The organism is Salmonella sp. A7, assembly GCF_020181675.1.
GTDB lineage: Bacteria > Pseudomonadota > Gammaproteobacteria > Enterobacterales > Enterobacteriaceae > Salmonella > Salmonella enterica.
The window spans coordinates 2633265-2748077 of the sequence record NZ_CP084001.1 but is presented as its reverse complement, the minus strand read 5'-3'; the positions used below and the strand labels follow the sequence as shown (position 1 = coordinate 2748077).

The 114813-nt window shown below is 51.0% G+C and carries 119 protein-coding genes, 2 tRNA genes and 2 pseudogenes (1 of these 123 cut by a window edge); 71 read left to right on the top strand and 52 right to left on the bottom strand.

Going from position 1 to position 114813, the window contains the following annotated elements:
* Window positions 1-108 precede the first annotated feature (108 nt).
* The gene (locus LCS67_RS13560; RefSeq protein WP_023213198.1) at window positions 109-1029 is read right to left on the bottom strand and encodes a Kdo(2)-lipid IV(A) acyltransferase; all 921 of its coding nucleotides are present in this window, start codon (window positions 1027-1029) and stop codon (window positions 109-111) included.
* 219 nt (window positions 1030-1248) lie between these two features.
* On the opposite strand from LCS67_RS13560, the gene LCS67_RS13555 reads away from it, so the two are divergent.
* Window positions 1249-2301 (top strand): rhodanese-related sulfurtransferase, encoded by a 1053-nt coding sequence (locus LCS67_RS13555; RefSeq protein ID WP_001144629.1) that lies wholly within the window; start codon window positions 1249-1251, stop codon window positions 2299-2301.
* A 51-nt stretch (window positions 2302-2352) separates the two neighbouring features.
* Here LCS67_RS13555 and LCS67_RS13550 read toward each other — a convergent pair whose 3' ends face one another.
* From LCS67_RS13550 to mdtH, 10 genes are all read right to left on the bottom strand, one after another.
* Window positions 2353-2928: a YceI family protein gene (locus LCS67_RS13550; RefSeq protein ID WP_000739886.1), complete on the bottom strand. Its 576-nt coding sequence runs from the start codon at window positions 2926-2928 to the stop codon at window positions 2353-2355.
* Entirely contained in the window at window positions 2925-3497 is a 573-nt protein-coding gene (locus tag LCS67_RS13545) for a cytochrome b (protein WP_001159782.1), read from the bottom strand. The genes LCS67_RS13550 and LCS67_RS13545 overlap by 4 nt, the downstream gene beginning before the upstream one ends.
* A gap of 261 nt (window positions 3498-3758) precedes the next feature.
* Entirely contained in the window at window positions 3759-3872 is a 114-nt protein-coding gene (locus LCS67_RS13540; RefSeq protein WP_001253282.1) for a YceO family protein, read from the bottom strand.
* A gap of 40 nt (window positions 3873-3912) precedes the next feature.
* Window positions 3913-5031 carry an N-methyl-L-tryptophan oxidase gene (gene solA / locus LCS67_RS13535; RefSeq protein WP_000872764.1) on the bottom strand — a complete coding sequence of 373 codons (1119 nt, stop codon included), beginning with the start codon at window positions 5029-5031 and terminating at the stop codon, window positions 3913-3915.
* 112 nt (window positions 5032-5143) lie between these two features.
* Window positions 5144-5398 (bottom strand): biofilm formation regulator BssS, encoded by a 255-nt coding sequence (bssS, locus tag LCS67_RS13530; protein ID WP_000414441.1) that lies wholly within the window; start codon window positions 5396-5398, stop codon window positions 5144-5146.
* Window positions 5399-5687: 289 nt separating this feature from the next.
* Window positions 5688-5933, bottom strand: coding sequence for a DNA damage-inducible protein I (dinI, locus tag LCS67_RS13525; protein ID WP_001217763.1), 246 nt, complete (start codon window positions 5931-5933; stop codon window positions 5688-5690).
* Window positions 5934-6006: 73 nt separating this feature from the next.
* Window positions 6007-7053 carry a dihydroorotase gene (gene pyrC / locus LCS67_RS13520; protein WP_000126609.1) on the bottom strand — a complete coding sequence of 349 codons (1047 nt, stop codon included), beginning with the start codon at window positions 7051-7053 and terminating at the stop codon, window positions 6007-6009.
* 103 nt (window positions 7054-7156) lie between these two features.
* Window positions 7157-7717: a lipoprotein gene (locus LCS67_RS13515; RefSeq protein ID WP_031565313.1), complete on the bottom strand. Its 561-nt coding sequence runs from the start codon at window positions 7715-7717 to the stop codon at window positions 7157-7159.
* A gap of 124 nt (window positions 7718-7841) precedes the next feature.
* The gene (gene grxB, locus LCS67_RS13510; RefSeq protein ID WP_000780893.1) at window positions 7842-8489 is read right to left on the bottom strand and encodes a glutaredoxin 2; all 648 of its coding nucleotides are present in this window, start codon (window positions 8487-8489) and stop codon (window positions 7842-7844) included.
* Window positions 8490-8552: 63 nt separating this feature from the next.
* Window positions 8553-9761: a multidrug efflux MFS transporter MdtH gene (gene mdtH, locus LCS67_RS13505; RefSeq protein ID WP_000092178.1), complete on the bottom strand. Its 1209-nt coding sequence runs from the start codon at window positions 9759-9761 to the stop codon at window positions 8553-8555.
* Window positions 9762-9997: 236 nt separating this feature from the next.
* Here mdtH and rimJ point away from each other — a divergent pair, with 236 nt between their 5' ends.
* The 4 genes from rimJ to murJ all read left to right on the top strand — a co-directional run bounded on the left by rimJ (window position 9998) and on the right by murJ (window position 14029).
* The gene (gene rimJ / locus LCS67_RS13500) at window positions 9998-10582 is read left to right on the top strand and encodes a ribosomal protein S5-alanine N-acetyltransferase (protein WP_000468204.1); all 585 of its coding nucleotides are present in this window, start codon (window positions 9998-10000) and stop codon (window positions 10580-10582) included.
* Between the two features lie 35 nt (window positions 10583-10617).
* Window positions 10618-11265: a YceH family protein gene (locus LCS67_RS13495; protein ID WP_000873047.1), complete on the top strand. Its 648-nt coding sequence runs from the start codon at window positions 10618-10620 to the stop codon at window positions 11263-11265.
* Between the two features lies 1 nt (window position 11266).
* On the top strand, window positions 11267-12190 hold the full coding sequence (locus LCS67_RS13490; RefSeq protein ID WP_031565332.1) for a Gfo/Idh/MocA family protein: 924 nt from the start codon (window positions 11267-11269) through the stop codon (window positions 12188-12190).
* A gap of 303 nt (window positions 12191-12493) precedes the next feature.
* Window positions 12494-14029, top strand: coding sequence for a murein biosynthesis integral membrane protein MurJ (gene murJ / locus LCS67_RS13485; protein ID WP_001537775.1), 1536 nt, complete (start codon window positions 12494-12496; stop codon window positions 14027-14029).
* An 81-nt stretch (window positions 14030-14110) separates the two neighbouring features.
* On the opposite strand, the gene flgN is transcribed toward murJ, so the two are convergent.
* The 3 genes from flgN to flgA form a co-directional block, all read right to left on the bottom strand.
* Entirely contained in the window at window positions 14111-14533 is a 423-nt protein-coding gene (gene flgN, locus LCS67_RS13480) for a flagella biosynthesis chaperone FlgN (protein ID WP_000197547.1), read from the bottom strand.
* Between the two features lie 4 nt (window positions 14534-14537).
* A complete protein-coding gene (gene flgM, locus LCS67_RS13475; RefSeq protein WP_000020893.1) occupies window positions 14538-14831 on the bottom strand; it encodes a flagellar biosynthesis anti-sigma factor FlgM in 294 nt (97 codons plus the stop codon).
* 91 nt (window positions 14832-14922) lie between these two features.
* Window positions 14923-15582: a flagellar basal body P-ring formation chaperone FlgA gene (gene flgA, locus LCS67_RS13470; RefSeq protein WP_001194091.1), complete on the bottom strand. Its 660-nt coding sequence runs from the start codon at window positions 15580-15582 to the stop codon at window positions 14923-14925.
* A 156-nt stretch (window positions 15583-15738) separates the two neighbouring features.
* On the opposite strand from flgA, the gene flgB reads away from it, so the two are divergent.
* The 11 genes from flgB (at window position 15739) to flgL (ending at window position 25588) form a co-directional block, all read left to right on the top strand.
* The gene (gene flgB, locus LCS67_RS13465; RefSeq protein WP_000887043.1) at window positions 15739-16155 is read left to right on the top strand and encodes a flagellar basal body rod protein FlgB; all 417 of its coding nucleotides are present in this window, start codon (window positions 15739-15741) and stop codon (window positions 16153-16155) included.
* Between the two features lie 3 nt (window positions 16156-16158).
* Window positions 16159-16563 (top strand): flagellar basal body rod protein FlgC, encoded by a 405-nt coding sequence (gene flgC / locus LCS67_RS13460; RefSeq protein ID WP_001196448.1) that lies wholly within the window; start codon window positions 16159-16161, stop codon window positions 16561-16563.
* A gap of 11 nt (window positions 16564-16574) precedes the next feature.
* The gene (flgD, locus tag LCS67_RS13455; RefSeq protein ID WP_000020450.1) at window positions 16575-17273 is read left to right on the top strand and encodes a flagellar hook assembly protein FlgD; all 699 of its coding nucleotides are present in this window, start codon (window positions 16575-16577) and stop codon (window positions 17271-17273) included.
* A 26-nt stretch (window positions 17274-17299) separates the two neighbouring features.
* Window positions 17300-18511 (top strand): flagellar hook protein FlgE, encoded by a 1212-nt coding sequence (gene flgE, locus LCS67_RS13450; RefSeq protein ID WP_000010562.1) that lies wholly within the window; start codon window positions 17300-17302, stop codon window positions 18509-18511.
* Window positions 18512-18531: 20 nt separating this feature from the next.
* Entirely contained in the window at window positions 18532-19287 is a 756-nt protein-coding gene (locus LCS67_RS13445; RefSeq protein WP_000349278.1) for a flagellar basal body rod protein FlgF, read from the top strand.
* 13 nt (window positions 19288-19300) lie between these two features.
* Window positions 19301-20083 carry a flagellar basal-body rod protein FlgG gene (gene flgG / locus LCS67_RS13440; RefSeq protein WP_000625851.1) on the top strand — a complete coding sequence of 261 codons (783 nt, stop codon included), beginning with the start codon at window positions 19301-19303 and terminating at the stop codon, window positions 20081-20083.
* Window positions 20084-20136: 53 nt separating this feature from the next.
* Window positions 20137-20835, top strand: a complete 699-nt coding sequence (gene flgH, locus LCS67_RS13435) for a flagellar basal body L-ring protein FlgH (RefSeq protein ID WP_001174897.1) — start codon at window positions 20137-20139, stop codon at window positions 20833-20835.
* Between the two features lie 11 nt (window positions 20836-20846).
* A complete protein-coding gene (locus LCS67_RS13430) occupies window positions 20847-21944 on the top strand; it encodes a flagellar basal body P-ring protein FlgI (RefSeq protein ID WP_001518955.1) in 1098 nt (365 codons plus the stop codon).
* The gene (gene flgJ, locus LCS67_RS13425) at window positions 21944-22894 is read left to right on the top strand and encodes a flagellar assembly peptidoglycan hydrolase FlgJ (RefSeq protein ID WP_000578693.1); all 951 of its coding nucleotides are present in this window, start codon (window positions 21944-21946) and stop codon (window positions 22892-22894) included. The genes LCS67_RS13430 and flgJ overlap by 1 nt, the downstream gene beginning before the upstream one ends.
* A 64-nt stretch (window positions 22895-22958) precedes the next feature.
* Entirely contained in the window at window positions 22959-24620 is a 1662-nt protein-coding gene (gene flgK, locus LCS67_RS13420; RefSeq protein ID WP_000096425.1) for a flagellar hook-associated protein FlgK, read from the top strand.
* A gap of 14 nt (window positions 24621-24634) precedes the next feature.
* Complete coding sequence (gene flgL / locus LCS67_RS13415; RefSeq protein ID WP_001223032.1) at window positions 24635-25588, top strand: flagellar hook-associated protein FlgL; 954 nt, start codon at window positions 24635-24637, stop codon at window positions 25586-25588.
* Window positions 25589-25844: 256 nt separating this feature from the next.
* Here the strand turns inward: flgL and rne are convergent, their stop codons facing one another.
* A complete protein-coding gene (gene rne / locus LCS67_RS13410; protein ID WP_031565377.1) occupies window positions 25845-29048 on the bottom strand; it encodes a ribonuclease E in 3204 nt (1067 codons plus the stop codon).
* A 573-nt stretch (window positions 29049-29621) separates the two neighbouring features.
* On the opposite strand from rne, the gene rluC reads away from it, so the two are divergent.
* Window positions 29622-30575: a 23S rRNA pseudouridine(955/2504/2580) synthase RluC gene (gene rluC, locus LCS67_RS13405; protein WP_000846310.1), complete on the top strand. Its 954-nt coding sequence runs from the start codon at window positions 29622-29624 to the stop codon at window positions 30573-30575.
* Between the two features lie 82 nt (window positions 30576-30657).
* Here the strand turns inward: rluC and LCS67_RS13400 are convergent, their stop codons facing one another.
* Entirely contained in the window at window positions 30658-31242 is a 585-nt protein-coding gene (locus LCS67_RS13400) for a Maf family protein (RefSeq protein WP_001137609.1), read from the bottom strand.
* Window positions 31243-31439: 197 nt separating this feature from the next.
* Here LCS67_RS13400 and yceD point away from each other — a divergent pair, with 197 nt between their 5' ends.
* The 8 genes from yceD to fabF all read left to right on the top strand — a co-directional run bounded on the left by yceD (window position 31440) and on the right by fabF (window position 37843).
* Window positions 31440-31961, top strand: a complete 522-nt coding sequence (gene yceD, locus LCS67_RS13395) for a 23S rRNA accumulation protein YceD (RefSeq protein ID WP_001174492.1) — start codon at window positions 31440-31442, stop codon at window positions 31959-31961.
* Between the two features lie 51 nt (window positions 31962-32012).
* On the top strand, window positions 32013-32186 hold the full coding sequence (gene rpmF / locus LCS67_RS13390) for a 50S ribosomal protein L32 (RefSeq protein WP_000290727.1): 174 nt from the start codon (window positions 32013-32015) through the stop codon (window positions 32184-32186).
* Between the two features lie 133 nt (window positions 32187-32319).
* Window positions 32320-33399, top strand: coding sequence for a phosphate acyltransferase PlsX (gene plsX, locus LCS67_RS13385; RefSeq protein WP_001518286.1), 1080 nt, complete (start codon window positions 32320-32322; stop codon window positions 33397-33399).
* 79 nt (window positions 33400-33478) lie between these two features.
* Window positions 33479-34432, top strand: coding sequence for a beta-ketoacyl-ACP synthase III (fabH, locus tag LCS67_RS13380; protein WP_000288148.1), 954 nt, complete (start codon window positions 33479-33481; stop codon window positions 34430-34432).
* Window positions 34433-34447: 15 nt separating this feature from the next.
* On the top strand, window positions 34448-35377 hold the full coding sequence (gene fabD / locus LCS67_RS13375) for an ACP S-malonyltransferase (RefSeq protein WP_000191343.1): 930 nt from the start codon (window positions 34448-34450) through the stop codon (window positions 35375-35377).
* A 12-nt stretch (window positions 35378-35389) separates the two neighbouring features.
* A complete protein-coding gene (fabG, locus tag LCS67_RS13370) occupies window positions 35390-36124 on the top strand; it encodes a 3-oxoacyl-ACP reductase FabG (protein WP_000007236.1) in 735 nt (244 codons plus the stop codon).
* Window positions 36125-36279: 155 nt separating this feature from the next.
* Window positions 36280-36516, top strand: coding sequence for an acyl carrier protein (gene acpP / locus LCS67_RS13365; RefSeq protein WP_000103754.1), 237 nt, complete (start codon window positions 36280-36282; stop codon window positions 36514-36516).
* Window positions 36517-36601: 85 nt separating this feature from the next.
* Window positions 36602-37843, top strand: a complete 1242-nt coding sequence (gene fabF, locus LCS67_RS13360) for a beta-ketoacyl-ACP synthase II (RefSeq protein WP_000044666.1) — start codon at window positions 36602-36604, stop codon at window positions 37841-37843.
* A 70-nt stretch (window positions 37844-37913) separates the two neighbouring features.
* On the opposite strand, the gene LCS67_RS13355 is transcribed toward fabF, so the two are convergent.
* The 6 genes from LCS67_RS13355 to LCS67_RS13330 all read right to left on the bottom strand — a co-directional run bounded on the left by LCS67_RS13355 (window position 37914) and on the right by LCS67_RS13330 (window position 43897).
* Window positions 37914-38438, bottom strand: coding sequence for a fimbrial protein (locus LCS67_RS13355; protein WP_000068580.1), 525 nt, complete (start codon window positions 38436-38438; stop codon window positions 37914-37916).
* Window positions 38439-38452: 14 nt separating this feature from the next.
* Complete coding sequence (locus LCS67_RS13350; protein WP_012513009.1) at window positions 38453-38974, bottom strand: fimbrial protein; 522 nt, start codon at window positions 38972-38974, stop codon at window positions 38453-38455.
* 12 nt (window positions 38975-38986) lie between these two features.
* Window positions 38987-39985, bottom strand: a complete 999-nt coding sequence (locus LCS67_RS13345; protein WP_000754357.1) for a fimbrial protein — start codon at window positions 39983-39985, stop codon at window positions 38987-38989.
* A 37-nt stretch (window positions 39986-40022) separates the two neighbouring features.
* The gene (locus LCS67_RS13340; protein WP_023220297.1) at window positions 40023-42578 is read right to left on the bottom strand and encodes a fimbria/pilus outer membrane usher protein; all 2556 of its coding nucleotides are present in this window, start codon (window positions 42576-42578) and stop codon (window positions 40023-40025) included.
* A gap of 23 nt (window positions 42579-42601) precedes the next feature.
* Window positions 42602-43279 (bottom strand): molecular chaperone, encoded by a 678-nt coding sequence (locus tag LCS67_RS13335; RefSeq protein WP_001046274.1) that lies wholly within the window; start codon window positions 43277-43279, stop codon window positions 42602-42604.
* A gap of 75 nt (window positions 43280-43354) precedes the next feature.
* On the bottom strand, window positions 43355-43897 hold the full coding sequence (locus tag LCS67_RS13330) for a fimbrial protein (protein ID WP_000676517.1): 543 nt from the start codon (window positions 43895-43897) through the stop codon (window positions 43355-43357).
* 414 nt (window positions 43898-44311) lie between these two features.
* Between LCS67_RS13330 and pabC the strand changes: the two genes are divergently transcribed.
* The 6 genes from pabC (at window position 44312) to ptsG (ending at window position 50314) form a co-directional block, all read left to right on the top strand.
* Window positions 44312-45121: an aminodeoxychorismate lyase gene (gene pabC / locus LCS67_RS13325; RefSeq protein WP_000280843.1), complete on the top strand. Its 810-nt coding sequence runs from the start codon at window positions 44312-44314 to the stop codon at window positions 45119-45121.
* A 2-nt stretch (window positions 45122-45123) separates the two neighbouring features.
* Complete coding sequence (yceG, locus tag LCS67_RS13320) at window positions 45124-46146, top strand: cell division protein YceG (protein ID WP_000736471.1); 1023 nt, start codon at window positions 45124-45126, stop codon at window positions 46144-46146.
* Window positions 46136-46777 carry a dTMP kinase gene (tmk, locus tag LCS67_RS13315; RefSeq protein ID WP_000535395.1) on the top strand — a complete coding sequence of 214 codons (642 nt, stop codon included), beginning with the start codon at window positions 46136-46138 and terminating at the stop codon, window positions 46775-46777. Before yceG ends, tmk begins: the two co-directional genes overlap by 11 nt.
* Window positions 46774-47778, top strand: a complete 1005-nt coding sequence (gene holB / locus LCS67_RS13310) for a DNA polymerase III subunit delta' (protein ID WP_000872450.1) — start codon at window positions 46774-46776, stop codon at window positions 47776-47778. Before tmk ends, holB begins: the two co-directional genes overlap by 4 nt.
* Window positions 47779-47788: 10 nt before the next feature.
* Complete coding sequence (locus LCS67_RS13305; RefSeq protein WP_000480268.1) at window positions 47789-48586, top strand: metal-dependent hydrolase; 798 nt, start codon at window positions 47789-47791, stop codon at window positions 48584-48586.
* Between the two features lie 294 nt (window positions 48587-48880).
* Window positions 48881-50314 carry a PTS glucose transporter subunit IIBC gene (ptsG, locus tag LCS67_RS13300; protein WP_000475705.1) on the top strand — a complete coding sequence of 478 codons (1434 nt, stop codon included), beginning with the start codon at window positions 48881-48883 and terminating at the stop codon, window positions 50312-50314.
* An 84-nt stretch (window positions 50315-50398) separates the two neighbouring features.
* Here ptsG and fhuE read toward each other — a convergent pair whose 3' ends face one another.
* Window positions 50399-52573 (bottom strand): ferric-rhodotorulic acid/ferric-coprogen receptor FhuE, encoded by a 2175-nt coding sequence (gene fhuE / locus LCS67_RS13295; RefSeq protein ID WP_023232973.1) that lies wholly within the window; start codon window positions 52571-52573, stop codon window positions 50399-50401.
* A gap of 341 nt (window positions 52574-52914) precedes the next feature.
* Between fhuE and hinT the strand changes: the two genes are divergently transcribed.
* From hinT to LCS67_RS13255, 8 genes are all read left to right on the top strand, one after another.
* Entirely contained in the window at window positions 52915-53274 is a 360-nt protein-coding gene (gene hinT, locus LCS67_RS13290) for a purine nucleoside phosphoramidase (protein WP_001532068.1), read from the top strand.
* Window positions 53275-53276: 2 nt separating this feature from the next.
* Window positions 53277-53651 (top strand): YcfL family protein, encoded by a 375-nt coding sequence (locus tag LCS67_RS13285; protein WP_000589563.1) that lies wholly within the window; start codon window positions 53277-53279, stop codon window positions 53649-53651.
* Between the two features lie 13 nt (window positions 53652-53664).
* Entirely contained in the window at window positions 53665-54303 is a 639-nt protein-coding gene (gene lpoB, locus LCS67_RS13280; protein ID WP_000164359.1) for a penicillin-binding protein activator LpoB, read from the top strand.
* Window positions 54284-55108 carry a thiamine kinase gene (thiK, locus tag LCS67_RS13275; protein ID WP_001257340.1) on the top strand — a complete coding sequence of 275 codons (825 nt, stop codon included), beginning with the start codon at window positions 54284-54286 and terminating at the stop codon, window positions 55106-55108. Before lpoB ends, thiK begins: the two co-directional genes overlap by 20 nt.
* A gap of 10 nt (window positions 55109-55118) precedes the next feature.
* Complete coding sequence (gene nagZ, locus LCS67_RS13270) at window positions 55119-56144, top strand: beta-N-acetylhexosaminidase (RefSeq protein ID WP_000529336.1); 1026 nt, start codon at window positions 55119-55121, stop codon at window positions 56142-56144.
* A gap of 24 nt (window positions 56145-56168) precedes the next feature.
* Window positions 56169-56711 carry an alpha/beta hydrolase YcfP gene (gene ycfP, locus LCS67_RS13265; protein WP_000587945.1) on the top strand — a complete coding sequence of 181 codons (543 nt, stop codon included), beginning with the start codon at window positions 56169-56171 and terminating at the stop codon, window positions 56709-56711.
* 253 nt (window positions 56712-56964) lie between these two features.
* The gene (gene ndh / locus LCS67_RS13260) at window positions 56965-58269 is read left to right on the top strand and encodes an NADH-quinone dehydrogenase (RefSeq protein WP_000211053.1); all 1305 of its coding nucleotides are present in this window, start codon (window positions 56965-56967) and stop codon (window positions 58267-58269) included.
* Window positions 58270-58447: 178 nt separating this feature from the next.
* The gene (locus LCS67_RS13255; RefSeq protein ID WP_001043449.1) at window positions 58448-58987 is read left to right on the top strand and encodes a glycine zipper 2TM domain-containing protein; all 540 of its coding nucleotides are present in this window, start codon (window positions 58448-58450) and stop codon (window positions 58985-58987) included.
* Between the two features lie 73 nt (window positions 58988-59060).
* Here LCS67_RS13255 and comR read toward each other — a convergent pair whose 3' ends face one another.
* Window positions 59061-59696 carry a TetR family copper-responsive transcriptional repressor ComR gene (gene comR, locus LCS67_RS13250; protein WP_000205986.1) on the bottom strand — a complete coding sequence of 212 codons (636 nt, stop codon included), beginning with the start codon at window positions 59694-59696 and terminating at the stop codon, window positions 59061-59063.
* Between the two features lie 241 nt (window positions 59697-59937).
* Between comR and bhsA the strand changes: the two genes are divergently transcribed.
* On the top strand, window positions 59938-60195 hold the full coding sequence (gene bhsA, locus LCS67_RS13245) for a multiple stress resistance protein BhsA (protein WP_000706734.1): 258 nt from the start codon (window positions 59938-59940) through the stop codon (window positions 60193-60195).
* A gap of 96 nt (window positions 60196-60291) precedes the next feature.
* Here the strand turns inward: bhsA and ldtC are convergent, their stop codons facing one another.
* Together ldtC and mfd are read right to left on the bottom strand one after the other, a co-directional pair.
* Window positions 60292-61257: a L,D-transpeptidase LdtC gene (gene ldtC, locus LCS67_RS13240; protein ID WP_000482962.1), complete on the bottom strand. Its 966-nt coding sequence runs from the start codon at window positions 61255-61257 to the stop codon at window positions 60292-60294.
* A gap of 147 nt (window positions 61258-61404) precedes the next feature.
* Window positions 61405-64851: a transcription-repair coupling factor gene (mfd, locus tag LCS67_RS13235; protein ID WP_001529152.1), complete on the bottom strand. Its 3447-nt coding sequence runs from the start codon at window positions 64849-64851 to the stop codon at window positions 61405-61407.
* Between the two features lie 337 nt (window positions 64852-65188).
* On the opposite strand from mfd, the gene lolC reads away from it, so the two are divergent.
* Genes lolC through cobB form a run of 5 tightly spaced genes read left to right on the top strand, consistent with a single transcriptional unit; the run spans window position 65189 to window position 70105 of the window.
* Window positions 65189-66388, top strand: coding sequence for a lipoprotein-releasing ABC transporter permease subunit LolC (gene lolC, locus LCS67_RS13230; protein ID WP_001518787.1), 1200 nt, complete (start codon window positions 65189-65191; stop codon window positions 66386-66388).
* Complete coding sequence (lolD, locus tag LCS67_RS13225) at window positions 66381-67082, top strand: lipoprotein-releasing ABC transporter ATP-binding protein LolD (RefSeq protein ID WP_001033714.1); 702 nt, start codon at window positions 66381-66383, stop codon at window positions 67080-67082. The genes lolC and lolD overlap by 8 nt, the downstream gene beginning before the upstream one ends.
* A complete protein-coding gene (lolE, locus tag LCS67_RS13220) occupies window positions 67082-68326 on the top strand; it encodes a lipoprotein-releasing ABC transporter permease subunit LolE (RefSeq protein ID WP_000168096.1) in 1245 nt (414 codons plus the stop codon). Before lolD ends, lolE begins: the two co-directional genes overlap by 1 nt.
* Before the next feature lie 28 nt (window positions 68327-68354).
* Entirely contained in the window at window positions 68355-69266 is a 912-nt protein-coding gene (nagK, locus tag LCS67_RS13215; RefSeq protein WP_000291325.1) for an N-acetylglucosamine kinase, read from the top strand.
* 17 nt (window positions 69267-69283) lie between these two features.
* On the top strand, window positions 69284-70105 hold the full coding sequence (gene cobB, locus LCS67_RS13210; RefSeq protein ID WP_001191856.1) for a Sir2 family NAD+-dependent deacetylase: 822 nt from the start codon (window positions 69284-69286) through the stop codon (window positions 70103-70105).
* Window positions 70106-70186: 81 nt separating this feature from the next.
* Here the strand turns inward: cobB and potD are convergent, their stop codons facing one another.
* From potD to potA, 5 genes are all read right to left on the bottom strand, one after another.
* Entirely contained in the window at window positions 70187-71233 is a 1047-nt protein-coding gene (gene potD / locus LCS67_RS13205; RefSeq protein ID WP_000759329.1) for a spermidine/putrescine ABC transporter substrate-binding protein PotD, read from the bottom strand.
* Between the two features lie 24 nt (window positions 71234-71257).
* Window positions 71258-72037: a spermidine/putrescine ABC transporter permease PotC gene (potC, locus tag LCS67_RS13200; RefSeq protein ID WP_000580299.1), complete on the bottom strand. Its 780-nt coding sequence runs from the start codon at window positions 72035-72037 to the stop codon at window positions 71258-71260.
* A gap of 315 nt (window positions 72038-72352) precedes the next feature.
* The gene (gene sifA, locus LCS67_RS13195; RefSeq protein WP_001611910.1) at window positions 72353-73363 is read right to left on the bottom strand and encodes an SPI-2 type III secretion system effector SifA; all 1011 of its coding nucleotides are present in this window, start codon (window positions 73361-73363) and stop codon (window positions 72353-72355) included.
* A gap of 328 nt (window positions 73364-73691) precedes the next feature.
* Window positions 73692-74555, bottom strand: a complete 864-nt coding sequence (gene potB / locus LCS67_RS13190; RefSeq protein ID WP_000799391.1) for a spermidine/putrescine ABC transporter permease PotB — start codon at window positions 74553-74555, stop codon at window positions 73692-73694.
* A complete protein-coding gene (gene potA / locus LCS67_RS13185; protein WP_000531582.1) occupies window positions 74539-75675 on the bottom strand; it encodes a spermidine/putrescine ABC transporter ATP-binding protein PotA in 1137 nt (378 codons plus the stop codon). Before potA ends, potB begins: the two co-directional genes overlap by 17 nt.
* Window positions 75676-75925: 250 nt before the next feature.
* Here potA and pepT point away from each other — a divergent pair, with 250 nt between their 5' ends.
* Together pepT and LCS67_RS13175 are read left to right on the top strand one after the other, a co-directional pair.
* Window positions 75926-77155, top strand: a complete 1230-nt coding sequence (gene pepT, locus LCS67_RS13180; RefSeq protein ID WP_000359410.1) for a peptidase T — start codon at window positions 75926-75928, stop codon at window positions 77153-77155.
* Window positions 77156-77158: 3 nt separating this feature from the next.
* Complete coding sequence (locus LCS67_RS13175) at window positions 77159-78493, top strand: hypothetical protein (RefSeq protein ID WP_023136608.1); 1335 nt, start codon at window positions 77159-77161, stop codon at window positions 78491-78493.
* Window positions 78494-78532: 39 nt separating this feature from the next.
* On the opposite strand, the gene roxA is transcribed toward LCS67_RS13175, so the two are convergent.
* From roxA to rluE, 9 genes are all read right to left on the bottom strand, one after another.
* On the bottom strand, window positions 78533-79654 hold the full coding sequence (roxA, locus tag LCS67_RS13170; RefSeq protein ID WP_000456514.1) for a [50S ribosomal protein L16]-arginine 3-hydroxylase: 1122 nt from the start codon (window positions 79652-79654) through the stop codon (window positions 78533-78535).
* Window positions 79655-79734: 80 nt separating this feature from the next.
* A complete protein-coding gene (phoQ, locus tag LCS67_RS13165; RefSeq protein WP_001031687.1) occupies window positions 79735-81198 on the bottom strand; it encodes a two-component system sensor histidine kinase PhoQ in 1464 nt (487 codons plus the stop codon).
* On the bottom strand, window positions 81198-81869 hold the full coding sequence (gene phoP, locus LCS67_RS13160; RefSeq protein WP_001537766.1) for a two-component system response regulator PhoP: 672 nt from the start codon (window positions 81867-81869) through the stop codon (window positions 81198-81200). The genes phoQ and phoP overlap by 1 nt, the downstream gene beginning before the upstream one ends.
* Window positions 81870-81995: 126 nt before the next feature.
* Window positions 81996-83366, bottom strand: a complete 1371-nt coding sequence (purB, locus tag LCS67_RS13155) for an adenylosuccinate lyase (protein ID WP_000423766.1) — start codon at window positions 83364-83366, stop codon at window positions 81996-81998.
* 3 nt (window positions 83367-83369) lie between these two features.
* Window positions 83370-84011, bottom strand: coding sequence for a high frequency lysogenization protein HflD (gene hflD, locus LCS67_RS13150; RefSeq protein WP_001519653.1), 642 nt, complete (start codon window positions 84009-84011; stop codon window positions 83370-83372).
* Window positions 84012-84097: 86 nt separating this feature from the next.
* On the bottom strand, window positions 84098-85204 hold the full coding sequence (gene mnmA / locus LCS67_RS13145) for a tRNA 2-thiouridine(34) synthase MnmA (RefSeq protein ID WP_001293799.1): 1107 nt from the start codon (window positions 85202-85204) through the stop codon (window positions 84098-84100).
* Between the two features lie 53 nt (window positions 85205-85257).
* On the bottom strand, window positions 85258-85719 hold the full coding sequence (locus LCS67_RS13140) for an NUDIX hydrolase (RefSeq protein ID WP_000476064.1): 462 nt from the start codon (window positions 85717-85719) through the stop codon (window positions 85258-85260).
* 11 nt (window positions 85720-85730) lie between these two features.
* Window positions 85731-86060 (bottom strand): lysozyme inhibitor LprI family protein, encoded by a 330-nt coding sequence (locus LCS67_RS13135; RefSeq protein ID WP_000825956.1) that lies wholly within the window; start codon window positions 86058-86060, stop codon window positions 85731-85733.
* Window positions 86057-86722 (bottom strand): 23S rRNA pseudouridine(2457) synthase RluE, encoded by a 666-nt coding sequence (gene rluE, locus LCS67_RS13130; RefSeq protein ID WP_001249415.1) that lies wholly within the window; start codon window positions 86720-86722, stop codon window positions 86057-86059. Before rluE ends, LCS67_RS13135 begins: the two co-directional genes overlap by 4 nt.
* A gap of 171 nt (window positions 86723-86893) precedes the next feature.
* Between rluE and icd the strand changes: the two genes are divergently transcribed.
* From icd to LCS67_RS13115, 3 genes and pseudogenes are all read left to right on the top strand, one after another.
* Window positions 86894-88144 (top strand): NADP-dependent isocitrate dehydrogenase, encoded by a 1251-nt coding sequence (gene icd, locus LCS67_RS13125; RefSeq protein WP_000444508.1) that lies wholly within the window; start codon window positions 86894-86896, stop codon window positions 88142-88144.
* 447 nt (window positions 88145-88591) lie between these two features.
* Window positions 88592-89716: a type III secretion system effector SopF gene (gene sopF / locus LCS67_RS13120; RefSeq protein WP_023136605.1), complete on the top strand. Its 1125-nt coding sequence runs from the start codon at window positions 88592-88594 to the stop codon at window positions 89714-89716.
* A 190-nt stretch (window positions 89717-89906) separates the two neighbouring features.
* Window positions 89907-89987: pseudogene (locus tag LCS67_RS13115) on the top strand (tail fiber assembly protein); the annotation flags it as partial.
* A 16-nt stretch (window positions 89988-90003) separates the two neighbouring features.
* Here the strand turns inward: LCS67_RS13115 and LCS67_RS13110 are convergent.
* A pseudogene (locus tag LCS67_RS13110) lies at window positions 90004-90149 on the bottom strand (hypothetical protein); the annotation flags it as partial.
* Window positions 90150-90760: 611 nt separating this feature from the next.
* On the opposite strand from LCS67_RS13110, the gene pltB reads away from it, so the two are divergent.
* From pltB to LCS67_RS13095, 3 genes are all read left to right on the top strand, one after another.
* Window positions 90761-91174, top strand: a complete 414-nt coding sequence (gene pltB, locus LCS67_RS13105) for a typhoid-like toxin S-CDT binding subunit PltB (RefSeq protein ID WP_000275697.1) — start codon at window positions 90761-90763, stop codon at window positions 91172-91174.
* Between the two features lie 16 nt (window positions 91175-91190).
* A complete protein-coding gene (gene pltA / locus LCS67_RS13100; RefSeq protein WP_000733630.1) occupies window positions 91191-91919 on the top strand; it encodes a typhoid-like toxin S-CDT ADP-ribosylating subunit PltA in 729 nt (242 codons plus the stop codon).
* Window positions 91920-92102: 183 nt separating this feature from the next.
* Window positions 92103-92645 carry a glycoside hydrolase family 108 protein gene (locus tag LCS67_RS13095; protein WP_000158845.1) on the top strand — a complete coding sequence of 181 codons (543 nt, stop codon included), beginning with the start codon at window positions 92103-92105 and terminating at the stop codon, window positions 92643-92645.
* 147 nt (window positions 92646-92792) lie between these two features.
* Here the strand turns inward: LCS67_RS13095 and LCS67_RS13090 are convergent, their stop codons facing one another.
* Both LCS67_RS13090 and cdtB read right to left on the bottom strand, forming a co-directional pair.
* Entirely contained in the window at window positions 92793-93170 is a 378-nt protein-coding gene (locus LCS67_RS13090) for a DUF1353 domain-containing protein (RefSeq protein ID WP_001277616.1), read from the bottom strand.
* A gap of 72 nt (window positions 93171-93242) precedes the next feature.
* Window positions 93243-94052, bottom strand: a complete 810-nt coding sequence (cdtB, locus tag LCS67_RS13085) for a cytolethal distending toxin S-CDT (RefSeq protein ID WP_001529135.1) — start codon at window positions 94050-94052, stop codon at window positions 93243-93245.
* A gap of 497 nt (window positions 94053-94549) precedes the next feature.
* On the opposite strand from cdtB, the gene LCS67_RS13080 reads away from it, so the two are divergent.
* On the top strand, window positions 94550-94714 hold the full coding sequence (locus LCS67_RS13080) for a hypothetical protein (protein ID WP_001036547.1): 165 nt from the start codon (window positions 94550-94552) through the stop codon (window positions 94712-94714).
* A gap of 210 nt (window positions 94715-94924) precedes the next feature.
* Here the strand turns inward: LCS67_RS13080 and msgA are convergent, their stop codons facing one another.
* The 4 genes from msgA to pagD form a co-directional block, all read right to left on the bottom strand.
* Window positions 94925-95164: a virulence protein MsgA gene (gene msgA / locus LCS67_RS13075; protein WP_000497451.1), complete on the bottom strand. Its 240-nt coding sequence runs from the start codon at window positions 95162-95164 to the stop codon at window positions 94925-94927.
* 190 nt (window positions 95165-95354) lie between these two features.
* Entirely contained in the window at window positions 95355-95876 is a 522-nt protein-coding gene (locus LCS67_RS13070) for an RICIN domain-containing protein (protein WP_001542631.1), read from the bottom strand.
* 416 nt (window positions 95877-96292) lie between these two features.
* Window positions 96293-96505 carry a cold shock-like protein CspF gene (cspF, locus tag LCS67_RS13065; RefSeq protein WP_001537306.1) on the bottom strand — a complete coding sequence of 71 codons (213 nt, stop codon included), beginning with the start codon at window positions 96503-96505 and terminating at the stop codon, window positions 96293-96295.
* A gap of 131 nt (window positions 96506-96636) precedes the next feature.
* Entirely contained in the window at window positions 96637-96900 is a 264-nt protein-coding gene (gene pagD, locus LCS67_RS13060) for a virulence protein PagD (protein ID WP_001605721.1), read from the bottom strand.
* Window positions 96901-97706: 806 nt separating this feature from the next.
* On the opposite strand from pagD, the gene pagC reads away from it, so the two are divergent.
* Window positions 97707-98264 (top strand): virulence membrane protein PagC, encoded by a 558-nt coding sequence (gene pagC / locus LCS67_RS13055; protein WP_000789469.1) that lies wholly within the window; start codon window positions 97707-97709, stop codon window positions 98262-98264.
* A gap of 405 nt (window positions 98265-98669) precedes the next feature.
* Window positions 98670-98746: transfer RNA gene (locus LCS67_RS13050), tRNA-Arg, on the top strand.
* Between the two features lie 754 nt (window positions 98747-99500).
* On the opposite strand, the gene LCS67_RS13045 is transcribed toward LCS67_RS13050, so the two are convergent.
* The gene (locus LCS67_RS13045) at window positions 99501-99845 is read right to left on the bottom strand and encodes a c-type lysozyme inhibitor (protein ID WP_000977725.1); all 345 of its coding nucleotides are present in this window, start codon (window positions 99843-99845) and stop codon (window positions 99501-99503) included.
* 377 nt (window positions 99846-100222) lie between these two features.
* Between LCS67_RS13045 and LCS67_RS22740 the strand changes: the two genes are divergently transcribed.
* The 4 genes from LCS67_RS22740 (at window position 100223) to LCS67_RS13030 (ending at window position 102834) form a co-directional block, all read left to right on the top strand.
* A complete protein-coding gene (locus LCS67_RS22740; protein ID WP_000758944.1) occupies window positions 100223-100348 on the top strand; it encodes a hypothetical protein in 126 nt (41 codons plus the stop codon).
* Between the two features lie 211 nt (window positions 100349-100559).
* A complete protein-coding gene (locus LCS67_RS13040; protein WP_077909914.1) occupies window positions 100560-100790 on the top strand; it encodes a hypothetical protein in 231 nt (76 codons plus the stop codon).
* A 194-nt stretch (window positions 100791-100984) separates the two neighbouring features.
* The gene (locus LCS67_RS13035; protein WP_001218118.1) at window positions 100985-101452 is read left to right on the top strand and encodes an Hsp20 family protein; all 468 of its coding nucleotides are present in this window, start codon (window positions 100985-100987) and stop codon (window positions 101450-101452) included.
* A gap of 338 nt (window positions 101453-101790) precedes the next feature.
* Window positions 101791-102834 (top strand): sialidase family protein, encoded by a 1044-nt coding sequence (locus tag LCS67_RS13030; RefSeq protein ID WP_023136874.1) that lies wholly within the window; start codon window positions 101791-101793, stop codon window positions 102832-102834.
* Between the two features lie 82 nt (window positions 102835-102916).
* Here LCS67_RS13030 and LCS67_RS13025 read toward each other — a convergent pair whose 3' ends face one another.
* Window positions 102917-103447 carry a cytochrome b gene (locus LCS67_RS13025; RefSeq protein ID WP_225090897.1) on the bottom strand — a complete coding sequence of 177 codons (531 nt, stop codon included), beginning with the start codon at window positions 103445-103447 and terminating at the stop codon, window positions 102917-102919.
* A 148-nt stretch (window positions 103448-103595) separates the two neighbouring features.
* On the bottom strand, window positions 103596-103910 hold the full coding sequence (locus LCS67_RS13020; protein WP_000182479.1) for a TRL-like family protein: 315 nt from the start codon (window positions 103908-103910) through the stop codon (window positions 103596-103598).
* A 681-nt stretch (window positions 103911-104591) separates the two neighbouring features.
* On the opposite strand from LCS67_RS13020, the gene LCS67_RS13015 reads away from it, so the two are divergent.
* Genes LCS67_RS13015 through LCS67_RS12995 form a run of 5 tightly spaced genes read left to right on the top strand, consistent with a single transcriptional unit; the run spans window position 104592 to window position 109377 of the window.
* Window positions 104592-106226 (top strand): ABC transporter substrate-binding protein, encoded by a 1635-nt coding sequence (locus LCS67_RS13015; RefSeq protein ID WP_000946070.1) that lies wholly within the window; start codon window positions 104592-104594, stop codon window positions 106224-106226.
* A complete protein-coding gene (locus LCS67_RS13010; protein WP_001611887.1) occupies window positions 106226-107200 on the top strand; it encodes an ABC transporter permease in 975 nt (324 codons plus the stop codon). The genes LCS67_RS13015 and LCS67_RS13010 overlap by 1 nt, the downstream gene beginning before the upstream one ends.
* A complete protein-coding gene (locus LCS67_RS13005) occupies window positions 107190-108002 on the top strand; it encodes an ABC transporter permease (RefSeq protein ID WP_000966647.1) in 813 nt (270 codons plus the stop codon). The genes LCS67_RS13010 and LCS67_RS13005 overlap by 11 nt, the downstream gene beginning before the upstream one ends.
* Window positions 107996-108793, top strand: coding sequence for an ATP-binding cassette domain-containing protein (locus LCS67_RS13000; protein WP_000950208.1), 798 nt, complete (start codon window positions 107996-107998; stop codon window positions 108791-108793). The genes LCS67_RS13005 and LCS67_RS13000 overlap by 7 nt, the downstream gene beginning before the upstream one ends.
* The gene (locus LCS67_RS12995; protein WP_000947448.1) at window positions 108787-109377 is read left to right on the top strand and encodes an ATP-binding cassette domain-containing protein; all 591 of its coding nucleotides are present in this window, start codon (window positions 108787-108789) and stop codon (window positions 109375-109377) included. The genes LCS67_RS13000 and LCS67_RS12995 overlap by 7 nt, the downstream gene beginning before the upstream one ends.
* Window positions 109378-109458: 81 nt before the next feature.
* Here the strand turns inward: LCS67_RS12995 and LCS67_RS12990 are convergent, their stop codons facing one another.
* Window positions 109459-110592: a mechanosensitive ion channel family protein gene (locus tag LCS67_RS12990; RefSeq protein ID WP_000456065.1), complete on the bottom strand. Its 1134-nt coding sequence runs from the start codon at window positions 110590-110592 to the stop codon at window positions 109459-109461.
* 193 nt (window positions 110593-110785) lie between these two features.
* Between LCS67_RS12990 and LCS67_RS12985 the strand changes: the two genes are divergently transcribed.
* From LCS67_RS12985 to LCS67_RS12960, 6 genes are all read left to right on the top strand, one after another.
* On the top strand, window positions 110786-111112 hold the full coding sequence (locus tag LCS67_RS12985) for a four-helix bundle copper-binding protein (RefSeq protein ID WP_001183699.1): 327 nt from the start codon (window positions 110786-110788) through the stop codon (window positions 111110-111112).
* An 8-nt stretch (window positions 111113-111120) separates the two neighbouring features.
* Window positions 111121-111197: transfer RNA gene (locus tag LCS67_RS12980), tRNA-Arg, on the top strand.
* 111 nt (window positions 111198-111308) lie between these two features.
* Window positions 111309-111956, top strand: coding sequence for a metal-binding protein ZinT (gene zinT, locus LCS67_RS12975; RefSeq protein WP_001537483.1), 648 nt, complete (start codon window positions 111309-111311; stop codon window positions 111954-111956).
* A 108-nt stretch (window positions 111957-112064) separates the two neighbouring features.
* A complete protein-coding gene (aadA, locus tag LCS67_RS12970) occupies window positions 112065-112853 on the top strand; it encodes a cryptic aminoglycoside nucleotidyltransferase ANT(3'')/ANT(9) (protein ID WP_023136870.1) in 789 nt (262 codons plus the stop codon).
* 144 nt (window positions 112854-112997) lie between these two features.
* Complete coding sequence (locus LCS67_RS12965; RefSeq protein WP_072275082.1) at window positions 112998-113591, top strand: helix-turn-helix domain-containing protein; 594 nt, start codon at window positions 112998-113000, stop codon at window positions 113589-113591.
* Between the two features lie 68 nt (window positions 113592-113659).
* A complete protein-coding gene (locus LCS67_RS12960) occupies window positions 113660-114508 on the top strand; it encodes a MerR family transcriptional regulator (RefSeq protein ID WP_000190269.1) in 849 nt (282 codons plus the stop codon).
* Window positions 114509-114762: 254 nt separating this feature from the next.
* Here LCS67_RS12960 and LCS67_RS12955 read toward each other — a convergent pair whose 3' ends face one another.
* A protein-coding gene (locus tag LCS67_RS12955; protein ID WP_000208086.1) for a biofilm/acid-resistance regulator YmgB/AriR crosses the window boundary here: on the bottom strand, window positions 114763-114813 show its 3' end. It continues 198 nt past the right edge of the window; the window shows 51 of its 249 coding nt (coding positions 199-249); its start codon lies beyond the right edge, outside the window — the gene reads right to left on this strand; it ends in the stop codon at window positions 114763-114765.

Genomic DNA, 114813 nt, shown 5'->3' with positions numbered 1-114813 from the left:
TATGAGCGTACTAATTATAATTATGCGCCGACCTTACCAGCCTCGCAATGTGGGGAGCTTTTAAAGCTAAAAGAGGGGAAAAATTGCAGCCTGACGGCTGCAATCCTGTCAATAGCGCGACGGTACGCCTTCAGGGCGAGTTTTAAAGCGGCGATGCAGCCACATATACTGCTCTGGCGCCATCATAATGCACTGCTCAACAATCTTATTCATCCATGCGGCAGTCGCTTCTGCGCTCTCCAGTGGAGGCGAATATTCCGCAGGAAGAATGATCAGTTCGTAGCCTTTCCCATCGGGTTTACGGCGAGGCACGAAGGGGATAATACAGGCTTTAGACATGCGCGCGAGCATCCAGGTACCGGAGGTCGTGGCAGCCTGGTCGATAGCGAATAATGGTACAAAAACGCTGGCGCGCGGGCCATAATCGTGATCCGGCGCATACCAGATCAATTCGCCGCTTTTCAATGCCTTAACCATGCCTTTCAGATCTTTGCGATCCAACATCGATTTATTGGAGCGTAAGCGTCCCCAGGTCTGTAACCAGTCGAGCAACGGATTATCATTCGGGCGATAAACTCCGATACCCGGGTTATGCATACCAAACATGCGGGCGCCAAACTCAAGGGTAAGAAAATGTATTCCTACCAGAATGAACCCCAGCCCCTGCGCCTTAACTTCACGGATATGCTCCAGACCGCTCGCTTCCATCCAGCGGTTCACTCGCCGATCGGGCCAGAACCAGGCCATGCCGGTTTCCATCACGCCCATACCGACGGATTCAAAGTTTTTGACCACCATGGTGTGGCGTTCCTGCGCGCTCATTTCCGGAAAGCATAATTCAAGGTTGCGATAGGCGATTTTCGCGCGGCGTTTCATTACGCGTCGCGCCAGGTGGCCCAATGCGCAACCCAATTTATAGATGACCGGGTAGGGGAGTTGCACGACCAACCAAAGCGCGCCTATACCCAACCAGGTTAACCAATAGCGCGGGTGCAGTAAGGCCACGGAGAACTTAGGCAACTTCGTCATTTCTATCCTGTCTTTCAACGAACAATTCCCCGTATTCTCGCATCTTTTTGCGTTGAGCAAAAATATGTAGCAGGAGAGTGGCGATTAAATCGACAATTGTTGTTAATTATTTAGTGTAAAGCAGGAAATGTAGCGCAAAATGTGTGGATGTAAATTGGCGAGACTTGCCTTATCATGCCTGCCCACTTTATTTTTTGCTGATTGCAGGATACGTACACCATGCCAGTGTTACACAACCGCATCTCTAATGACGAGCTGAAAGCCAAAATGCTGGCGGAAAGCGAGCCGCGTACGACAATTTCTTTTTATAAATATTTCACTATCGCCTCGCCGCAACAGACGCGGGACGCGTTGTATCAGGTGTTTACGGCGTTGGACGTTTTTGGTCGCGTTTACCTGGCGCATGAAGGCATCAATGCGCAAATCAGCGTGCCGCAAAGCAAGCTCGAGACGTTTCGTCAACAGCTTTATACGTTCGACCCCGCGCTGGACGGGCTGCGTTTAAATATCGCGCTGGAGGATGACGGAAAGTCATTTTGGGTGCTGCGTATGAAAGTTCGCGACCGTATCGTTGCTGACGGTATTGACGATCCGACTTTTGACGCCAGTAATGTCGGCGATTATCTGAAGGCGGCAGATGTGAATGCGATGCTGGACGATCCTGACGCGGTCTTTATTGATATGCGCAACCACTATGAGTATGAAGTCGGCCATTTCGAAAATGCTCTGGAAATCCCGGCGGATACGTTTCGTGAACAGTTGCCAAAAGCGGTTGAAATGCTGCGGGAACATGCAGATAAAAAGATAGTGATGTACTGTACCGGCGGTATTCGTTGTGAGAAAGCCAGCGCCTGGATGAAACACAACGGTTTCAATAAAGTCTGGCATATTGAGGGTGGCATCATTGAATACGCCCGTCGCGCGCGCGAGCAGGGGCTTCCCGTTCGCTTTATCGGCAAAAATTTTGTATTTGATGAGCGAATGGGCGAACGAATCTCGGATGAGGTTATCGCGCATTGCCATCAGTGCGGCGCGCCCTGCGATAGCCATACCAACTGCAAAAATGACGGTTGCCATCTGCTGTTTATCCAGTGTCCGCAGTGCGCCAGTAAATTTAACGGCTGCTGTAGTGAACAATGCTGTGAAGAGTTGGCCTTGCCGGAGGAAGAACAGCGCCGACGTCGTGCGGGTCGCGAGAACGGCAACAAAATTTTTAATAAATCGCGTGGTCGGCTTAATAGCAAACTGAGCATTCCCGATCCGGCTGAGTAATATTTTGCCGGATAGCCGCGTAAAGGCCGCTATCCGGCATTTCTCCAGGCGTTACTTCTGCTGAACGCCTTCTACTGAGATGATAAGCTCAACCTCTTGTGAGGCCGGGCCGAGATCGGTAGTTATATTGAAATCCTTCAGCTTAATTTTTCCTTCGGCCTCAAAGCCCGCGCGCTTACCGCCCCACGGATCGTCGCCCTGGCCCATCAGCTTCGCTTCCAGCGTCACCGGTTTAGTCACGCCATTGAGTGTCAGATTGCCGGTAATATCCAGTTCATCGCCCTCTTTTTTCACGCTGGTAGAGGTGAAGGTTGCCTGCGGGAATTTCGCAACATTAAGAAATTCCGCGCTACGCAGGTGTTTGTCACGTTCGGCATGGTTAGTGTCGACGCTATTGGTGTTAATGGTCACGTTCACTTTGTCTGCCGACGGATTTTTTTCGTCAAAAGTAAACGTGCCGTCGAAATCTTTAAAGGTGCCGTACAGCCAGCTGTAGCCCAGATGCTGGATGCGGAAATTGACGAACGCATGTTGGCCTTCTTTATCAATTTTATACTCCGCCGCCACGGCGGAACCGGTCGTGAATAACAAGGATGCGAGGGTGAATCCCAGCAGGTTTTTTTTCATTTTTGAGCTCCATAGTCAGATGACGACATTCCTGTCATACGTTTCAGTGTGTCGTCTTTATCGATGAAATGGTGTTTTAGCGCCATAACCCCATGCGAGAGCGAGATAATGACCAGCGACCAGGCAAACCACAGATGCAGCGTTCCGGCGATGTCAGCCTGCGCGCCCGCGTCCGTAAGCGTGGCCGGAATCTCAAACCAGCCAAAGACGCTAATCGGTTTACCGTCGGCGGTGGAAATCAGGTAGCCGCTAATGATTATCGCAAAGAGCAGGAGATACAGGAGGAGATGACCTGCGGCGGCGCCAGCGCGCGTTAAACGGGAATAGCTGGTCAACGCAATGGGCGGCGGAGAATAAAGCCGCCAGATAATACGCACGATCAGCGCCATCATCAGTAATATGCCAATACTTTTATGTATTTCCGGTGCCTGGTGATACCAGCCGTCGTAATAACTGAGCGTGACCATCCATAAACCCAACGCAAACATGCCATAGACCACCAGGGCGGTCAGCCAGTGGAGCGCGGCGGAAACCACGCCATAACGCTGTGGAGTATTTTTAAATTGCATAAACACACCAATCAATATTTCACGAGAGAATGAAAATGGCGTGGAAAAGCGCCGAATGCAACTTATAAATAAGAATTTGAATGATATTTATTTTTATTTCAATAATTTTGATGTTGTTTGCGGTTCAGCTTCAGAAGTTTCGAGATATTTCCCCCTGATAACCGCGCAACGGCAGGAACTGGCATTATTGCCGTGCTTAACGTTATGAAATAAAAAGCGAGGAACTTTCAGGAAGTGTCAGTTAACGTCAATGAAAAGCAATCAAAAGAAAAGGAGATAAACAATATCCATCACCGCCAGCAGCGACCAAAGAATAACGTAAAGCATGAAATGTTCGCGAATATTATTCATCAGAAAATGAAAGAGACGACGCATAGCTTACCTTAATAAACAGCCCCTTTACGGGGCCGACAAATTATTGGCTAAAACGGGAAAGCCGGAACGGCGTCAGATCAAAGGAGGGCGTTTTTCCCAACGCAAAATCCGTAGCGATTTCTCCTAACACCGGGGCGAATTTAAAACCATGTCCGCTGAGTCCAGTGATGACAAGCGTGTTCTCATGGCCAGGCAGCGTATCGATAATAAAATCCTCGTCCGGCGAATTATCATAGGTACATGCCGCCCCATGTAAACAACCGCCGATACCCGGCAGTACGTTACGCAGGAAAGGAAATGCTTCCGCGCCATCGCTGGCAACGGCGGCAAAGGGCTTGCGCTCTTCCGGAGCCTGTATTAGCTGTCCGCCATTGTGTTTGCCGATTTTTAACTCGTCGTTCTCCGCCGGGAAACCGTAATATTGATCGCCGTTGGGCATTTCGCCGGTAAAGGCCGGAAAGCGGTTTTTAGTGCTGTAACGTCCATCCGCCTTAAACCAGGCAAAAACTTTACGTACGGGCTGAACGGGCAGCTCCGGTACCAGCGCTTTGACCCAGGTGCCCGCGCTAATCAGCGCTTTGCTGGCGTGGTAGCAACCTTCACTCGTCTCTATCGTCACACCGTTATCATCATGGTGAATATGGCTTACCGGGCTGTTGAATAGCTGTGCGCAGCCTGCTTCTCGGGCCAGACGAAGCCATGTGGTAATGGCTAATTCGCTGCGCAGGAAACCGGAGTCAGCTTCAAACAGCCCGATATAATTATCGGGCACGCGAATTTCCGGCCAGCGCGTCATGAGGGCCGTCGCGTCCAGGCGCTCGACGTTTAATTGCCACTGTTGCGCGCTTCGTGCGACGTTGGCTAAGAAAGCGGAGTCGGCCGGGCCGAGGTTAACGACGCCGGAGCGGACAAAAATAGGCTCTTCATTGTGTGTGGAGAGTTCATCCCAAAGCGCCTGGGCGCGAAGCACCAGTGGGACATATTTTTCGCCTTCACCATAAGCGTGGCGGATAAGTCGGGTATCGCCGTGATGGCTGCCCTGTTGATGAGGCGGCATATGCGCATCGGTCATCAGGACCTTTAGCCCGGCGCGGGTGGCGTAATAACCAGCGGCGGCGCCAACCGAACCGCTGCCGATAATAATAAGGTCGTATTTCATCAGCTTCTCTCTGCTATCGCGATGATTTCAGGGTAAATAACTGCGCTGAGATATACAAGCCAGAAATAAGTGAGGCACCTTACGGTGCCTGAGAGAGGGGGAGCGCGTCACGCTAATGGCGACGATACTCGTTTTCCTGGTAATCACCTGATTCTATTTTGGCGATGCCGGCTTCTAATATTGAAATAAATTGCCTGGCTACATCTGTCGTTAACCAGAGCGTTTGACCAACTTCAGTCCCTTCCGGTTCCGGACGATTTGGGGTCTGGTAGTGTAAACGCAGCATCAGCGCGTCATAGCTATCGACGGTGCTGATGTCCCATCCTACAAGCGGATGGGTCTGAATGACTTCATTATTCTTTTCCATCATGCCCCCCTGGTACGTGTTATAAGACAACGGTTCTCGAGGTTCAATGCGTGTTTTTCTTCTGAAGCAACTTCAGTATACCAATTAATAAGGCTATTCACTGCGTTTTTAAAGAGACCGGAGGATAAATTTCTCTTTTTAAGAATTATATGAACAATAAAGCGGCAGTTCATTCATATTTTTTTAGGATGTTGTGCAATTATTTTGAGGGTCAGGCGAAATATTCATCAGTTGCGCAAATAAAAAAGCCGGGGCGACCCGGCAAACATACATCACTGCATATCATTTTTTATTCATTGATGAACCAGTCATCAGCGCTCTCCCAGGTCTCCTGGAGAATCTCGCTAATGCGTTCTTTGTCCTCTTTTGATGCGCCAATGACGGACAAGTTGTTGGCGGTAGCGTAACGCACGGTGACGTTACCCAAATTCTCCGGAAAATGATGGCTAATACGACGGGAGAGTTCGCCCGCCAGCGCATCAATCGCACCGGCAGGCAGAGGTGACGTTTTGGCTATAGTGACTTCAATACGCATAATGGCCCCCTGTTGAATATACTGGATATATATACAGTTAAATCCAATATATAGCAACAAGTAAGCGCATTTTTTATTTTTTTACTGACCAGCGTACTGTTTCACCCGCTAAAAAAGGCACCAGCGAATCATCAGCCAGCGCGATATTTCCCGGTATCTGTTGTTCATCGCGAACCAGTTCCACCCACCCCGCATTCACCGGCAGGCCATAGAATTGCGGGCCATTCAGTGAACAGAACGCTTCAAAGTGCGCCAGCGCGTTCATTTCCTCAAACACGGCGGCATAACTGCCAAGGGCGGAGGGGGCGTTGAAACAACCAGCGCAGCCGCAACTGGTCTCTTTACGATGACGTGAATGCGGCGCTGAATCCGTCCCCAGGAAGGCGCGCGTAAAACCACTGGCAACCAGTTCGCGTAACGCCTGCTGGTGAATATTGCGTTTCAGAATCGGCAGACAGTACAGGTGAGGACGAATGCCGCCAACCAGCATATCATTACGGTTAAACATTAAATGTTGAGGCGTAATGGTAGCCGCCAGGTAGTCGTTGCCGTCACGGACATACTGCGCGGCATCTTTGGTCGTGATGTGTTCAAAGACCACTTTAAGCGCGGTCAGACGCTGGCGTAGCGGTTCCATTACGGTGTCGATAAAACGCGCTTCGCGATCGAAGATATCAACATCCGCATGGGTCACCTCACCGTGGACCAGTAATGGCATTCCGAGTTTTTCCATCCGCTCCAGTACCGGCATGATAGCGTCGACTGACGTTACGCCATGACTGGAGTTAGTGGTGGCATTGGCCGGGTAAAGCTTAGCCGCAGTAAACACGCCTTCATGGAAACCACGCTCCAGTTCATCGGCATCGAGCGAATCCGTTAAATAGCAGGTCATTAACGGCGTGAAATCCTGCCCGGCGGGCACCGCATCGAGAATACGCTGACGGTAGGCGATCGCTGCATCAACGGTCGTGATGGGGGACGCCAGGTTCGGCATCACGATAGCGCGACCATAAATTTCGCTGGTATAGGGTACGACCGTTTTTAACATGTCGCCATCGCGAAGGTGAACGTGCCAGTCGTCCGGGCGGCGGATCTTTAAAACCTGGGATGGTGCAGTCATTAATAAGCTCCGGCTGAGGAATAGTCTTTTTGCCGGAAACAAAGGATAAGCGGAAACGTTTTCGTTTGCACGTAAAAAAAGGGCGCGAGCGCGCCCTCCGAAATCAATTGGTGAAAGGAATAACGATTTCACCAGGTTTAACTTCAATGCCTTTCGCGAGTTTCTTCGCTAACGCTTCGCCTTTACTGCTGTCCTCACGCAACACGTAAGCGGGCCGCTGGTTAAAGTAGCTACGTAAAGACTGATTTAAATAGGGCAGGAGCGTTTGTAGCACTGCTTGCATTTTTTCCGGCGTCACGGTGGCGTCTACTACTTCCATCTCCTGAAGATAGATGGCGCCTTTTTCTTTATCAAAGACTGGCAGGGCTTTTAGCTTGAGTTTCATCGTCGCTTTTTGACTGCCAAACAGGGAATTCATATCCAGCCTGGCATCGCCAGTAAGGGTGACTTTATTAGGCTCTTCCCGACCAATCTGGCTGACAAGGTTAGTCAATACGATATGCGCGTCGGCAATGCCGGGCAGACCAATATCTTTTGAGAAATTATTCCGTTTTTCAAGCGCTTGATTGATTTCTTGTTCGCTAATGGTGTATTGCGTAAGTTGATTACAGCCCACTAACAGGCCGCTAACTACCAGCGCAGCGGCAAAAAAAAACTTTTTCATGGCGTTCCTTAGCATGTTGCCTGTGCCCTAATCTTGACACAAAGCAGCATGTCGCGCCAGCGGACATGGCGCCACGAGAAAAAGCTGAAAAAGGCGGCAAGAAAGGGTTGCCGCCTGGCGGGCGTTAGATAGCCATTGAGGAGAGTAAATTAATTTGCGTCTGCTTTGCCATATTATCGCGATAGTCCGCGACTTTTGTCGGCCAGTGAATACCGGCGACCAGCGTCAGATTACGCAGAAGCGGAAACAGATGAATATCATCTTCCGATAATTCGCCGTTAACGGCGTTAGGCTGTACGATGAGTTTATCCAGCAAACGTAAATCATCGCCGATCTTTTTAATCAGTCCGGCAGAGTGCGCAAGATGGTTGTCAAAACTGCCAGATGAGGCTTCTTTTTTGCGGATAAAATACTGGCGCGCCGCAGGGGTAGAAAATTCATCGAAAGCGGATTTTGCAAATCGCGGCAGCAGTAGCTGATTAACGTAACCGTTAACTTTGCGCAACCACTCTTCAATGGCTGGATTGCGTTTCCCGGTTAACAGCGGTTTGCCGTCGAGGTTGTCGACATAATGTACAATATCCATACTTTCAGGAAGGTAGCGACTATCATCTTTTTGCAGGATGGGCACCATCTTTTGACCAATCATCCGGGTGGGCGTCGCCTCGTCGTCATTTTGTAACACGTTAAGTTCAACGGGGATGTTCTTCAGGCCGAAAATCATGCGGGCTTTAACGCAGAAAGGGCAATGATCGTAAATATAAAGCTTCACGTTTCTCCTCCATTTGACTGTCGGTATCTGACCAGTATGGAGGAGATAGCGACAGGTATCAAATCAGGCGCCGGGTTCCAGCATCCGGCGCGGCGTGCGTTTATGACTAAATTGCCAGCCTAAAGCCAAAAAGGTAATGAAGCCGATAATACCGAGCATCATCCACGGTAGTTCAGGCTGCGCAAGCGCTTTACCCATATCAAACAACCAGCCGCCGCCGATATAACCAATCGCGCCGCCAATGGCTAATCCCAGACGGCTAAAGCCCATATAGCTTCCCCGCGCCCTCGCGTCCGCGAGCGACGCGCTGAGCGTTTCGCGCGCCGGTTCGGCGATAACCGAGCCGATGTAGAAAGCGCAAATAAGCGTAAAAAGCTGCTGTAAATTGCCCACCATCCCGATGGGGAGCATGCTCAGCGACATGACGAGCAAACCGGCCATCAGCCGATGCTCCAGCCGAAAACGCTTTTCGCTCCAGCGGGCAATCGGGTAGAGCAACGTCAGCGAGAGACACGCCTCTATAGCGTACATCCATTTCACGGCAGCAGGCGAGCCGGCGATATCGTTTACCATAATCGGAAGCATTAACATGACCTGTACCGCCAGCATATAGTAGCCCGCCAGCGTCAGCACGTAGGTGACAAACCTTTTATCGCTCATGACGCGGCGCATTCCTTCACGCACCGGCGTTCTGACCGTTGATAGCTTCCAGGCCGGAAGCAGCCATGCGTTGAAAAGGGCGCATAATATGAACAAAATAGCGCCCGTCGCGCAGACCAGGCGAAAATCGTATTGTAGCAACCAGCTTCCCAGTAGCGCGCCAATCACCGCACCCGCGCTGTCCTGCATCATCAACAGAGAAAAGAAGCGGCCCCGTTGCTCCGGACGAATTAATTTGACCACCAGCGCTGAGCGCGGCGGGTCGAAAAGCGTACCGCCGAGACCGGAAAGAAAGCAGGAAAACCACAAGAGCCAGGGCTCATGCGCGATACCCATGGTGGCAAAGCCGGCGGCGCGCATCAGCATACCGGTGACAATCATCGGTTTCGCGCCAAAGCGATCGGCGATGGCGCCGCCAAAAATGCCCAGACCTTGTTGAATAAACTGGCGCAGGCCGAGTGCGATCCCTACCATTACGGCAGCCCACCCCATTTGATCGACAAAGCGAATAGAGATGAGCGGGAATACGACGAAAAAACCCAGCACCACCAACATGTTATCGATGAGAAGAAAATATTTACCCAGGTTCCTCGCCTGCGAGACGCGCGACATTTCCCCTCCCGGGAAATAATAGATGAGCGTCTTCTATTCTGCGGCGGCGTTTCGTTTTTTCCTACCGTTAGCGGGACAATATTTTTTTATCAAAAGTCCTTTTTAATCGAGAGTTTTCATCAAAATGTGGCAGCAATTCAAAAAATGACGATTTGCGCTTTTCACAGAGCCTGGTTGCGCAGGTATAGTAATGTTACTGGCGTGCTGAAGACGTTACAGGAAGGAGTAGGTATAGAATGTTTGGCTATCGTAGTAACGTGCCAAAAGTGCGCTTAACCACCGATCGTCTGGTGGTACGTTTAGTGCATGAGCGTGATGCCTGGCGTCTGGCCGATTATTACGCGGAAAATCGTCATTTTTTAAAACCCTGGGAACCGGTCCGTGATGAAAGTCATTGTTATCCTTCAGGATGGCAGGCGCGTCTGGGAATGATCGGTGAATTTCACAAACAGGGCTCCGCCTTCTATTTCGCGCTACTTGATCCGGAAGAAAAAGAAATTATCGGCGTGGCGAATTTTTCCAATGTGGTGCGCGGTTCTTTTCATGCCTGTTATCTGGGCTATTCCATTGCGCAAAAGTGGCAGGGGCAGGGGCTGATGTTTGAAGCCTTAACCGCTGCGATTCGCTATATGCAGCGCACTCAGCATATCCACCGTATCATGGCGAACTATATGCCGCACAACAAACGTAGCGGCGCGTTGCTGGCGCGGCTTGGCTTTGAAAAAGAAGGCTATGCGAAAGATTACCTGTTGATTGATGGACAATGGCGCGACCATGTCCTGACGGCGTTAACCACGCCGTTATGGACGCCGGGGCGTTGAGCGGCTTACGGAATGAGAGGCAAAGGGAGAAAACGATGAAATATGAATTAACCGCCACTGAAGCGCGAGTGATTGGCTGTCTGCTGGAAAAGCAGGTGACAACGCCGGAACAGTATCCGCTTTCCGTCAACGGGGTGGTGACAGCCTGTAATCAGAAAACCAACCGTGAACCGGTGATGAACCTGACGGAACAAGAGGTACAAGAACAACTCGATAACCTGGTGAAACGCCACTTTTTGCGTACGGTCAGTGGGTTTGGCAATCGCGTCACCAAATATGAACAGCGTTTCTGTAATTCCGAATTTGGCGATCTGAAACTTAGCGCGGCGGAAGTGGCGCTCGTCACTACGCTGCTGCTGCGCGGCGCGCAAACGCCCGGCGAGTTGCGTAGCCGGGCGTCGCGGATGCATGAATTCAGCGATATGGCGGAAGTTGAATCCACGCTGGAACGGCTTGCCAGTCGTGAGGACGGCCCGTATGTCGTCCGTCTGGCGCGTGAACCGGGTAAGCGCGAAAGCCGTTATATGCACCTTTTTTGCGGCGACGTCGATGAACTGTCTCTCCAGACGTCTGCGCCGGAAAGTGCGTCGGGCGATCTTCAGTCGCGCGTCGAAGCGCTGGAAAGCGAAGTGGCGGAGTTAAAGCAGCGGCTGGATTCTTTGTTAGCTCACCTGGGGGAGTAATGTGAGAACATTACGGATTGGCATTGTCGGATTAGGCGGTATTGCGCAGAAGGCCTGGCTGCCGGTATTAACCAACACCGCCGGATGGACATTACAGGGCGCCTGGTCTCCTTTGCGGGATAAAGCCTTACGTATCTGCGAAAGCTGGCGCATACCGTATGTGGATTCGCTGGCGAATTTAGCGTCCGGCTGCGATGCGGTCTTCGTCCACTCCAGTACCGCAAGCCATTATGCCGTGGTCAGCGAACTTCTCAATGCCGGCGTGCATGTTTGCGTGGATAAACCGCTGGCGGAAAATCTACGTGATGCCGAACGGCTGGTGGCGCTGGCGGCGCAAAAAAAATTGACGCTGATGGTTGGCTTTAATCGCCGTTTCGCGCCGCTGTACCGCGAACTGAAGACGCGCCTCGGCACTGCGGCATCACTGCGTATGGATAAACATCGTACCGATAGCATCGGGCCGCACGACTTACGTTTTACTTTGCTCGATGACTATCTGCATGTCGTGGATACCGCTCTGTGGCTGGCGGGCGGCGAGGCGCGCCTTGCCAGCGGCATGTTGCTCACCAGCGAGTCCGGCGAAATGTGCTATGCGGAACATCATTTTTCCGCCGACAAACTACAAATTACCACCAGTATGCACCGGCGCGCCGGAAGTCAGCGTGAATCGGTCCAGGCCGTCACCGACGGCGGGCTGTATGACGTGACGGATATGCGTGAATGGCGCGAAGAGCGCGGGCAGGGTATTCTCATCAAACCCATTCCGGGTTGGCAAACGACGCTTGAACAGCGTGGTTTTGTCGGATGCGCGCGGCATTTCATTGACTGCGTACAAAATCAGACGGTTCCGGAAACGGCGGGGGAGCAGGCGATTTTGGCCCAGCGCGTCGTGGAGGCGCTGTGGCGGGACGCCATCAGCGAATAACCCTCTGTAACATCTGGCGGTAGTAATTCATCGTAATCCAGGTACTATACCCTCAATAATTCGAGTTGCAGAAAAGCTAACGCACATGCAGCTCGAAGTATGGCGGGTATATATGCCCACTCTACATAATACCTCTTTTCACAGTGAATAATGGCAAACCGTGGGGAGTCTGTAAGGCCTGATAAGACGTTTTAACGTCGCCGTCAGGCGCGGTGATACAGCCGGATACGGCAGAAGTTGCGTTATCCGGTCGATGGATCAGCCATGCAGGAGTTTTACGCCAGGGTCTGGAATACAAAAGAAATGAATTTATTGAAATCGCTGGCTGCCGTCAGCTCGATGACTATGTTTTCACGCGTGTTGGGCTTTGCCCGTGATGCGATTGTCGCCAGAATTTTTGGCGCAGGGATGGCGACCGACGCCTTTTTTGTGGCGTTTAAACTCCCCAATCTACTACGCCGGATCTTTGCCGAAGGCGCTTTTTCTCAGGCCTTTGTGCCTATCCTGGCGGAATATAAGAGCAAGCAGGGTGAAGAAGCGACGCGGATCTTTGTCGCTTACGTTTCCGGCCTGTTGACGCTGGCATTGGCCGTCGTGACGGTAGCCGGTATGCTGGCCGCCCCGTGGGTGATTATGGTAACCGCGCCGGGTTTTGCCGATACTGCGGATAAATTCGCGCTGACGACGCAACTGCTGCGGATTACGTTTCCCTATATTCTGCTGATCTCGCTGGCTTCACTGGTTGGCGCCATTCTCAACACCTGGAATCGCTTCTCTATTCCCGCTTTTGCGCCGACATTTCTTAATATCAGCATGATCGGTTTTGCATTATTCGCCGCGCCATACTTTAATCCGCCGGTGCTGGCGTTAGCCTGGGCAGTCACCGTCGGCGGCGTGCTGCAACTGGTGTATCAACTTCCGTATTTGAAAAAGATCGGTATGTTGGTGCTGCCGCGCATTAACTTTCGCGACACCGGGGCGATGCGGGTAGTCAAACAGATGGGGCCGGCGATTTTGGGCGTATCCGTCAGTCAGATCTCCCTTATCATCAATACCATTTTTGCCTCGTTTCTGGCCTCCGGCTCGGTCTCATGGATGTACTATGCCGATCGGTTGATGGAGTTCCCGTCCGGCGTGCTGGGCGTGGCATTGGGGACCATCCTGTTGCCGTCATTGTCGAAAAGCTTTGCCAGCGGCAATCATGATGAGTACTGCCGCCTGATGGACTGGGGGCTGCGTTTGTGCTTTTTACTGGCGTTGCCGAGCGCGGTAGCGTTAGGCATTCTGGCGAAGCCGCTGACGGTCTCGCTGTTTCAGTACGGTAAATTCACCGCCTTTGATGCGGCAATGACGCAGCGGGCGTTAATCGCCTATTCGGTGGGGCTGATTGGCTTGATCGTCGTAAAAGTGCTGGCCCCGGGCTTCTATTCTCGCCAGGATATTAAAACGCCGGTGAAAATCGCCATCGTGACGTTAATCATGACTCAGTTAATGAACCTGGCGTTTATTGGACCGCTGAAACACGCCGGACTGTCGCTCTCTATTGGTCTGGCGGCATGTCTCAATGCGTCGCTGCTGTACTGGCAACTGCGCAAACAGAATATCTTTACGCCACAACCGGGTTGGATGTGGTTCCTGATGCGTCTGATCATTTCCGTACTGGTGATGGCCGCCGTATTGTTCGGCGTGTTGCATATTATGCCGGAGTGGTCGCAAGGGTCGATGTTATGGCGTTTGCTACGTTTGATGGCGGTAGTGATCGCGGGTATCGCGGCCTATTTCGCCGCGCTTGCCGTGCTGGGCTTTAAAGTGAAAGAGTTTGTTCGCCGGACGGCGTAAATTCAGTGCCTGATAGCGCTGTGCTATCAGGCCTACAAGGCATTCAGGCCGGAAAGGCGCAACGTCGCCATCCGGCACTGATTAGATAGAAATTTTTTTACCGCCGCGGTGAGAGACGGAAGTCTGACCGTCAGCCCCGTACAAGGTCGGCTCCTGGTGAGGTTTCAGCACCTCCAGCGCCTGTTGATTACGCTCAATTTGCCCTTCCAGCAGCCAGCCGTTGTGCTGGTTGAGGTCGCGAAGATGCTGCGTTTTTTCGGTAATCGCCTGCCAGCGCTCTGCAATGTCATCGTTTGCGCTACGCTGCGCGTTCTGCTCCAGACGGCGCTGTTGTTCCAGATAATCCAGCGTCGCCAGCAACGAGCTTTTTTCTTCTGTAATACGCTGTAGCTGGCTGCCGTTAATCTGGCCTACGGAAAGCTGTTGTTGCTCGGCGTCCATCACCGTCTTCAGGTCATTCAGGACGGTGGTCATCTGGTCAAGTATTTCTGACAAACGAGTCATACGCTTATTTACTCTGTAAGTAGCTCTGCGCCTCGCGAATGAGCGAGTCTGCTATTTTTCCCGTATCCATTTTTAACTCACCGTTACGGATAGCTGTTTTTAATGCTTCGACGCGTTCCATATTAATGTCGCTGACGCCTGGCTGCATGAGCTTCGCTTGCGCGTCGCTTAACGTTACGCTGGCGCTCGTCGCGGCGGACGTTTTTTCCTGACGCGTTTTTTGTACCGGCGTATCGCTGGTTTCGCGCGTCTGGACAGTGCTAACGGGTTTCAAAGGTGAGGTACGGTCAATGCTCATTTATTTATCCTCATCGAGGGTTACGTTGTAGCGGCCAGCTACCATCATGGTTGAATATCTCATCGGCAGCCGCGACAAAATCTTTACACAATTATAGGTTAATAAGAATATTCCCATCAGAATCGACGGTTCCACTCACGATTTGACCCGATGTCATGCGCACGCGCGCATTTTGCGCGACGGCGGCATTATTCATCGCCTGACCTTCCGCATTGACGCTAAACCCCTCGCCATTGGCGATGACCTGTACTCGTTGCCCCGCTTTGACGCGCCAGGCCTGACGTATCATCGTAAGCTGTACCGGCTGCCCAGGAGCGAGATCGCGCAAACTGACGGCATCCTGAATCTGACGGATATCCAGTACCGTCCGCGGCGGTAACTGATCCAGCCTGCCACGTTTTAGCGTGACGTTGGCCGGCGTCAATTTTCCGCCGCGCGCGACGGGCGCGGCAACGGCGACATAATTGCCGGTCGCTTGCACATTCACCTGCAAATAACGTTTTTCATTGGCGCAGCGCGCCACCACATTGACGTTGCCCCACAGCTTCGCGCTGCCCGTCATGCTGAAGGCTGGCTGCTCGCAGCTCGGTAGCAGATTGGGCGATGAACGGAGCGTGACAACCACCTCGTCGCTGAAGCCAGACAGACGCTGGGAAAACCACGTGGTCAGCTGGGCGTTGATGTCCTGCGCCATTGTCAGGGGGCTGAACAGCAAAGCCGCCACGGCGAATCCTCGTTTTAACGTTTGCATGGTACTTCCCCCTGGTTGATGTCATGACAGGATTCTACCCGTGTGAAGCAAGCATCAACGCAATAAATAGCGACGCATTTTGCGTTTATTCCGGCGATAACGCGCGCGTGAAGGCATTTAAGCTGTCGGCTGAATTTTGCCATTTGCGGAGGAGATATGCTCGACAGGCTCGATGCCGCCTTACGATTTCAGCAGGAAGCGCTAAATCTGCGCGCGCAACGTCAGGAAATATTAGCGGCGAATATCGCCAATGCCGATACGCCGGGGTATCAGGCGCGCGATATTGATTTTGCCAGTGAGTTAAAAAAGGTGATGGTGCGTGGACGGGAAGAAACCGGCGGCGTCGCGTTAACGTTGACTTCCTCTCACCATATTCCCGCCCAGGCGGTCTCTTCTCCCGCAGTGGATCTGCTTTACCGCGTACCCGATCAGCCTTCTTTGGATGGTAACACCGTAGATATGGACAGGGAACGTACGCAGTTTGCGGATAACAGTCTCAAATATCAGATGGGGCTTACCGTTCTGGGTAGCCAACTCAAAGGCATGATGAATGTGCTACAGGGAGGAAACTAATTCGTGGCGCTGTTAAACATTTTTGATATTGCCGGATCGGCGCTTGCCGCACAGTCCAAGCGGTTGAACGTTGCGGCCAGTAACCTGGCGAATGCGGATAGCGTCACCGGCCCGGACGGACAGCCTTATCGCGCCAAACAGGTGGTTTTTCAGGTGGACGCCGCGCCGGGTCAAGCCACTGGCGGGGTAAAGGTCGCCAGCGTGATTGAAAGTCAGGCACCGGAAAAGCTGGTTTATGAGCCAGGCAATCCGCTGGCGGACGCTAATGGTTACGTCAAAATGCCCAACGTCGATGTGGTCGGCGAAATGGTCAACACGATGTCAGCCTCGCGCAGCTATCAGGCAAATATCGAAGTCCTGAATACCGTAAAAAGCATGATGCTTAAAACGCTGACATTAGGCCAGTAAAGGAGGCGCGTATGTCTATTGCCGTAAATATGAATGACCCGACCAACACGGGCGTCAAAACGACGACCGGCAGCGGGTCGATGACCGGAAGCAACGCTGCCGATCTGCAAAGCAGTTTCCTGACCTTACTGGTCGCGCAATTGAAGAACCAGGACCCGACTAACCCATTACAAAATAATGAGTTAACGACACAGTTGGCGCAAATCAGTACCGTGAGCGGCATTGAAAAACTGAATACGACGCTGGGGGCTATTTCCGGGCAAATCGATAATAGTCAGTCCCTACAGGCGACCACGCTGATTGGGCATGGCGTTATGGTGCCTGGCACCACAATTCTGGCGGGTAAAGGCGCGGAAGAAGGGGCCGTGACGTCCACGACGCCGTTTGGCGTGGAATTGCAACAGCCTGCGGACAAAGTGACGGCAACCATTACCGATAAAGATGGCCGGGTGGTACGGACGCTGGAGATCGGTGAGTTGCGAGCCGGGGTACACACCTTTACCTGGGATGGTAAGCAAACGGACGGAACAACGGTACCGAATGGTTCTTACAACATTGCGATTACCGCCAGCAATGGCGGGACGCAACTGGTGGCGCAGCCGCTGCAATTCGCTCTGGTACAGGGCGTGACGAAGGGCAGTAACGGCAACCTGTTGGATCTGGGTACCTACGGCACCACCACACTCGACGAAGTTCGGCAAATAATCTAAGCCCTTACACTTATCAGGAGTCAGTCATGTCTTTTTCTCAAGCGGTTAGCGGCCTGAACGCTGCGGCCACCAACCTTGATGTTATCGGTAATAACATCGCCAACTCCGCCACCTATGGCTTTAAGTCCGGTACGGCATCATTTGCCGATATGTTTGCCGGTTCCAAAGTGGGGCTGGGCGTAAAAGTGGCGGGGATTACCCAGGATTTTACCGACGGTACGACAACGAACACCGGGCGCGGGCTGGATGTCGCGATTAGCCAGAACGGTTTTTTCCGCCTGGTAGACAGCAACGGTTCCGTGTTCTATAGCCGCAACGGCCAGTTCAAACTGGACGAGAACCGTAACCTGGTCAATATGCAGGGGATGCAGTTGACCGGCTATCCGGCCACCGGTACGCCGCCGACCATTCAGCAGGGGGCGAATCCTGCGCCGATCACCATTCCGAACACGCTGATGGCGGCGAAATCGACCACCACCGCGTCAATGCAGATCAACCTGAACTCAACGGACCCTGTACCGTCTAAAACGCCCTTTAGCGTGAGTGATGCGGATTCGTATAACAAAAAAGGCACCGTCACCGTTTATGACAGCCAGGGTAATGCCCATGACATGAACGTCTATTTTGTGAAAACCAAAGATAATGAATGGGCCGTGTACACCCATGACAGTAGCGATCCTGCAGCCACAGCGCCGGCGGCACCATCAACCACTCTGGTATTTAACGCAAACGGGACACTGCAATCCGGCGGTACGGTGAACATCACCACCGGTACGATTAATGGCGCGACAGCGGCCACCTTCTCCCTCAGCTTCCTTAACTCCATGCAGCAGAACACCGGGGCTAACAACATCGTCGCCACCAATCAGAACGGCTATAAGCCGGGCGACCTGGTGAGCTACCAGATTAACAACGACGGCACCGTAGTTGGCAACTATTCCAACGAGCAGGAGCAGGTGCTGGGGCAGATAGTGCTGGCTAACTTCGCCAACAACGAAGGTCTGGCATCCCAGGGCGATAACGTCTGGGCGGCGACGCAGGCCTCCGGGGTAGCGCTGCTGGGGACTGCCGGTTCCGGCAACTTCGGTAAGCTGACGAACGGCGCGCTGGAAGCCTCTAACGTGGATTTGAGTAAAGAGCTGGTGAATATGATCGTCGCGCAGCGTAACTACCAGTCGAATGCGCAGACCATCAAAACCCAGGACCAGATCCTCAATACGCTGGTTAACCTGCGCTAAGCGCCTGACGGGATAGCTTAATGGATCACGCAATTTATACCGCCATGGGGGCGGCCAGTCAGACGCTTAACCAGCAGGCGGTAACGGCCAGCAACCTGGCTAATGCCTCAACGCCGGGCTTTCGCGCGCAGCTTAACGCGCTACGCGCGGTGCCCGTTGATGGCCTCTCTTTAGCGACGCGCACGCTGGTTACGGCGTCGACGCCGGGGGCGGATATGACCCCGGGTCAGTTGGACTACACCTCCCGCCCACTGGATGTCGCGTTACAGCAGGACGGCTGGCTGGTGGTGCAAGCGGCGGATGGCGCTGAAGGATATACCCGTAACGGGAATATCCAGGTGGGGCCGACCGGGCAGTTAACCATTCAGGGACATCCGGTTATCGGCGAAGGCGGCCCGATCACCGTTCCTGAAGGGTCGGAAATCACCATCGCGGCAGACGGCACGATCTCCGCGCTCAATCCCGGCGACCCGCCAAACACGGTGGCGCCCGTTGGGCGACTGAAGCTGGTCAAAGCGGAAGGCAATGAGGTGCAGCGGAGCGATGACGGTTTATTCCGCCTTACCGCCGAGGCACAGGCTGAACGCGGGGCGGTACTGGCCGCCGACCCGTCAATTCGCATTATGTCGGGCGTGCTGGAGGGCAGTAACGTCAAGCCGGTTGAAGCCATGACCGACATGATCGCCAACGCACGTCGTTTTGAAATGCAGATGAAGGTTATCACCAGCGTAGATGAGAACGAAGGGCGAGCTAACCAACTGCTGTCGATGAGTTAATACAGGACATTTTATGATCAGTTCATTATGGATCGCCAAAACCGGTCTGGACGCGCAGCAAACCAATATGGATGTGATTGCCAATAACCTGGCAAACGTCAGCACCAATGGTTTTAAGCGTCAGCGCGCGGTATTTGAAGATCTGTTGTATCAGACCATCCGCCAGCCGGGCGCGCAGTCGTCCGAGCAGACGACGCTGCCTTCCGGGCTGCAAATCGGTACCGGCGTGCGTCCGGTCGCCACGGAGCGTCTGCACAGTCAGGGGAACCTGTCGCAGACCAACAACAGTAAAGATGTGGCGATTAAAGGGCAGGGCTTTTTCCAGGTCATGCTGCCGGATGGTACGTCTGCCTATACCCGCGACGGCTCTTTCCAGGTGGATCAGAATGGTCAACTGGTGACGGCGGGCGGTTTTCAGGTGCAGCCGGCAATCACCATTCCGGCCAACGCGTTAAGCATCACCATTGGCCGCGACGGCGTGGTCAGCGTGACCCAGCAGGGGCAGGCCGCGCCGGTTCAGGTCGGGCAGCTTAACCTGACCACCTTTATGAACGACACCGGGCTGGAAAGCATCGGCGAGAACCTCTATATCGAAACGCAATCGTCCGGCGCGCCGAACGAAAGCACGCCGGGGCTCAACGGCGCGGGGTTGTTGTATCAAGGGTATGTCGAAACGTCGAACGTTAACGTGGCGGAAGAGCTGGTGAACATGATTCAGGTTCAACGCGCCTATGAAATTAACAGTAAAGCAGTATCGACGACCGATCAGATGCTGCAGAAACTGACGCAACTCTAAGGGGCCGCCGGTGGGGATACGCCACCGGCTCCCTGATTTTGAAGATGAAGGTAATGCAAAAATACGCGCTTCACGCTTACCCAGTTATGGCCCTGATGGTCGCGACGCTGACAGGATGCGCCTGGATACCCGCTAAACCGCTCGTGCAGGGGGCGACCACGGCGCAGCCGATACCTGGCCCGGTACCGGTGGCGAATGGCTCCATATTTCAGTCTGCGCAGCCGATTAATTATGGCTATCAGCCGCTTTTTGAAGATCGTCGACCGCGTAATATCGGCGATACGCTCACGATTGTGTTACAGGAAAACGTCAGCGCCAGTAAAAGCTCGTCGGCAAATGCCAGTCGCGACGGCAAAACCAGTTTTGGTTTTGATACGGTACCGCGTTATCTGCAGGGATTATTCGGTAATTCCCGCGCGGATATGGAGGCCTCCGGCGGCAACTCTTTTAACGGCAAAGGCGGCGCGAATGCCAGCAATACCTTTAGCGGCACGCTGACCGTGACCGTCGATCAGGTTCTGGCCAATGGCAATTTACACGTCGTGGGGGAAAAACAGATCGCGATTAATCAGGGAACGGAATTCATCCGCTTCTCCGGCGTGGTAAATCCACGCACCATCAGCGGCAGCAACTCCGTTCCCTCGACACAAGTGGCGGATGCGCGGATTGAATATGTCGGGAACGGCTATATTAACGAAGCGCAAAATATGGGCTGGCTGCAACGTTTCTTCCTTAATTTGTCGCCGATGTAAGCGAGGTGTATGTGTTTAAAGCTCTTGCAGGAATCGTTCTGGCACTGGTTGCCACTCTGGCGCACGCCGAGCGTATCCGGGATCTGACCAGTGTCCAGGGGGTACGGGAAAACTCGCTGATCGGCTACGGGCTGGTGGTCGGGCTGGACGGTACGGGCGACCAGACGACCCAGACGCCATTTACCACCCAGACGCTGAATAACATGCTGTCACAACTGGGGATTACGGTCCCCACTGGCACCAACATGCAGTTGAAAAACGTGGCGGCGGTGATGGTGACGGCGTCGTATCCGCCTTTTGCGCGACAGGGACAAACGATCGATGTCGTCGTTTCCTCAATGGGGAACGCTAAAAGTCTGCGTGGCGGGACGTTATTAATGACGCCGTTAAAAGGGGTGGACAGCCAGGTGTATGCTCTGGCGCAGGGCAATATTCTGGTCGGCGGCGCGGGCGCTTCCGCAGGCGGCAGTAGCGTGCAGGTTAACCAGCTTAATGGCGGGCGCATCACTAATGGCGCGATTATCGAACGCGAGTTGCCGACTCAGTTCGGCGCTGGCAACACCATTAATCTGCAATTGAACGACGAAGATTTTACGATGGCGCAGCAAATTACCGATGCCATCAACCGCGCCCGCGGTTACGGCAGCGCCACTGCGCTTGATGCGCGAACGGTACAGGTACGTGTGCCCAGCGGCAACAGCTCGCAGGTGCGTTTTCTGGCGGACATTCAAAATATGGAAGTCAACGTGACGCCGCAGGATGCAAAAGTCGTGATCAACTCGCGTACCGGTTCGGTGGTCATGAATCGGGAAGTCACGCTGGATAGCTGCGCTGTGGCGCAGGGCAATTTGTCAGTGACAGTCAATCGCCAGCTCAACGTCAACCAGCCGAATACGCCATTTGGCGGCGGGCAGACCGTGGTGACGCCACAGACTCAGATAGATTTGCGTCAGAGCGGCGGATCGCTACAGAGCGTGCGTTCCAGCGCCAATCTGAACAGCGTAGTGCGCGCGCTGAATGCGCTTGGCGCGACGCCGATGGACCTGATGTCGATTTTGCAGTCCATGCAGAGCGCGGGCTGTCTACGCGCCAAACTGGAAATCATCTGATGATCGGAGACGGTAAATTGCTGGCCAGCGCGGCCTGGGATGCGCAATCTCTGAACGAACTGAAAGCGAAAGCGGGCCAGGACCCGGCGGCGAATATCCGTCCTGTGGCCCGTCAGGTGGAAGGGATGTTTGTGCAGATGATGCTGAAAAGTATGCGCGAGGCTTTACCCAAAGATGGTTTATTCAGCAGCGATCAGACGCGTCTGTATACCAGCATGTATGACCAGCAGATCGCCCAGCAGATGACCGCCGGCAAGGGACTGGGGCTGGCGGATATGATGGTTAAACAGATGACCAGCGGGCAGACGATGCCTGCGGATGACGCGCCGCAAGTACCGCTTAAATTCTCCCTGGAGACGGTAAACAGCTATCAAAATCAGGCGCTGACCCAACTGGTGCGCAAAGCCATCCCGAAAACGCCGGAGAGCAGCGATGCGCCGCTCTCCGGCGACAGTAAAGACTTTCTGGCCCAGCTTTCGCTCCCGGCGAGGCTGGCCAGCGAACAAAGCGGGGTGCCGCATCATCTGATTCTGGCGCAGGCGGCGCTGGAGTCGGGCTGGGGGCAACGGCAAATCCTGCGGGAGAATGGCGAACCCAGCTATAACGTATTTGGCGTGAAAGCGACCGCCAGTTGGAAAGGGCCGGTGACGGAAATCACCACCACTGAATACGAAAATGGCGAAGCGAAAAAAGTGAAAGCGAAATTCCGCGTCTATAGCTCGTATCTGGAGGCGTTATCGGATTATGTCGCGCTGTTAACGCGTAACCCACGCTACGCTGCCGTGACCACTGCCGCCACGGCAGAGCAGGGCGCAGTGGCCCTGCAAAACGCCGGATACGCCACTGACCCGAATTACGCGCGTAAATTGACCAGCATGATTCAGCAGTTGAAAGCGATGAGTGAAAAGGTCAGCAAAACCTACAGCGCGAATCTCGACAATCTCTTTTAAATTGCTCAAGTCCACGTAGTCGCTGCCGATAACAACGAGTATTGAAGGATTAAAAGGAACCATCATGTCCAGCTTGATTAATCACGCCATGAGCGGACTTAACGCCGCGCAGGCCGCGTTAAATACGGTCAGTAATAACATCAACAATTATAACGTTGCGGGTTATACCCGGCAGACAACTATTCTGGCGCAGGCAAACAGTACGTTAGGGGCTGGCGGCTGGATAGGTAATGGCGTTTACGTTTCAGGCGTACAGCGCGAATATGATGCGTTTATCACTAATCAGCTACGCGGCGCGCAAAACCAGAGCAGCGGCTTGACCACGCGCTATGAACAAATGTCGAAAATCGACAACCTGCTGGCCGATAAATCCAGCTCACTGTCTGGTTCGTTGCAGAGTTTTTTTACCAGCCTGCAAACGTTAGTCAGTAACGCGGAAGATCCTGCGGCGCGTCAGGCGCTGATTGGTAAAGCGGAAGGGCTGGTAAACCAGTTCAAAACCACCGATCAGTATCTGCGCGATCAGGATAAACAGGTCAATATCGCGATTGGCTCCAGCGTGGCGCAAATCAACAATTACGCGAAGCAGATAGCTAACCTGAACGATCAAATCTCCCGTATGACGGGCGTAGGCGCGGGCGCATCGCCGAACGACCTGCTCGATCAGCGTGATCAGTTGGTCAGCGAGCTTAACAAGATCGTTGGCGTCGAGGTGAGTGTACAGGACGGCGGCACCTATAACCTGACGATGGCCAATGGCTATACGCTGGTGCAGGGGTCGACGGCGCGTCAGTTGGCGGCGGTTCCCTCCAGCGCCGACCCGACGCGAACGACTGTCGCTTATGTCGATGAGGCCGCCGGTAACATCGAAATTCCGGAAAAGTTGCTGAACACCGGTTCGCTCGGCGGATTACTGACATTCCGTTCTCAGGATCTGGATCAGACTCGTAATACGCTGGGCCAGTTGGCGTTAGCGTTTGCCGATGCGTTTAACGCGCAGCATACCAAAGGTTATGACGCCGACGGCAATAAAGGGAAAGACTTCTTTAGCATTGGCTCGCCGGTGGTATATAGCAACAGTAATAATGCCGATAAAACGGTATCGCTAACCGCTAAGGTGGTCGACAGCACGAAGGTTCAGGCGACGGATTATAAGATTGTTTTTGACGGTACAGACTGGCAGGTTACTCGCACTGCGGATAACACTACCTTCACGGCGACAAAAGATGCTGACGGAAAACTGGAGATTGACGGTCTGAAAGTGACGGTAGGGACCGGCGCACAGAAAAACGACAGTTTTCTTCTCAAGCCGGTCAGCAATGCTATCGTCGACATGAACGTTAAAGTGACAAATGAAGCCGAGATTGCGATGGCGTCTGAGTCAAAACTCGATCCTGATGTGGATACCGGCGACAGCGATAACCGCAATGGTCAGGCATTGCTGGACTTACAAAACAGCAATGTAGTGGGTGGCAACAAAACCTTTAACGATGCTTACGCCACGTTGGTCAGCGATGTGGGTAACAAAACGTCAACGCTGAAAACCAGCAGCACCACGCAGGCGAATGTGGTTAAACAGCTTTATAAACAGCAACAGTCGGTTTCCGGCGTTAACCTCGACGAAGAGTACGGCAATTTGCAGCGTTATCAGCAGTATTATCTGGCGAATGCGCAAGTATTGCAGACCGCGAATGCGCTGTTTGATGCGTTACTGAATATTCGCTAAAGGAGAAGGATGACATGCGTATCAGTACCCAGATGATGTACGAACAAAATATGAGCGGCATCACTAATTCTCAGGCCGAATGGATGAAGCTGGGCGAGCAGATGTCTACCGGTAAGCGCGTTACCAACCCATCTGACGATCCGATCGCCGCGTCGCAGGCGGTAGTACTCTCTCAGGCGCAGGCGCAGAATAGCCAGTACGCCCTGGCGCGTACGTTTGCCACCCAAAAAGTGTCGCTGGAAGAAAGCGTACTCAGTCAGGTGACGACGGCGATTCAAACCGCGCAGGAAAAAATCGTCTATGCCGGAAACGGCACGTTAAGCGACGATGACCGCGCGTCGCTGGCGACGGATTTACAGGGGATCCGCGATCAGCTGATGAACCTGGCAAACAGCACTGACGGCAATGGTCGCTATATCTTTGCCGGGTATAAAACGGAAGCGGCGCCATTCGACCAGGCGACAGGTGGTTATCATGGCGGCGAGAAAAGTGTTACCCAGCAGGTGGATTCCGCACGCACGATGGTAATTGGTCATACGGGAGCGCAAATTTTTAATAGCATCACCAGCAATGCGGTGCCGGAACCGGATGGCTCGGACTCCGAAAAGAATCTGTTTGTCATGCTCGATACGGCAATTGCCGCACTCAAGACCCCGGTGGAAGGCAATGACGTGGAAAAAGAAAAGGCCGCTGCCGCCATTGATAAAACCAATCGCGGCTTAAAAAATTCGCTCAATAACGTCCTGACCGTTCGTGCGGAACTGGGAACGCAACTGAGCGAACTCAGTACGCTGGATTCACTGGGAAGCGACCGTGCGCTGGGACAGAAGCTGCAGATGAGCAACCTGGTAGATGTGGACTGGAACTCGGTCATTTCCTCCTACGTCATGCAACAGGCGGCATTACAGGCGTCCTATAAAACGTTTACCGACATGCAGGGAATGTCGCTTTTCCAGTTGAACCGGTAACGCCTCTTTTTGAAACATATCACGAAACTGGATATGTTTTGTCTGCCCGCGCCATCCACCCCGGCGCGGGCATTTTTTTAGTCGTCATTGAGTTAGTGGTCATATTGTCGCGCCCGTAGCGACGCCATCCGTACGTATTATCCCGCCCGATCTCATAAACGCCTGGAGTGACTAAAAGACGCCATGGGGTGAAGCATCGCCCTGTAAGGGGCATAAAAAAGCCGACCTGGCGGTCGGCTTTGTATCAGCATTTACATCATTCTACCGGCTGTGGGCGTGTCGCCGGGGCGCTGGCGACACGTGTGGCGCTGTGTCCGCCTGCTGCGCCTTTACCTTCAAAGTGGAAGGAAGGACGCTGCCAGTCGCTATGGTGCGGGGTTTCCGGCACATATTCCGGCGCTGGCGCACGCGTCATCGGCGCGCTGGCGTGGTTGTGATCGTCAACACAGACAACGTCCTGCGGCTTTTCCACCACCTGGGCCGGTGCGATAACGGTTTCTTCTGCCGTGTGCTCCACAACAGCCGCTTCCGCTTTTGTCTCTTCTTCTGGCTCGACAACGACAACATCAGCTACGTTTTCAGCCACCGTAATGGACGCGTCGGCGGTTTCTGCTACCGGTTCGGCGTCAGCAATAACCTCTTGCGCCACCGGCGTATCGCTTTCGGCAATCAGTTGCGGCTGTTCATCAACCGGCGCGGCAATCACTTCCGGATGCGTTGTCTCGACCTCGACGACTTCCGGCACCTGTGGTTCGGCGACAGTCTGCGGCTCAACGGCAACGTTTTCTACCGCCTGTACCGACGCTTGTGGTTCTAACGCTACGGTCGCAGCGATAACCTGCGGTTCAGCGACAACCGGTTGTGGCAGCGCCAGATCTGCTTCACGCTGCTCTTCAACAACCTGCGTTTCCTGAGGACGGACAATCGGGTAGCGGATCCAGACTTTACCGGACGCCATTTCCGGCGACGCGCAGGCGACGGTTAACGGCATCGGCGATTGTGTCGGGTAGCGCTCGTCACGATAGCGACGACGACGCTGACCGCTAACGCGCAGGTGGCGCGGAGAACGGCGGGAGCGACGCGGCATACCAGTATTATCGCGAGGTTCTACGCTATCATCCTGCTCCGGCGCGATATCGGCAACGACAGGTAAATCAACTTTCGCCAATTCGGTACGCGGCGCTGGAACGGGCTGTTCAACGTTTTCAACCGGGCGTGGTTCGTCGACGACGACTGGCGTATCAACCGTTTCAACCACTGCGCTGTTGGTAAAGCGGACTTTCTGATTAAGCTGACGCTGCTTGCGGCGCGGCTGAACCTGCTGAACGCGTTCTTCCTGCTCGGTCTCCTGGACAGGCTGTTCTTCGCGGTTAAGCGCTTTTACTTCCTGCTGCGCCTGGCGTTTGTCATCATTGCGACGGCGGCTGCGTTCGCGACGCGGCGTCTGTTGCTGCTCATCGCTGGTTTTCACTTTTTCCGCCGTTTCCTGCTGGCGGGTATCGCGCGTTTCCGCATTTTGCTGCTGCGCCTGGCGACGGTTACGACGATTATCGTCGCGGCTCTCGCCGCCGTCACGTCCGGCACGGTTATCACGGGTGTCGCGGCGTTCGTTACGATCGCGACGGTTGTTCTGCCGTGGCTTGCGACGATCCTGCTGACGCTCCGCTTTTTCTTCCGCTTTCGGCGCGGCTGTTTCGACGGTTTTCGTTTCTTCACCGCTGAACAGTTGTTTCAGCGCGTTAAGGAAGCGGCTAAACAGACCTGGCTGGGCAGGCTGCGCGGCGGCAACATTATCCTTTTTCGCCGTGGCGACGCTAACCGCCGGTTCGACAGGCGTCGGCGCCGGAGGCACATCTGGCATAGCGAATGTCGCCAGCGCAGGCTGTTCCGGGCGTTTACGCTCGGCGTACTCTTCTTCAGAAGGCAGCGCCATCGCTTCTTCGTGCAGCTTCGGCAGCATGTAGCTCAGGGTCGGCGTTTCTTCCCCTTTGCGTACGCGCAGCACGGAATAGTGCGGCGTTTCCATCTGATCGTTCGGGACGATGACACAGCGGACGCCATCCTGACGCGTCTCAATAGCGTTAACTGCCGTCCGTTTTTCGTTAAGCAGATAAGAGGCGATCGGCACCGGAACAATGGCATGGACTTCCTGCGTATTCTCTTTCAGCGCTTCTTCTTCAATCAGGCGCAGAATGGACAGCGACAGAGATTCGTTATCGCGCACGGTGCCGGTACCGCTACAGCGCGGACACACGTGATGACTGGATTCGCCCAGCGACGGGCTCAGGCGCTGACGCGACATTTCGAGCAGGCCGAAGCGGGAAATATGGCTAATCTGAATACGCGCCCGGTCCTGACGCACCGCTTCACGCAGGCGGTTTTCTACCGCGCGCTGGTGACGTACCGGCGTCATATCGATAAAGTCGATAACGATCAGGCCGCCCAGGTCGCGCAGACGCAGCTGGCGGGCAATCTCGTCGGCCGCTTCGAGATTAGTGTTGAACGCGGTTTCTTCGATATCGCCGCCGCGAGTCGCGCGGGCGGAGTTGATATCGATGGCGGTTAACGCTTCGGTACTGTCAATGACAATGGAGCCGCCGGAGGGCAGGCGCACTTCACGCTGGAACGCTGACTCGATCTGCGATTCGATCTGGTAATGGCTGAACAACGGGATTTCACCGGTGTACAGCTTAATTTTGCTGCTAAAATCCGGGCGGCCCAACGCGGCGATATGCTGACGCGCCATTTCCATCACTTTTGGATTGTCGATCAGGATTTCACCGATATCCTGACGCAGATAGTCGCGAAACGCGCGTACGATGACGTTGCTTTCCTGATGGATCAGGAACGGCGCGGGACGGCTTTCAGCGGCTTTCTGAATGGCTTCCCAGTGTTTCAGGCGGAAGCTTAAATCCCACTGCAACGCTTCGGCGGATTTACCCACGCCCGCGGTACGCACGATAAGCCCCATCCCTTCAGGAAGTTCCAGGCTGGCCAACGCTTCTTTTAACTCGGTACGATCGTCGCCTTCAATGCGACGGGAAATACCACCCGCGCGCGGGTTATTCGGCATCAGCACCAGGTAGCTGCCCGCCAGACTGATAAAGGTGGTTAACGCCGCGCCTTTGTTGCCGCGCTCTTCTTTATCGATTTGAACAATGACTTCCTGGCCTTCGCGTAACACGTCTTTAATGTTCGGGCGACCATGAGCGCTGTAGTTAGCGGGGAAATATTCGCGGGCAATTTCTTTTAACGGGAGGAAACCGTGGCGTTCTGCGCCGTAATCAACAAAAGCCGCTTCCAGGCTCGGTTCAATACGGGTAATTTTGCCTTTATAGATGTTCGCTTTTTTCTGCTCGTGTCCGGGGCTTTCTATATCCAGATCGTACAGACGCTGCCCATCTACAAGGGCGACGCGCAACTCTTCCTGCTGAGTCGCGTTGATTAACATTCTTTTCATCGTAACTTACTCATTATTCTTACGTTGACGACTAAGCTGCGGGCATGGTGACGCCTTACCGGGCATGAACCGATGGCCTCGTGACTATTTCGCGTCGCCAACCTCACGGTTATCGTCAGCTCAAAGAGGCGCAGAGTGTCGGTTGCCTGTATTTCATACGGAAACACAGCGCAATTATCAGGGAAGCAGCCTGGGCATTACTCTCCAGAGAAGATCCTATCTACCGGTAAGGACTGCAACCCGCAGCCCGCTAACTGTCTGAAAAATCAATACGTCTTACGCCATTGCTGCGTTGATGATCGGTCAGACAAAATGGGTTATTCCGCTAAACTTTTTGTTTTAACAAGTTTCGGTGCGGAAACCGCATCATTATTCCACTGCTAACCTTGTTATAGCAAGATGACTTTTACCATTTATCACCCGCTTACTCACAGTTTTTTCACCAACGTGAGCCAATTGCTTTAATAACCAGCAAAACCGCAGTGAAAAATGTTCATCCACTGGCGTAGGCGTCTCTATAAGCATAGAAAAATGTGTGGCGCGAATCTCACAGGCTATTTAGAATCGCCCCCCATGAAAACAGAAACGCCATCCGTAAAAATTGTTGCCATCGCCGCTGACGAAGCGGGGCAACGCATTGATAACTTTTTGCGCACCCAACTGAAAGGGGTACCAAAAAGTATGATTTATCGCATCTTGCGTAAAGGCGAGGTGCGGGTGAACAAAAAACGCATTAAACCGGAATACAAACTGGAAGCGGGCGATGAAGTCCGCATTCCGCCGGTTCGCGTTGCTGAACGCGAAGAAGAGGCCGTGTCGCCGCATTTGCAAAAAGTGGCGGCCTTGGCGGACGTCATTTTGTATGAAGACGACCATATTCTGGTGCTGAATAAGCCTTCCGGCACCGCCGTACACGGCGGGAGCGGGTTAAGTTTTGGCGTCATCGAAGGGCTGCGGGCGTTGCGTCCGGAAGCGCGATTCCTGGAACTGGTGCATCGTCTTGACCGCGATACCTCCGGCGTGCTATTGGTGGCGAAAAAACGCTCCGCGCTGCGTTCGCTGCATGAGCAACTGCGCGAAAAGGGAATGCAGAAAGATTATCTGGCGCTGGTGCGCGGCCAGTGGCAATCGCACGTTAAAACCGTACAGGCGCCATTATTAAAGAACATTCTGCAAAGCGGCGAACGCATTGTTCGCGTGAGCCAGGAAGGCAAACCGTCAGAAACGCGCTTCAAGGTGGAAGAGCGCTATGCCTTCGCCACGCTGGTGCGCTGTAGCCCGGTCACGGGCCGTACGCATCAGATTCGCGTACATACCCAATATGCCGGTCACCCTATTGCGTTCGACGATCGCTACGGCGACCGTGAGTTTGATAAGCAACTGGCGGATACGGGGTTGAACCGACTTTTCCTGCACGCAGCAGCGTTGAAATTTACCCATCCGGGAACGGGTGAAGTGATGCGTATTGAAGCGCCGATGGATAAGCAATTGAAGCGCTGCCTTGAGGTATTACGTAGTAAAGCCTGATGCGCGTTGCTTATCAGGCCTACAATCGTGTGATGCACCGTAGGCCTGATAAGACGCATCGCGTCGCCATCAGGCAGATTAATCAGGCATTCAGCGGGTTCATCTCTTCCCGCCGCAGCATTTGACACAACGCGATCAGCGGCAAACCGATCAAGGTATTTGGGTCACGACCTTCCAGGCGTTCAAATAATGCAATGCCTAAACCTTCGCTTTTAAAACTTCCCGCGCAATGCAGCGGATGCTCTTTACGGACATAGTCGTCTATTTCCGCTTCGCTTAAATGGCGAAAATGAACGTCAAAAGGCTCCACTTCGGTTTGTAAGTGCCCGGAGGCGGAGTTATACAGCGCCAGTCCGGTATAAAACGTCACAATATTTCCGCTGGCTTTGGCTAATTGCTGACGCGCTTTTTCTTCCGTCAGCGGTTTGCCGGTGATTTCGCCGTCCAGAACACCAATTTGGTCGGAGCCAATAATCAAATGATTCGGGAAACGCGCGGCGAGCGATTGCGCCTTCGCCTGCGCCAGCCGCAACACCAATTGGCGCGGCGCTTCGCCCGGCATGGGGGTTTCATCAACATCCGGCGCGGCGCATTCGAAAGGAATCGTCAGCTTTTCCAGCAGCGCGCGACGCCAGGGAGAGGTAGACGCAAGGATGAGACGGGGCATATTTTTTCCCTCAGATATAGCGTAATGATGAGAGCCATCTTAAACTATGCTCTTCGGTCTTCAAGCCTGTCATACTGACTCGTCTTGAGCGAAAATAAGTCTGTAACCCGCAATGTGTGCGAATTATTGGCAAAAGGCAACCGCAGGCTGCCTTTTTCTTTGACTATATGACGTTACGAAGTTAATATGCGCGCCCTATGCAAAAGGTAAAATTACCCCTGACTCTTGATCCGGTTCGTACCGCTCAAAAACGCCTTGATTACCAGGGTATCTATACCCCCGATCAGGTTGAGCGCGTTGCCGAGTCTGTAGTCAGTGTGGACAGTGATGTGGAATGCTCCATGTCGTTCGCTATCGATAACCAGCGTCTCGCCGTTTTAACCGGCGATGCGGTCGTTACGGTGTCGCTCGAATGCCAGCGTTGCGGGAAACCGTTTACCCATCAGGTTCACACAACGTATTGTTTTAGCCCTGTCCGTTCCGACGAGCAGGCTGAAGCACTGCCGGAAGCGTATGAGCCGATTGAGGTAAACGAATTCGGCGAAATCGATCTGCTGGCGACGGTTGAAGATGAAATCATCCTCGCCTTGCCGGTAGTTCCGGTGCATGATTCTGAACACTGTGAAGTGTCCGAGGCGGACATGGTCTTTGGCGAACTGCCTGATGAAGCGCAAAAGCCAAACCCATTTGCCGTATTAGCCAGCTTAAAGCGTAAGTAATAGGTCTTCCCCGCGGACGCAGGGATAAACCGTAATTGAGGAGTAAGGTCCATGGCCGTACAACAGAATAAACCAACCCGTTCCAAACGTGGCATGCGTCGTTCCCATGACGCTCTGACCGCAGTCACCAGCCTGTCTGTAGACAAAACTTCTGGTGAAAAACACCTGCGTCACCACATCACTGCCGACGGTTACTACCGCGGCCGTAAGGTCATCGCTAAGTAATCGCGCGATACTCGATGCCTTTTGCATCACAGGCGTGCCTGTGGTGTAAAAGCCGAAGAGTACAAGCGTGATAAAGCTTAGTGAGGATTTCTCCGCGTAAGCGGAGAACACCGAACCAGGCAGCGACGATACCTTGACACGTCTAACCCTGGCGTTAGATGTCATGGGGGGCGATTTTGGTCCTTCCGTGACGGTGCCTGCAGCATTGCAGGCACTGAACGCTAATTCGCAGCTCACTCTTCTTTTAGTCGGGAATCCCGATATTATCACGCCATTACTTGCCAAAGCTGACTTTGAACAACGTTCGCGTCTGCAGATTATCCCTGCACAGTCAGTTATTGCCAGTGATGCCCGGCCTTCGCAGGCGATCCGCGCCAGTCGCGGGACATCCATGCGTGTGGCCCTGGAGCTTGTGAAAGAAGGCCGAGCCGAAGCTTGCGTTAGCGCTGGTAATACCGGGGCGCTGATGGGGCTGGCGAAATTATTGCTCAAGCCTCTTGAGGGGATTGAGCGTCCGGCGTTGGTGACGGTATTACCGCACCAGCAAAAGGGCAAAACGGTAGTGCTTGATTTGGGGGCCAACGTCGACTGCGACAGTACCATGCTGGTGCAGTTTGCCGTGATGGGCGCCGTTTTGGCGGAAGAGGTCGTCGGGATCAAAAATCCCCGCGTGGCGCTACTCAATATCGGGGAAGAAGAAACCAAAGGCCTCGACAGTATTCGTGAAGCCTCTTTAATGTTAAAAACAGTTCCAACCATCAATTACATCGGCTACCTTGAGGCGAATGAGTTACTGACGGGAAAAACCGATGTACTGGTGTGTGACGGCTTTACAGGCAATGTCACACTTAAAACGATGGAGGGGGTTGTCAGAATGTTCCTTTCACTGCTGAAATCACAGGGCGAAGGGAAAAAACGGTCGTGGTGGCTGCTGTTATTAAAACGTTGGTTACAAAAAAGCCTGACGAGGCGATTCAGTCACCTCAACCCCGACCAGTATAATGGCGCCTGTCTGTTAGGATTGCGCGGCACGGTGATAAAAAGTCATGGTGCGGCCAATCAGCGAGCATTTGCAGTCGCGATTGAACAGGCAGTGCAGGCGGTGCAGCGACAAGTTCCTCAGCGAATTGCCGCTCGCCTGGAATCTGTATACCCAGCCGGATTTGAACCGCTGGACGATGGCAAAGGCGTAAACCTGCGGGCGCACAGATAATATCGCTGTCTCCCCGGTGCCGCCAGCGTGCCAGACGTTTACAGGTAACGGTATATAACCGAAAAGTGACTGAGCGTACATGTATACGAAGATTATTGGTACTGGCAGCTATCTGCCCGAACAAGTGCGGACTAACGCCGATCTGGAAAAAATGGTTGAGACCTCTGACGAGTGGATTGTCACTCGTACAGGTATTCGTGAACGCCATATCGCCGCGCCGAATGAAACTGTCGCGACGATGGGCTTTACCGCTGCGAATCGCGCGATTGAGATGGCGGGGATCGATAAAGACCAAATTGGCTTGATTGTGGTGGCTACCACATCAGCAACGCATGCATTTCCAAGCGCGGCATGTCAGATTCAAAGTATGCTCGGTATTAAAGGTTGCCCGGCGTTTGATGTCGCGGCAGCGTGCGCAGGTTTCACCTACGCGTTAAGCATCGCCGACCAGTACGTTAAATCCGGCGCGGTTAAACACGCGCTGGTGGTCGGTTCCGATGTATTAGCCCGCACTTGCGATCCTGGCGATCGCGGTACGATCATTATTTTCGGCGATGGCGCAGGCGCGGCCGTACTGAGCGCTTCTGAAGAACCGGGTATTATCTCCACTCATCTTCATGCCGATGGCCGTTACGGTGAATTACTGACCCTGCCGAATGCCGATCGCGTAAATCCGGATAACCCGATTTACCTGACGATGGCGGGCAATGAAGTCTTTAAAGTGGCGGTCACTGAACTGGCGCATATTGTCGATGAGACGCTGGCGGCTAATAACCTGGATCGCTCAGAACTCGATTGGCTGGTGCCGCATCAGGCTAACCTGCGTATCATTAGCGCGACAGCGAAAAAACTCGGCATGTCGATGGACAATGTCGTCGTCACGCTGGACAGGCACGGCAATACCTCCGCGGCTTCTGTGCCGTGCGCGCTGGATGAAGCCGTGCGTGACGGGCGAATTAAAGCCGGTCAGCTGGTATTGCTTGAAGCCTTCGGGGGTGGATTCACCTGGGGCTCCGCGCTGATTCGTTTCTAGTATAAGGATTTAAACATGACGCAATTTGCATTTGTGTTCCCCGGTCAGGGTTCTCAGAGCGTTGGGATGTTGGCCGAGATGGCGGCAAATTACCCTATCGTAGAAGAAACGTTTGCTGAAGCTTCTGCGGCTCTGGGATATGATCTGTGGGCGCTCACCCAGCAAGGTCCAGCGGAAGAACTGAATAAAACCTGGCAGACGCAGCCGGCGTTATTAACCGCTTCCGTCGCGCTTTGGCGCGTTTGGCAGCAGCAGGGCGGTAAAATGCCTGCGTTAATGGCAGGTCACAGCCTGGGCGAATATTCCGCGCTGGTTTGCGCTGGCGTCATCAACTTTGCTGATGCCGTTCGTCTGGTGGAAATGCGCGGTAAATTCATGCAGGAAGCGGTTCCGGAAGGTACTGGCGGCATGTCTGCGATCATCGGTCTGGATGATGCCTCTATTGCTAAAGCCTGTGAAGAATCTGCCGAAGGGCAGGTTGTTTCGCCGGTTAACTTTAACTCGCCGGGACAGGTGGTTATCGCCGGGCATAAAGAGGCAGTAGAACGCGCGGGCGCAGCCTGTAAAGCCGCTGGCGCGAAACGCGCGCTGCCGCTGCCGGTGAGCGTACCGTCGCACTGCGCGCTGATGAAACCAGCGGCAGATAAGCTGGCGGTTGAATTAGCCAAAATTACCTTTAGCGCGCCAACGGTGCCGGTAGTAAACAACGTTGACGTGAAATGTGAAACCGATGCCGCCGCTATCCGCGATGCGCTGGTTCGCCAGTTGTACAATCCGGTACAGTGGACGAAGAGCGTGGAATTTATCGCGGCGCAGGGCGTTGAACATCTTTATGAAGTGGGTCCAGGTAAAGTCCTCACTGGTCTGACGAAACGTATTGTCGACACCCTGACAGCGTCGGCGCTGAACGAGCCGGCGGCGCTGTCTGCGGCACTTACGCAATAAAAGAGGAAAACCATGAGCTTTGAAGGAAAGATTGCGCTGGTGACTGGTGCAAGCCGTGGCATAGGCCGCGCAATTGCAGAGACTCTCGTTGCCCGCGGCGCGAAAGTTATCGGGACTGCGACCAGTGAAAATGGTGCGAAGAACATTAGCGACTATTTAGGTGCTAACGGGAAAGGTTTGATGTTGAATGTGACCGATCCTGCATCTATTGAATCTGTTCTGGAAAATATTCGCGCAGAATTTGGTGAAGTGGATATCCTGGTTAATAATGCCGGTATCACTCGTGATAATCTGTTGATGCGAATGAAAGATGATGAGTGGAACGATATTATCGAAACCAATTTATCATCCGTTTTCCGCCTGTCAAAAGCGGTAATGCGCGCTATGATGAAAAAGCGTTGTGGTCGCATTATCACTATTGGTTCTGTGGTTGGTACCATGGGAAATGCAGGTCAGGCAAACTACGCTGCGGCGAAAGCGGGCCTGATCGGTTTCAGTAAATCACTGGCGCGTGAAGTTGCGTCCCGTGGTATTACTGTCAATGTTGTGGCTCCGGGTTTTATTGAAACGGACATGACGCGTGCGCTGTCTGACGATCAGCGTGCGGGTATCCTGGCGCAGGTGCCTGCGGGTCGCCTCGGCGGCGCTCAGGAAATCGCCAGTGCGGTTGCATTTTTAGCCTCTGACGAAGCGAGTTACATCACTGGTGAGACTCTGCACGTCAACGGCGGAATGTACATGGTTTAATCACGATTGAAAAATATTTGCGTTATTAGGGCGAAAGGCCGCAAAATAACGTAAAATCGTGGTAAGACCTGCCGGGATTTAGTTGCAAATTTTTCAACATTTTATACACTACGAAAACCATCGCGAAAGCGAGTTTTGATAGGAAATTTAAGAGTATGAGCACTATCGAAGAACGCGTTAAGAAAATTATCGGCGAACAGCTGGGCGTTAAGCAGGAAGAAGTAACCAACAATGCTTCTTTCGTTGAAGACCTGGGCGCAGATTCTCTTGACACCGTTGAGCTGGTAATGGCTCTGGAAGAAGAGTTTGATACTGAGATTCCGGACGAAGAAGCTGAGAAAATCACCACCGTTCAGGCTGCCATTGATTACATCAACGGCCACCAGGCGTAAGTGAACATCTCCAGGCGGTCATTCGACCGCCTGAGTTTTATCTTTTTGTCCCACTAGAATCATTTTCCCTCCCTGGAGGACAACCGTGTCTAAGCGTCGTGTAGTTGTGACCGGACTGGGCATGTTGTCTCCTGTCGGCAATACCGTAGAGTCTACCTGGAAAGCTCTCCTTGCCGGTCAGAGTGGCATCAGCCTGATCGACCATTTCGATACTAGCGCCTATGCAACGAAATTTGCTGGCTTAGTAAAGGATTTTAACTGTGATGACATTATCTCGCGCAAAGAACAGCGCAAGATGGATGCCTTCATTCAATATGGAATTGTCGCTGGCGTACAGGCCATGCAGGATTCTGGCCTTGAAGTGACGGAAGAGAACGCAAGCCGTATTGGCGCCGCTATCGGCTCCGGTATCGGTGGTCTCGGTCTGATCGAAGAAAACCACAGTTCGCTGGTAAAAGGCGGACCGCGTAAGATTAGCCCGTTCTTTGTCCCGTCGACGATTGTTAACATGGTAGCAGGCCATCTGACTATCATGTATGGCCTGCGTGGGCCAAGCATCTCTATTGCGACTGCCTGTACTTCAGGCGTGCATAACATCGGCCATGCCGCGCGTATCATCGCCTATGGCGATGCGGACGCGATGGTGGCAGGTGGCGCAGAAAAAGCCAGTACGCCGCTGGGCGTAGGTGGTTTTGGCGCAGCGCGCGCGCTGTCGACCCGCAACGATAACCCACAGGCGGCGAGCCGTCCGTGGGATAAAGAACGCGATGGTTTTGTACTGGGCGACGGTGCCGGTATGTTGGTGCTTGAAGAGTACGAACATGCAAAAGCGCGTGGTGCGAAAATCTATGCTGAAATCGTCGGCTTTGGTATGAGCAGCGATGCTTACCATATGACGTCGCCGCCGGAAAATGGCGCAGGCGCTGCGCTGGCGATGGTTAACGCGTTGCGTGATGCCGCGATTGAGCCTGCTCAGATTGGCTACGTCAACGCACACGGCACGTCGACGCCTGCCGGCGACAAAGCTGAGACGCAGGCGGTTAAGTCAGTCTTTGGCGATGCCGCAAGCCGAGTGATGGTGAGCTCGACCAAATCGATGACCGGCCATCTGTTGGGCGCCGCAGGCGCAGTAGAGTCTATTTTCTCTATTCTGGCGCTGCGCGATCAGGCCATTCCGCCAACCATTAATCTGGATAACCCGGATGAAGGTTGCGATCTGGACTTCGTGCCGCATGAAGCGCGCCAGGTCAGCGATCTGGAGTACGCTCTGTGTAACTCCTTTGGCTTTGGCGGTACTAACGGTTCGTTGATTTTCAAACGTATCTAGTCAGTACTGTTATGAATAAAAAAGCGGAGCGCCTGGCGCTCCGCTTTTTTATGTATTCTTGATCTGAAGGCTACTGGTACGTAAAGTTCAGTTGAACGACAGTCTTGAATTCCCCTGGCGTTACGCGACCCGTCGGTGTGTACATGCGCGCAGAGAGCGGGAAAACGGCCCGGTGGTCATTGCCGTTCACTTTCACGGCCAGCGTATCCGCCGGTGAGATTTCCGTCTGATGATCGCGGGTCATAATTTCCAGTGCCATACCGGTAGCGCTGCCCTGGCTGTTAGCGAATTTGGTGGCATCGTCAGTGTCGGCATCACCGCTGAACAGGGCAGTCACCTGAGTAGTTGATGGCGGGCAGGAGGAGAGGGTCAGTTCAAAATCCTGCCACTCACTGGTATCGCCCACCTTAAGGTAATCAACGGCGCGTGCCTGCTGGAACGTGACCGTCTGTTCCTTTGTGCCCGTATCCACGATGCAGGCAGAAGCAATTACTATACCGCTCAGGTTAATATCGGTTGCCTGCACGGAATAAATACTGCTTACCGCCCATAGACAGGCCAACGCGGGGAGCAGTTTATTTATCTGTTGCGCCATTGTCCCGTCCTGGATTACTGGTAGGTGAAGGTTGCCTGTACTTGGCCCTCGATGGTGCCTGGCATCACGAGGCCTGTTGCCACTGCACGGGAGCGCAGTTTCAGGTCATAGGCATGCGTGTCGGATGGGATTGCGATGTCCTTCAGAGCAGCGCCATTTTTATAGGCGTGCTCGCTTTTGTCATCCGTTAACTCAAGCTTCAGGTTGGTGGCAGTGCCGGTATTTTTGTAGAAGTCTGTATCCGTGTCGGCGGTGCCAGCAAAGGCTACGCTAAATGAGGTGGTGGAGGCTGGGCAATCGGTGAGCGTCAATGTCTTTTCAACCCATGGGGTAGTGCTGCCACTTGTTTCTAGAGTATTGGCCTGAATCCCGGTCCCCAGATTAATAGCGAGAGACTCATCGCCGCCGTTAACCACACAAGGTGAGGCGATAACGGTACCGCTGATATCAATATTGACAGCCTGACTGGATGAGGAAAATAACCAACCAAGCGCAATGATGAATGCCACTGTCTTTTTCCTGTTTGTAACAATCATATATAATCCCTATTAGTTGTAAGTAACTTTAAGCTCAATGGCTGTTTTGACATTACCCGCAGTTACGCTTTCAGCATCATCTATAAAATAAGACACTTTAAAGTCAGGCAACACATAATCCCCGGAGCCGTTATAATTCTGGAGCGCGATCGCTGAATTAATTGTATGAGGCGTACCATCGGTATTCTGTATCTGCACATAAACATTTTTCGCGTAGGTATCACCCGTCACAGTATTAAGAACCCCATTGGCTTCGTCGTGGGCTCCATAGACTGCGGAAAAATTATAAGAGATACCATTGATGGCCCCCGGGCAGTTTGTGAGCGTTATCGTCGGCGCCTGAATACTATTTTGTGCGCCCGTTTTTAGGCTATTCCCATAAAGTGGGTTGAGTTTAATTTCTGTTGGTGCGTTAATTCCACAAGCCGTATACTTTGGCTGACTAGCCACACCAGAACGGGCCACGAAAGTCACATCTCCATATCCGCTATCCGCTGGGTTATGATAAGAAACAGTAACGCTTGGCACCTCAGTAATGGGGCCCGCCGGTAGTTCATCCGTTAAACGCACCAGCATGTAGCGAATAATTAGGTCGCCGGATGCGTTGACATTACTATCGACGTCTAAACGAAATGGAGCCGTATAATCTTTATCCGGGGTTACTACGCCCGCTGGGGTGTAAGTCATTTGATAGGCAATGCCTACACCCGGGTTATTGGTTTTATACACCGTTGCGTCATTAGTAGTCGTTCCCCCTGTCGGTTCGCCATTCACAGTAAAATCAATATAACCTTTTTGGCTGCTAGCTATTATTGGCAATTTCCAGTGTTCCCCCCAGTCGTCAAACCAGGTTGTCCCCCCGGCCGAACTCGGCATAGTAAAGGAGCTGAATTTATAAGGTAAAGTTGATGTATTCGCACTGCTTGTATTTATGATACCTGCAAGAGCATCAACGGACGTTATCAACGGGCACACAGATATTAACAACGCAAGGCCGACTGTTTTTTTCACGAATACGTTTTCCTTATGACGATTATGGTCATCGTTATTAACGACAAGATTCTTGCGTTTCCATCACACCATCAGTCGCATTCAATTCTGTTAAATTGAATGTTACGTGACAGGTGTCATTCGCTGTACGGCCCCACGTTACCTTTAAGGTTCCGCGTTCGGGCGCACCGGTAAGATAGACTTGCCCGTGGTCACCCACGATGAAGCTCTTATCCGCAGGTTGACCCTCTATCGTTGCCAGCGCTCCAAATGGCACTATCTCCGTAGGGGTACGTGACAAATTCATGAGTACCCTTTTACCGATACGGGTATCAAAATGTGCGCGTACAATTGCGCCGCGCGTGGGGGTAATCATCTGGCTGGTCAGGTCGACGTCAGCACCATCAGGCAGCGTTTCGGTATCCAGTGAGACGGCGGTTTCACGGTACGGCGTCACGTAAGGCACCACGGTGTAACCGCGGAAGTCGGTTTTTACACCCGTCTGGTTGCTTATCGTAACGCCATTCGCCCCGGGGGCTTCTACCAGTGCTGAGGTTTCGCCCAACGACTGGCTGAGCGTGACACCATGCGCGTGGGCGACAATGCCGCCTTCCATGCCGTAGTTAACGCGTTTCTGGTCGTTGTCATAGCTGTAGGCACCATTCATTCGTGCGTAGGTCCCCTGATAATCGAGGCTGGCGTAACCGCCATTCCCTTCGCCGTGATTCGTTTCGCTCTGCTGGAGACTCCAGTTCAGGTTATTGTCTTCTAATGCTGACCCGTTTAGCCCGACGGTATGGTTGGTATTGCCCCGTTTGCTGGTATTCAGGTTGTAAGTGGCGTAACTGTGACTTAACCAGCGGTCGAGCGGGATGTTTATGCTCAGTGAGAAGACCTGATCTTCATCGTAGATTTTGTCGCTATCGTCACTGTCGGTGGTATTGCGGTTATAGCTGTAATTGATGTTGTACGTCACGCCGCCCCAGCTATTACTGTAACCCACACCGAGAGAGCGCATCTTCCGGTCACTGTTCCAGTAATCTTCGCTAATAGCATTGAGCGACAGTGACCCCAGACTCGCCCCGATACTCTGGTTAAGCTGAAGTTCAGCACGGTTGCGGCGGCGGTCGTTATTATTTTGCGACTCGTCGTCACGCCAGGTATCCAGTACTTCCGGGAGAGTGTAATAACCTGATGTTGAATACCTATAACCGGAAATGGATATATTGGTGCCGGTTTCGAGAATATTTTTACTGTAACGGATGCGCCAGGACTGGCCGCTCTCTTTATCCTGATCTTTTTGCGTTGACCATGCCTGAGTGCCATCCACCGAGACGGCACCCAACTCGCCGAGGTTTTTTCCAAGCCCGGTGAGCAGGGACTTGTAGTGCTGTGAGAACTGGCCCCCGCCATATACCGTAAACCCGGCTGGCAGGCCATAAATCAGGGTGGCCTGGGTAAACATTTTTTTGTCAATATCGCTCTCATAGGGGCGATACTGGCCGCTGGTCACGCTGTACTTCAGCCGCCCTTCGCGCTGCAGAATAGGCAGAGAGGCGAAGGCCACCGTCTGATGCTGTTCGCTACCGTCGGCCTCTTTAATTGTGACGTCAAGATCGCCGCTGCTGCCGGTTGGGTACATATCGGTAATCTCAAATGCGCCCGGCGAAACATAGCTTTGATAAATGGTGTAACCATTCTGTTTGATAATTACCTGCGCGTTAGTACGGGCTATGCCGCGCACCACCGGCGCGTAGCCACGCAGGCTATCGGGCAACATATCATCGTCGGAGGCCAGCTGTGCGCCGCGGAACGGCACACTATCAAACAGCTCGGAGGGCGCGGTGCTGTCGCCGAATGTTAGCTGACTTTTCAGCGCGATAATATTGCGTTGGGCGTAGGTGTAGAGCGAATCCCAGCTTTCATTGGCGCTATCGCCGTTGACGTTGCGATTCCAGGTGCTGTAGTTGCGAATGCGCCAGGGGCCAATATTCAGGCCCGGACGCAGGCTCAGATAATAGCTGTCGGAGTCGGTCATATCGCCGCGGCGCGCTTCGGTGTTGGCGCCGGAAAAGCTATAGTTGAGCAGCAGGGCGTTAATGCCCTCATCGAGCCGTTCCGGGGCGACGTAGCCGCGGGCATGGCTGTCTACGGCGGCCTGCGGAATAGACAGCCGTAGCTGCTGGCGTTCAAAGGCGAACTCGGCGCTGGCCTGCGGGATCGCCGCCAGGTTAGCGCAGTCGCCGTGACCAGCAAGATTTGGAAACGCGTCGGTACGAATACCGAACTCGCGCAGCGAGTCAACGCTGAAGCAGGGCTGCAGAGTGGTGTTGCCTGCCGTATCTTTTTGCATAACAAAATTAACGTCATGCACGCCAGCGGACGATTTATTCACAATGACGTCAACGCGATAGGTGCCAGGCATTTGGCCGATGCCTTCTTCAAAAGCGGAAAGATCGGTAAGCTCTTTTCCCGGCCCGTCGATCCCCAGCAGCGCTGGGTTAAAATATTCGCGGGCAAACGCAGTGTTACCGGCTGGCAGTGCGCACTGCAGGGCGATAAAGCAGGCGATTCGACTGAGCGTCATTATTTTTTTGTATGCGTCTGCATTCATCCCGATATCCTTTCGGTGTGGTCTTACAGGCGTGTGTGGTGTTCAGACCCGATAGAGCCGAAATCGTTAATAAGTGTCCAGGTTACGTCGCCGCTGGCTTCGGCGGGCGCGGTAAAGCTGGCGGAACTCATCGGCGCGACATAGGTAGCGTCTTTCACGGTGCTGGTTCCTATCTTCACCGTGCTGAAGTTCATGTAGTAGGCTGTGGGATTGGTCACGGTAAGACGGTTACCGCTGTGCTGCCAGGTCAGCTTCGCGGTGACGTTTTCCGGTTGCTCCGTCAACGCCTGCGGACGGTAAATTAATTTAATGCGGGTTTTCACCGCAATTTGCAGAGTGTTAACGTTATCCTGCTTTTCCGTCGTCGATGGGATCGACTTAATATTCATCCAGTAGAGGGATTCACGATCTTCCGGCAGATTGCCGCCAGTACGGAGAATTCGCAGATTATTTTCCTGCCCTGCGCCTAAACGAAAAAGCGGCGGCGTGACCATAAACGGCGATTTATCGCTGCTTTTTTCCCCGGCGTCACTCCATGACTGAATGAGATAAGAAGATTGGTCCGGATTTTTAACGCTAATCGACGTTTCTTTTTTATCGCCGTTATAAATAATACGGGTTCCGCCGATAATAACACCGGCCTGTACGGTTGCCGTAGTGAATATAAGCGTGGCGGCAGTGAGTAAATTATATTTATTCATGGAGTATCTCCAAAGCAAAGCCGGGTCCATCCGGCTTTATTGGTTTACTGAAACGAGAGAATAAATTCCGCGCGATTAGTTGTAGGTCAGGGTAAAGTTAACGACGCCGTTGGCATCGCCGCCTGATACGCTATCTTCTGTCGCGATATAACGGGCGAAAAAGTCGAGGTTCGTTTCTTCTGCCGCATCGGAGGCAATGGTAACGGATTTAGACTCAGTACCCAGCGGCAGTTCGCTGGTATCGCTATTCAACAACTGGATAGCGACACCTTTAGCGACGCCGGTAGTACCGTAACCGGTAATTTGCAGATAGTCGTTATTCAGGGTGTCCGGCATACCGTCATATTTTACGGAAACCGGTTTCCCCAGCAGATCTGCAGGGCAGGCGGTTAATACCAATGAAAACTTGGTGGTTGCTGCCGTTGAGCCAGCGGCGGTAAACGCTGTTTTAGAGACCTCGCCCAGCTTGACATCCTGAGAGCTGGTAACACTGCCGTTAATTTTGCAACCTGCTTCGATGATTTTGCCGGTAAAATTAACCTGGCCATCCTGAGCCATTGCAGTCGAAGCAAGCCCCATTGCGGTGAATAATACGGCAGCGGCAAATTTTCCTTTCATTAAAAATGTCCTTTCATGGTCGACTCGATACGTAGATATTACTCAGCGCACGATAAATAGGCTTTGAGTAATAAATATATTAATTATGACTTTCTAATTGCAGTATTAAATATGATAGGGTAACGTCAGACGATACCCAATTACATTTTGACCATATGTGAAAGTTATGACTATAAATAATATCTAATTAATGCTTTTTGTTTTGCTAAATATATTCGCTAAATAAATTAATTTCGTCATTTAAGGTGCTGTGATTAATATTATTGCTATAATTTATTTGTTATGGTTGACATAAATATGCCTTTTCTTATTAAAATAAGGAAAACCTGATAAATAACGTGTTATCTTGCTGGCAAAGTCCTTGCGCGCAGGCCATTCCCCTGACACTCTGATGGGCGGTTATCTGGAGGATGAATGTATCTGATTAACGGCCAATCCACTGAACGACTCGCGGTGAATGACCGGGGGGTGCAGTTCGGAGACGGTTGCTTTACCACTGCGCGGATCGCGGCGGGGGAGATTGCCTTGTTTTCCCGTCATCTGGCTCGCCTGGAAGAAACGTGCTCTCGTTTGGCGATCCCCTTTAACGATTGGGATGTATTAGTAAAAGAGATGCGCTGCCTGGCACAACCGCATCGGGAAGGCGTGCTGAAAGTGATGATTACCCGCGGCGCAGGCGGACGCGGTTACAGCGCCGCCAGTTGTCAATTACCCACACGGATTCTTAGCGTGTCGCCTTACCCTGCCCACTACGCCCGCTGGAAAGACGAGGGCATCACTCTTACCCTTAGTCCCATACCGCTTGGGCGCAATCCTTATCTTGCCGGATTAAAACATCTGAACCGCCTCGAACAGGTGTTGATTCGCTCTCATCTTGAGCAGACGAACGCCGATGAGGCGCTGGTTCTTGACAGCGAGGGATGGGTTACGGAATGCTGTGCGGCTAATTTGTTCTGGCGTACAGGCGACATTGTTTTTACGCCGCGTCTGGATCAGGCCGGGGTGAACGGCATTATGCGACAATTTTGTTTACGCCAACTGGCGCAATCTCCTTTCCAGGTCCTTGAAGCTCAGGCGAGAGAGGAGGCGGTCAGGCAGGCGGATGAGGTTATCATCTGCAACGCGCTAATGCCGATTATTCCCATACGCGCCTATCACGGGACGTCGTATTCTTCGCGAACACTGTTTCAATTTTTAGCCCCATTTTGTGAGCATCCGAATTAGTTATGAAAAAATTGTCAGGCGTTTTCCTTCTGCTGTTGGTTGTGCTGGGTATTGCCGCGAGCGTGGGGATGTGGAAAGTTCGCCATCTGGCGAACAGCACGTTACTTATTAAAGACGAGACTATTTTTACGCTCAAGGCGGGAACGGGGCGGCTGGCGCTTGGCGACCAGCTTTATGATGAAAAAATCATTAATCGCCCCCGGGTATTTCAGTGGCTGCTGCGCGTGGAGCCTGAGTTATCGCACTTTAAAGCGGGAACTTACCGTTTTACGCCGGGGATGACCGTACGGGAGATGCTTGAGTTGCTGGAGAGCGGCAAAGAAGCGCAATTCCCGTTGCGGTTTGTGGAAGGGATGCGCCTTAGCGATTACCTGAAACAGCTACGAGAGGCGCCGTATATTCGCCATACATTGCCGGATGATGACTACGCCACTGTCGCTCAGGCATTAAAGCTTGCGCATCCTGAATGGGTAGAAGGGTGGTTCTGGCCCGATACCTGGATGTATACCGCCAACACCAGCGATGTCGCTATTCTCAAGCGAGCGCACCAAAAGATGGTGAAAACTGTCGATACTGTCTGGAAAGGCCGGGCCGAGGGGCTGCCTTATAAAGATCAGAACCAACTGGTGACAATGGCCTCGATTATTGAAAAAGAGACGGCTGTCGCCAGCGAACGCGATCAGGTGGCCTCAGTCTTTATTAATCGCCTGAGAATCGGTATGCGCCTTCAGACCGATCCCACCGTGATTTACGGGATGGGGACGAGTTATAATGGTAACTTGTCGCGTGCGGATCTGGAAAAGCCGACGGCTTATAACACGTATACCATAACCGGGCTGCCGCCAGGACCGATTGCATCGCCCAGCGAAGCGTCATTGCAGGCGGCGGCGCATCCGGCGAAAACGCCGTATCTCTATTTTGTGGCCGACGGTAAAGGCGGTCACACATTTAACACCAATCTTGCCAGCCATAATCGGTCAGTGCAGGAGTACCTGAAAGTGCTTAAGGAAAAAAATGGGCAGTAATTATATCGTCATCGAGGGCCTGGAAGGCGCCGGAAAAACCACTGCGCGCGACGTGGTGGTGGAGACCCTTGAGCAACTGGGTATTCGTAACATGATTTTTACCCGTGAGCCGGGCGGTACGCAGCTTGCCGAAAAACTAAGAAGTCTGGTGCTGGATATTCGAGCGGTAGGCGACGAAGTGATTACCGATAAAGCGGAAGTACTGATGTTTTATGCCGCTCGCGTACAGCTCGTCGAAACGGTAATCAAACCCGCGCTGGCGCAAGGCGTATGGGTGATCGGCGATCGACACGATCTCTCGACCCAGGCGTATCAGGGGGGAGGGCGCGGCATTGATCAAACCATGCTGGCGACACTACGCGATGCCGTGCTGGGCGATTTTCGCCCTGACCTGACGCTGTATCTGGATGTCACGCCGGAAGTCGGGCTAAAACGCGCCAGAGCGCGCGGCGATTTGGATCGCATTGAGCAGGAATCTTTTGATTTCTTTAACCGGACTCGCGCGCGCTATCTGGAACTGGCGGCGCAAGACTCGCGTATCCGCACCATTGACGCGACCCAGCCGCTGGATGCCGTCATGCGCGACATTCGCGCCACTGTGACGAAGTGGGTGCAGGAGCAAGCGGCATGAAATGGTATCCATGGTTACGGCCCGCCTATGAAAAACTGGTAGAAAGTTACCAGGCGGGACGTGGGCACCATGCGCTACTGATTCAGGCCTTACCTGGCATGGGCGACGAGGCGCTGTGCTATGCGCTGAGCCGTTATCTGTTATGCCAGCAGCCTGAGGGCCACAAAAGCTGTGGGCATTGCCGTGGTTGTCAGCTTATGCAGGCTGGCACGCATCCGGACTATTACACGCTGACGCCGGATAAAGGCAAAAGCAGTCTCGGCGTAGATGCGGTACGCGAGGTCAGCGAGAAATTGTACGAGCACTCCCGTCTGGGCGGTGCGAAGGTGGTGTGGATTGCGGATGCGGCGCTATTAACCGACGCCGCCGCCAATGCGTTGCTCAAAACGCTGGAAGAGCCGCCGGAGCAAACCTGGTTTTTCCTTGCCAGCCCGGAGCCTGCTCGTCTGTTGGCGACATTACGCAGCCGCTGCCGGCTGCATCATCTGGCGCCGCCGTCCGAATCGTATGCGATGTCATGGCTGTCGCGAGAAGTGACGGCGTCACAAGAAGCATTGCTCACGGCGCTACGCCTGAATGCGGGGTCGCCCGGCGCCGCGCTGGCGCTGTTGCAGTCTGAACGTTGGGCGCAGCGTGAGGCGCTGTGTCAGGCGTTAATGGACAGTTTACATACGGGCGACTGGTATGCGTTATTAACGGCGCTCAATCATGAGCAAGCCCCGGCGCGCCTGCACTGGCTGGCGACGCTGCTGGTTGATGCTCTTAAACGTCAGCACGGCGCGTCGTACCTGACAAACGTTGATGCGGACGCGGTTGTTGCCGCGCTGGCGGGGCCGCTATCCCCGGCGCGTATTCAGGCAATCCTGAACGATGTTTGCCATTGTCGTGATCAATTACTTCATGTGACCGGATTAAACCGCGAACTGGTATTAACCGATCTCATTCTCCGCATCGAGCATTACCTGCAACCAGGCACCTTGTTGCCTGTTCCTCATCTTTGAGAGAGACATTATGTTTTTAGTCGACTCACACTGCCATCTTGATGGTCTGGATTATCAATCTTTGCATAAGGACGTGGACGATGTGCTGGCGAAAGCCGCCGCGCGCGATGTGAAGTTCTGTTTAGCGGTGGCGACGACGCTGCCGGGGTATCGCCATATGCGCGAGCTGGTGGGCAAGCGCGATAATGTGGTCTTTTCCTGCGGCGTGCATCCGTTAAATCAGGATGAAGCGTATGACGTAGAAGAACTGCGCCTCCTTGCTGCAGAAGACGATGTGGTGGCGATGGGCGAGACCGGGCTTGATTATTTTTACACGCCTGAGACCAAAATCCGCCAGCAGGCGTCTTTTATTCATCATATCCAGATTGGCCGCGAATTGCATAAACCGGTGATTGTCCATACTCGCGACGCGCGTGCCGATACGCTGGCTATCCTGCGCGAAGAAAAAGTGACGGATTGCGGCGGCGTACTACACTGTTTTACAGAAGACAGAGAAACGGCCGGCAAATTGCTGGATCTGGGGTTTTATATCTCTTTTTCCGGCATCGTAACGTTCCGTAACGCTGAACAGTTGCGTGATGCGGCGCGCTATGTACCGCTGGATCGGTTATTAGTCGAGACCGATTCTCCTTATCTGGCGCCGGTGCCGCATCGCGGTAAAGAGAACCAGCCTGCGATGGTACGCGACGTCGCAGAATATATGGCGGTATTGAAAGGGGTTGCCGTTGAAGAACTGGCGCAGATCACCACCGATAACTTTGCTCGCCTGTTCCATATTGACGCGTCTCGCCTGTCATCAATCCGTTAAACGAGTTTTTTTAAAGCTCGTAATTAATAAGCAAAGCGCGTAAAGTTCACCGCCACAAAAGGGGCGGTGAGCGAGCTTATGGAAACATTCGGAAACTCATTTTGGCAGAATGTGATACTTTTTAGGCTATCTGGCGCTGAAACGTGATAGCCGTCAAACAAAATCAGACGTATTTATTTTACTCTGTGTAATAAATAAAAGGGCACTTAGATGTCCTGTCCACGGCGGGGTTCTCCCCCCTCGCCAATGCGTGAGAACGTAGAAAAGCACAAATACTCAGGAGCACTCTCAATTATGTTTAAGAATGCATTTGCTAACCTGCAAAAGGTCGGTAAATCGCTGATGCTGCCGGTATCCGTACTCCCTATCGCAGGTATCCTGCTGGGTGTCGGTTCCGCTAACTTCAGCTGGCTGCCAGCCGTTGTATCGCACGTTATGGCAGAAGCGGGCGGATCTGTTTTTGCCAATATGCCGCTGATTTTCGCTATCGGCGTGGCGTTGGGCTTTACCAACAACGACGGCGTTTCGGCTCTGGCGGCGGTAGTAGCGTATGGCATCATGGTGAAAACCATGGCTGTGGTTGCGCCGCTGGTTCTGCATTTACCTGCTGAAGAGATCGCCGCTAAACACCTTGCTGATACGGGTGTTCTCGGGGGGATTATCTCCGGTGCGATCGCAGCGTATATGTTTAACCGCTTCTACCGTATCAAACTGCCTGAGTATCTGGGCTTCTTTGCGGGCAAACGCTTCGTGCCGATCATTTCGGGTCTGGCCGCTATTTTTACCGGTGTGGTGCTGTCTTTCGTATGGCCGCCAATCGGTACGGCTATCCAGGCGTTCTCGCAGTGGGCGGCTTATCAGAACCCGGTTGTCGCGTTTGGCATTTACGGTTTCATCGAGCGTTGCCTGGTGCCGTTTGGTCTGCATCATATCTGGAACGTTCCTTTCCAGATGCAGATCGGCGAATACACCAACGCAGCGGGTCAGGTATTCCACGGCGACATTCCGCGCTATATGGCGGGCGACCCGACGGCGGGTATGTTGTCTGGCGGCTTCCTGTTCAAAATGTACGGTCTGCCGGCTGCGGCCATTGCTATCTGGCACTCTGCTAAACCGGAAAACCGCGCAAAAGTGGGCGGTATCATGATTTCCGCCGCGCTGACCTCGTTTTTGACGGGTATTACCGAGCCTATCGAGTTCTCCTTCATGTTCGTGGCGCCGATCCTGTACATTATTCACGCGATTCTGGCAGGTCTGGCATTCCCGATCTGTATTCTGCTGGGGATGCGTGACGGTACGTCGTTCTCCCACGGTCTGATCGACTTTATCGTGCTGTCCGGTAACAGCAGCAAATTGTGGCTGTTCCCGATTGTTGGCGCCGGTTATGCGATTGTGTACTACACCGTGTTCCGCGTGCTGATCAAAGCGCTGGATCTGAAAACGCCGGGTCGTGAAGACACTACTGATGACGCAAAAGCGGGCGCGACCAGCGAAATGGCGCCGGCTTTGGTTGCGGCGTTTGGCGGTAAAGAGAACATCACTAACCTGGATGCCTGTATCACGCGTCTGCGCGTGAGCGTAGCCGATGTAGCGAAAGTGGATCAGGCTGGCCTGAAGAAACTGGGCGCGGCAGGCGTTGTCGTCGCGGGTTCCGGCGTTCAGGCTATTTTCGGTACGAAATCCGATAACCTGAAAACGGAAATGGATGAGTACATCCGTAACAGCTAAGCAGTAATGATGTTGGGGAGAATTAAGGCAGCCATTCGGCTGCCTTTTTTAATGGCGCTTTATATGCCGCTCTCCGACAGTCTGTCAGAACTGATAATTGGAGGTGAGGCTGACGTTACGCGGCGCGCCGTAAACAATGGAACCATCAATATTGGTGTCGTAGGTTTTATCGAACAGGTTGTTGATGTTTCCCTGTACGGAGAAATTTTTCGTCACCTGATAGCGGGTAAACAGATCGACCAGCGCATAGCTGCCCTGTTCGGCGCGGAAAGTGCCGTACGGCGTCGTGGTATCTTTGTAAACCCGATTCTGCCAGTTCACACCGCCGCCGACCGTCAGCTCCGGTATCGCCGGCAGACGATAGCGGGTGAATAACTTCACGCTGGTGCGCGGGAGATTAGGGTTCACGGCGTTACCTTCATTGTCCTCGGCAACATATCGGGTAGCCCCGAAAGTCATCTGCCAGTTATCGGTAATTGCGCCGTTCACTTCAAATTCGACGCCTTTGCTCACCGTTCCGTCAGTAGACTTCCAGGCAAACTCCCCATTACTGCCAGGGATGGGAATAGTGGTTGCCTGAGCGACGTTATTCTGCTCAATGCGGAACACGGACAACGTGGTGGTGAGGCGGCTGTTCATCCAGTCGGACTTCAGGCCCGCTTCATAGTTATTACCGGTAATCGGAGCCAGATATTGACCTGCTTTGTCACGTTTATTCTGCGGCTGAAAGATAGAGGTATAACTGGCATAAGCGGACCAGTTGTCGTTGATATCATAAATCAGCCCGGCATACGGCGTGGTATGGTTTTTCTCCATGCTGTAGGTCAGTGTATCAACACGCCAGTTGGTATAACGAGCGCCAAGAATCAGATGCAGCGGGTCGGCCAGCGAAATGCGCGTAGCGGCATACAGCGATTTCATATGCGTGGTATCGTCCTGCGCCAGATTTTGTGGCGCCCAGTGGGTTTGGGGGAAATTACCGTTAAAGGCGCTGAAGTTGCCAATGTCGTCCGGAAAGACGTTCGCCCAGGCGCTAAAATAGCGGTTATTCTGCTTACTATAACTGCCGCCAAACATCATATTGTGCTGACGGCCAAACAGCTCATAAGCGCCATCGGCAAAGAGATCTATGGCATCTACTTTGCGCTTGCCGCTGTTCCAGCCCGTACCGCCGACCACGGGGTAGCTTGCGCCATAAGGACTCACCAGCGTACCTGTCTCTTTATCGACTAACGCATCGATATACATCATTTTACTGTCGAATTTGACCTCAGTATGGGTCGCATTCAGGGTCGCCTGCCAGCTTTCGGCAAAATGCTGCTTAAGCGTGACGAAGAATTTATTTATCTCTTTGTTGTTATAAGCCCAGTCCGGGGCGGTACTACGCGCGCGGTCATAGCTATTTTTGCTGCCATCGGTGTTCCAGCGCGGCAGACCGCCCCAGGTCGGGCTATTGACATCAATTTTTTGATATTCATAACCGGCTGAAAGGCCAGTGGTTGCACCCAGATCGGCATCGACAATTCCGGAAAAGAACGCTTTCTCACTGTTATAGCGGTCCAGCCAGGAATCATTATTCTGATAACCCGCCACGATGCGCCCACGGACATTGCCGTCTGCGGTGAGCGGACTTTGCAGATCCATGACGTAACGCTGCTTATTCCAGCTACCGTATTCTGTGGAGACGTTACCTTTGAACTCCCGATTGGTGGCGTGTTTACGAATCATATTTATTGAGGCAGAAGGATTACCGGTTCCGGTCATCAGCCCATTCGCGCCGCGAACCACCTCCACGCGCTCATACAGCGCGGTATCCGTTAGCGCATCGCCCAGATTCCAGCGGGACTCAAAATACGTTGGAATACCGTCAACCATATAGTTGTCAATTTCAAACCCGCGCGAGTAATAGCTGATGCGATCGGAGTCAGCCTGGCTTCCGCTGATCCCCAGCGTATTGGTCATCACCTCGCCCAGGGTTTGCAACTGCTGGTCTTCCATACGCTGTTGGCTGACAATACTGACCGACTGCGGGATATCGCGCTGAGTCATCGTCATTTTGGTGCCCGCAGCGGTCGTTTTCACGCTGTAATCCTGTTCTTCGCGGTTTACGGCGTCAGCGGTCGTCGCGCCCTCGACAATAACGGTATCCTCAGCCGCGAAGGCGGCAGGCATAAATGCCATCGCCATACCCATAGCTAACAGCGACGGTGCGGCGGTGGACTGAAGGTGTTTGTCCCGGCGGTATTGAATGAAAGACATCTGAAAATCCTTGCTTGTTATTGGGGTAAGTTCAGGACGTATGACGTTGAACCTTTTCATTCTTTGCTAGTTAATGCGCATAAAAATGCAAATGAGAAATATACGCATTTGTATTAAATGTGTAAAACGGTATAAACAGGCAAACTAAAAATATTTTTTAAGCGTACAAAGGCGTCATGGCAGGGGGATATGGCGGTAAGCCCAGCATGTAGTCATTTTTCGCTTAATAAATCGTGGGTTAAAGTTGAAAGAGCGTCGGTAACTCGCTCATACTCTATACTCGCAGTATGGCTCGGCGTAGCATGTGCGCTGCAAGGGCTATTATGAAAAAGGAAAACGTCGTGGCAGAAGAAACTATATTCAGCAAAATTATTCGTCGTGAAATCCCTTCGGATATCGTTTATCAGGATGAGCTGGTCACCGCCTTTCGTGATATTTCACCGCAGGCGCCGACGCATATCTTGATTATTCCCAATATCCTGATCCCAACCGTCAATGACGTGACGGCGGAACATGAACAGGCGTTAGGTCGGATGATCACCGTGGCGGCGAAAATCGCCGAACAGGAAGGCATTGCCGAGGATGGGTATCGTTTAATCATGAATACCAACCGTCATGGGGGCCAGGAAGTTTATCATATCCATATGCACCTACTGGGCGGCCGCCCGCTAGGCCCGATGCTGGCGCATAAAGGCTTGTAAATATGATCAAAGGATGCATCGCGGTTTCTCTGGGCTTGCTGCTGCTTACCGGCTGCCGGTCACACCCTGAAATTCCGGTAAGCGACGCGCAGTCGCTGGTGATGGAGTCCACGGTTCTGGCGGCGGGGGTCACCGCAGAGCCGCCTGAACTGACGGCGTCTGATATCCAGCCATCAGCTTCTTCCCGCGTCTATAACGAAAGGCAAGAGCCCATAACCGTTCATTATCGGTTTTACTGGTATGACGCGCGGGGGCTGGAGATGCATCCGCTGGAGGCGCCGCGTAGCGTAACCATACCCGCGCGTTCGTCGGTAACGCTATTTGGCAGCGCCAATTATCTGGGGGCGCATAAGGTCAGGCTTTATCTTTATTTGTGAGGAGTGAATTTTGATGACAAAAATGCATCGCTACGCTGCCATTGCTGCGCTGGCGATATTTCTCTCCGGGTGTATGGCGCAACGTCAACCTGCGCCAGTTGAAGAGGTAAAACCAGCGCCAGAACAACCCGCGCAGCCACCACAGCCTCCTGTTGTGCCGTCTGTGCCAACCATTCCACAGCAACCGGGGCCGATCGAACATGAAGATCAAACGGGCCAGCCAGCGCCTAAGGTGCGCCACTATGACTGGAACGGCGCGATGCAACCGCTGGTCAGCAAAATGTTGCAGGCTGATGGCGTGACGGCCGGAAGCGTATTGCTTGTCGACAGCGTGAATAACCGGACGAATGGGTCGTTAAATGCGAACGAGGCAACGGAAACGTTACGTAATGCGCTGGCGAACAACGGTAAATTTACGCTGGTCTCCGTACAGCAACTCTCGATGGCAAAACAACAGCTAGGGTTGTCTCCGCAGGATAGTCTGGGAACGCGCAGTAAAGCTATTGGCATTGCGCGCAACGTCGGGGCGCAATATGTACTTTACTCCAGCGCATCCGGTAACGTTAACGCGCCTGCATTACAGATGCAGTTAATGCTGGTGCAAACGGGCGAGATAATCTGGTCAGGTAAAGGTGCGGTCCAACAACAATAATCCCTTAACGCGCGACGAGATCCTGTCGCGCTATTTTCCCCAGTATCGTCCCGCCGTCGCCGCATCGCAGGGGCTAAGCGGCGGGAGCTGTATTATTGACCACGATACTCACCGTGTCGTGCTGCGTCGTCATCACGACCCCGACGCTCCACCAGCCCATTTTTTACGTCATTACCGCGCCTTATCCCAATTGCCGGCCAGTCTTGCGCCGCGAGCGCTTTTTTATACGCCAGGCTGGATGGCGGTAGAATATCTGCATGGTGTGGTAAATTCCGCTCTGCCAGATGCCGACGAACTGGCGGCCTTACTGTATCATTTGCATCAACAGCCGCGTTTTGGCTGGCGTATCGCGCTATCGCCACTATTGGCGCAGTACTGGTCGTGTTGCGATCCGGCAAGGCGTACGCCGTTTTGGTTGCGGCGGCTCAAACAGTTGCAAAAAAACGGTGAACCTCGCCCGCTGCGGCTCGCGCCTTTGCATATGGATGTCCATGGCGACAATATAGTATTAACGTCCGCCGGGTTGAGACTGATTGACTGGGAGTATGCCGGCGACGGCGATATTGCGTTGGAGCTGGCGGCAGTATGGGTTGAGGATGAACGCCAGCACCGGCAACTGGCAGACGCTTATGCCGCGCGCGCGCGAATCGACGCTCGGCAGCTATGGCGACAGATACGATTATGGCACCCGTGGGTCATTATGCTAAAAGCAGGGTGGTTCGAATACCGCTGGCGACAAACCGGCGAGCAACAATTTATCAGGCTGGCCGATGAAACCTGGCGCCAGCTACGTATGAAAGGATAAGGAGAGCAGTGTGGGCCCAGTAATGTTGAATGTCGAAGGATGTGAGCTGGATGCGGAGGAGCGCGAGATACTGGCGCATCCGCTGGTTGGCGGGCTTATTCTGTTCACGCGTAATTACCATGACCCGGAACAGCTGCGCGAATTAGTGCGCCAGATTCGGGCGGCATCGCGTAACCATCTGGTGGTGGCCGTCGATCAGGAAGGCGGGCGCGTACAGCGTTTCCGTGACGGGTTTACCTGCCTGCCCGCGGCGCAATCTTTTTTTGCGCTGCATGGACTGCAAGAGGGGGGACGACTGGCGCAGGAGGCAGGGTGGCTGATGGCCAGCGAAATGATCGCGATGGATATTGATATCAGTTTTGCGCCAGTGCTGGACGTCGGGCATATCAGCGCGGCAATTGGCGAGCGCTCCTATCATGCCGATCCCGCAAAAGCGTTGGCAATGGCAACGCGCTTTATTGACGGCATGCATGACGCCGGGATGAAAACGACCGGTAAGCATTTCCCCGGCCACGGCGCGGTCACGGCGGACTCCCACAAAGAGACGCCGTGCGATCCACGTCCTGAAACGGACATCCGTGGCAAAGATATGTCGGTGTTCCGCACGCTGATTAGCGAGAATAAACTGGATGCGATTATGCCTGCCCACGTGATCTACCGCGCTATCGATCCGCGTCCGGCAAGCGGTTCGCCGTACTGGCTGAAAACGGTGCTGCGTCAGGAGTTAGGCTTTGACGGCGTCATTTTCTCCGACGATCTGTCGATGGAGGGCGCGGCGATTATGGGCAGCTATGCTGAGCGCGCTCAGGCGTCGCTGGATGCGGGTTGCGATATGATTCTGGTCTGCAATAATCGTAAAGGCGCGGTCAGCGTGTTGGATAATCTGTCGCCGATCAAAGCAGAACGTGTTACACGTTTGTATCATAAAGGTTCATTTTCACGCCGGGAGCTCATGGACTCAGCACGCTGGAAAACAGCCAGCGCCCAGCTCAACCAGTTACATGAACGCTGGCAGGAAGAAAAAGCAGGTCATTAACTCGAGTTTTCGTGAGGGTGCCAGATGATTATTTATTTACACGGTTTTGATTCAAATAGTCCGGGCAACCATGAAAAAGTGTTGCAATTACAGTTTATCGACCCGGATGTTCGGCTGGTAAGCTACAGTACGCGGCATCCTAAGCACGATATGCAGCATCTGCTGAAAGAAGTGGACAAAATGTTGCAGTTGAATGTGGACGAGCGCCCTTTAATCTGTGGCGTGGGGCTGGGCGGTTACTGGGCGGAGCGGATTGGCTTTTTGTGCGATATCCGTCAGGTGGTTTTTAACCCGAACCTGTTCCCCTATGAAAACATGGAGGGGAAAATCGATCGCCCGGAAGAATATGCGGACATCGCCACAAAGTGCGTGACCAACTTTCGCGAAAAAAATCGCGATCGTTGTCTGGTGATCCTCTCGCGTCATGACGAAGCGCTGGACAGCCAACGCTCAGCGCAAGCTCTTCACCCGTATTATGAAATTGTGTGGGATGAGGAACAGACTCACAAATTCAAAAATATTTCGCCGCATTTGCAACGTATCAAAGCGTTTAAAACGCTGGGGTAACGCCCCCGGCAATATGGCGTTATCAGTGACCGGATAACCAGCCTTGCGGCTGGTTTTTTTATGCTCAATTCTCGCAAGCTGTCTATCTTTTCAGCATGAAAACTTGATGCACATCAATTTTGGTATGACCAATGCACCGTTCATGCTATTCTCATATCAGAAGCTTATTCTCATTAACGTAACTTGTTGTTAATTAAAGGCTATACTAATAACGTTTAATTAACAATTGGTTAATAAATTTAAGGGGGTCACGTTGACTACACCATTAAAAAAGATCGTGATTGTCGGCGGCGGCGCTGGCGGGCTGGAAATGGCGACGCAGTTAGGCCATAAACTGGGGCGCAAGAAAAAAGCGAAAATCACGCTGGTAGACAGAAATCACAGCCATCTGTGGAAACCATTGCTGCACGAAGTGGCGACTGGCTCTCTGGACGAAGGCGTGGATGCGCTGAGCTATCTGGCTCATGCGCGTAATCATGGTTTCCAGTTCCAACTGGGGTCGGTGATGGATATCGATCGCGAAGCGAAAACCATCACCATTGCCGAGTTGCGTGATGAAAAGGGCGAACTGCTGGTGCCGGAGCGCAAAATCGCGTATGACACGCTGGTGATGGCGCTGGGCAGCACCTCTAATGATTTCAACACGCCGGGCGTGAAAGAGCACTGTATCTTCCTCGATAACCCGCATCAGGCGCGCCGTTTTCACCAGGAGATGCTGAACCTGTTCCTCAAGTATTCGGCTAATCTGGGCGCGAACGGTAAGGTCAATATCGCCATCGTTGGCGGCGGTGCGACGGGGGTTGAGCTGTCGGCTGAACTGCATAATGCGGTAAAACAGCTGCATAGCTATGGTTATAAGGGGCTGACCAACGACGCGCTGAACGTGACGTTGGTTGAGGCTGGCGAGCGTATTCTGCCTGCGTTGCCGCCGCGTATCTCCAGCGCCGCGCATAATGAACTGACCAAACTGGGCGTTCGCGTGCTGACGCAAACTATGGTCACCAGCGCCGACGAAGGCGGTCTGCATACGAAAGAAGGTGAATATATTCAGGCCGATCTGATGGTGTGGGCGGCGGGTATCAAAGCGCCAGATTTTATGAAAGAGATTGGTGGTCTGGAAACGAACCGCATTAACCAACTGGTGGTGGAACCGACGCTGCAAACCACGCGCGATCCTGATATTTATGCGATTGGCGACTGCGCTTCCTGCGCACGTCCGGAGGGAGGTTTTGTGCCGCCTCGCGCTCAGGCGGCGCATCAGATGGCTACCTGCGCGATGAATAACATTCTGGCGCAGATGAATGGCAAACCGCTGAAAGCTTACCAGTATAAAGATCATGGTTCGCTGGTCTCTCTGTCCAACTTCTCTACCGTGGGTAGTCTGATGGGGAACCTGACCCGCGGTTCAATGATGATTGAAGGACGTATCGCCCGCTTCGTGTATATCTCGCTATACCGTATGCACCAGATAGCGCTGCATGGATACTTTAAAACTGGCCTGATGATGCTGGTGGGCAGTATTAACCGCGTCATTCGTCCGCGCCTGAAACTGCATTAATTTCTCTGCGCCTCACCGGCTGCTCGCGCCGGTGAGCGCTTCTCCATCACTCGCTTCGGAGTTGTCCGAATCCTTCAGCTTTACCGCCTCATCCCGCATTTTTCATCCTCATTCCGATTGGCTTTGTTCGCATACTGGTTGCAAAATTGTTACCAATAGCAACGAAGGAGGAACTCCCGTGAATAAATCAATGTTGGCGGGTATAGGGATTGGCGTAGCGGCTGCGCTGGGTGTGGCGGCAGTGGCCAGTCTCAACGTATTTGATCGTGGTCCGCAATATGCGCAGGTGATATCGGCTAAACCGATTAAAGAGACGGTAAAAACGCCGCGTCAGGAGTGCCGTAATGTCACGGTCACGCATCGCAGACCGGTTCAGGACGAAAACCGTATTGCCGGCTCGGTGCTTGGCGCAGTAGCAGGCGGCGTGATTGGACATCAATTTGGCGGCGGTCGTGGTAAAGATGTGGCGACGGTCGTCGGGGCGCTGGGCGGCGGTTATGCTGGCAATCAAATCCAGGGATCAATGCAGGAAAGTGATACTTATACTACCACGCAGCAACGCTGTAAGACGGTGTATGACAAATCTGAAAAGATGCTTGGCTACGACGTGACCTATAAAATTGGCGATCAGCAGGGCAAAATCCGCATGGATAAAGACCCCGGAACGCAAATTCCCCTAGACGGCAATGGTCAACTGGTTCTGAATAACAAAGCATAAAAAAGCTGTACTCTGCAAGTTAGCCCCTCATTCGCTCAGGCTGAGGGGCTTTTTTTATCCGAAGCTGCGTTGTTCAGGACTTGAGCAGTTCAGGCCAGATGCGCAGGGTCGTACGCGTAATTTGCATCAGTTGTTCGAAGGTGGCTCCCTCGCGGGCGCTGATCGACATTCCCTGTAAAATACAGTTGATATATTCCGCGAGCGCCTGCGGGTTACAGTGCGCCGGAATTTCACCGCGCTCCTGACGTTGGCGCAAAAACTGGATGAGCGTCTGTTCCTGCATGGCGTGGCGTGATTTTACCGTGCGAGCGATATCGCGCGAGGAGGCGGCGAGGGTGGCGGACGTATTAATCATAAAGCAGCCAGCCGGCGTGTCCGTACTGGTAAAGCAGGCGGCAATTTCTGTGAAGTAATCTTCCAGCGCCGATTCCACGCTTTTCTCTTCACAAAAGAGCTGGGCTTCGTGCTTTGAGGCAAAGCGAGTGATGTAGCGATCCAGGACAGCGCGAAATAATCCTTCTTTGTTAGTGAATTCCGCATAGAGAGTAGGCGCTTTCGCCCCGGTAGCCTCTACGAGATCGGCAAGCGAAGTTGCTTCATAGCCGTGCTGCCAGAAGAGAGTCATGGCCTTATCAAGCGCAGCTTCCCTGTCGAACACTTTTGGTCGGCCACGGCTTTTCTTCGCGCAACTCGTGGTATCCGTTGTCATGATGCCGTTGTACCTGTTTAAAGAGCGGTCTCTCTATTATAAAAACAAACCACTTCTGGCTCCAGAGTATTCATTAGAAAAATAAATCAATTCTATTCACATGAAAAATAACATCTTTATAAATTATATAACGATCATTATAAAAAGAAGTTGACGTGTGATGTAGATCACATCTATGATTAACTTATCGATCGTTAAGTTAATGCTTACGACACCCATTCATCTGCTAAAGGTCATCACTATGAAAATCGTAAAAACCCTCATCGCTGCTGTGGTACTGAGTTCGCTCTCATTCGCCAGCTTCGCCGCCGTTGAAGTTCAGGCAACGCCAGAAGGTCAACAGAAGTTTGGCACCATTTCCGCGAATGGCGGCACGAATCTGGGCTCGCTGGAAGATCAGCTGGCGCAAAAAGCGCAGGAGATGGGGGCGAAGTCTTTCCGTATTACCTCTGTTACCGGCCCGAATACCCTTCACGGTACGGCGGTAATCTATAAGTAAGCATTAACCCTCATTAATGCCGCCGCGATTGCCACAATAAAAAGAGAAAGCCTCGCGATGCATCGCGAGGCTTTTTTGTCGGTCAGCTATTCACGCTTACAGCGACTGCGGTTTCGCCTCTGATTGACGGGTTACATCCACCGGCATTCCGGAGCGCACTTCCATAACATGTTCCATCACCGCGGCGTCGGTCTGCGGCGCGTCCTTAAAGGTCTGCATCGGGCCATTCAGCACAATCGGCAGCACCTGCGGATCGTCGCCTATATTTTTAGACAGCGGCTGATGAACTTCCACCAGTCGCACGCCGCCTGGCTCCACCGAGGCTTTAATCGGCGTATTGATAATATTCACTTTGGTTCCCGGCGTGACCTGACGGAACAATGTCTCTATATCACCGTCGCGCAGACGGATACAGCCGGAACTGACGCGCATACCAATGCCAAAATCGGCATTCGTGCCATGTAACAGATAGACGCCGCCGTAGGCCGCTAAACGAATCGCGTGATGCCCCATTGGGTTATCGGGACCGGCAGGCACCACGGCGGGGAGATCGATGCCTTGCGCTTTATAACGGGCGCGAATATTGGCGGTCGGCGTCCAGGTTGGATTGGCGCGTTTATCCGAAATGGTCGTCACCATCGTTGGCGTCAGGGTATCGCCGCCCAGTTGGCCAATCCCGATAGGGTAGACCGTGACCGTATTTTTCCCCGGTTGATAATAGTAAAGCCGTAATTCCGCGAGGTTAATGACGATACCTTCACGTGGCGCGTCCGGTAGCAGCGTTTGCAGCGGAATCGTCAGCACGCTGCCTGCGCGTGGCACGTAAGGATCAATGCCGGGGTTGGCCTGTAACAGGGCTAAAAAGCCCACGTTATATTTTTTGGCGATCGCCTCCAGCGAGCCGCCGTCGTCTTCAACGACATGGAATTTATTTTCTCCCACCAGTCGACTGCCGGGGGGCGGAAGAGGCCACGTATTTGCCTGCGCGGGAAGGGCAAGCATGATGGTCGCGGTAAGCGCAAACAACGCCCACCAGCGAGAGAGTCGCGTATTGTTGAACATTATAATAAACCCATGATTATTATGTGGTTATTTTTATAAAAGAGGAAATAAGAATTATGGCGGCTGGCTGTGTCTGGAACTGCAGGGAAGTGCAAAGAATTTGTAAAGATTAGGCCGGACGCAGGGTAATGACGCCCGGCCTGACGCTTATGCAATAGCGTTTTCTTCCAGTTGCTGCATGAACTGGCGTACCCAGTCTATACGCGTTTTACGTTCGCTTAAATCCTGAATAAACTTGAGGCGCGTCGGGCCATCCAGACGGAAATGCTGCGGTTGTTTTTGCAGCAACCCGATAAGCCAGGCAGGGTCAACGTGGTTTTTCTCGGCGAACTCAATCGTTCCGCCTTTCTCGTTACCCTCCAGTTTTCGGATGCCGAGCTTTTGCGCCTGTTGGCGCAGGCGGGCGATATCCAGCAGATTACGCGCTGGATCGGGCAGCAGGCCGAAGCGATCGATCAATTCCACTTTGATCTCTTCCAGCTCGTTTTCGTTCTTCGCGCTGGCAATGCGTTTATAGAATGACAGTCGGGTATTAACATCCGGAATAAAATCATCCGGCAGTAACGACGGCATTCGCAGCTCGACTTCCGTTTGCTGACTGGTGAGATCTTCCAGCGAGGGTTCGCGGCCTGCTTTCAGCGCATCGACGGCGTTTTCCAGCAGTTCCATGTAGAGTGAGAAGCCAATGGTTTCCATTGAGCCGCTTTGCTCTTCGCCAAGCAGTTCGCCCGCGCCGCGGATCTCCAGATCGTGGGTCGCCAGCGCAAACCCGGCGCCTAAATCCTCCAGCGACGCAATCGCCTCCAGCCGTTTTTGCGCATCGGTGGTCATGGCCTTAGGATGTGGCGTCAATAGCCAGGCGTAGGCCTGGTGGTGCGAGCGCCCTACGCGGCCACGCAACTGGTGCAACTGCGCGAGGCCGAAATGATCCGCGCGTTCAATGATGATCGTGTTAGCGGTGGGAATGTCGATCCCCGTTTCGATAATGGTAGTACACACCAGCACGTTAAAACGTTGATGGTGGAAATCGTTCATGACCCGTTCCAGCTCACGTTCGCGCATCTGCCCGTGGCCTATAGCGATTCGCGCTTCCGGCACCAGTTCCGCCAGCCGCTCTGCGGCTTTCTGAATATTTTCGACGTCATTGTACAAATAGTAAACCTGACCGCCGCGCAGGATTTCACGCAGAATCGCTTCCCTTACTACCAGGCTATCATACTCGCGGACAAAGGTTTTTACCGCCAGACGACGGGCAGGGGGGGTGGCGATAATGGAGAGATCGCGCATACCGCTCATCGCCATATTCAGCGTCCGCGGGATCGGCGTCGCCGTGAGCGTCAGAATATCGACATCGGCGCGCATCGCCTTAATTCGCTCTTTGTGGCGCACGCCGAAACGGTGCTCTTCATCGACAATCAGCAGGCCGAGGTCGCGCAGCTTCACATCGCTTTGTAGCAGTTTATGCGTACCGATCAGAATATCGATCTTACCCTCGGCGGCTTCCGCCAGGATTTGCGTCTGCTCTTTGGCGCTGCGAAAGCGGGACAGCATCTCAATGCGTACCGGCCAGTTGGCGAAACGGTCGCGGAAGTTGTCATAGTGTTGCTGCGCCAGCAGCGTGGTCGGCACCAGTACCGCTACCTGTTTATGGTTTTCCACCGCCAGGAACGCGGCGCGCATCGCCACTTCGGTTTTGCCGAAGCCGACGTCGCCGCACACAAGCCTGTCCATCGCCAGCGGTTGGCACATATCGCTCAATACGGCGTTAATCGCCTGTGCCTGATCGGGCGTCGTTTCAAACGGGAAGCTGTCGCAGAATAACTGATATTGCTCACGATCATGCTTAAAGGCAAAACCCTCTTTTGCCGCCCGTTGCGCATAAATATCCAACAGTTCCGCTGCGACATCGCGCACTTTTTCCGCCGCTTTCTGCCGGGCGCGCGACCAGGCGTCGCCGCCCAGTTTATGCAGCGGCGCACTTTCTTCCGCGCCGCCGGCATAGCGGCTAATCAGATGCAATGAGGAGACCGGCACATACAGTTTGGCGTCATTGGCGTAGGTGAGCATCAGATACTCACCCTTAATGCCGCCAGCCTCCAGAGTGGTCATGCCGGCATAGCGTCCGACGCCGTGCTCCAGATGCACTACCGGTTGACCGACGTGGAGCTCCGCCAGGTTACGAATCAACGTATCCGGGTTGATCGTACGACGGGAATCCAGGCGGCGACGTGCAACCCGCTCACCCAGGAGATCGCTTTCACAAATCAGAGCCAGATTGCGTTGGGTGTCGATAAAACCATGTTCTGCGGCGCCAATCATCAGATAGCGTCCCGCATCCTGCGCCTCGTCCAGGCGTAATATCCGCTTCGGCGCGATTTTTATGCGAGCCAGGAGCTCCCCCAGCGCTTCGCGGCGTCCTTCGCTTTCCACCGAAAAAATCACCGGACCGCTGAAAGATTCGAGGAACTTACGCAGCGCGTCCAGCGGCGCTTTCTGCTGCGCCTGGATAGCCAAATCCGGTAATTTCTGGAAACCAAGATTGGTATTGGCGGCTTTTTCCGGCAGATGGTCGGTTTTAAGCTGGAGGCAAGGCCAGCGTTTAAGCTCGGAAAAGAGCTCATCTACCCGTAGCCAGAGGGCTTCCGGCGGCAAAAGCGGGCGCATAGGATCGACGCCGCGATTTTCAAAACGCGCCAGCGTATCGGCCTGAAAGCGTTCGGCGCTGGTTTCCAGCGAGCCGGTATTCACCACCAGAGTATTGGCGGGGAAGTAGCTAAATAATGGCGGTAACGGTTCGCTGAAAAAGAGCGGCTGCCAGTATTCGATCCCGGCGGGCAGGGTGCCTTTGCTGACCTGCTGATAGATGTGCTCGGCGTCGCGTTTTACCTCAAAGGTATCGCGCCACTGGCTACGGAAAAGCTCAATAGCGGCTTTGTCGGTAGGAAATTCGTGCGCGGGCAACAAATTGATGGCCTCGACCTCCTCCAGCGTACGCTGGGTATCCGCGTCAAACAGACGCAGGCTGTCGATTTCATCATCAAAAAAGTCGAGGCGATAAGGCTGTTCGCTGCCCATCGGAAAGAGATCCAACAGCGCGCCGCGCGTCGCGTATTCGCCATGCTCCATCACCTGATCGACATGCCGATAACCGGCGCTGTCAAGCTGCGCGCGCAGAGCGTCGCGGGACAGCCGCTGGCCTTTTTTCATCACCAGCGCATGACCATGCAGATAGCTATGCGGACAAACGCGCTGCATCAGGGTGTTTACCGGTACAATCAAGACGCCGCGCTGCATTGACGGCAACTGGTAGAGCGTGGACAGGCGCGAAGAGATAATTTCCTGATGCGGGGAGAAGCTGTCATACGGTAGCGTTTCCCAGTCCGCCAGGTTCATGACCATCTGATCGGTAAACTGGCGGATTTCATCATGCAATCGCAGAGCATTTTGCATGTCAGGCGCTATGAGTACCACCGGACCGGCATGGCGTTCGGCTATCTCCGCCACCAGCGTAGCGCAGGCGGCGCCGGTAAGTTCGCCCAACTGGCGCTGATCGCCCGCTTTTGTCGGCAGCGTGTAACGTTGTTTTTCAGGCATAACGGTTGTCAGTATCTCTTTTTGTTTTACGCCGCACTCTACGCGTCACCCTTCAGGCTGCTTCATGGTTGGCTGCGCGCCGGGACAGCATGAAGGACTCAGGTATTCAGGGGCATATGACTGATAAGCAATGTTCTTTATTATCCGCGATCGTTGTTTATTAGCAAATTGAATCCGCCGGATAACACGTCGAACAGGTAAAGTATGAACATGTAAGTGACTTGATTTGTCGGCCTTTTTCAGAATAGCGCTGACGAACTCTTACGGTTCAGACATTTACGCATTCCGCTTTCGCTTATATACTCGGGACTTTGCTAACAGCAACCAGACGGATTACATGTATCAACCTGTCGCTCTATTCATCGGCCTGCGTTACATGCGCGGGCGTGCAGCAGATCGCTTCGGTCGCTTCGTTTCCTGGCTTTCCACTATCGGCATTACCCTGGGGGTGATGGCGCTGGTCACGGTATTGTCGGTGATGAACGGTTTTGAGCGCGAACTGCAAAATAACATTCTTGGTTTGATGCCTCAGGCCATCCTCTCTGCTGAACATGGTTCTCTTAACCCGAATCAGATGCCGGAAAAAGCGGTGAATCTGCAAGGCGTTAACCGTATTGCGCCGCTGACGACGGGCGATGTCGTACTGCAAAGCGCGCGTAGCGTTGCGGTTGGCGTGATGTTGGGTATCGATCCGGCGCAAAAAGATCCATTAACGCCGTATCTGGTTAATGTGAAGCAAAGCGAATTACAGCCGGGTAAGTATAATGTCATCCTCGGCGAGCAGCTCGCCGGACAGTTAGGGGTCAACCGCGGCGATCAGATTCGGCTAATGGTGCCATCTGCCAGCCAGTTTACGCCAATGGGACGTCTGCCCAGCCAGCGTCTGTTTACGGTGATTGGCACATTTGCCGCCAATAGCGAGGTCGATGGCTATGAAATGCTGGTCAATATTCAGGACGCGTCGCGTTTAATGCGCTATCCGGCAGGCAATATTACCGGCTGGCGTCTGTGGCTGGATGAACCGCTGCAAGTCGATACCCTCAGCCAACAGACGCTGCCGCAAGGCACGAAGTGGCAGGACTGGCGCGAACGCAAAGGCGAGTTGTTCCAGGCTGTGCGCATGGAAAAGAACATGATGGGATTGTTGCTGAGTCTCATCGTGGCGGTCGCGGCTTTTAACATTATTACTTCGTTGGGCCTGATGGTCATGGAGAAGCAGGGCGAAGTGGCGATTTTACAAACTCAAGGGCTGACGCCGCGACAAATTATGATGGTCTTTATGGTGCAGGGGGCCAGCGCCGGGATTATCGGCGCGCTGTTGGGCGCCGCGCTGGGCGCATTGCTTGCCAGCCAACTGAATAACCTGATGCCGATCATCGGCGCGTTTCTGGATGGCGCTGCGTTGCCCGTAGCGATAGAGCCGTTACAGGTGATCGTTATCGCGCTGGTGGCAATGGCCATCGCGCTGCTTTCTACGCTTTATCCTTCCTGGCGCGCTGCCGCCACTCAACCCGCTGAGGCTTTACGTTATGAATAAGATCCTGTTGCAATGCGACAACCTGTGCAAACGCTATCAGGAAGGCACCGTACAAACCGACGTGTTGCACGATGTCAGCTTCAGTATCGGCGAAGGCGAAATGATGGCGATCGTCGGCAGTTCCGGTTCGGGTAAAAGTACGTTGCTGCATCTGTTAGGCGGGCTGGATACGCCTACCTCTGGCGATGTGATTTTTAGCGGCCAGCCGATGAGCAAACTCTCTTCTGCGGCAAAAGCGGAATTACGTAACCAGAAACTGGGGTTTATCTATCAGTTTCATCATCTCCTGCCGGATTTTACGGCGCTGGAAAACGTGGCGATGCCATTATTAATTGGCAAAAAGAAACCGGCGGAGATTGACGCTCGGGCGCGAGAAATGCTGCACGCCGTAGGGCTGGAGCATCGCGCAACCCATCGACCTTCGGAACTTTCCGGCGGTGAGCGCCAGCGTGTCGCGATAGCGCGCGCGTTGGTGAATAATCCGCGTCTGGTACTGGCGGATGAGCCGACCGGTAATCTGGATGCGCGTAATGCCGACAGTATTTTTGAGCTTCTGGGCGAGTTAAATCGTCTGCAGGGAACCGCGTTTCTGGTGGTGACTCACGATTTGCAACTGGCGAAACGTATGAGCCGCCAGCTTGAGATGCGCGATGGTCGCCTGACGGCGGAACTGAGCCTGATGGGGGCTGAGTAATGGCGTCGCCTTTATCATTATTAATTGGGTTGCGCTTCAGCCGTGGGCGGCGGCGCGGCGGTATGGTTTCGCTCATTTCCGTCATTTCTACCATCGGTATCGCGCTGGGCGTGGCGGTATTGATTGTCGGTTTAAGCGCGATGAACGGTTTCGAACGCGAGTTGAACAACCGTATTCTGGCGGTGGTTCCACACGGGGAGATTGAAGCGGTCAATCAGCCGTGGACTAACTGGCGTGAAGCGCTGGCAAAAGTGCAGAAGGTGCCGGGCATTGCCGCCGCCGCGCCGTATATCAATTTTACCGGCCTGGTAGAGAGCGGGGCGAATTTGCGCGCCATTCAGGTTAAAGGCGTCGACCCTAAGCAAGAGCAGCAGCTTAGCGCGTTACCGTCATTTGTGCAAAATCACGCCTGGGATCATTTCAAAGCGGGCGAACAGCAGATCATTCTCGGCAAAGGTGTCGCCGATGCGCTGAACGTGAAACAGGGCGACTGGGTGTCCATCATGATCCCCAATGCGAATGCCGACCATAAGCTGCTCCAGCCCAAACGCGTGCGTTTGCATGTCATCGGGATTCTGCAACTGAGCGGCCAGCTCGATCACAGCTTCGCCATGATCCCGCTTGAGGATGCGCAGCAGTATCTGGATATGGGGTCCAGCGTTTCCGGTATCGCGCTTAAAGTCCATGACGTGTTTAATGCGAACAAACTGGTGCGTGACGCGGGTGAGGTGACTAACAGCTATGTCTACATTAAGAGCTGGATCGGCACCTACGGCTATATGTATCGCGATATCCAGATGATTCGCGCCATTATGTATCTGGCGATGATTCTGGTGATCGGCGTGGCCTGTTTTAATATCGTTTCCACCTTAGTGATGGCGGTAAAAGACAAAAGCGGCGACATTGCGGTATTAAGAACGCTGGGGGCGAAAGATGGTTTGATTCGTGCCATTTTCGTCTGGTACGGACTACTGGCGGGCTTGCTGGGCAGTTTGATTGGCGTGGCGATCGGCGTTGTTGTTTCGCTTCAGCTTACCGCCATTATTAATGGGATTGAAAAGGCGATCGGGCATCAGTTTTTGTCCGGCGATATCTATTTTATCGACTTCCTGCCATCCGAATTACATTGGCTGGACGTTGTTTACGTACTGGTCACGGCGTTGTTGTTAAGCTTACTGGCGAGCTGGTATCCGGCGCGGCGGGCGAGCAACATTGACCCTGCGCGAGTATTGAGCGGCCAGTAATCGCGGAATATAAAAACAAGGAGCGGTGATGTATTACGGGTTTGACATTGGCGGAACAAAGATTGCGTTAGGCGTATTTGACTCAACGCGGCGGCTGCAGTGGGAAAAACGGGTTCCCACGCCCCATACCAGCTATAGCGCCTTTTTAGACGCCGTGTGCGAGCTGGTCGCGGAAGCCGACCAGAGATTTGGCGTAAAAGGGGCGGTAGGGATTGGCATACCCGGTATGCCGGAAACCGAAGACGGCACGCTGTACGCCGCGAATGTCCCGGCAGCCAGCGGTAAGCCGTTGCGCGCCGATCTCAGCGCCCGACTGGATCGCGATGTGCGTCTGGACAATGACGCTAACTGTTTTGCCTTGTCCGAAGCCTGGGATGATGAATTCACGCAATATCCTTTGGTTATGGGGCTTATCCTCGGCACCGGCGTCGGCGGTGGCCTGGTGCTAAACGGGAAGCCGATTACCGGTCAGAGCTATATCACCGGCGAGTTTGGCCATATGCGTTTGCCGGTTGACGCGCTAACGTTGATGGGGTTTGATTTTCCTCTCCGCCGTTGTGGATGCGGTCAGATGGGCTGCATTGAGAATTATCTGTCCGGGCGCGGGTTTGCGTGGCTATATCAGCATTATTATGATCAATCGCTGCAGGCGCCGGAGATTATCGCGTTGTGGGAGCAGGGCGATGAGCAGGCGCACGCGCATGTTGAGCGCTATCTGGATTTACTGGCGGTTTGTCTGGGGAATATACTGACGATTGTCGATCCCGATTTATTAGTGATCGGCGGCGGACTATCGAACTTTACGGCAATAACAACGCAACTGGCGGAAAGACTGCCGCGCCATCTCCTCCCTGTTGCCCGCGCGCCGCGCATTGAGCGTGCGCGGCATGGGGATGCAGGTGGGATGCGCGGTGCTGCTTTTTTACATCTTACCGACTAATCAAAAAAGAGGTTGTTATGCAGTCGCGTCGGTTTCATCGATTAAGCCGCTTTCGTAAAAATAAACGTCTGTTGCGTGAACGTCTGCGCCAGCGGATCTTTTTCAGAGACAGAGTGGTGCCGGAAATGATGGAAAACCCAAGAGTATTAGTCCTTACAGGTGCAGGAATTTCTGCAGAGTCTGGTATTCGTACGTTTCGCGCGGCGGATGGCCTTTGGGAAGAGCATCGGGTTGAAGATGTGGCCACGCCGGAAGGATTCGCCCGTAATCCGGGGCTGGTGCAGACATTTTATAATGCTCGCCGTCAGCAGCTTCAACAGCCGGAAATACAACCCAATGCGGCGCATCTGGCGTTAGCGAAGCTTGAAGAAGCGCTTGGCGATCGCTTTTTGCTGGTGACGCAAAACATCGACAATTTGCATGAACGCGCGGGCAATCGCAACATCATTCATATGCATGGCGAGCTGTTGAAGGTGCGCTGTTCGCAAAGCGGCCAGATTCTGGAATGGAACGGCGATGTGATGCCGGAAGATAAATGTCACTGCTGCCAGTTCCCGGCGCCGCTACGTCCGCACGTGGTGTGGTTTGGCGAGATGCCGCTTGGCATGGATGAAATTTATATGGCGCTGTCGATGGCGGATATTTTTATCGCCATTGGCACATCCGGTCATGTCTATCCGGCTGCGGGTTTTGTGCATGAAGCAAAACTGCACGGCGCACATACGGTGGAACTGAATCTTGAGCCAAGCCAGGTCGGCAGCGAGTTTGAAGAGAAGCACTACGGCCCGGCAAGCCAGGTTGTGCCGGAATTTGTTGATAAATTCCTGAAAGGGCTGTAGTGCTGTTTGCCCGGTAACGCCTTATCCGGCCTACATTTCACGTTACGTTCATCTGTAGGCCCGACAGGCGCTTTGGCTGAATTAGCGTCCTGCTTTTAGCTTTTGATAATACTCTTCATAAATGGCGCTGGCGTCGCCGACATCGTTTTGCCACTCGCCTTTGCTGATGGTTTGCGCATCCGGATAGAGCGACTTATCATTGGCGACCTCCGGGCTTAACAGCTTACGCGCCGCCAGGTTGGGGGTAGGGTAGCCGATGGTTTCTGCCACCTCTTTCGCGACGTCAGGACGCAGCAGGAAGTTGATTAGCTTCAGCGCGCCCTCTTTATTTTTCGCGTTCGCCGGAATAGCCAGGCTATCCATCCAGAAAATACCGCCTTCCTTCGGCCAGACGACCTCCAGCGGCGTGCCAGCCTGACGAGCAACGAAGGCTGAACCGTTCCACACCATCCCCAGGTTGACTTCCCCTTCCATATACGGATTCGCCGGATTATCGGAGTTGAAGGCCGCTACGTTCGGCATCAGTTTTTTCAACTCTTCATATGCCGCTTCAATCTCTTTCGGATCGGTAGTGTTACCGGAATAACCTAGCTTGCGCAGCGCCATCTGGAAGACTTCTCGCGCATCGTCGGTTAAAAGCAGGCTGTTTTTATATTCCGGTTTCCACAAGTCAGCCCAGCTGGTAATGGTTTTTGGATCGATAGCATCGCTGTTCACGCCAATCGCCGTTGCGCCCCAGATATACGGAACAGAATAATCGTTGTTGGGGTCAAACGGTTTGTTGAGCATTTCCGGATCGAGGTTGTGGAAATTGGTTAATTTCGACTTATCGATCTTCTGGATCATGCCTTCTTTGCGCATTTTGTCGACATAGTATGTAGAAGGAACAACCAGGTCATACGCGCCATCTTTATAGGTTTTGAGTTTGGCATACATGGTTTCGTTCGACTCGTAGGTCGAATAAATCACCTTAATGCCGGTCTCTTTAGTGAACTGTTCCAGCAGGCCCGGCGGTACATACTCAGTCCAGTTATAGAAATAGAGCGTGTCGTTGTCGGAGGCATGAGCGGCACTCATACCCAGCGCCAGGGCGCCCGCCGCGAGCAGGTGGCGTGACCATTTTTTCATTTAACGTCCCCTGAATTACGGGCCTTATCGGCCCTTGGTTTTATCACGAGCAATAAGCTGGCTGGCAATGACCATTACCAGAGACAGCACCAATAAAACGGTCGCCAGCGCGTTCACTTCTGGTGAAACGCCGACTTTTACCATGGAATAAATCTTTAAGGGTAAAATTTCATAGCCCGGCCCGGTGACAAACGACGAGACTACTACATCGTCCATCGACAACGTAAAGCTCAGCAACCAGCCCGCCGCCACCGCCGGCATCGCCAGCGGCAGAATGATTTTGCGTAAAATCGTTACCTCACTGGCCCCCAGGTCTTTTGCGGCTTCCAGCATTCTGACATCAAAGCCTTTCAGGCGCGAATAGACCGTGACGACCACAAACGGCAGGCTAAAGGTGATGTGCGAGAACAGCAACGACCAAAAGCCCAGTTGAATGCCGAGTAACATAAACAGCACCAGCAGGGAGATCGCCATCACGATATCCGGCGACATCATTACTACAAACAGCATCCCGCTGACGAATGGCTTCCCGCGAAAGCGGTAGCGATAAAGCGCCACCGCGGTTAACGAGCCAATCAACGTGGCGAAGGTCGCTGAAAAAATCGCCATCGTCAGTGAATGTTGAGCGGCCTGCAACAGACTGTCGTTATTGACCAGGAGTTCGTACCATTTAGTGGTAAAGCCCTGCCAGTTAATGCCGAACCGCGAACTGTTGAAGGAGTTCACAATCAGAATAATGATGGGAATATACAGATACGCATAGATGGCAGTCATGAAACCGCCACGGAGCAGCCGACCGATCATTCAAGTTCCACCTTCTTATTCAGAGGATGGGGTGCTTTTAGAGTATTGAAAATGATCAATTTTTTCTCTTCTCCAAAATCTCTCCAAAACGTCTCGCGGTTATCAGCAGCCAGGAAGAAGCAAGCTGCCGCTTGAAGCCGCGAATTTTACAACAAATTGCCAGACGAGCGGGAAAAAAAGGCCATTTAAATGACTATTCTCATCCGATCCGGTCATATGCGGCATTATTGCACCAGGCAAGAGGTTACTCTGTAGGCAAACATGGAGTACGTGAGTAAACCCTGAACGTGACGTTTGAGAAAGCGTCGTCTGATTTTATAAAAAACAACATAAACAGCCGCTTTGTTGTTCTGAGCGAACGTGTAGCGTGGTTAACTGTTCTTCCGCCATTTTTTGTATAGCCTGGGGGTTTATTCTAAAAATGGCGTGAAAAACCTGATCAGAGATGGCTTCGATTATCTCAGCTAACATGCTTAGGCTGGCGCTGGGATCCGTTACGAGGAACGCCTGAAACGTCTTATCCGCCAGTAAAACCTCTTCTACCATTTTTTCAATAGGTATGTGGGTATGCGGTGGTGGTATTTCAAGCTGTTTTAAGCCACACATCGTCATTGTTTCTAAAAATGCGTTTTGCTGAGTACTTTCGGATATATTCGCATGCTGTAAAATGCGCGTTGTCTTTTCAATCCCAGACTGAATTTTCGCTGCCAGGTAGGTTACCTTTTCTTGCGTTTTCCACTCATCTAAATTTCCTTTTCTCCATTCAGAATATAAATACCCCTCTATGTTGTCTAATGGAACCGATAATGTCGGCGCGCCAGCAGGATTGAGACATAATGTCGAAGGGAGGGGGTAATCTACGATTTCGCTATATCTTCTATTAATCATGGCCGTCATTTGTGGATGCGGTTTTAAAATATCGGGGCGATCTTTTATTAAAAAATAAGCATTCCCCATGACTTCACAGGTAAAGGCATCGGTATTTTGAGTGATACGTAACAATTCGTTCTCTTCGTTTTGATCCATGATGCGAAGAATAATAGTGTCATCATTTTCATTAGGATTATAAACCTGAAATCTATCTCTTTGTGATGCGCAGGCTAACTCTTTTAACTCAAAAAAAATCTCTGTAAGCCGCTCTCGTGTGGGGGTGCGATCGGCAAACAACATCTCATGTAGACAACTGTCCGCTTTTGCTTTGCCAGTAGAAAAAAAGAAGTCTTTAATTTTTTCCCATAAAACTTTCCACCATGCTTCTTTCGTATTCCTTGGGGAGTTGGTAAGGATTTCACTTTTTAAAAAACCATTCCCTATAGTAATCGGCATATTAATCTCACTTATACTGGAGTAAAAATGACTACATAATTGATTAAATCGGCCCTTTCTATCTCCACTGCGGGCGCATCGGATGTAATATAATTTTTAAAAGAGACTGGCAATCAGTATAAAACCTGAGAGCTTCGCGTATAAACGCATTACTGTCTGTGATAGCGTCGCTACAGGTAAAAATAAAAGAAGGCCTGGCGCGGATGATGCTGTAGATTTGCAATACTGGCGGCAACTGCTTTCATGCGTTTTTTATGCCGGAGGCATGAAGTTTACCCTTGAATAAACTTCATGCCTGAATGCGTGTGGATTTGTTAGCGTTGCGCAATTAATCGCTTATATCACTCACCTTCTTATTCAATAAGCGGGAAGCCCGCCAGTAAATCAACAGCATGAGTCCCATCACAATGGTCAGCGTAATGCTGGTCGCCGCGCCAAACGGCCAGTCGCGAATATTCAGGAACTGTACCTTAATGACGTTACCAATCAGCAGGTTTTTCGCGCCACCCATTAAATCGGAGACGTAGAACAGGCCCATTGCCGGTAGCATCACGAGCAGGCAACCGGCGACAATGCCCGGCATGGTTAATGGAATAATGATGCGGATGAACGTTTGCATTTTACTGGCGCCGAGATCGCGTGCGGCCTCCAGTAGTGGTTTGTCGAGCTTCTCAATGCTGGAGTAGAGCGGCATGACCATAAACGGCAGCAAAATGTAAACCAGGCCGATAATAACGGCGCTCGGGGTGAACATGATGCGAATCGGCGTATCAATCACGCCCAGCCACAGCAGGAATTCATTGAGATAGCCTTTAGTGCTCAGGAATATTTTCAGCCCATAGATGCGGATCAGTGAGTTGGTCCAGAAAGGAACGATCAGCAAAAACAGCAATAACGGACGTATCTTTTCCGGTAACTTCGCCAGGAACCAGGCAAAAGGATAGCCCAGCACCAGGCAGGAGAGGGTGGCGATCAGCGCCATATTCAGAGAGTGCAGGAGCACTTCAAAATAGAGCGGATCGAGCAGGCGTGCGTAGTTATCCAGCGTAAAGACCATCTTGACGAAACTGGCGTCGTCACGGGTCAGAAAGCTGGTGCCAATGATCATCAGGTTGGGCAGAAAAACAAACAACACAAGCCAACCGACGATAGTGACAATCACTACATTCTGGAATTTACTTGTGTTCTTCATCAGCCAGTACGACCTCCCAGCTTTCTACCCAACTAATGGCCATTTTTTGGTCAAGTGAATGGTCGAAGTCAGGATCGTCTTCGTTGAAGAATTCGCTGACCATCACCATTTTGCCATTTTCCAGTTCAACCACCGACTCCAGCGTCATACCTTTATAATTGCGCTCGCGCACGTAGCCGATAAGCCCTTCGATGTGGTTATCATCGTTGATCTCTTCGACGCGTAGATCTTCCGGTCGCAGCAGGACGTTCAGTTTTTGGCCTGGTTCGACAGCGAAATTGACGTATATATTGCACTCCCGACCTTCTACGCTGGCGCGGACGCGCTGTTCATCAAGCCGTTCAATGACGGTTGCGTCAAAGCGGTTAATTTCGCCGATAAAACCGGCGACAAACAGGTTTTTTGGCTCTTCATAGATTTCACGCGGCGTGCCGTCTTGCTCAATCACGCCATTACGCATTACCACGATACGATCGGACATGGTGAGCGCTTCTTCCTGATCGTGAGTGACAAAAACAAACGTGATACCGAGTTTACGCTGTAATGCTTTAAGCTCGTTCTGCATTTGTTTGCGCAATTTATAGTCCAGCGCGGAGAGCGATTCATCCAGTAATAACAGGCGAGGTTTATTCACCACCGCGCGGGCGATAGCCACACGCTGCTGCTGTCCGCCGGAAAGCTGGTGCGGTTTACGTTGTGCAAACTCTTCAAGCTGCACCATACGCAGCGCATCGGTCACGCGGGGCGCAATCTCGGCGGCTGGCGTTTTTTGCATCCGTAAGCCAAACGCGACATTTTCAAACACCGTCATATGCGGAAATAAAGCGTAGCTTTGAAATACGGTGTTCACATAACGATTTTCGGCGGGAACGTGGGTGATATCCTGGTTATCCAACATGATATGCCCGGCATCAACGGTTTCCAGGCCGGCAATCAGGCGAAGAACGGTTGTTTTACCGCAGCCGGAAGGGCCAAGCAGCGTGAGGAATTCGCCATTGTTAATGGTCAAATCCAGTTGTGAAATGACCTCTTTGCCATCGAAACTTTTGCTAATTCCCGACAAAAGCACCAGCGGTGAAAGCGAACGCGGTTGTTTATTCAATTTCTTACTCTGTCCCATGTAAACGCAACGGATGGCTGACCGCTGCGGGGTTTGTGGTTAACCACCTTAATCACTCTTAATGAGGCCGGTCATTCTACGGCAAACCACTGTGATCGCCAATCCTTGTTGCGAATTACTGACTTAGCTTTATAGTCAGAAAGCGTGTCAAAGTGAAATATTCTTGTTTGCAGGGATAAAAGTGACCTGACGCAATATTTGTCTTTTCTTGCTTATTAATAATGTTGTCACGAAAAGTGAGGGTGACTGCATGGATAAACTACTTGAGCGTTTTTTACACTACGTATCGCTGGATACCCAATCAAAGTCGGGTGTTCGGCAGGTTCCCAGCACTGAGGGGCAGTGGAAGTTACTACGTTTGCTCAAACAGCAGCTCGAAGAGATGGGGCTGGTTAACATTACATTAAGCGAAAAAGGGACGTTGATGGCGACGCTCCCGGCCAATGTTGAGGGGGATATTCCCGCCATTGGTTTTATCTCCCATGTGGATACCTCTCCGGATTTCAGCGGTAAAAACGTTAACCCGCAGATTGTCGAGAATTATCGCGGCGGCGATATAGCATTAGGGATTGGCGATGAGGTGTTGTCACCCGTGATGTTCCCGGTACTGCATCAATTACTGGGACAGACGCTGATTACTACCGATGGTAAGACATTGCTGGGCGCGGACGATAAAGCCGGCGTTGCGGAGATCATGACTGCGCTGGCGGTGCTGAAAGGTAATCCTATTCCCCACGGCGACATTAAAGTGGCGTTTACGCCTGACGAAGAGGTAGGGAAAGGCGCGAAGCACTTCGATGTTGAGGCATTTGGCGCGCAGTGGGCCTATACGGTCGACGGCGGCGGCGTGGGCGAACTGGAGTTTGAAAACTTCAATGCCGCCTCGGTGAATATCAAAATCGTCGGCAATAACGTGCATCCTGGTACGGCGAAAGGCGTGATGGTCAATGCGCTGTCGTTGGCGGCGAGGATTCACGCGGAAGTGCCGGCGGATGAAGCGCCTGAAACCACCGAAGGTTACGAAGGGTTTTATCATCTGGCCAGCATGAAAGGCACCGTTGATCGGGCCGAAATGCACTACATCATTCGCGATTTCGACCGTAAGCAGTTTGAAGCGCGTAAACGCAAAATGATGGAGATTGCCAAAAAAGTCGGTAAGGGACTGCATCCGGACTGCTATATCGAGCTGGTGATAGAAGACAGTTATTACAATATGCGCGAAAAAGTGGTTGAACATCCGCATATTCTCGATATCGCCCAGCAGGCCATGCGCGACTGTCATATTACGCCGGAGATGAAACCGATTCGCGGCGGTACAGACGGAGCGCAACTGTCGTTTATGGGCCTGCCGTGTCCTAATCTCTTTACCGGCGGATATAACTATCATGGTAAACATGAGTTTGTGACGCTGGAGGGGATGGAAAAAGCGGTACAGGTGATTGTACGTATCGCGGAGTTGACGGCGAAGCGCGGCCAGTAGCGAATGTTACGCATTGTGGTGAAGCGTTTTATTATTTATGGCGGGATATTTTCCGCCATAAATTTTTCTGCCTGGAGCGCCGAATATCCGCCTTCCTGGTCTCAGCGCCAGCAACAATCTGCAGCATGTTTTATGACCGGCGATGAAACCTGCATAACGTTTATTGATGATGCGGTGAGGCTGGCCTCGCGGCAATATGGCAAACGCTCAATACAGCTTGTTCGTAGCCTGCTATTACAAAGCGATATTTATCAATGGCTGGGTAAACCGGAGTTAACGCCGCAAATGCTGCTGCGAGCGCGGGCAATCATGAAAACATTTCCGGCGGGCACTTATCCGGGCGATCGGGCCGATATGTTTGAACACCTGGCGGCCTTTAATGTTTACAGTAACGATCGTTATATAGAGTATTCACCGACAGAGAAGTGGCGATACGAGATCAAGGTTGATTACCGTCAGCAGATAGCCTGGCAAGAGCAGGCATTAACGTGGCGGCTTAAAGACAAAAAGGCATCGACGGAGGCATTGGTTTATACCTTAAACAGGATGCGCGACGCTTATTCTGAGGCGCTGGAAGAGTGGGATGTCGAATGTGATAGTGCGCGTAAAGCCTATTATTTGGCGAAGATAGACGCAACGGAGCAGCAGTGGCTGGGCGTTATTTTACGAGATAAAACCTGGGATAATCGTGAGCGCGTCGCCTCTTTTTTGCAGCAGAAAGCAAATATTGCTTATAATGCAGGGCATATTAGCGAGGCGATTAATGCGCTAAGTCAGGCGCTAAAAATTGAGCAAACGCTTTATGGCGCCGAATTCGGCGAAATGACGGTTGACAGCAATAATCTTGCTGGCTTTTATGCACAGGGCCATCATTATAAGGAAGCGAAAGATCTCTACCTTAAACTTATCGCGTATTACCAGAGCCGTTTAACGCCAATGGCGACGGTAATATCACGATTACGCTTTTATTTGCCCGAAAACATCGACCTGGACAGTACTTCCTTCTATCTCCCATTGCTGGAAGAATATAAACGTCGGCAGTCTGACGTATCAATGGTGTTGCATGGTATTTCGCTGCTTTATCAGAATAATCAACAGTTTGAACAAGCAAAATACTTTGCGGAACGCGCCTTTACGCTTGATGCCGTAGCTTATCCAGCAAAGATGCAGTATGAACGATTACAGCAATTGGCTAATATTGCCGAAGGTCTTGGCGATAACGTACTGGCGCGACGTTACCGACAATTGTCATTTCGCCATCGAATGGCCCACTCGATTTACCCAAGCGATCCGCAATATAACGATTTCGCCAAACCTAGCGGCGATCGTTGTGGATAGTTTGCGTCAGCCCGGCGGTCGCCGGGCATTGCGATGTTCTTATCCTTCGAAGAACCAGTACCCGCTATTCACCAGCGCCGCCAGCATGGCGAGGAAGGACGGGTCTTCCAGCGCATCGCCGAAGTTTTCAGCGGTTAGTGCAATATGACTGGCGAGCGCCTCCAGAGCGGGGCGATGCGGGGAGTCTATTTTTTCGCCATTCGCATAGACCTCATCGCCGATACGCAATACGCGAAGCCCGCCGAGACGTACTAATACCTCGCCTTGCTTTAAGGCATCGTAAATCTCATCAGGCTGATACGGCGGCTCCGGCGGCGCAATATCCAGTTCGTGGCGTGACTGAGAGAGAAACTCGCCAAGCCACTGTTGGAAATGCGCGGGTTGATTGATCAAATCGAGCATCATATTACGCAGTTTATCCATCTCCTGCGGCAGGATATCCGCCGGATGCTTGCGGGACGGCATATCCGGATCGCTGTAGTATGTATTGCCCAACTCCCGTTGCAGGACGTAATCGGCAAAACCGCTGATCAGCTCACGGCTATTGGGCGCGCGAAAACCGACCGAATAGTTCATGGCGTTTTCCAGCGCATAGCCTTCATGCGGGAATCCTGGCGGAATATACAGAATGTCGCCCGGCTCCAGCTCTTCATCAATAATGGCCTCGAACGGATCGACTTGTAACAGGTCGGGATGTGGGCAGTGCTGACGCATTTGCAGCTTTTCGCCCACGCGCCAGCGACGGCGACCGGTTCCCTGGATAATAAACACATCATACTGATCCAGATGCGGGCCAACGCCGCCGCCGGGGACGGAAAAGGAGATCATCAGATCGTCGATACGCCAGTCCGGCAGAGCGCGGAACGGGCGCATCAAGGCGGCGGTGGGTTCATGCCAGTGGTTTACCGCCTGTACCAGCAGCGACCAGTTGCTCTCACCCAGATGATCGTAGCTTTCGAAAGGGCCATGGCTGACCTGCCATTTGCCATCCTGATGGCTAACGAGACGGCTGTCGATTTCGCTTTCCATCGCCAGCCCCGCCAGCTCATCCGGCGAGAGCGGATCGATAAAGTTGCTAAACCCACGTTTTAACACCACCGGGCGTTTTTGCCAGTGGCGTTCAAGAAAGTCGGGCCAGTTAAGAGTTAATTGGTATTCCATGTTAAGTATCCGCAGGCTGGTATCTGACACCGATTATAACGGATGCTTAACGAGATGCGTGGAAGAACGCACAGAAATGTTTATTCCTCTTTCTGTGTGGGATGCTGTCGGCCAAAAACGACCTCCATACGGGCACCGCCGAGCAGACTGTCGCTGGCAATGATCTGCCCGGCGTATTGTTCCGTAATCTCGCGCGCGACAGCCAGCCCCACGCCTTGTCCTGGTCGTAGGGTATCGGCGCGCTGACCGCGATCAAACACCAGGGAACGTTTGCTGTGGGGAATGCCTGGGCCGTCATCTTCGACGAAAATATGCAAATGATCGTCGGTCTGGCGAGCCGAAATCTCGACAAACTCCAGGCAATATTTACAAGCGTTGTCCAGTACGTTGCCCATTACTTCGACAAAGTCGTTTTGCTCGCCAACAAAACTGATCTCTGGTGAAATATCCATACTGATATTCACCCCTTTACGCTGATAAACTTTATTGAGCGCGGAGATCAGGTTATCTAACAACGGCGCGACGGGATGCAGTTCGCGGCTTAACAATACGCCGCTACCGCGCATACTGGCGCGATGCAGATAATAGCCGATCTGCTGGGAAATCCGGCTGATCTGTTCCAGCATCACCGGTTCAGCTTTGCTGACGCTCATCTTTTCGTTGCGTAAAGAGCGTAACGTACTCTGCAAAACCGCGAGCGGCGTTTTTAAACTGTGCGTCAGGTCGGTCAGGGTCGTGCGGTATTTGTTATAACGTTCACGCTCGCTTTTGAGCAGTTGATTAAGGTTGCGCACAAGGCTGGTCAGCTCACGCGTCGTCTCCGGATTGAGCATTTCGCGGTGATGATCTTCAAGCTCGCGGACTTCCCGCGCCAGCGCCTCGATAGGGCGTAAGCTCCACCAGGCGGCGATCCACAGTAAAGGAATGACTAACAGTAAATTGGCGGCCAGCACGTATACGAACCAGCTCCACACCATATAGGAGCGTTTTAGTTCTATCGGAATGGTATCGACCACCACGATGGTTAACTGCGGCATCCGCGCCGTGGCAGGATAAATATTTACCGCTACCGAGTGGGTCATCTCGGCATCATCGTCATCTTCACGTACTTCTTTGAGTTTTTCCTGCGCGGAATGGTCTTCGCTCAACAGCGTGCTGGTGGCGTCTACGTTGGTTTCAATTTCATGGAAGCCGTTCGTTTTTAACCATTCCGGTTGAATGCTTTTAATCAGCCAGGGAATGTTGCGCTGCGTCCATAATAATTTGCCCGTTTCATCGTAAATCAGCGTCATGGTCGGGCTTTGCATGTCCAGATTTTCAGGCAGCTCAACGCTGATTTTATTATTTTCCCATTTGGCGAGGGTATAAAACAGGTTGCTTTCGCCGCGCAGCAAACGAAAGGTGGTTTTATCAAAACTTACGCTATAGCCGACCAGCGCCACTATGCCATATGCCAAAGAAAGCACCAGCACGACGCCGGCTGTCGCCAGCAAAAAACGAACCCGCAGCGACAGCGGCAGAAAATGGCGAGCAAATTTATTCATTAGCGCAATTCAAAAAGATATCCTTGTCCGCGTACGGTGGTAATGACATCGTGCGGATACTGGGCCTGTATTTTTTTCCGCAGACGCCCCATGAGAACATCAATGGTATGACTTTCCCGCAGTTCCGCATCCGGATACAGTTGAAGCATCAGCGAATCCTTGCTGACCACTTTACCGTTGTTACGGATAAGCGTTTCCATAATGGTGTATTCGAACGCCGTGAGTTTGATGACCTCTTCATTGACGGATAATTCCCGGCGTGAGAGATCCACCTGGAACGGCGGGATGTTGATCACCTGGGAGGCCAGACCGCTATTACGGCGCATTAACGCCTGCATACGCGCCATTACCTCTTCGATGTGGAATGGCTTCGTTACGTAGTCATCGGCCCCGGAGCTGAGAACCTCGACTTTATCCTGCCAGCCTTCGCGCGCGGTTAACACCAGAACCGGCAGTGAAACATCACTGCTGCGCCAGCGGCGTATCAAGGAAAGGCCGTCTTCATCCGGCAGACCTAAATCGACAATAGCGATATCCGGAAGGTGTTCATTAAGGTAGTAATCAGCTTCCCTGGCATCTTCTGCGGCATCGACCTGGTGACCTGAATCCTGGAGCTGAACCTTCAGGTGGTGGCGTAATAATGCATTATCCTCTACAACCAGTACGCGCATCATCTCTTCTCCCTTGTGTTAACAATAAGAACAGTCTAGCGTTGATTATGGTGCTTTGGGGATAAACAGTTAATAAACCAGACAAATAGTCACCCTCTTTCTGAAGAAAAGAGGGTGAGGCAGACATTATTTAAGTTCGTCGACCAGAGTCACAGCGCGACCGATATAATTTGCCGGCGTCATGGCTTTAAGGCGCGTTTTTTCTGCTTCCGGCAGGGCCAGACTATCAATAAACTGTTTCATTCCTTCGGCATCAACACGCTTGCCACGGGTCAACTCTTTCAGTTTTTCATATGGTTTTTCAATACCATAGCGGCGCATGACGGTCTGGATCGGTTCGGCTAATACTTCCCAGTTGTGATCCAGTTCGTCAAGCAGATGATCGCGGTTTACTTCCAGCTTGCTGACGCCCTTCAGGGTGGACTGATAAGCGATAAGCGCATAGCCGATGCCGACACCCAGGTTACGCAGAACGGTTGAGTCGGTCAGATCGCGCTGCCAGCGGGAAACCGGCAGTTTGTTTGCCAGATGGTGCAATACTGCATTAGACAGACCGAGGTTGCCTTCTGAGTTTTCAAAGTCAATGGGGTTAACTTTATGCGGCATGGTAGAAGAACCGATCTCCCCGGCGATGGTTTTCTGTTTGAAATGGTTCAACGCAATATAGCCCCAGACATCGCGATCGAAATCGATCAGGATGGTGTTAAAGCGCGCGATACAGTCAAACAGTTCCGCAATATAATCATGCGGTTCAATCTGGGTGGTGTAAGGATTCCACTGGATGCCCAGTGAGGTGACGAACTCTTCGCTGAACTGATGCCAGTCAACTTCCGGATAGGCGGCGATATGCGCGTTATAGTTGCCTACGGCGCCGTTGATTTTACCGAGGATCTCCACCTGGTTGAGCTGGCGGAACTGACGCTCCATACGGTAAGCCACGTTAGCCATTTCTTTGCCCAGCGTAGACGGGGTGGCAGGTTGACCGTGGGTACGGGAGAGCAGAGGGATATCGCGATACTGTACGGACAGATCTTTCACTGCATCGATAAGCTTACGCCAGTATGGCAGGACTACTTCGTCGCGAGCGGTTTTCAACATCAGCGCGTGAGACAGGTTGTTGATGTCTTCTGACGTACACGCGAAGTGGATAAACTCGGAAACGGCATGCAGTTCCGGGATATCAGCCACTTTTTCTTTCAGGAAATACTCAACTGCCTTCACATCATGGTTAGTCGTACGCTCAATGGTTTTAATGCGCGCGGCATCTTCTTCATTGAAGTTTGCAACAAGCGTATCCAGGTAACCGTTTGCGTCGGCAGCAAAAGCAGGAACTTCCTTGATCGCTGCGTGCGCGGCTAATTTCTGCAGCCAACGTACTTCGACTTGTACACGAAATTTCAGCAAACCGTATTCGCTAAAAATTCCGCGCAGCGCGCTGACTTTATCGCCGTAGCGTCCATCGACAGGGGAAACGGCGGTCAGTGAGGATAATTCCATAGATCATAACTCCGGGGTTAAATGAGCAAGAATTTGTTTTGCCTGAGTCGTCAGGCGATGACGAGAAAACATAAGCTGTAGGCGACCACCGCCTACCTGATGCCAGAGCACGGCTGCACGGATGCCTGCCAGTAGCGAAGCGCGGACTTTGGCCTGAACCTGCGGACTTTGCAGAACGGCCGGGGAGCCCGTCACCTGAATGCGCGGGCCCAATGGGCTAATCACATCCACGTAGATGCCCGCCATGGCGCTCATTAACGTGTCTGACTGTAAATCAAAATGGTCAAGCTGGCGCTGCAGGCCGTTAATTCGATCGCCTAACGTATTCAACGCGCCTTTGGCGGATGACAGCTTGCGCTCCAGCACCATCAGGCTAAGCGTATAACGCGTCAGTTCGGCGTTAAGTCCTTGTCGGCTGCTGGCATTCAGCACGCCGAGCAGTGTTTCCAGACCAAGACGCAGGTTAGCTTCGCTGCCGCCGAACACGCCCAGAGTAGAACTGGGATTCATATCAATGACACTGTTGAGTGAAACGTGCAACGCGTCGGCATCACAGTGCCCCTGGTGCGCCAGTTGTTGCACCAGGCGTGCCGACTGGCAAATGCCAGACAGCGCGAGGGTGATGTCATAATAATTCTTTGCCACAATCACTGCTTCCTTGTATCAAATAAAATACACTTCATCTTTTAAGCCGCTTTGAGGCGGCTTGAATGATGTTGTGTATTGAATAATCAGACCGTCAGCGGCAGTCGCTGCTCGATAATGCCGCCGCCCAGGCAGACTTCGCCGCTGTAAAAGACAGCGGACTGGCCCGGCGTAACGGCGGCAACCGGCTCGTCAAAAATGACCTCGATACGATCGTCATCCAGCGCGTTAATCGTGCACGGAATATCGGTCTGGCGGTAGCGGGTTTTTACCGTACAGCGCAGGGTGCCGGTGAACGGTTCGCGATCGACCCAATGTAGCTGCTGGGCGATGAGGCCTACCGACATCAGGCGTGGGTGCTCATGCCCCTGAGCGACAATTAACACATTGTTTTCAACGTCTTTATCCACCACATACCAGGGGTCTTCGCTACCGTCTTTGGTGCCGCCGATTCCCAGCCCTTTACGCTGACCGAGCGTATGATACATCAGACCCTGATGCTCGCCGATTTCATCGCCGTCAACGGTAATAATTTTCCCCGGCTGCGCAGGCAGATAGCGCCCTAAAAAGTCGCGGAACTTGCGCTCGCCGATAAAGCAGATACCGGTAGAATCTTTTTTCTTGGCGGTTACCAGCCCCAGATCTTCGGCGATTTTACGCACCTGCGGTTTTTCCAGCTCGCCAACCGGGAACAGACTTTGCGCAATCTGCTCATGGCCAAGCGTGTAGAGGAAGTAGCTCTGATCTTTGTTGCCGTCGAGCCCGCGCAACAACCGGCTTTTGCCGTTTACATCCGCGCGGCGAACGTAGTGACCGGTGGCGATATAGTCGGCGCCTAAATCTTCTGCGGCAAATTCAAGGAAGGCTTTAAATTTGATCTCTTTATTGCACAGAATATCCGGGTTCGGCGTACGGCCCGCTTTGTACTCTTCAAGGAACAGTTCAAAGACGTTATCCCAATATTCTGCGGCAAAATTGACGGTATGCAGTTCAATGCCAAGCTTGTCGCACACGGCCTGCGCGTCAGCCAGATCGGCTGCTGCGGTACAGTATTCCTCACCATCGTCCTCTTCCCAGTTCTTCATGAACAGGCCTTCTACCTGATAACCCTGTTGTTGCAACAGCCAGGCGGAAACGGAGGAATCGACACCGCCGGACATGCCGACGATCACTTTTTTTGGGTTTTCTGACATTGGAATACTCGCGACATTGAACTTCAAGGCGGCGTATTCTACCACGCAGCCCTTTACTTGACACCCTCTGTAAACGGCCAGTTAAATTCGCCCACTATGGATAAGGGGTAACGTTGTCCCGTTTGATAACTGCGAATGCTTTCAGCCACCAGCGGAGAACGTAAATTCGGCGCGTTCAGAATCTCGTCGGCGCTCACCCAACGGCAGCAATCGATGTCATTGTCATGGGGGGCAGTCGCGCAAATATGATCAAGCTTGATAGCGAATAAAAAGCGCAGGAACGGGGTCTTATCCGGCGCAATCCACTGATGCATACGGATAAAATACTGTGGTTGCGCCGTGATGCCAGTCTCTTCCCACAGTTCACGCGCGGCGGCCTGCGCCAGCGTTTCATCTGCCTCCAGGTGTCCGGCAGGTTGATTCCATAACGATTTACCGTTGATGGTCTCTTCCACCACCAGAAATTTATCTTCGGCATGTACGATGCAGGCAACGGTCACGTGCGGCTTGAACATAGGCATCCTTATTACAGCGGTTTATCAATGTGGTCATAGATCGCGTCAAGCTGTTTCAGACGCTCGTTATAAGCTTTTGTCAGGCAGGTGACGTCGGCCTTGCACTGCTGACGCTGTTTAAGCCAGCTCTGCTGGGCGTCCTGCAGGGCGCCGCGACTGCCCATCGCGAACAACCCTTTCAGAAACTGATATTTGGTGTGCATTTCCACGTCTTTATCATTCAGCGTCAGGTGCGCGCAGATAGCCTTTTCATCCGCAGCCTGCGCTTTCTGGCAGTCGAAGCTGGCCGCATTGACGGATAACGGTGTTAATAAAGCAAAAGCAATGAGAAGCCGTTTCATCTGTCTTTCTCCTGTGCGATCTCGCGCCACTGTCCATTATCGAGGCCGTTGAGCGTGTAGTCGCCCATGCTGTAACGAATTAATCGTAGAGTGGGATGACCGACATGCGCTGTCATGCGTCTTACCTGGCGGTTGCGGCCTTCATATAAGGTGACTTTTAGCCAACTGGTGGGAATATTCTTCCGCTCGCGAATCGGCGGGGTGCGCGGCCACAGCCAGTCAGGTTCCGCGACAATCTCAATACCGGCGGGCAGGGTAGGGCCATCGTTGAGCGTGACGCCAGTACGAAGCGCCTGTAGCGCTTCATTATCCGGGATGCCTTCTACCTGAACATAGTAAATCTTGCCGGTGCGCTTGCCCGGTTGCGTGAGGCGCGCCTGCAGCGCGCCGTCATTAGTCAGCACCAAAAGCCCTTCGCTGTCGCGGTCCAGGCGGCCTGCGGCATAAACGCCTTGCACAGGAATAAAATCTTTTAACGTGCGGCGACCTGCTTCATCCGTGAACTGCGGCAACACATCGTAAGGTTTATTGAACAAAACCACGCGTTTTGGCTGGTTTTCTTTCCGTGATTTAGATGCTTGTCGTGAGCTGAATCGCTTAACGTAGTGATTTCTAAAAGAAGTTTTTTGCATGGTGTTTTCAGAACTTATTAATTGCCGCATTATAGCGCAATAATGAGTGTCTTTCATGGCGGCAAACAATAGGGTAGTATTGACATGCTCATTACAAAACATTAACAAAAAATTGCTCTAACGCAGTCGTGCAGCAGGACGCCATTGCACATGCAGCGCGATGACAGACGAGCAAACCAGAAGCGCTCGAAGGAGAGGTGAATGGAAAGCAAAGTAGTTGTTCCGGTGGAAGGTAAGAAGATCACCCTGCAAAACGGCAAACTCAACGTTCCTGAGAATCCGATTATCCCGTTTATTGAAGGCGATGGTATCGGTGTTGATGTCACTCCAGCCATGCTTAAAGTGGTCGATGCCGCCGTCGAGAAAGCCTATAAAGGCGAGCGTAAAATTTCCTGGATGGAAATTTACACCGGAGAAAAATCCACACAGGTTTACGGCCAGGATGTCTGGCTTCCCGCTGAAACCCTTGATTTAATTCGTGATTACCGCGTAGCGATTAAAGGTCCGTTGACCACGCCGGTTGGCGGCGGTATCCGCTCTCTGAACGTTGCCCTGCGTCAGGAGCTTGACCTGTACGTTTGTCTGCGTCCCGTTCGTTACTATCAGGGCACGCCAAGTCCGGTGAAACATCCGGAGCTGACCGATATGGTCATCTTCCGTGAAAACTCTGAAGATATCTACGCCGGAATTGAATGGAAAGCTGACTCTGCAGACGCTGAGAAAGTGATCAAGTTCCTGCGCGAAGAGATGGGCGTGAAGAAAATTCGCTTCCCGGAGCACTGCGGTATCGGTATCAAACCGTGTTCTGAAGAAGGCACTAAACGTCTGGTTCGCGCGGCGATTGAATACGCTATTACTAACGATCGCGATTCCGTCACGCTGGTACATAAAGGCAATATCATGAAGTTCACCGAAGGCGCGTTTAAAGACTGGGGCTACCAGTTGGCGCGCGACGAGTTCGGCGGTGAGCTTATTGACGGCGGTCCGTGGCTGAAAATTAAGAACCCGAACACGGGTAAAGAGATCGTGGTTAAAGACGTTATCGCCGATGCGTTCCTGCAACAGATCCTGTTGCGTCCGGCGGAATACGACGTTATCGCCTGTATGAACCTGAACGGTGACTATATTTCCGATGCCCTGGCGGCTCAGGTTGGCGGTATCGGTATTGCACCGGGTGCGAATATCGGCGACGAATGCGCGTTGTTTGAAGCCACTCACGGGACTGCGCCGAAATATGCGGGCCAGGATAAAGTCAACCCAGGCTCCATTATTCTGTCTGCGGAGATGATGCTGCGTCACATGCAGTGGTTCGAAGCGGCGGATCTGATTGTTAAAGGTATGGAAGGCGCGATTGCCGCGAAGACCGTGACCTATGACTTTGAACGCTTGATGGAAGGCGCTAAGCTGCTGAAATGTAGTGAGTTTGGCGACGCGATTATCGCAAATATGTGATAACGATAATTGTTAAAAACTAAAACGGGGACTTAACGTTCCCGTTTTTATTTATTAGCATTCGAACGGTTATCAAAATAATTTATCAAAACTCCCTCAATTCAGACCGCAATAGTAATCTATCCTTTACCCCGATCGTCATGGTAACCTGAGCCCCCCTGAAAGTTGATAGTTACCGGTTTTGATTGTAGTGGTTTTCTTTATGATGTGTGGTTTGGCTATTTTTTGAAAGTGCCTTATCAGATTTGTTGTTATTATCAGGATAATATTTCAATAAAAGGTGATAATTTATAGACTGCAATAGTGGGTAGATTAAGTATTTTATGAAATTATTAGTATGCTTTATTTGCACTTCTACAAGGCGGCTAAGAAGTGTTGAAATATCAGCCTGATAAAGAATACATCAGCGAAAGTGAATACTATTAGTCGTAAAAATTCAGGAGACATATGCTCAAACCTATCTGCTATAGTGGAAGTGTAAAGGTTCCGGAATATCTGGAAACAGATAAGGAAAAAAATGTCGGACATACTCCTCTGTCTTCAGACATTCAGCAAGTTAAAAATGTTGTTGAAGATGTTCCGCCATTTCCAGAAAGCAGAGCGGCGAGAGGTTCTGTAAGCGCAGCGTACAGGCTTTCTTTTGATGAAGTGTTTTGCGGTCTCAGCAATGAAGAACGTAAAAAGGCGTACGGTCGCCTTTTCGGAAAACAAGTACTTGCACATATTCATTCCAGGTGTCAGCGCGACGCTAACATAATAAGAGAAAAAGCGCTCAGGCGGATAAGCCGTGAGTGTGGTGCCGAAATAGATTGCGCTCTCTTGCTAAATAAGATGGTGGATGTTTTACAAAATGCCCGGCTGACAATAAATTTTAATGCAGCAAAAATTGACTTTGTCTCTCTCTTAAAAAATAAAGAATATCTGAACTCTTATGCATTAGGTTGCAGACCAGGCGATTTACCTGCTTATAATGTCGGACGTGATTCAGTTGAAACTAAAGCATTTGAACTGGAGAAGCTTACAGATTCACCTTATGCCCCATATGGTCAGACAGGCGGTTTTTCCGTAGCATATACTCCCAACAGTAAAACTTTTAGCCCTACAAGCAGACCAATTTATGCTGCACTGGACTTTCTGAACGGTGAAAATGGAGGTGCCAGCGCCTATGGGAAATCATTTTTTGAATTAAATGATAATGTAAAAACAAATTGTACATTTTCACCTTTTGATACCTACGGCCACAGATTTGGTCTGGATACGAGTAAATTATCTACATTTTGGCATATGGAGAACCTGATCGCATCCTGTCAAAATGATTTTTTTGGTTATAATTGCTTTAAGAGTTTGGTTAAAATGGCTAAGGGCGAAAAGTTTTTAGCTCACTCTAATTATGGTACAGGCTATGAAGGGAATTATATAGAGGCTCATATCCATGGTGATGTATGCTTATTTAGAGATATAAAACACGTTTATTTGTCGTTGCAAGAAAATTCTTACTCGAAAAGTCAACTATATGATTATGCAAAACAAATAAACCAGGCGCTTAATAGAGACTGCATAATATTATATTGACAAGCTTATTATCAGTTTCTTGAAAAGAGCTTTAAATGATCATGAGCGCATATTTCTTGAGGTAGGCAGTAACTGCTTTTATATTTATTAGCTTAGGACCGCTCTGGCAGATACCTGTGTGGCACTTCAGTATGGCCTGGCAAAATAGAGGAATATGGACCAGCAGAAGCGCCTGCTGGCTACTTTTCACCTTAAATCGCTGGACTTCAGCGGCGCTTCAGATGAAGCGACCTTCACAGTCATCAGGTGGCCTGCATTACCACAGGAGTGATTTACTGGCTATCGATGTTCCTGCTCATCAGGTTTTTACGCCATCTACGAACATTTATTCTGCTATAAGTTGAAATACTGTAAAAATATTAAGGCTTATTATTTTTTCTTTAGGTAAATTTTCGCGCAACAAACTTGGATGCGGGAATGTTTGAAATATCATTGCCTTATACTAGATCTCAGCGACCTACAACTCACAACTTTATTAGATCATCTTTCTGAACATATTACTTTTCTGGCGGTTATCAACAATAGGGTGACTAAATTGCCTGACACTTTACCTGGAGGGTACAGACTGATTACGCGGGTAGGATCACTACACTGGAAAAAGATTGCCAGTTAATAAGATGTCGTCCATGATTCAGTTGGATGATAATGATTTATTCCCCACTCTTTGATCCTATAATAGTGATCTGATAGTTATCCAGAACGTTCTTGCAAAGAGCGGACTTGTTAAATTATCGTCAATTTCTTAATGAGTTATGTCCTGCTTTGCTGAAAATGAAAACCAGTAGACAGACGACGGCGATCAATATGAGCCGGAAGTACCTGTGTTATTACCGTGGCAGGAATTCTGTAACTGATAAAACAGGTGTGCTTATTATCAGTGATGAAATTTTTATATATGTATCAATTGCTATTCACAAGTAATTTGAGTGTTTGTTGTGGTTGGTAACATTGTGTTGAAGTAAATCATGATAGACTGGATTTAGATGTGATGAGATATAATAAATTTGTGCTTTGTTAATGATTTTAAATGTACAGGAGAGTAGTATGTATATAAATAAGTTTGTGCCTGTTTATACATTATTAATTCTCATTTATTCTTTTAATGCCAGCGCTGAGTGGACAGGAGATAAAACGAACGCCTATTACTCAGACGAAGTTATCAGTGAATTACATGTTGGTCAGATAGATACTGGTCCTTATTTTTGCATAAAAACGGTTAAAGCTAACGGTAGTGGTATACCTGTTGTTGCATGTGCGGTATCAAAGCAGAGCATATGGGCACCCTCCTTTAAAGAACTTCTTGACCAGGCAAGATATTTTTATAGTACAGGGCAATCCGTAAGGATTCATGTTCAAAAAAATATCTGGACCTATCCGCTTTTTGTAAATACCTTTTCAGCAAATGCTCTTGTGGGACTATCATCGTGCAGTGCGACACAATGCTTTGGCCCCAAGTAAGAGGGGGGAAGAAATAATGAAAAAGTTAATACTCTTAACCTTATCTATAGTTAGCTTTAATAACTATGCAGTAGATTTTGTGTATCGTGTGGACTCAACCCCGCCGGACGTTATTTTTCGCGATGGGTTTTCACTACTTGGGTATAACCGTAACTTTCAGCAATTTATCAGTGGAAGGTCATGTAGTGGTGGAAGTAGTGACAGTCGCTATATTGCAACAACCTCAAGTGTTAATCAAACATATGCTATAGCCAGAGCGTACTATTCTCGCTCAACATTCAAAGGTAATTTATACAGATATCAGATTCGTGCAGATAATAATTTCTACAGCTTGCTCCCATCCATCACCTATCTGGAAACGCAAGGTGGTCACTTTAATGCTTATGAAAAAACGATGATGCGATTGCAAAGAGAGTATGTTTCCACATTATCTATTTTACCCGAGAATATTCAAAAGGCCGTGGCGCTTGTTTATGATAGCGCAACAGGTCTGGTAAAGGATGGTGTAAGCACAATGAATTCCAGTTATTTAGGTTTAAGCACTACGTCTAATCCTGGCGTGATACCTTTTCTTCCGGAACCGCAGACGTATACCCAACAACGAATTGATGCATTCGGCCCATTAATAAGTTCATGCTTTTCAATAGGTAGCGTATGTCAATCACATCGAGGGCAAAGAGCTGACGTATACAACATGTCTTTTTATGATGCAAGACCTGTAATAGAACTTATACTTTCTAAATAAATGAAACTTACCTATGTTGCCTATTAAATTAAACAGACCGTTTATTAGTGGTCTGGTTAATATTGTTTATTAAGTTGGCTATCCACTTAAGTTTATATACTTCAATAAGTTTTTTATCAGATTCATTGCATTATCAATCATAGCATTCAGGTACGTATTTTATTAATATTAGAAGGAGTCATTATGACTAAAGATGAAATCTTTGCATCTATCCTTAGTAGAGAAGGCGGTTACGTTGATCACCCTGACGACAGGGGGGGACCAACGCATTGGGGTATAACCCTGACGACGGCCCGGGCTAATGGCTATATGGGGGATATGCGGAATCTTACCCGTAATCAAGCATTAAAAATCCTTGAGGCAGATTATTGGTATGGTCCACGACTTGATCAGGTTGCCATTATCTCTCACTCTATCGCAGCTGAGCTTTGTGATACTGGTGTGAACATGGGACCCTCAATCCCGATTAAGTACTTCCAGCGTTGGCTTAATGTTTTTAATGATCAGCAAAAAATTTATCCGGATTTGATAGCAGATGGTCAGATTGGGCCACGGACGCTTTCGGCACTAACATTTTTTCTCTCTCACCGGAGAGATGAGGGCGAAATGATACTTATCCGGGCATTGAATTGTAGTCAGGGACAACGCTATCTGGAGTTAGCTGAAAAGCGCCAGGCGAATGAGTCATTTGTTTATGGATGGATAAAGGAACGGGTAAGGTTGTAATCCCCTTACTTACCACTATGGCGGTTTGTGATGATAGCATATAATGATATATTCACACAGAGAACTGGTGAAAGCCACTAAGTCTTATTATTACTATATTAAGGCGTCAGGTTTTTCTATAGTTCTTTGTGTGTTAAAAACGAGAAATTAATTATGTTGTATGGTATGAGAATGATAGTATTTCCAGCCAAATATTCTTACGGCTAAATACATTATTATCCTTTTCCATTTTGGCACGCCCAGAACTTTCATTCCATCCAGGAATATGAGATCGGACTCTTTTCTGTTACGTAATGGATAATGATACAGGTAGTCATGAATGATTGCCGCTTTGGCATATTCACCATCCGGTGGTAATAATGACCAGAAAATACGCGGAACAGTGGCAAGGTCGGTAACGAATCCTACCGGTACTTCAATGACATCATTTTTATCTTCACTGAGATAAAACCTGAATGGCTCATAAACACGCCATTTATAATGACCTAACATTTCCATAATTGCTGGACTGGTAAAACAACTCATAATTTTACCTTATAATAAATATATATTCTGCACCTTACGCTCAAAGTACATGTCGTCAACGCTATTTACTCATTAACAGCTTCGTGCCAAAAAGGCTACGGGATAATGATCAGAAGCGAGTTGTGGATTACGTAATGCTTCAACCCTTTGTGAATAAGGTGCTCGATCGACAATGACCCCATAATCTAAAATACCACCGCCAATTTGCGTGGGTTCTGTAGGTGCGAGTACGGCTACAACTCGTTCCAGATGCTCAGTCATCAGGTCATTTTCAAGTCTGTCTGGGCTGCGATTAAAATCCCCGGCAAGAAACCAGGATAAATGCCGCATCTGAGGTTGTCTAAAAAAATTAATGGTAACCCTGACAATAGCTGCAGCATCCGGACCTCCACTAGCCAGTGCGTGCGCTGTCAGAAAAACATCATTACCCAGTCCGATGCCAATGACGGGGCGAGATGCGACAGTTGTCGGACGCAAGACATAAACATTATCCGCTCTTTGTCTGGAAACTATTGCCAGATTAACACGGCGTGCTCCAACATCAATAGCCGAGTGGTAGATATATCTTATATCCTGACGGCTGGTGGTTCCGAGATTCCAGGTGTATTCATCAATGGGAATACCCACTCCAAAAGGCTGAATATGTCGTCCGGTAGGAACCGCTGAGGTGGGAACAGCACCGGCCTCCTGTACCATAAGAATATCCACACCGGCAGTACCACTTAAAAGCTGTCTGACATTGACATTCCATTTACTTTCTGTAGATGCTGAAGAGCCCTGAAGATTCCAGGTCATAACTTTGTAGTCACTGATATTAGCGCAGGCAAAAGAAATATAGCTGCAGATGATCATGGTCAGAAGGAAAAAAACAGGTTTTTTCATGATATCTACTCTCCCGATTATTACTTTTTTATCTGAATGATATATGTGTTCATAACCCATTGTTTCATGACGTTGATTTTATTCTGGCAATGCCTGACTTGTTTCTGGTTCTATGTCTTGTGCAGATAGTAAGATACATAGCCTAACGTCAATAAAACTAAAATAGATGTCTATTACAGAGGTAAAATGATAGTTTATTCAGTACAATCAATTAATTATTGTTAATACCAAAGAAACAACTATAGATAAACAACTAACTGAATTTAAAACTACATTCACTTATCTCATTGTAACTGTATTGGGTTGATTTATATGCGGAAATAGAGATTCGATATCATTAGTACTTTATAAGTAAACATAAATTTTTAATTACCAGGATTATTATATCCCTGTGTGGAAGGTAACATTTCATCTATTCTCATTCTTGTAGTGACACAGTAAATTTGGTCACCTGATTAAAGGTGATATTCTCACCTCAACACAAAACAGGTGACTTAATGAACAAGAAAACCGGACAAATTAATGGATACATCTTGAACGACTACAATAGCGTCAGACCTCACCATTATAACGGTGCACTGATGCCGGAAGAACCTGAGAACAGGTACCGTTTTTACTGTAAAACCGTGACCAATATTATCGATGCGCAGCAAAACGTATAATTCGTTGATAGGGCTTACAGGCGTGGCACTGGGCAAAACATTCAGTGGCAAGGACTGGCGCTGGCGGCATTTGGCAAATAGAATGTTGACCATGCGATAAACGCCACTTCCGCTACATGTTCTGAGTGGTGGCGTTTGCGTTATATCGTCACAGACAGCGCCTCAGGGCGCTGTTTTCGATCGGATATGTCGCTTTCGCAGGAGGGGACGTTATTCGGCGACCAGCCACATATCAGCCTCTTCAAACATCTCTTCCAGCATACGGTGCAGCCGTTCTTTCTCGGTTTTTGTACAGTCACTGTTTAATGCGTTCGCCTGCATTGGCTTAACTTTCACTTGCGCATCGGGAAAAAGTTGATGTACACGTTTTGTGAGTTCATTGAGGATGATTTCGCGTGCGCCTGGCAAACCTTCAACATTTCGCTTGTCATAAACGAGTTCGACGAACATCGCCATTTCCTTTTTACTGGTTGGATGACCAGTATTTAAGCTGGGTATATAACTGGTGTCAAGGTTTAGCCGCCGTTTTGTCATCCTGACGTTGCGGGCGTAAAGTAAATTGACCGCACGTGGAAGTAAAGGTCGCTAACCTGTTGTCGTTTCATGAGGTTAGCGGCTCTCTCTTCACAGCGGTGTCCTGCTACCTGATGGTAAATTCCAGGGCACGACTAAAATCGCAATCGGCCAATACAACAGGGTCGCCTTTTCTGACAATAATGCTATTTGTGCCCAGGCATTTTCGGCTCTGCTTCCCCTTGATTTTGTTATCATCAGTGAGCCAGCGCTGGTTATCATTACCCGTGCATGAATAAAGAATGATTGGCGTGCCTTCTTTCGTACCCTGTCCTGCAGCATCCAGACATTTCTCACCCTGCGTGATTCTGTCTCGGTGAAATAAGAAAAGCTGAGATTGCACATGCTTACACTCCCGCAGCGTCAAACGATTCTGTTGATCTGAGCCTGTATCAAGGCACAGACCATCAGTTGTCCGAATTTGTTCCGCGTCATTTATGTAATAACCACCGGAATTAATCTGGTTTTGTGTAATGACCGGGAACGACAAATTAATACTATAAGGTGCGGGTAAGCCGTTCGTCGTACACCCACATAAAATAGAGGAGAGGCAGAGAACCAGTGTGGTTTTTCCTGAAAGCAAAGTCATTCAATTATTACCCTAAAAATAAATAGCGTTACAACTATATTGGCGATTTATACCCACTGAATATGACGTAGCATTGAGCGGCAATAGAGATAATTCCGATAGAATCACATAAATACTTCGGTTAAATGCGCGCAGCCAGCCACTCCTGTGACGATGGGTATATAGCGTTAAATACTTTTGCAATATTAGATGCTATCACAGTGAAAAACGGCTGTACATTTCTTCACGTTAAACAAAGTGAGAAGGGGGCTGACACCCGATATATGATAAGAGAGGTCACGGGAGTCATCAGCAAAATAAATCCTTTAGATTTTCGTCACTGAAAACATTCTGCAGCCTTTCAGGCAAAGCCTCATAGCAGACTGCGGAGGTATACGGGCTCGCTAAATTTTTCTGAAAAAATGCCGAGGGACGAATTATGAAAGATAAACGTTGGCGGCGGTAGGTCCGCGGAGGCCATTAATACGACAAAACTCAACGCGTATACCGGGGATAAGCGCTTCTGTTTCGTGTTGGCGACATGCTGAAATGTGGACCTGAACATCTTTGCGTCCATCGGAGGGGGTGATGAGACCTTTACCGCTCTTACAATCAAAGGTTTTGACAATTCCTGTCATTTTACGAGACAAATAAATTCCTTAATGAGGATAACGAGGCGCACTATACACGTCAGGATAAATAATGCCAGCTATACTTGATGGCAATCAAGATTTCCGGACGGCTAAAAGTAGTCGTTCGGCACCATTGTAGATAAAGAACATTATGTTCTGGAGAAAGTATTCCCTTTCCTGGCGTCATTGACTGGTGCGGACATCATGGGTTTTGCCGTCGGGCAGGATGGTGAACTAATCTGCCTGGCTTGCTTTTTATCGGTACTTGCAGGCGGCTGCGGGGTTTTACTACCAAAATCGTAGATAAAAATTTCCCATGATGCCTGTTGTAAACCAGGATAATGGCCTGAACTGGCCAAAACATGGAATGAAAAAATAAGTAATGACCAAAGTATAAAAGCATGATGTTTCATAACGCCTCCTGTTATACGCAATGACTTGTGAAGTTCATCTCCAGAATTATGGAACGTCATTGGCATTTTTTATTCAACGAAGAGTTAACTATTCTTAATAATAATGGGTTTTATAGAGAAATAGACTTTTTTATCGGGTTTTCAATATTTGCGTCCGTTATTATTTTTCTGGAATGTAAATTCTCTCTCAACACAGGTGATATTTATATTGTAATTGTGGTATTGATTCTATTCTTATAACAAGAAATGTTGTAACTGATAGATATATTAAAAAGGTTAAATCGGAGCGGGAATAAAGCGTGTTGAGCATCATAGTGAATATGGTTACGGCACCAGCGATGGCATATAACATTATTTCGGCTGGAGCATCAAGTGAGGACTGTGAAGCACAATGAGATATGTTCTGGTTATATGGCGAGTTTGCTTACTGATATGTTTTTAGCCGATCGGCGTCAGGTCTCTTAATGTGGTTTTGAGATTTTTATTTAAATATCAAAAGGTTGCATGGCAAATTTGTTGTTCTATAGTGGCTAAACACTTTATGGTTTCTGTTAAAAATATATGCGTGAGAAAAATTAGCATTCAAATCTATAAAAGTGAGATGACATTGTAGAACCGGTTACCTTAAGGAGCGATAGAGAACTTCGGTAGTAAAAATCTCTTTCAGGAAGTAAACGTATCAGGAGCGATAGTGGTGAATTATTCGTGGTTTTGTCGATTCGGCATAGTGGCGATAACTGAATGCCGGATCGGTACCGCAGGTGTTTAAACACACCGTAAATAATAAGTAGTATTAAGGAGTTGTTATGAAAAATATTATTTTATCCACTTTAGTTATTACTACAGGCGTTTTGGTTGTAAATGTTGCACAGGCCGATACTAACGCCTTTTCCGTGGGGTATGCACAAAGTAAAGTTCAGGATTTCAAAAATATCCGAGGGGTAAATGTGAAATATCGTTATGAGGATGACTCTCCGGTAAGTTTTATTTCCTCGCTAAGTTACTTATATGGAGACAGCCAGGCTTCCGGGTCTGTTGAGTCTGAAGGTATTCATTACCATGACAAGTTTGAGGTGAAGTACGGCTCTTTTATGGTTGGGCCAGCCTATCGATTGTCTGACAATTTTTCGTTATACGCGCTGGCAGGTGTCGGCACGGTAAAGGCGACGTTTAAAGAACATTCCACTCAGGATGGCGATTCTTTTTCTAACAAAATTTCCTCAAGGAAAACGGGATTTGCCTGGGGCGCAGGTGTACAGATGAATCCGCTGGAGAATATCGTCGTCGATGTTGGGTATGAAGGAAGCAACATCTCCTCTACAAAAATAAACGGCTTCAACGTCGGGGTTGGATACCGTTTCTGAAAAGCATAAGCTATGCGGAAGGTTCGCCTTCCGCACCGCCAGTCAATAAAACAGGGCTTCTTTACCAGTGACACGTACCTGCCTGACTTTTCTCTCTTCGTCATACTCTCTTCGTCATAGTGACGCTGTACATAACATCTCACCAGCATAAGCACAGATAAAGGATTGTGGTAAGCAATCAAGGTTGCTCAGGTAGGTGATAAGCAGGAAGGACAATCTGGTGTAAATAACGCCAGATCTCACAAGATTCACTCTGAAAAATTTTCCTGGAATTAATCACAATGTCATCAAGATTTTGTGACCGCCTTCGCATATTGTACCTGCCGTTGAACGACTACTGAAAAGTAGCAAGGTATGTATCTTATCCAGGAGAGCACCTTTTTTGCGCCTGGCAGAAGTCCCCAGCCGCCACTAGCTCAGCTGGATAGAGCATCAACCTCCTAAGTTGATGGTGCGAGGTTCGAGGCCTCGGTGGCGGTCCAATGTGGTTATCGTATAATGTTATTACCTCAGTGTCAGGCTGATGATGTGGGTTCGACTCCCACTGACCACTTCAGTTTTGAATAAGTATTGTCCTGCAATACTGTTACAGAATAATTTCATTTATTACGTGACAAGATAGTCATTTATAAAAAATGCACAAAAATGTTATTGTCTTTTATTACTTGTGAGTTGTAGATTTTTCTTATGCGGTGAATCCCCCTTTGCGGCGGGGCGTCCAGTCAAATAGTTAATGTTCCTCGCGAGCCATATTGACTGTGGTATGGTTCACCGGGAGGCACCCGGCACCGCAATTTTTTATAAAATGAAATTCACACCCTATGGTTCAGAGCGGTGTTTTTCTACATCAGGTGGGCAAGCATAATGCAGGTTAACGTGAAAGATATGAGCAATAGCAGAAACCTGTGATTTCGTTTATGGCCTGGGGATTTAACCGCGCCAGAGCGTATGCAAGACCCTGGCGCGGTTGGCTGGTAATCGTTCAATAGTGCGAATATGAATGGTTACCAGCCGCTGTGAATTCTACCTGGGCCACTTAATAAAGCAAAACATTTAAGCACTAAACAACGACAATTAAGACAGTTCGAACTTTTCTTTAAAAATAGGATTAGCCATGTTTAAAAGTGGTTACTAATTAGCCATTATTTTATTGTAGTGATTCACATATTTTTTAACGTTACGTTACAGGAAGGTTGAAGTGGAAATGCCTGATGAGCCTTCAGGCATTTCTGAAGGTTAGTTAGCTAAGGAACAGTTACTGAGAACAGGTTTATCATCACCTTCCACCAGTTCAGCCGTTTTGCCTTTGGTATAAAGTTTATAAGTATAATTTTTGTCTATGGCTTCGTAATTTGCTCCGGAGGCCATTTTCATTAACCGCATCGGGATCATCTCGTTTACCTGACTGATAATCGCATAGGCGTTTCCAGCCTCAGTGTTGACGTAAATCACCTCCATAACCTGGTTATCATTACAGGTGTATATAGATTTAGAAATCTCCTGCGAAGCTGCTATAGAGGTGGTACTGGCGCTAAGCGCAGCGAGAAAGAGGGTAAATGGGATCAATTTACGTTTCATCATTAGTATCCTTTGTGCATAAAATTGTCGTTAATTCCCTGAAGAACGGGAGATAAAGCGGCATCAATACGATGAATGCTGTAGTATTCCTGTTTACTGACGAAAAGTGCGCCAGAAAAGCGTATTATAATTTATCCATCACTGACATATGTGATGAGTAGACAAATCTTAAAATCATAAACTATAGGCTGCAAATCATTATGACGCGATAGAAAATGATTGTCACCACTGCTCAATACTATGGCATAAAAACCGAAGAAAACGGTACTGTTCACTGTCTCGTTTCATACGATATCTGTCAGTGAAACTATTTCTTCAAATGATGGTCTTTTTATTATCGATCAGATAATGACATCAACAGGGGTTATTCAGGAGTATATGTGAAAAAGTGGCTTATAGGAGGGATATTGATCGCAAGTTTTCTGACCGGTTGTCTGATGTGGCACAACATTGATAAATGGTTTAATAAAGATATCGAATTTTTCTACGCCGGAGACGATGACTAAAATTCCTGTCAGTTGGCAACGGGTGTCATATCTTCAGGTATGGCGCCCGGAGTAGCCGGGCGCAAATTGTAGATGTATAAATGTCATTTCAAATGTCTTTTCATTAAAATTTTAGCGACAACATGGACACCCACTATCGCGTGCTAACGACCCTCTGAAGTCACAAGATGAATAAGCCAGTTTTTTGTTTCAGCGGTGACTGAAACATATTTTGTTCCTGGTGGGCTTACCGCCAGTTGCTGAAAAAGACAACGCTGATGTAACTGTTGCAGAGACTGACGAATACGACGACCGTGAGTTTTATTTTTGGCGACCATACTTCCTCCCAAAAGGCCGCCCGAAGGCGGCGCTGGGTTTGATAATGGAGAAGGACGTTGGTCACTGCCATAACCAACCTGCATATATTAATGCAATTGATAATCATTATCAATTGAGCTGGTGAAGAAAAATTGTAAAGATGAAGGGACTGCGGAAATGGCAATGAACGGGATGAGATTTTTCGTTAACCACTTAAATTTGTGACTAAAAAAAGGCTTTTATAGGCTTGAAAATGTTTTTTCCGTCCCTATGTAGTCAGTGGACAAGCAATGCTTGCCTTGATGTTGAACTTTTGAATAGTGATTCAGGAGGTTAATGATGGCACTCAGAACCTTGTCAGCACTTCCCGTGTTTGCTGATTCTCTTTTCTCTGACCGTTTCAACCGTATTGATAGACTTTTCAGTCAATTAACAGGAGATACGCCAGTCGCTGCGACGCCAGCTTACGATCTGCAAAAGCGCGATGCGAATAACTATCTGCTTACCGTGAGCGTTCCTGGCTGGAAAGAGGAAGAGCTTGAAATTGAAACGGTTGGCGGCAACCTGAATATTACGGGTAAACACACTGAAGAGACGGTAGAGGATCAGACGCACTGGATTTATCGTGGTATTCGTAAGGCGGATTTCCAGTTGAGTTTTTCTTTGCCTGAACATGCTAAGGTGAATAATGCGAAACTGGAACAGGGCCTCTTGTTGGTCGAGATTTACCAGGAGATCCCTGAAAGCGAGAAACCGAAAAAAATTGCCATAGAAAGCAAACCAAAGGCGATTGAACACAAATCATAATCGCGTTAATGAAGGCCCGTTTAGACGGGCCTTCATTGCCTGTAGCGAAAAGTATCCCGTCATGCTTGTAGGCACAGATCGCTAAATATTATAGCCCTGACCTCTATATTATCCCGTGCCACTGACCTCGTCGCCATTGGACGGCGGTAAGTTGGAATTATCCGCGAGGTCAGTCCAATTTTTGTCCACTCTCGACATTCTGCCTGTTATGGGCGCGATATCTGAACATAAATTCGTATAGCAGTTCATCGTTTTCACCGCGTTGATGCTATTTCTGCTAACACTACTTTCATACATAAAAAAGCTGATGCTTTTTACCTTATTTAATAGAGGCAGGTATGAAATTAGCGCTCGTCAATCGGCAGGTCATTTTACCGGAAAGCGGAACCGAGTCCTTCCAGTGCCATGCCTCTACGCTTGTTCGCCTACCGTGCGGTACGCTCGTGGCCGCATGGTTTGCGGGGCTGCGCGAAGGAAGCGAAGATACAGCCATCTGGCTATCTCGCTATGAACATAATATCTGGACAACACCGCAGCGAGTGGCGGCACGCGAGGGGGAAGCGCACTGGAATCCGGTGTTATTTTACCCGTCGGATAAATTGTGGTTATTTTATAAAGTAGGCAGCGACGTACACGTGTGGAAAACCTGGTTTATCATCTCCAGCGATCGAGGATTTACCTGGAGTACGCCAGCTCCGTTGGTTAACGATGATATTTTGCCGCGCGGTCCCGTAAAAAATAAACTCCTGCTGGCATCAAATGGCGCCTGGATTGCGCCAGGGTCGATTGAAAGTCCTGAACGGTGGAGGGCATTTGTGGATCGATCCTCTGACGAAGGAAAACACTGGAATATCTCTTTTGTTCCGCTGGAGCCTGATAACGCTATTTCCGGGACAAATGTAGCGTTGTGGGATGGTGTAAAAAAGGGGATGTTGTGGGAATGTTGTCTGGAAAACCTCCTGCGCTGGGATGGCGTTATTCAGCCTACGCTGTGGGAGTCTTCTCCGGGGCATATCCATATGTTGTTACGAAGCACACGCGGGGCAATTTTTCGCAGTGATTCAATCGACTATGGCGCTACCTGGTCTGTTGCCCGCGCGACATCTTTACCGAATAATAATAGTGGTATCGATCTGGTTAGTATGCCGGACGGTACGCTGATTCTTGCGTTAAATCCGGTCAACGGCAACTGGGGAAAGCGCTATCCGCTTTCACTGATTGCTTCCCAGGATAATGGCGAATCATGGCTACCGCTACTGGACCTGGAAAGTGACCACGGTGAGTATTCTTATCCCGCTATTATTAGCGAGGGCGGCGTCGTACATATCACCTACACGTGGAACCGGAAAAATATCGTATATTGTCGATTACAAACGGTATAAGGCGCTATCAGTCGAAACCGATAGCGCTGGAATAATAATGCCTTGCCCGGCGTGCTCTCTCACGCCGGGATGGCCGAAATAGTCATGATTTACCGGGTAACATCCTTGAAAATGTATCGTCTTTTTGTATGTAATGGTGAAACAACGCCGCTGCTGCATGCATGGCAATCAGGAAATAGCCGATATTGGCCAGCATTTCATGAATACGCTTTATATCCGATTTTAGGGTGCTATCTGGCGTCAAAAATACCGGTACAGTAAAACCAAAAAATCTCCAGCTTTTCCCGCCTGACGCCATCATCACGACGCCCAGCAGCGGTAAGGCGAGAAAAGTGAGATAAAGCGCGATATGCATTAATTTAGCGGCTACGTGCTGCCAGTGAGGAGGGGGAGGCGTAATGACCGGATCCGGGTATTTGTGTTTAAGATATAACCGTAAAAACATCAGCGCCCAGACCAGAACGCCCATATCATAGTGCATGTCTTTCATAAACAGATAAACGCTGGAGCCTTTTGGCGCCCACCCTCGTAACTCAATAGCAGCATATGCGATGCCTGTCAGGAGCAGTGTTAACCAGTGAAGCGTTATTTGCAGTCTTGAGAAATGTGCCATTATTATTATCCTTTATTAACAACTGCTTGTAGAGTATGCGTAAAATCTTAACAGAACCTTAAAGCGGGGGCTGAGTCGCAAGGAACAGACAGAGATAGCGGCACGTAAAATGGGATAAAAAGCCGGCGGCATCGCCGGCTTACTGTTGTTATTGTCCTCTTACGACAACACAGGTTTTACCATAAAACGGATATGAGCCCGTAGTTTCATAATCAACACTCGACACTAAAGAAATATCGCCCGCTTTTTTCGCTGAATCAATAGATGCGTCGCCGGTATTTACAATACCCAATACCGTTTGCGCACACGCTTTACCGGTTTTGGTTGCCGGGAGACTCGTGGCAGTAATTGGCCCTTTAACATCCGTATATAAGCCAATCCCTGTCGGTGATGGTCCTGTAGCACACCCCGTTAAAAGAGAACCAATAAAGATAATTGAAAAAATGTGTTTTTTATTTGTCATGGGATTAGTCCATTATAAATAAATAGAAAACTTACCGTCCGAAAATGTCCGAACAGTCATTTAAAAAGTGGTGTATATTAAATATGCGATATTACTCTTTGCACCCTCCTGTTGATGTCGTACCTGATGGACAAATATCCGTTGAAGCCGGATATATTCCCCACGCCGTGTTTTTATAACTTGCGCATCCTGTCAGCAATGAGAACAGTACGGCTAAAAAAATCATCACGAGCCCTGGCGGCGTTAACATTTTTCGGTTGGACTCCATAGCATGTCATTTCATCGGGTTGCCATATGACTGGCGTTCTGCCGGTAAGTTTCATTAACACCCGGTTCGTTTAATATTGGTTTAGGTTTAAAGCCAGGAGGCGCTAATTACGATACCTTCTTACGTTTCAGCACTGACTAATAACGTTGAGAAAATGAACAGCGTCGGATGGGAAGACGTAATACAGAATAGAAAGGAAATAAGAGAATAAGATGGCGTTAATTAACCCGCTATTCCTGGCATCATTTCTCTTGCGTTTTATCCCCATCAAAAGCGGCCTTTAGCCCACGTTGGCGCTCCCGGCGTTTGTGCGTATGATGTTTTCAAAAGATCGTCATACTTTCTGTTCTGCATCAATTTTTTCATTACAAATGCTCGCCATAATGCCGTCCTCAGGAGGCCTCCCGACGTTTATGCTGCGCCGGGAGGAACAAAAACAACGTATAATCTGGGGTAAACTGATGATTAAAGGCAAACTGGCGCTCATAACGTGCGCGATGGCTCTGGCATTCACCTCGCCGCTTTTCGCCGCGTCGGACACGGCAGATGGCCATACCTTAAAGCTGGCCATTGGCCCTGAGCCAACGGAAGGCTTTGATCCTATGCTGGGCTGGAGCCACGGCAGTTACTTATTGCTTCATGCGCCGTTGCTCAAGCAAAACGCCGATATGAGTTGGGGTAATTTACTGACGGAAAAAGTGGACACCAGCCCCGATGGTAAAACCTGGATACTGACCTTAAAACCCGATCTGAAATTCTCCGATGGCTCGCCATTAACTGCCGAAGATGTCGTTTTTACATATAACAAAGCGGCGAAGAGCGGCGGTAAAATTGACATGGGCAACTTTAGTCATGCGCGAGCGCTGGATGCGCGCCGAATTGAGATGACGCTGAGCCATCCGCAGAGTACCTTTGTGAATGTACTCGGGTCGTTAGGGATTGTTCCGGCCAGCCGTTATGATGAAAAAACGTTTGCCCGCGAACCGATAGGCGCCGGTCCGTACCGACTGGTCAGTTTCCAGCCTGGTCAGCAACTGATTGTTGAAGCCAACCCCTGGTATGCAGGTAAAAAGAATGACTTTAACCGGCTGGTTTTTGTCTTCCTGGATGAAGATAATGCTTATGCCGCCGCGCGCAGCGGACAGTTGGGACTGGTGCGCATTGCCCCTTCTATGGCGGTGGCCCCGCAGCAGGATAATCTTAAACTCTGGGTACGCGATAGCGTTGAAAACCGGGGCATAGTCTTCCCGATGGTGCCAGCCGGTAAAAAGGATGCTAACGGTTATCCTGTCGGCAACGATGTGACCGCTGATGTCGCTATCAGACGCGCAATTAACTATGCCATTAATCGTAAGCAACTAGCGGAACAGGTGATGGAAGGCCATGCGATACCCGCCTATAGCGCGGTGCAGGGATTGCCGTGGCAAAATCCTTCAGTGGTATTCAGCGATGGCGATATTGCAAAAGCGCGCGCCATCCTGGAAGAGGCTGGCTGGAAGATAAACAGTGCGGGCGTGCGTGAAAAAGCAGGTAAAGAAGCGCGTCTGACCTTATGGTATGCCAGTGGCGACAGCACCCGGCGGGATCTGGCCGAGGCGGTGCGCGCCATGTTGCAGCCTTTAGGCATTGTCGTCTCGTTGCAATCGGGAAGCTGGGAAACCGTAGAGCGCCATATGCACGCTAACCCTACGCTGTTTGGCTGGGGAAGTCTGGACCCGATGGAACTCTTCCATCACTACAGCGGAAAAGCCGCTGGTGTGGAATATTATAACCCGGGCTATTACAGCAACCCTGCGGTAGAAGCACATCTGAAACAGGCTATAGATGCGCCTGACTGGCAAAAGGCGATTCCTTTCTGGCAGCAGGTTGAGTGGGATGGAAAGCAGGGCGCGGGCGTCCAGGGCGATGCGGCATGGGCATGGCTGCTTAATATTCAGCATACCTATTTGGCCAACCCTTGTATTGATCTGGGAAAAGGCGCGCCAGAAATCCACGGTAGCTGGTCGGTGTTAAACAATCTTGATGACTGGACCTGGACCTGTCGGTGATGAAATTGTTCTTCAGTCATTTTTTGCGGCTGATTATTCTGTTGGTGCTGGTGGCTGCCGGCACCTTCATTTTGCTTAGCTTTTCGCCCGTTGATCCTATCCGCGCTTATATTGGCAACGATCTGCTCCATGTTCCGCCAGAACAATATGCGCTGATTGCGGCGCGCTGGGGGCTTGACCAGCCGCTGTGGGAGCGTTTCGGTCACTGGTTTTGGCGTCTGCTCCAGGGTGACATGGGGTATTCCATGCTGTTTAACATGCCTGTCGCCAGCGTGATCCGGGAACGTTTTGCGACGTCATTCGCGCTGCTGGCAGGCGCCTGGCTATTGTCTGGTGTGTTGGGCGTGACATTGGGTTTTCTGGCCGGACGTTTTCTCCACCGTTGGCCGGATAAGATGATTTGCCGTATCAGCTACTTATTGTCATCGTTGCCCACTTTCTGGATAGCAATGCTGCTGCTGGCGCTGTTTGCCGTCCGCTGGCCGGTATTACCTGTTTGTTGCGCCTGGGACCCCGGAAATAATGCAGGAACAGCTCTTTTATCGGAACGTTTACGCCATCTTGTGTTGCCGGTATGTGCGTTAAGTCTGTTGGGCATGGGGCAAATTGCGCTGCATACGCGAGAAAAAATAGCCAGCGTAATGAAGAGCGAATTTATTCGTTTTGCGCGCGCTCAGGGGGATAAAGGATGGTCGCTGTTACGTCACCAGGTGTTACGTCATGCGATTACCCCAGCACTCTGTTTACAGTTTGCTTCTCTGGGCGAACTGATGGGGGGGGCGTTACTGGCAGAAAAAGTCTTTGCGTATCCGGGGCTGGGACAGGCCACTATCGATGCCGGCCTGCGTGGCGATGTCCCGCTACTCATGGGGATCGTTTTATTCTGTACGCTATTAGTGTTTGCCGGAAATACGATTTCAGCCTGGCTTGTGGTGGTGCTTAATCGATCGCTGGAGCGTCCCGATGCTCTATAATCCTGCCCCGACATTGCTTCGTCTGATCCTCTCCGTTACCTGCCTGCTGTTTATTGCCGGATACGGTTATGCCACGTTGAGCCAGCCGCCAGAGGTTAATCTGCTTGCCCGGCATCTGTCGCCTGATATCCAGCACTGGTTTGGCACCGATAATCTGGGGCGCGATGTATGGCTTCGTTGCTTTCAGGGGGCCTTCACCAGTTTACAAATTGGCGTTGGCGCCGCGTTGTGCAGCGGCGTTATTGCGCTAGTGATGGCGGCAGCGGCGCGTATTCATCCCCGGCTGGACCTCCTGATGCGGCTGATAACCGATGCCATGCTCGCCATGCCGCATTTACTTTTGCTGATCCTTATCTGTTTTACGCTCGGCGGCGGTAAAAGCGGCGTCATTGCGGCCGTGGCGTTAACGCACTGGCCCCGTCTGGCGCTGATTCTGCGCGCCGACGCGGAGCGGGTAGCGCAGAGTGACTACCTGACATTGACCTATCGTCTGGGGCATGGACACCTTTATTGCTGGCGATATCACTATTTTCCGGCGCTATTGCCGCAATGGTTGACGGGAACGTTATTGATGTTTCCTCATGCGGTATTGCACAGCGCGGCGTTAAGTTTTCTGGGGTTTGGGCTGGCGCCGCATGAGCCTTCGCTGGGACTGTTGCTGGCGGATGCGTTACGGTTTATTAGCCATGGAAACTGGTGGCTGGTGCTGTTTCCCGGCCTAATGTTATTCACGCTGGTGATGCTCTTCGATCAGTTTGCGCGCGCCATTCAGCGGCTGTGGCTAAGGAGTGACGTATGCTGAGTTTACAACAGGTTACGCTGGAAAGCGCGCGTTATCGCTGGTATGGCGCGAGACGCTGGTCGCCGTTATTACAGAATGTCTCTTTTGATATCGCGCCCGGAGAAATGGTGGCATTGGTTGGCGGCAGCGGGGAAGGCAAAAGTCTGCTGCTGCAATGCCTGCTCGATCTGCTGCCGGAAAATTTACGCTTTCGGGGGGAAATTACGCTTGATGGCAACCGGCTGGACAGACATACCATCAGGCAGCTTAGGGGCAATACGTTTAGCTACGTGCCGCAGGGGGTACAGGCGCTTAATCCCATGCTGAATATCAGAAAACATTTGAACAGAGCATGTCATCTGACCGGACGCGTCTGGGATGAGACGCAGATGGTACAGCTATTGCAGCAAAGCGATCTCGAACCGACAGTCCTGGAACGCTTTCCTCGCCAGCTCTCCGGCGGGATGGCTAAACGAATTCTGGCGTGCCACGCCTCGCTCAGCCAGGCACGTTATATCCTCGCGGATGAGATCACCGCCTGGCTTGATACCGCACTGGCAAACCAGTTGCTTGAGCACTTGCGAGGTCTCTGCGAGCGGGGATGCGGCGTGCTGTGGGTGACTCATGACCTGCTGCTGGCGGCGCGGTATGCCGATCGCATTGTGGCGCTGCATCAGGGTTATATCACGGACAATATTCGCCGTGAACGATTACAGCCGGAAGAGATGAGTGAGCCGTTAAAACGGCAATGGCAAGCATTGCCTGAACTAAACCCGTTATTTATGCCGACCGGAGAGGGAATAGAATGCTAAGCTGCCGCGACCTCGTTATTCGTCAGGGTGGGAAAGTCTTATGGCATAACCTGACGTTTACGATTTCTGCCGGTGAACGGGTAGGAATTCATGCGCCAAGCGGAACGGGGAAAACAACGTTGGGGCGCGTCCTGGCCGGATGGCAAAAACCGACGGCGGGCGACGTTCTGCTGGACGGTAGCCCGTTACCCCTGCATCAGTATTGTCCGGTACAGCTGGTCCCCCAGCATCCTGAACTGACGTTTAATCCCTGGCGAAGCGCCGGAGACGCTATGCGTGATGCCTGGCAGCCTGACCCGGAAACGATGAGGCATTTGCATGTGCAGCCCGAGTGGCTGACGCGTCGGCCAATGCAGCTCTCAGGCGGTGAGTTGGCGCGTATTGCGATACTGCGCGCGCTTGACCCGCGAACGCGTTTTCTGATTGCCGACGAAATGACGGCGCAACTCGATCCGTCTATTCAAAAAGCGATATGGGTATACGTGCTTGAGGTGTGCCGCAGCCGTTCATTAGGGATGTTGGTGATTAGTCATCAGTCTGCGCTGCTTGATCAAGTCTGTACCCGCCATTTACAGGTGGAATAGCCGCAAGTCGTTTCCCCGCATTGCCGTGTCGCCGTTAACGCACCGGGAACCCATGGGTTCCCGGTATTGTCGGCAGAGATTTTACTGCATGACGCGTTTATCTGCGTTTTTTGCATCAGCGGTATTACTGTAGTCCCTGGTCTCTTCAACCTGTACAGGGGCTCTGACGACCAGACTAGGCAGCGCCAGTTCGATATCATTCTCAATGAGTTTTTCAATAATACGGATATTTATCTCTTGCTGAATATCCATGTATTTATTGTAATCCGCGGTATTGACGATATGCACCACCTCATAGGTCAGCCGATCCTGACCAAAGGCCAGTAGATGGGCGCGGTCGAATTGTGTTTCGCCGACATCGGTAATAATCTTTTTCACCATATCGCCGATGAGGCGTAACTTTTCCGGCGGTGTCGCAGTGGCGACGCCAAAAGTAAACACGATACGACGCGTTTGCATCCGCTTATAGTTGTGTATGGTTTGCTGCAACAACTGCGCGTTTGCACAAACGATCTGTTCGCCGCTGAGGCTACGGATGCGGGTGGTTTTCAAACCGATATGTTCAATCGTACCGGCTACATCATTAAAGACGACGAAATCGCCGATCTCGAAGGGCTTATCGAAACCAATCGACAGCGAAGCGAAGACATCGCTCAGAACGGTTTGTACCGCCAGGGCAATAGCAATACCGCCCACGCCGAGGCTTGCTACCAGTGCAGTAATATCCACGCCGACGTTCGCCAGGATGGAGAGCAGCATCATAGACCAGACGAGCACGCGCAAAATCATACCAAGAATGACTAACGTCACCGGGTTTTTATTGGAGCCTGGGGCATACAGTAAATGACGCATCCATGACTGTACGCCCTGATCAAGCCAAATCGCCATTTGAATCGCAACCACTAAAAACCAGGCGTGAGAGAGGGTAGAGAATAACCGGTCGGGCAGGGCGACAAAGCGCAGACTAAAGAGAAATGCGGCAAAAAAGATTAGCATTTTACTGGTCTTTTTCAGCATCTCGAAAACAATAGGCCGCAGCCGCCCATGAGCATCATCCTTTTTATCCGGGCGTTGTAGCGCTTTATAGACCACATTAAGTAGCCAGTTGATGAGCCAGTAAGTAATGAGGGTGACGAAAAAAACGACCGCCAGATTGATCCAGAACGTCGTTGACATCAGCATCGCAACGATATTTAGTCGTGCTAAATACTCCATTTTACCTCCGATGAAAAGCAGATGAACATTACAGTATAGACGTCACATCACCGAGGCCGATTTCCGGCTTTACTATTGCTGTTTTATTCAGCACTTTTGTTCAAAAAGTATGAAAAAGAGGGGTAGCCGTTTGGCTATCCCGGCGTTTCTGTGCAGACTTATCTACTCCTCTTAATAAAATAAGGAGTCATTTATGCAACAAGAACATCGTGAGTGTATTGAGCAGTGTTATGAATGCGCGGCGGCGTGTGATATCTGCGCCTCTTCTTGTCTGCGTGAAGATAACGTCGAAATGATGAAGCACTGCATCCAGTTAGATATGCAATGTGCGGCCATTTGTCGCCTGGCGGCGCAATTTATGGCGTTGGAAAGCGAGTACTCACAAAAATTATGCCGCCTGTGCGCGGATATCTGCAAAGCCTGCGCCGAAGAGTGTGCAAGGCACGATCACGACCATTGCCAGAATTGCGCGCGGGCATGCAGCCAATGCGCAGACGCCTGCCTTAAAATGGCCGCGTAATTTTTCTTCCGCCATTAGCTCAACCGGATAGAGCATAGAGCTTCTACCTCTAAGGTTCGGGGTTCAATTCCTCGATGGCGGACCAGTTGATATCAAAAAAGGCCACCTGCGCGGTGGCCGCTGAGTTTTTGTTGAAATAATTGTAATGTTATAATATAACAATCATCTTTCTAAGAAAGATGAGGGTAACGTTTTGGTGATTCATTTAAAAAAACTGACAATGCTTCTGGGAATGCTGTTGGTAAATAGTCCTGCCTTCGCGCATGGTCATCATGCTCATGGCGCGCCGATGACGGAGGTTGAGCAAAAAGCGGCAGCGGGCGTGTTTGATGACGCTAATGTACGCGATCGCGCGCTCACCGACTGGGATGGTATGTGGCAATCCGTCTATCCTTATCTGGTCAGCGGCGAGCTGGACCCTGTCTTCAGACAAAAGGCGAAGAAAGACCCGGAGAAAACGTTTGAGGATATTAAAGCGTATTATCGCAAAGGATACGCGACGAATGTTGAGACTATTGGCATTGAAAATGGCGTTATAGAATTCCATCGCGACAATAACGTTGCATCCTGTAAATACAATTATGCCGGCTATAAAATTCTGACTTACGCATCGGGTAAAAAAGGGGTGCGCTACCTGTTCGAATGTAAAGATGCGAATAGCAAAGCGCCTAAATATGTTCAGTTTAGCGATCATATTATTGCCCCGCGAAAATCGGCGCACTTCCATATCTTTATGGGAAATACCTCGCAGCAGGCATTGCTGCAAGAGATGGAAAACTGGCCTACCTATTATCCTTATCAGTTAAAGGCGAATGAGGTCGTTGACGAAATGCTACATCATTAAGTCTGATTGCAATGTTAAAAGCTCGCTATGAATAGCGAGCTTTTTTTCTGCCGTTATGCCATATTTCTGGCAATCAATATAAAAAATACCTGCGCCCCCGGAGCAATGATGACGCCGTCGATACCGCCCTCGATTCAATGCCAAACGGATGCGGCGTGTCGCCTGATTACTCGTGTCACAGGCGATACGTTGCGTGCTATTCATTTATATGGTTCCGCTGTCGCGGGCAGTCTGAAGCCAAACAGCGACATTGATCTGCTGGTGACAATATGCCAGCCGCTGACGGAGACCCAACGCGCAACGCTGATGCAGGAATTGCTGGCGCTTTCATCGCCGCCGGGGGCGTCGGCAGAAAAACGCGCTCTGGAGGTCACTGTCGTGCTTTATTCGCAGCTGGTTCCCTGGTGTTTTCCACCTTCCAGGGAAATGCAATTTGGCGAGTGGCTAAGAGAGGACATTTGTCAGGGGATTTATGAACCAGCGCAGCAGGACTGGGACATGGTGTTACTGATAACCCAAATTCTGGAAACCAGTATACCGCTAAAGGGCGAACGCGCGGAACGGCTGTTCACGCCAGCCCCTGCGGCGCAGTTGCTGAAGGCCTTGCGTTATCCCCTCGACCTTTGGCAATCCACGGCAGATGTGCAGGGAGATGAGTATCATATCGTTTTAACCCTGGCGCGTATCTGGTACACCCTTTCTACCGGGAGATTTACCTCTAAGGATGCGGCGGCTGACTGGCTGTTACCTCAGTTGCCAGAAGAGTATGCTGCTACGTTGCGTGCGGCGCAGCGTGAATATTTAGGTCTGGAGCAACAGGACTGGCATATTTTGCTGCCTGCGGTCGTACGCTTTGTGGATTTTGCGAAAGCGTACATTCCCACGCAGTTCACATAAGATGCCCCAGGACGTCTGTCAGGTTGCGCAAACGGCGTTCCTCAACTACTACTTAATAGGTTCTCATCGCTGAAGTAAGCAGATGATCTTATGCGGGCCATCGAATGGATATTTCCACATGGCTCTCGTTTTGTTGAGGTGGATATGACTGGTTCCGCATCATCTGTTTTAAAGACAGATACAAGACTATTGAGCGAAAACCTGTTTCTTAATTATGGTCTGGAGTCCTTATTTAAGGACGTCGCAATAATAGCTGGTAACGTAAATTATATTATTTTTGATATCGACGATTACTACACCGTACAGCAGTCTATTACTTCCACATTTAAAACGGTACTCATTGGAATTGTTACCCATAATGAATATAACTTTATTGATGAACATAATGCCATATATCGAATAAAGGTCGATGCCTCTATTGCTGAGTGGCGCGAATTACTGATTTTGGCCGCTGCTGGTCAATTTTTTCCCAGGTCAGAGAAAGTCAGATTAACGGCGAATGAAAGAAATGTTTTGGCGATGCTTGTTAAAGGAATGGATATCCGACAAATAAGCTGTGAGCTGAATGTACATTTAAAAACTATTTACTCAGTACGCTACCATGTTCTGACTAAATTAGGTTGTAGAACAGTTCTGGATTATCAAATACTGTCCGTCTCTAAAGCCTTTACGCACTGGCTGACAATAAATAATGTCGATAATGTAATTTCACGTGTAAATAGTAAGGTCATTGCTTAATAATGATTTGCTTCTGATGGCGTTTAGGTTCACTATGCTTTCTTACATCATCATGAGGCCAGACAGGCATGGCTACTTTTAGTATTAGCGCAATGGCGGCGCAGTGTGGTGTCACAACAGCAAATATCAGGTCCTGGGAACGCTATGGCCTGCTTCAACCTACCAAAGATGAAGTTGGCAATCGTTTTTATTGCATAGAAGATGCTATCAGAATACAGCATATTATCGACGCGTTAAGCAAAGGCTTCTCATTAAAAGAGATTAAACCTGCCCTCTATGGTGAAGAAACGCATTGCCGCTCGGGATGGTTATTCTACCAGGAAGAGATTTTAGCGCAGTGTAGAAAATTCGAACCCGCCAAATTGCGAAAATTACTCTGGCGTTATGGTCGGGAAATTCCGCCGTGTATCGTAATTGAGTCAATACTGCGTCCTTTACGGCTGTGGTTGTCCGCAGGCGATGATGATGCACGCCGATTTGAAAAGGCATTACTGGATACTGCGATTATTGAATACGCCACGTTCCAGCTAAGTAGCGTACGAAAGGCGCCAGCAGGCACAATGCTTATTGCTGCGTTTTCGCTGAACGACCCCATTGAGCTATGGCTGGAAACGATTAAATATTGTAGTGAAGGTATGCGAGTTGAAGTCATCCCCTGGCAGGCGCCGATGCCCGATCTTTTATCAACGTCTTTCGAGCATATTGTTCTGTGGCATGATGAGACATTAACTCCCGCCCAGGAAAATCTTATTCAGGCGTTAAAAGAATCGGGTAAATTTAGTCTTCATGTGAAAAATGGCTCAGGCTTAACATTACTGCCAGCCGTATACCGGCAGCATGAGATGCCAGAAAGCATGCAGCATGTTGCACCGCAAATCCATGCAAACGGCTACGAAAAATCAGGTACCGCACGTTGAGGCATCTGCATTATTAACGAACAGGGGAGGAGTAACCCCCTCCCTTGTTTATACCCTTCATACTTCAAGTTGCTTATGTGTTGGCTACGGATTACTCGGCCCATCCATGGGCCTCGCCCTGACGGGCCGTCGCACGCGACGTTCAAATCTGCTCCCGGCAGATTTGTCGTTCACCCCAGTCACATAGTTATCTATGCTCCTGGGGACTCACTCCCTTGCCGCCTTTAAGCAACTCGAATTATTTTGGGTATATATTAGATGTCGTCAGGTGTCTGAAACAAAACGGCTTCTAAGGCATTACGGTA

Coding starts and splice junctions, on each gene's coding strand:
- solA (WP_000872764.1), bottom strand. CDS start 5,031: ATGAAATACGACCTTATTATTATCGGCAGCGGTTCGGTTGGCGCCGCC.
- LCS67_RS13350 (WP_012513009.1), bottom strand. CDS start 38,974: ATGATTGTTACAAACAGGAAAAAGACAGTGGCATTCATCATTGCGCTT.
- LCS67_RS13020 (WP_000182479.1), bottom strand. CDS start 103,910: ATGACAAATAAAAAACACATTTTTTCAATTATCTTTATTGGTTCTCTT.
- LCS67_RS13515 (WP_031565313.1), bottom strand. CDS start 7,717: ATGAAAAAGTTTTTTTTTGCCGCTGCGCTGGTAGTTAGCGGCCTGTTA.
- mnmA (WP_001293799.1), bottom strand. CDS start 85,204: ATGTCAGAAAACCCAAAAAAAGTGATCGTCGGCATGTCCGGCGGTGTC.
- rne (WP_031565377.1), bottom strand. CDS start 29,048: ATGAAAAGAATGTTAATCAACGCGACTCAGCAGGAAGAGTTGCGCGTC.
- lolE (WP_000168096.1), top strand. CDS start 67,082: ATGGCGTCGCCTTTATCATTATTAATTGGGTTGCGCTTCAGCCGTGGG.
- msgA (WP_000497451.1), bottom strand. CDS start 95,164: ATGTTCGTCGAACTCGTTTATGACAAGCGAAATGTTGAAGGTTTGCCA.
- LCS67_RS13335 (WP_001046274.1), bottom strand. CDS start 43,279: ATGAATAAATATAATTTACTCACTGCCGCCACGCTTATATTCACTACG.
- LCS67_RS13340 (WP_023220297.1), bottom strand. CDS start 42,578: ATGAATGCAGACGCATACAAAAAAATAATGACGCTCAGTCGAATCGCC.
- mdtH (WP_000092178.1), bottom strand. CDS start 9,761: ATGTCGCGCGTCTCGCAGGCGAGGAACCTGGGTAAATATTTTCTTCTC.
- flgK (WP_000096425.1), top strand. CDS start 22,959: ATGTCCAGCTTGATTAATCACGCCATGAGCGGACTTAACGCCGCGCAG.
- flgM (WP_000020893.1), bottom strand. CDS start 14,831: ATGAGCATTGACCGTACCTCACCTTTGAAACCCGTTAGCACTGTCCAG.
- yceD (WP_001174492.1), top strand. CDS start 31,440: ATGCAAAAGGTAAAATTACCCCTGACTCTTGATCCGGTTCGTACCGCT.
- aadA (WP_023136870.1), top strand. CDS start 112,065: ATGACGCCGTCGATACCGCCCTCGATTCAATGCCAAACGGATGCGGCG.
- LCS67_RS13540 (WP_001253282.1), bottom strand. CDS start 3,872: ATGCGTCGTCTCTTTCATTTTCTGATGAATAATATTCGCGAACATTTC.
- tmk (WP_000535395.1), top strand. CDS start 46,136: ATGGGCAGTAATTATATCGTCATCGAGGGCCTGGAAGGCGCCGGAAAA.
- acpP (WP_000103754.1), top strand. CDS start 36,280: ATGAGCACTATCGAAGAACGCGTTAAGAAAATTATCGGCGAACAGCTG.
- rluC (WP_000846310.1), top strand. CDS start 29,622: ATGAAAACAGAAACGCCATCCGTAAAAATTGTTGCCATCGCCGCTGAC.
- potA (WP_000531582.1), bottom strand. CDS start 75,675: ATGGGACAGAGTAAGAAATTGAATAAACAACCGCGTTCGCTTTCACCG.
- ldtC (WP_000482962.1), bottom strand. CDS start 61,257: ATGTTCAACAATACGCGACTCTCTCGCTGGTGGGCGTTGTTTGCGCTT.
- fabD (WP_000191343.1), top strand. CDS start 34,448: ATGACGCAATTTGCATTTGTGTTCCCCGGTCAGGGTTCTCAGAGCGTT.
- lolD (WP_001033714.1), top strand. CDS start 66,381: ATGAATAAGATCCTGTTGCAATGCGACAACCTGTGCAAACGCTATCAG.
- flgG (WP_000625851.1), top strand. CDS start 19,301: ATGATCAGTTCATTATGGATCGCCAAAACCGGTCTGGACGCGCAGCAA.
- LCS67_RS13015 (WP_000946070.1), top strand. CDS start 104,592: ATGCTGCGCCGGGAGGAACAAAAACAACGTATAATCTGGGGTAAACTG.
- LCS67_RS13545 (WP_001159782.1), bottom strand. CDS start 3,497: ATGCAATTTAAAAATACTCCACAGCGTTATGGCGTGGTTTCCGCCGCG.
- LCS67_RS13555 (WP_001144629.1), top strand. CDS start 1,249: ATGCCAGTGTTACACAACCGCATCTCTAATGACGAGCTGAAAGCCAAA.
- flgD (WP_000020450.1), top strand. CDS start 16,575: ATGTCTATTGCCGTAAATATGAATGACCCGACCAACACGGGCGTCAAA.
- cdtB (WP_001529135.1), bottom strand. CDS start 94,052: ATGAAAAAACCTGTTTTTTTCCTTCTGACCATGATCATCTGCAGCTAT.
- lpoB (WP_000164359.1), top strand. CDS start 53,665: ATGACAAAAATGCATCGCTACGCTGCCATTGCTGCGCTGGCGATATTT.
- LCS67_RS13550 (WP_000739886.1), bottom strand. CDS start 2,928: ATGAAAAAAAACCTGCTGGGATTCACCCTCGCATCCTTGTTATTCACG.
- pagC (WP_000789469.1), top strand. CDS start 97,707: ATGAAAAATATTATTTTATCCACTTTAGTTATTACTACAGGCGTTTTG.
- murJ (WP_001537775.1), top strand. CDS start 12,494: ATGAATTTATTGAAATCGCTGGCTGCCGTCAGCTCGATGACTATGTTT.
- LCS67_RS13285 (WP_000589563.1), top strand. CDS start 53,277: ATGATCAAAGGATGCATCGCGGTTTCTCTGGGCTTGCTGCTGCTTACC.
- LCS67_RS12985 (WP_001183699.1), top strand. CDS start 110,786: ATGCAACAAGAACATCGTGAGTGTATTGAGCAGTGTTATGAATGCGCG.
- LCS67_RS13305 (WP_000480268.1), top strand. CDS start 47,789: ATGTTTTTAGTCGACTCACACTGCCATCTTGATGGTCTGGATTATCAA.
- potC (WP_000580299.1), bottom strand. CDS start 72,037: ATGATCGGTCGGCTGCTCCGTGGCGGTTTCATGACTGCCATCTATGCG.
- LCS67_RS13035 (WP_001218118.1), top strand. CDS start 100,985: ATGGCACTCAGAACCTTGTCAGCACTTCCCGTGTTTGCTGATTCTCTT.
- pltA (WP_000733630.1), top strand. CDS start 91,191: ATGAAAAAGTTAATACTCTTAACCTTATCTATAGTTAGCTTTAATAAC.
- flgA (WP_001194091.1), bottom strand. CDS start 15,582: ATGCAAACGTTAAAACGAGGATTCGCCGTGGCGGCTTTGCTGTTCAGC.
- LCS67_RS13080 (WP_001036547.1), top strand. CDS start 94,550: ATGAACAAGAAAACCGGACAAATTAATGGATACATCTTGAACGACTAC.
- roxA (WP_000456514.1), bottom strand. CDS start 79,654: ATGGAATACCAATTAACTCTTAACTGGCCCGACTTTCTTGAACGCCAC.
- sifA (WP_001611910.1), bottom strand. CDS start 73,363: ATGCCGATTACTATAGGGAATGGTTTTTTAAAAAGTGAAATCCTTACC.
- potB (WP_000799391.1), bottom strand. CDS start 74,555: ATGAAGAACACAAGTAAATTCCAGAATGTAGTGATTGTCACTATCGTC.
- ycfP (WP_000587945.1), top strand. CDS start 56,169: ATGATTATTTATTTACACGGTTTTGATTCAAATAGTCCGGGCAACCAT.
- flgL (WP_001223032.1), top strand. CDS start 24,635: ATGCGTATCAGTACCCAGATGATGTACGAACAAAATATGAGCGGCATC.
- LCS67_RS13495 (WP_000873047.1), top strand. CDS start 10,618: ATGAAATATGAATTAACCGCCACTGAAGCGCGAGTGATTGGCTGTCTG.
- comR (WP_000205986.1), bottom strand. CDS start 59,696: ATGACAACGGATACCACGAGTTGCGCGAAGAAAAGCCGTGGCCGACCA.
- LCS67_RS12965 (WP_072275082.1), top strand. CDS start 112,998: ATGACTGGTTCCGCATCATCTGTTTTAAAGACAGATACAAGACTATTG.
- pabC (WP_000280843.1), top strand. CDS start 44,312: ATGTATCTGATTAACGGCCAATCCACTGAACGACTCGCGGTGAATGAC.
- LCS67_RS13355 (WP_000068580.1), bottom strand. CDS start 38,438: ATGGCGCAACAGATAAATAAACTGCTCCCCGCGTTGGCCTGTCTATGG.
- LCS67_RS13330 (WP_000676517.1), bottom strand. CDS start 43,897: ATGAAAGGAAAATTTGCCGCTGCCGTATTATTCACCGCAATGGGGCTT.
- LCS67_RS13445 (WP_000349278.1), top strand. CDS start 18,532: ATGGATCACGCAATTTATACCGCCATGGGGGCGGCCAGTCAGACGCTT.
- rimJ (WP_000468204.1), top strand. CDS start 9,998: ATGTTTGGCTATCGTAGTAACGTGCCAAAAGTGCGCTTAACCACCGAT.
- flgJ (WP_000578693.1), top strand. CDS start 21,944: ATGATCGGAGACGGTAAATTGCTGGCCAGCGCGGCCTGGGATGCGCAA.
- mfd (WP_001529152.1), bottom strand. CDS start 64,851: ATGCCTGAAAAACAACGTTACACGCTGCCGACAAAAGCGGGCGATCAG.
- potD (WP_000759329.1), bottom strand. CDS start 71,233: ATGAAAAAATGGTCACGCCACCTGCTCGCGGCGGGCGCCCTGGCGCTG.
- sopF (WP_023136605.1), top strand. CDS start 88,592: ATGCTCAAACCTATCTGCTATAGTGGAAGTGTAAAGGTTCCGGAATAT.
- phoP (WP_001537766.1), bottom strand. CDS start 81,869: ATGCGCGTACTGGTTGTAGAGGATAATGCATTATTACGCCACCACCTG.
- holB (WP_000872450.1), top strand. CDS start 46,774: ATGAAATGGTATCCATGGTTACGGCCCGCCTATGAAAAACTGGTAGAA.
- LCS67_RS13140 (WP_000476064.1), bottom strand. CDS start 85,719: ATGTTCAAGCCGCACGTGACCGTTGCCTGCATCGTACATGCCGAAGAT.
- LCS67_RS13175 (WP_023136608.1), top strand. CDS start 77,159: ATGTTACGCATTGTGGTGAAGCGTTTTATTATTTATGGCGGGATATTT.
- rluE (WP_001249415.1), bottom strand. CDS start 86,722: ATGCGGCAATTAATAAGTTCTGAAAACACCATGCAAAAAACTTCTTTT.
- icd (WP_000444508.1), top strand. CDS start 86,894: ATGGAAAGCAAAGTAGTTGTTCCGGTGGAAGGTAAGAAGATCACCCTG.
- LCS67_RS13095 (WP_000158845.1), top strand. CDS start 92,103: ATGACTAAAGATGAAATCTTTGCATCTATCCTTAGTAGAGAAGGCGGT.
- fabH (WP_000288148.1), top strand. CDS start 33,479: ATGTATACGAAGATTATTGGTACTGGCAGCTATCTGCCCGAACAAGTG.
- LCS67_RS13135 (WP_000825956.1), bottom strand. CDS start 86,060: ATGAAACGGCTTCTCATTGCTTTTGCTTTATTAACACCGTTATCCGTC.
- rpmF (WP_000290727.1), top strand. CDS start 32,013: ATGGCCGTACAACAGAATAAACCAACCCGTTCCAAACGTGGCATGCGT.
- LCS67_RS12960 (WP_000190269.1), top strand. CDS start 113,660: ATGGCTACTTTTAGTATTAGCGCAATGGCGGCGCAGTGTGGTGTCACA.
- cobB (WP_001191856.1), top strand. CDS start 69,284: ATGCAGTCGCGTCGGTTTCATCGATTAAGCCGCTTTCGTAAAAATAAA.
- LCS67_RS13010 (WP_001611887.1), top strand. CDS start 106,226: ATGAAATTGTTCTTCAGTCATTTTTTGCGGCTGATTATTCTGTTGGTG.
- purB (WP_000423766.1), bottom strand. CDS start 83,366: ATGGAATTATCCTCACTGACCGCCGTTTCCCCTGTCGATGGACGCTAC.
- LCS67_RS13000 (WP_000950208.1), top strand. CDS start 107,996: ATGCTGAGTTTACAACAGGTTACGCTGGAAAGCGCGCGTTATCGCTGG.
- LCS67_RS13090 (WP_001277616.1), bottom strand. CDS start 93,170: ATGAGTTGTTTTACCAGTCCAGCAATTATGGAAATGTTAGGTCATTAT.
- pagD (WP_001605721.1), bottom strand. CDS start 96,900: ATGAAACATCATGCTTTTATACTTTGGTCATTACTTATTTTTTCATTC.
- bssS (WP_000414441.1), bottom strand. CDS start 5,398: ATGGAAAAGAATAATGAAGTCATTCAGACCCATCCGCTTGTAGGATGG.
- pepT (WP_000359410.1), top strand. CDS start 75,926: ATGGATAAACTACTTGAGCGTTTTTTACACTACGTATCGCTGGATACC.
- LCS67_RS13560 (WP_023213198.1), bottom strand. CDS start 1,029: ATGACGAAGTTGCCTAAGTTCTCCGTGGCCTTACTGCACCCGCGCTAT.
- dinI (WP_001217763.1), bottom strand. CDS start 5,933: ATGCGTATTGAAGTCACTATAGCCAAAACGTCACCTCTGCCTGCCGGT.
- fhuE (WP_023232973.1), bottom strand. CDS start 52,573: ATGTCTTTCATTCAATACCGCCGGGACAAACACCTTCAGTCCACCGCC.
- fabG (WP_000007236.1), top strand. CDS start 35,390: ATGAGCTTTGAAGGAAAGATTGCGCTGGTGACTGGTGCAAGCCGTGGC.
- flgB (WP_000887043.1), top strand. CDS start 15,739: ATGCTCGACAGGCTCGATGCCGCCTTACGATTTCAGCAGGAAGCGCTA.
- ptsG (WP_000475705.1), top strand. CDS start 48,881: ATGTTTAAGAATGCATTTGCTAACCTGCAAAAGGTCGGTAAATCGCTG.
- LCS67_RS12995 (WP_000947448.1), top strand. CDS start 108,787: ATGCTAAGCTGCCGCGACCTCGTTATTCGTCAGGGTGGGAAAGTCTTA.
- LCS67_RS12990 (WP_000456065.1), bottom strand. CDS start 110,592: ATGGAGTATTTAGCACGACTAAATATCGTTGCGATGCTGATGTCAACG.
- LCS67_RS13070 (WP_001542631.1), bottom strand. CDS start 95,876: ATGACTTTGCTTTCAGGAAAAACCACACTGGTTCTCTGCCTCTCCTCT.
- nagK (WP_000291325.1), top strand. CDS start 68,355: ATGTATTACGGGTTTGACATTGGCGGAACAAAGATTGCGTTAGGCGTA.
- flgE (WP_000010562.1), top strand. CDS start 17,300: ATGTCTTTTTCTCAAGCGGTTAGCGGCCTGAACGCTGCGGCCACCAAC.
- bhsA (WP_000706734.1), top strand. CDS start 59,938: ATGAAAATCGTAAAAACCCTCATCGCTGCTGTGGTACTGAGTTCGCTC.
- LCS67_RS13045 (WP_000977725.1), bottom strand. CDS start 99,845: ATGATGAAACGTAAATTGATCCCATTTACCCTCTTTCTCGCTGCGCTT.
- yceG (WP_000736471.1), top strand. CDS start 45,124: ATGAAAAAATTGTCAGGCGTTTTCCTTCTGCTGTTGGTTGTGCTGGGT.
- pltB (WP_000275697.1), top strand. CDS start 90,761: ATGTATATAAATAAGTTTGTGCCTGTTTATACATTATTAATTCTCATT.
- pyrC (WP_000126609.1), bottom strand. CDS start 7,053: ATGACTGCACCATCCCAGGTTTTAAAGATCCGCCGCCCGGACGACTGG.
- LCS67_RS13025 (WP_225090897.1), bottom strand. CDS start 103,447: ATGGCACATTTCTCAAGACTGCAAATAACGCTTCACTGGTTAACACTG.
- LCS67_RS13005 (WP_000966647.1), top strand. CDS start 107,190: ATGCTCTATAATCCTGCCCCGACATTGCTTCGTCTGATCCTCTCCGTT.
- phoQ (WP_001031687.1), bottom strand. CDS start 81,198: ATGAATAAATTTGCTCGCCATTTTCTGCCGCTGTCGCTGCGGGTTCGT.
- flgN (WP_000197547.1), bottom strand. CDS start 14,533: ATGACTCGTTTGTCAGAAATACTTGACCAGATGACCACCGTCCTGAAT.
- lolC (WP_001518787.1), top strand. CDS start 65,189: ATGTATCAACCTGTCGCTCTATTCATCGGCCTGCGTTACATGCGCGGG.
- LCS67_RS13400 (WP_001137609.1), bottom strand. CDS start 31,242: ATGCCCCGTCTCATCCTTGCGTCTACCTCTCCCTGGCGTCGCGCGCTG.
- LCS67_RS13030 (WP_023136874.1), top strand. CDS start 101,791: ATGAAATTAGCGCTCGTCAATCGGCAGGTCATTTTACCGGAAAGCGGA.
- flgH (WP_001174897.1), top strand. CDS start 20,137: ATGCAAAAATACGCGCTTCACGCTTACCCAGTTATGGCCCTGATGGTC.